The sequence below is a fragment of the Nocardia jinanensis genome (assembly GCF_014645735.1).
Taxonomy (GTDB): Bacteria; Actinomycetota; Actinomycetes; order Mycobacteriales; family Mycobacteriaceae; genus Nocardia; species Nocardia jinanensis.
The window spans coordinates 113,304-227,090 of record NZ_BMMH01000007.1; the positions used below are offsets into that span (position 1 = coordinate 113,304).

The 113,787-nt window shown below is 67.2% G+C and carries 112 protein-coding genes and 4 pseudogenes (2 of these 116 running past the window's edge); 58 read left to right on the forward strand and 58 right to left on the reverse strand.

Features of this window, described 5'->3' with window-relative positions; genetic code table 11:
• The 10 genes from IEY68_RS17985 to IEY68_RS18030 all read left to right on the forward strand — a co-directional run.
• On the forward strand, positions 1-588 hold the 3' portion of the coding sequence (locus IEY68_RS17985) for an ABC transporter ATP-binding protein (RefSeq protein WP_058853551.1). Its footprint begins 126 nt before the window's first position; only the last 588 of its 714 coding nucleotides appear in the window; its start codon lies off the left edge, out of view; the stop codon is at positions 586-588.
• Complete coding sequence (locus IEY68_RS17990; RefSeq protein WP_058853552.1) at positions 585-1,292, forward strand: ABC transporter ATP-binding protein; 708 nt, start codon at positions 585-587, stop codon at positions 1,290-1,292. The genes IEY68_RS17985 and IEY68_RS17990 overlap by 4 nt, the downstream gene beginning before the upstream one ends.
• Positions 1,289-1,666 carry a hypothetical protein gene (locus tag IEY68_RS17995; protein ID WP_058853553.1) on the forward strand — a complete coding sequence of 126 codons (378 nt, stop codon included), beginning with the start codon at positions 1,289-1,291 and terminating at the stop codon, positions 1,664-1,666. The genes IEY68_RS17990 and IEY68_RS17995 overlap by 4 nt, the downstream gene beginning before the upstream one ends.
• A gap of 100 nt (positions 1,667-1,766) precedes the next feature.
• Positions 1,767-2,933, forward strand: coding sequence for an acyl-CoA dehydrogenase family protein (locus IEY68_RS18000; protein ID WP_058853754.1), 1,167 nt, complete (start codon positions 1,767-1,769; stop codon positions 2,931-2,933).
• A complete protein-coding gene (locus tag IEY68_RS18005) occupies positions 2,933-3,700 on the forward strand; it encodes an SDR family NAD(P)-dependent oxidoreductase (RefSeq protein WP_058853554.1) in 768 nt (255 codons plus the stop codon). Before IEY68_RS18000 ends, IEY68_RS18005 begins: the two co-directional genes overlap by 1 nt.
• The gene (locus IEY68_RS18010; protein ID WP_058853555.1) at positions 3,700-4,932 is read left to right on the forward strand and encodes a CaiB/BaiF CoA transferase family protein; all 1,233 of its coding nucleotides are present in this window, start codon (positions 3,700-3,702) and stop codon (positions 4,930-4,932) included. Before IEY68_RS18005 ends, IEY68_RS18010 begins: the two co-directional genes overlap by 1 nt.
• Positions 4,929-5,771, forward strand: coding sequence for an enoyl-CoA hydratase/isomerase family protein (locus tag IEY68_RS18015; protein WP_229718851.1), 843 nt, complete (start codon positions 4,929-4,931; stop codon positions 5,769-5,771). Before IEY68_RS18010 ends, IEY68_RS18015 begins: the two co-directional genes overlap by 4 nt.
• Positions 5,772-6,935 (forward strand): thiolase family protein, encoded by a 1,164-nt coding sequence (locus IEY68_RS18020; protein WP_058853556.1) that lies wholly within the window; start codon positions 5,772-5,774, stop codon positions 6,933-6,935. It abuts the gene before it with no gap.
• A gap of 7 nt (positions 6,936-6,942) precedes the next feature.
• The gene (locus IEY68_RS18025) at positions 6,943-8,091 is read left to right on the forward strand and encodes an acyl-CoA dehydrogenase family protein (RefSeq protein ID WP_058853557.1); all 1,149 of its coding nucleotides are present in this window, start codon (positions 6,943-6,945) and stop codon (positions 8,089-8,091) included.
• A 94-nt stretch (positions 8,092-8,185) separates the two neighbouring features.
• A complete protein-coding gene (locus IEY68_RS18030; RefSeq protein WP_058853558.1) occupies positions 8,186-8,815 on the forward strand; it encodes a hypothetical protein in 630 nt (209 codons plus the stop codon).
• Between the two features lie 143 nt (positions 8,816-8,958).
• On the opposite strand, the gene IEY68_RS18035 is transcribed toward IEY68_RS18030, so the two are convergent.
• From IEY68_RS18035 to IEY68_RS18055, 5 genes are all read right to left on the reverse strand, one after another.
• Positions 8,959-9,819, reverse strand: a complete 861-nt coding sequence (locus IEY68_RS18035) for a TIGR03619 family F420-dependent LLM class oxidoreductase (RefSeq protein ID WP_058853559.1) — start codon at positions 9,817-9,819, stop codon at positions 8,959-8,961.
• A 251-nt stretch (positions 9,820-10,070) separates the two neighbouring features.
• The gene (locus tag IEY68_RS18040; RefSeq protein WP_058853756.1) at positions 10,071-11,039 is read right to left on the reverse strand and encodes an NADPH:quinone oxidoreductase family protein; all 969 of its coding nucleotides are present in this window, start codon (positions 11,037-11,039) and stop codon (positions 10,071-10,073) included.
• 5 nt (positions 11,040-11,044) lie between these two features.
• On the reverse strand, positions 11,045-11,821 hold the full coding sequence (locus tag IEY68_RS18045; protein ID WP_058853560.1) for an enoyl-CoA hydratase-related protein: 777 nt from the start codon (positions 11,819-11,821) through the stop codon (positions 11,045-11,047).
• Positions 11,818-12,810: a phosphotransferase family protein gene (locus IEY68_RS18050; RefSeq protein WP_058853757.1), complete on the reverse strand. Its 993-nt coding sequence runs from the start codon at positions 12,808-12,810 to the stop codon at positions 11,818-11,820. Before IEY68_RS18050 ends, IEY68_RS18045 begins: the two co-directional genes overlap by 4 nt.
• Before the next feature lie 26 nt (positions 12,811-12,836).
• On the reverse strand, positions 12,837-14,138 hold the full coding sequence (locus IEY68_RS18055) for an acyl-CoA dehydrogenase family protein (RefSeq protein ID WP_058853561.1): 1,302 nt from the start codon (positions 14,136-14,138) through the stop codon (positions 12,837-12,839).
• A 36-nt stretch (positions 14,139-14,174) separates the two neighbouring features.
• Here IEY68_RS18055 and IEY68_RS18060 point away from each other — a divergent pair, with 36 nt between their 5' ends.
• The 6 genes from IEY68_RS18060 to IEY68_RS18085 all read left to right on the forward strand — a co-directional run bounded on the left by IEY68_RS18060 (position 14,175) and on the right by IEY68_RS18085 (position 20,391).
• Complete coding sequence (locus tag IEY68_RS18060) at positions 14,175-14,834, forward strand: TetR/AcrR family transcriptional regulator (RefSeq protein WP_058853758.1); 660 nt, start codon at positions 14,175-14,177, stop codon at positions 14,832-14,834.
• An 87-nt stretch (positions 14,835-14,921) separates the two neighbouring features.
• Positions 14,922-16,151 carry an acyl-CoA dehydrogenase family protein gene (locus IEY68_RS18065; RefSeq protein WP_082681159.1) on the forward strand — a complete coding sequence of 410 codons (1,230 nt, stop codon included), beginning with the start codon at positions 14,922-14,924 and terminating at the stop codon, positions 16,149-16,151.
• A gap of 142 nt (positions 16,152-16,293) precedes the next feature.
• Complete coding sequence (locus tag IEY68_RS18070; RefSeq protein WP_058853562.1) at positions 16,294-17,277, forward strand: acyl-CoA dehydrogenase family protein; 984 nt, start codon at positions 16,294-16,296, stop codon at positions 17,275-17,277.
• Between the two features lie 6 nt (positions 17,278-17,283).
• A complete protein-coding gene (locus IEY68_RS18075; protein ID WP_058853563.1) occupies positions 17,284-18,060 on the forward strand; it encodes an enoyl-CoA hydratase/isomerase family protein in 777 nt (258 codons plus the stop codon).
• A 16-nt stretch (positions 18,061-18,076) separates the two neighbouring features.
• Entirely contained in the window at positions 18,077-19,273 is a 1,197-nt protein-coding gene (locus IEY68_RS18080; RefSeq protein ID WP_058853564.1) for an acyl-CoA dehydrogenase family protein, read from the forward strand.
• Positions 19,270-20,391, forward strand: coding sequence for an acyl-CoA dehydrogenase family protein (locus IEY68_RS18085; RefSeq protein ID WP_063916323.1), 1,122 nt, complete (start codon positions 19,270-19,272; stop codon positions 20,389-20,391). The genes IEY68_RS18080 and IEY68_RS18085 overlap by 4 nt, the downstream gene beginning before the upstream one ends.
• A gap of 1,224 nt (positions 20,392-21,615) precedes the next feature.
• On the opposite strand, the gene IEY68_RS18090 is transcribed toward IEY68_RS18085, so the two are convergent.
• The 9 genes and pseudogenes from IEY68_RS18090 to IEY68_RS18130 form a co-directional block, all read right to left on the reverse strand.
• Positions 21,616-21,978, reverse strand: coding sequence for a nuclear transport factor 2 family protein (locus tag IEY68_RS18090; RefSeq protein WP_058853759.1), 363 nt, complete (start codon positions 21,976-21,978; stop codon positions 21,616-21,618).
• A 69-nt stretch (positions 21,979-22,047) separates the two neighbouring features.
• A pseudogene (locus IEY68_RS18095) lies at positions 22,048-22,236 on the reverse strand (YnfA family protein); the annotation flags it as partial.
• Positions 22,208-22,336, reverse strand: a pseudogene (locus tag IEY68_RS18100) (MerR family DNA-binding transcriptional regulator); the annotation flags it as partial. The pseudogenes IEY68_RS18100 and IEY68_RS18095, both read right to left, overlap by 29 nt.
• Positions 22,337-22,341: 5 nt before the next feature.
• Positions 22,342-22,686, reverse strand: coding sequence for a hypothetical protein (locus IEY68_RS18105; RefSeq protein ID WP_058853566.1), 345 nt, complete (start codon positions 22,684-22,686; stop codon positions 22,342-22,344).
• 72 nt (positions 22,687-22,758) lie between these two features.
• A complete protein-coding gene (locus IEY68_RS18110) occupies positions 22,759-23,109 on the reverse strand; it encodes a DUF3703 domain-containing protein (RefSeq protein ID WP_058853567.1) in 351 nt (116 codons plus the stop codon).
• Positions 23,109-23,840 (reverse strand): cation efflux transmembrane domain-containing protein, encoded by a 732-nt coding sequence (locus tag IEY68_RS18115; RefSeq protein ID WP_058853760.1) that lies wholly within the window; start codon positions 23,838-23,840, stop codon positions 23,109-23,111. Before IEY68_RS18115 ends, IEY68_RS18110 begins: the two co-directional genes overlap by 1 nt.
• Positions 23,837-24,166 carry an ArsR/SmtB family transcription factor gene (locus IEY68_RS18120; protein WP_058853568.1) on the reverse strand — a complete coding sequence of 110 codons (330 nt, stop codon included), beginning with the start codon at positions 24,164-24,166 and terminating at the stop codon, positions 23,837-23,839. Before IEY68_RS18120 ends, IEY68_RS18115 begins: the two co-directional genes overlap by 4 nt.
• A 400-nt stretch (positions 24,167-24,566) precedes the next feature.
• On the reverse strand, positions 24,567-25,529 hold the full coding sequence (locus tag IEY68_RS18125) for a hypothetical protein (RefSeq protein WP_058853569.1): 963 nt from the start codon (positions 25,527-25,529) through the stop codon (positions 24,567-24,569).
• A gap of 372 nt (positions 25,530-25,901) precedes the next feature.
• Positions 25,902-26,600, reverse strand: coding sequence for a DJ-1/PfpI family protein (locus IEY68_RS18130; RefSeq protein ID WP_199804868.1), 699 nt, complete (start codon positions 26,598-26,600; stop codon positions 25,902-25,904).
• Between the two features lie 424 nt (positions 26,601-27,024).
• Between IEY68_RS18130 and IEY68_RS18135 the strand changes: the two genes are divergently transcribed.
• Positions 27,025-27,660 (forward strand): recombinase family protein, encoded by a 636-nt coding sequence (locus tag IEY68_RS18135; protein ID WP_373292984.1) that lies wholly within the window; start codon positions 27,025-27,027, stop codon positions 27,658-27,660.
• A 642-nt stretch (positions 27,661-28,302) separates the two neighbouring features.
• Here IEY68_RS18135 and IEY68_RS18140 read toward each other — a convergent pair.
• From IEY68_RS18140 to IEY68_RS18165, 6 genes are all read right to left on the reverse strand, one after another.
• Entirely contained in the window at positions 28,303-28,647 is a 345-nt protein-coding gene (locus IEY68_RS18140; protein ID WP_058853572.1) for a hypothetical protein, read from the reverse strand.
• A 55-nt stretch (positions 28,648-28,702) separates the two neighbouring features.
• Complete coding sequence (locus tag IEY68_RS18145) at positions 28,703-30,415, reverse strand: class I adenylate-forming enzyme family protein (protein WP_058853573.1); 1,713 nt, start codon at positions 30,413-30,415, stop codon at positions 28,703-28,705.
• 52 nt (positions 30,416-30,467) lie between these two features.
• Positions 30,468-31,661, reverse strand: a complete 1,194-nt coding sequence (locus tag IEY68_RS18150) for an FAS1-like dehydratase domain-containing protein (protein WP_058853574.1) — start codon at positions 31,659-31,661, stop codon at positions 30,468-30,470.
• Between the two features lie 12 nt (positions 31,662-31,673).
• Complete coding sequence (acuI, locus tag IEY68_RS18155; protein WP_058853575.1) at positions 31,674-32,657, reverse strand: acrylyl-CoA reductase (NADPH); 984 nt, start codon at positions 32,655-32,657, stop codon at positions 31,674-31,676.
• 161 nt (positions 32,658-32,818) lie between these two features.
• Positions 32,819-33,595, reverse strand: a complete 777-nt coding sequence (locus IEY68_RS18160) for an SDR family NAD(P)-dependent oxidoreductase (RefSeq protein WP_058853576.1) — start codon at positions 33,593-33,595, stop codon at positions 32,819-32,821.
• Positions 33,592-35,157: a class I adenylate-forming enzyme family protein gene (locus tag IEY68_RS18165; RefSeq protein WP_229718852.1), complete on the reverse strand. Its 1,566-nt coding sequence runs from the start codon at positions 35,155-35,157 to the stop codon at positions 33,592-33,594. The genes IEY68_RS18160 and IEY68_RS18165 overlap by 4 nt, the downstream gene beginning before the upstream one ends.
• 81 nt (positions 35,158-35,238) lie before the next feature.
• Between IEY68_RS18165 and IEY68_RS18170 the strand changes: the two genes are divergently transcribed.
• From IEY68_RS18170 to IEY68_RS18185, 4 genes are all read left to right on the forward strand, one after another.
• On the forward strand, positions 35,239-36,435 hold the full coding sequence (locus IEY68_RS18170) for a CaiB/BaiF CoA transferase family protein (RefSeq protein WP_189094360.1): 1,197 nt from the start codon (positions 35,239-35,241) through the stop codon (positions 36,433-36,435).
• On the forward strand, positions 36,432-37,691 hold the full coding sequence (locus IEY68_RS18175; protein ID WP_058853577.1) for an acetyl-CoA hydrolase/transferase family protein: 1,260 nt from the start codon (positions 36,432-36,434) through the stop codon (positions 37,689-37,691). Before IEY68_RS18170 ends, IEY68_RS18175 begins: the two co-directional genes overlap by 4 nt.
• Complete coding sequence (locus tag IEY68_RS18180) at positions 37,692-38,459, forward strand: enoyl-CoA hydratase/isomerase family protein (RefSeq protein WP_058853578.1); 768 nt, start codon at positions 37,692-37,694, stop codon at positions 38,457-38,459.
• Between the two features lie 295 nt (positions 38,460-38,754).
• Positions 38,755-39,447, forward strand: a complete 693-nt coding sequence (locus IEY68_RS18185) for a type 1 glutamine amidotransferase domain-containing protein (RefSeq protein WP_058853579.1) — start codon at positions 38,755-38,757, stop codon at positions 39,445-39,447.
• Between the two features lie 291 nt (positions 39,448-39,738).
• On the opposite strand, the gene IEY68_RS18190 is transcribed toward IEY68_RS18185, so the two are convergent.
• On the reverse strand, positions 39,739-40,614 hold the full coding sequence (locus IEY68_RS18190) for a helix-turn-helix domain-containing protein (RefSeq protein WP_058853763.1): 876 nt from the start codon (positions 40,612-40,614) through the stop codon (positions 39,739-39,741).
• 278 nt (positions 40,615-40,892) lie between these two features.
• On the opposite strand from IEY68_RS18190, the gene IEY68_RS18195 reads away from it, so the two are divergent.
• Both IEY68_RS18195 and IEY68_RS18200 read left to right on the forward strand, forming a co-directional pair.
• Positions 40,893-41,915, forward strand: a complete 1,023-nt coding sequence (locus IEY68_RS18195; protein WP_058853764.1) for a zinc-dependent alcohol dehydrogenase family protein — start codon at positions 40,893-40,895, stop codon at positions 41,913-41,915.
• A gap of 72 nt (positions 41,916-41,987) precedes the next feature.
• Positions 41,988-42,383 (forward strand): (R)-mandelonitrile lyase, encoded by a 396-nt coding sequence (locus IEY68_RS18200; protein ID WP_058853580.1) that lies wholly within the window; start codon positions 41,988-41,990, stop codon positions 42,381-42,383.
• Between the two features lie 9 nt (positions 42,384-42,392).
• On the opposite strand, the gene IEY68_RS18205 is transcribed toward IEY68_RS18200, so the two are convergent.
• Together IEY68_RS18205 and IEY68_RS18210 are read right to left on the reverse strand one after the other, a co-directional pair.
• A complete protein-coding gene (locus IEY68_RS18205; RefSeq protein ID WP_058853581.1) occupies positions 42,393-42,596 on the reverse strand; it encodes a ferredoxin in 204 nt (67 codons plus the stop codon).
• A 5-nt stretch (positions 42,597-42,601) separates the two neighbouring features.
• Entirely contained in the window at positions 42,602-43,891 is a 1,290-nt protein-coding gene (locus tag IEY68_RS18210) for a cytochrome P450 (RefSeq protein WP_058853765.1), read from the reverse strand.
• A gap of 143 nt (positions 43,892-44,034) precedes the next feature.
• Here IEY68_RS18210 and IEY68_RS18215 point away from each other — a divergent pair, with 143 nt between their 5' ends.
• The 5 genes and pseudogenes from IEY68_RS18215 to IEY68_RS36790 form a co-directional block, all read left to right on the forward strand.
• Positions 44,035-45,192 carry an acyl-CoA dehydrogenase family protein gene (locus IEY68_RS18215; RefSeq protein WP_058853582.1) on the forward strand — a complete coding sequence of 386 codons (1,158 nt, stop codon included), beginning with the start codon at positions 44,035-44,037 and terminating at the stop codon, positions 45,190-45,192.
• 40 nt (positions 45,193-45,232) lie between these two features.
• Positions 45,233-46,462 (forward strand): acyl-CoA dehydrogenase family protein, encoded by a 1,230-nt coding sequence (locus tag IEY68_RS18220; protein WP_058853583.1) that lies wholly within the window; start codon positions 45,233-45,235, stop codon positions 46,460-46,462.
• A gap of 34 nt (positions 46,463-46,496) precedes the next feature.
• Positions 46,497-47,408, forward strand: a complete 912-nt coding sequence (locus IEY68_RS18225; protein WP_058853584.1) for an LLM class F420-dependent oxidoreductase — start codon at positions 46,497-46,499, stop codon at positions 47,406-47,408.
• Between the two features lie 14 nt (positions 47,409-47,422).
• A complete protein-coding gene (locus IEY68_RS18230) occupies positions 47,423-48,286 on the forward strand; it encodes an SDR family NAD(P)-dependent oxidoreductase (protein WP_058853585.1) in 864 nt (287 codons plus the stop codon).
• 72 nt (positions 48,287-48,358) lie between these two features.
• Positions 48,359-48,421 (forward strand): annotated as a pseudogene (locus IEY68_RS36790) (excalibur calcium-binding domain-containing protein); the annotation flags it as partial.
• Positions 48,422-48,448: 27 nt separating this feature from the next.
• Here IEY68_RS36790 and IEY68_RS18240 read toward each other — a convergent pair.
• Complete coding sequence (locus tag IEY68_RS18240; RefSeq protein WP_058853586.1) at positions 48,449-48,901, reverse strand: MarR family winged helix-turn-helix transcriptional regulator; 453 nt, start codon at positions 48,899-48,901, stop codon at positions 48,449-48,451.
• Between the two features lie 69 nt (positions 48,902-48,970).
• Between IEY68_RS18240 and IEY68_RS18245 the strand changes: the two genes are divergently transcribed.
• A complete protein-coding gene (locus tag IEY68_RS18245; RefSeq protein ID WP_058853587.1) occupies positions 48,971-49,603 on the forward strand; it encodes a TIGR03086 family metal-binding protein in 633 nt (210 codons plus the stop codon).
• A gap of 44 nt (positions 49,604-49,647) precedes the next feature.
• Here the strand turns inward: IEY68_RS18245 and IEY68_RS18250 are convergent, their stop codons facing one another.
• The gene (locus tag IEY68_RS18250) at positions 49,648-49,878 is read right to left on the reverse strand and encodes a hypothetical protein (protein WP_058853588.1); all 231 of its coding nucleotides are present in this window, start codon (positions 49,876-49,878) and stop codon (positions 49,648-49,650) included.
• A 342-nt stretch (positions 49,879-50,220) separates the two neighbouring features.
• Between IEY68_RS18250 and IEY68_RS18255 the strand changes: the two genes are divergently transcribed.
• The 7 genes from IEY68_RS18255 (at position 50,221) to IEY68_RS18280 (ending at position 57,155) form a co-directional block, all read left to right on the forward strand.
• Positions 50,221-51,819 carry a serine hydrolase domain-containing protein gene (locus IEY68_RS18255; protein WP_229718853.1) on the forward strand — a complete coding sequence of 533 codons (1,599 nt, stop codon included), beginning with the start codon at positions 50,221-50,223 and terminating at the stop codon, positions 51,817-51,819.
• 610 nt (positions 51,820-52,429) lie between these two features.
• Entirely contained in the window at positions 52,430-53,656 is a 1,227-nt protein-coding gene (locus tag IEY68_RS18260) for an IS110 family RNA-guided transposase (RefSeq protein ID WP_058853589.1), read from the forward strand.
• 311 nt (positions 53,657-53,967) lie between these two features.
• Positions 53,968-54,789, forward strand: a complete 822-nt coding sequence (locus IEY68_RS18265; RefSeq protein ID WP_058853590.1) for a class I SAM-dependent methyltransferase — start codon at positions 53,968-53,970, stop codon at positions 54,787-54,789.
• 519 nt (positions 54,790-55,308) lie between these two features.
• Positions 55,309-55,629: a DUF6262 family protein gene (locus tag IEY68_RS36310; protein WP_062998640.1), complete on the forward strand. Its 321-nt coding sequence runs from the start codon at positions 55,309-55,311 to the stop codon at positions 55,627-55,629.
• Positions 55,604-56,227, forward strand: a complete 624-nt coding sequence (locus IEY68_RS18270) for a GNAT family N-acetyltransferase (RefSeq protein ID WP_199804869.1) — start codon at positions 55,604-55,606, stop codon at positions 56,225-56,227. The genes IEY68_RS36310 and IEY68_RS18270 overlap by 26 nt, the downstream gene beginning before the upstream one ends.
• 167 nt (positions 56,228-56,394) lie before the next feature.
• Positions 56,395-56,730: a hypothetical protein gene (locus tag IEY68_RS18275; protein ID WP_082681161.1), complete on the forward strand. Its 336-nt coding sequence runs from the start codon at positions 56,395-56,397 to the stop codon at positions 56,728-56,730.
• Between the two features lie 92 nt (positions 56,731-56,822).
• Positions 56,823-57,155 (forward strand): DNA cytosine methyltransferase, encoded by a 333-nt coding sequence (locus IEY68_RS18280; RefSeq protein ID WP_058853592.1) that lies wholly within the window; start codon positions 56,823-56,825, stop codon positions 57,153-57,155.
• Positions 57,156-57,467: 312 nt separating this feature from the next.
• Here IEY68_RS18280 and IEY68_RS18285 read toward each other — a convergent pair whose 3' ends face one another.
• From IEY68_RS18285 to IEY68_RS18335, 11 genes are all read right to left on the reverse strand, one after another.
• On the reverse strand, positions 57,468-58,193 hold the full coding sequence (locus IEY68_RS18285) for a dienelactone hydrolase family protein (protein ID WP_058853593.1): 726 nt from the start codon (positions 58,191-58,193) through the stop codon (positions 57,468-57,470).
• A 342-nt stretch (positions 58,194-58,535) separates the two neighbouring features.
• Complete coding sequence (locus tag IEY68_RS18290; protein ID WP_058853594.1) at positions 58,536-59,321, reverse strand: MerR family transcriptional regulator; 786 nt, start codon at positions 59,319-59,321, stop codon at positions 58,536-58,538.
• Entirely contained in the window at positions 59,318-60,889 is a 1,572-nt protein-coding gene (locus IEY68_RS18295) for a serine hydrolase domain-containing protein (protein WP_229718854.1), read from the reverse strand. Before IEY68_RS18295 ends, IEY68_RS18290 begins: the two co-directional genes overlap by 4 nt.
• 157 nt (positions 60,890-61,046) lie before the next feature.
• Complete coding sequence (locus IEY68_RS18300) at positions 61,047-61,847, reverse strand: NAD(P)-dependent oxidoreductase (RefSeq protein WP_058853595.1); 801 nt, start codon at positions 61,845-61,847, stop codon at positions 61,047-61,049.
• A 74-nt stretch (positions 61,848-61,921) separates the two neighbouring features.
• Positions 61,922-62,761 carry an NAD(P)-dependent oxidoreductase gene (locus IEY68_RS18305; RefSeq protein WP_058853596.1) on the reverse strand — a complete coding sequence of 280 codons (840 nt, stop codon included), beginning with the start codon at positions 62,759-62,761 and terminating at the stop codon, positions 61,922-61,924.
• A 24-nt stretch (positions 62,762-62,785) separates the two neighbouring features.
• Positions 62,786-63,307, reverse strand: coding sequence for a DoxX family protein (locus IEY68_RS18310; RefSeq protein WP_058853597.1), 522 nt, complete (start codon positions 63,305-63,307; stop codon positions 62,786-62,788).
• A 4-nt stretch (positions 63,308-63,311) separates the two neighbouring features.
• Positions 63,312-64,283, reverse strand: a complete 972-nt coding sequence (locus IEY68_RS18315; RefSeq protein ID WP_058853768.1) for an alpha/beta hydrolase — start codon at positions 64,281-64,283, stop codon at positions 63,312-63,314.
• Positions 64,284-64,299: 16 nt separating this feature from the next.
• Positions 64,300-65,985, reverse strand: coding sequence for a thiolase C-terminal domain-containing protein (locus IEY68_RS18320; RefSeq protein WP_058853598.1), 1,686 nt, complete (start codon positions 65,983-65,985; stop codon positions 64,300-64,302).
• Between the two features lie 138 nt (positions 65,986-66,123).
• Positions 66,124-67,476 (reverse strand): cytochrome P450, encoded by a 1,353-nt coding sequence (locus IEY68_RS18325; protein ID WP_058853599.1) that lies wholly within the window; start codon positions 67,474-67,476, stop codon positions 66,124-66,126.
• Positions 67,477-67,491: 15 nt separating this feature from the next.
• Entirely contained in the window at positions 67,492-67,686 is a 195-nt protein-coding gene (locus tag IEY68_RS18330; protein ID WP_030521009.1) for a ferredoxin, read from the reverse strand.
• A 45-nt stretch (positions 67,687-67,731) separates the two neighbouring features.
• On the reverse strand, positions 67,732-68,439 hold the full coding sequence (locus IEY68_RS18335; protein WP_058853600.1) for an SDR family NAD(P)-dependent oxidoreductase: 708 nt from the start codon (positions 68,437-68,439) through the stop codon (positions 67,732-67,734).
• 233 nt (positions 68,440-68,672) lie between these two features.
• On the opposite strand from IEY68_RS18335, the gene IEY68_RS18340 reads away from it, so the two are divergent.
• Complete coding sequence (locus IEY68_RS18340) at positions 68,673-70,142, forward strand: aldehyde dehydrogenase family protein (RefSeq protein WP_058853601.1); 1,470 nt, start codon at positions 68,673-68,675, stop codon at positions 70,140-70,142.
• Positions 70,143-70,401: 259 nt separating this feature from the next.
• On the forward strand, positions 70,402-71,610 hold the full coding sequence (locus tag IEY68_RS18345; RefSeq protein ID WP_082681162.1) for a CaiB/BaiF CoA transferase family protein: 1,209 nt from the start codon (positions 70,402-70,404) through the stop codon (positions 71,608-71,610).
• 278 nt (positions 71,611-71,888) lie between these two features.
• Here IEY68_RS18345 and IEY68_RS18350 read toward each other — a convergent pair whose 3' ends face one another.
• Positions 71,889-72,191, reverse strand: a complete 303-nt coding sequence (locus tag IEY68_RS18350) for a hypothetical protein (RefSeq protein ID WP_373292985.1) — start codon at positions 72,189-72,191, stop codon at positions 71,889-71,891.
• Positions 72,192-72,354: 163 nt separating this feature from the next.
• On the opposite strand from IEY68_RS18350, the gene IEY68_RS18355 reads away from it, so the two are divergent.
• Positions 72,355-72,792 carry a TIGR03667 family PPOX class F420-dependent oxidoreductase gene (locus IEY68_RS18355; protein WP_058853602.1) on the forward strand — a complete coding sequence of 146 codons (438 nt, stop codon included), beginning with the start codon at positions 72,355-72,357 and terminating at the stop codon, positions 72,790-72,792.
• A 197-nt stretch (positions 72,793-72,989) separates the two neighbouring features.
• Here IEY68_RS18355 and IEY68_RS18360 read toward each other — a convergent pair whose 3' ends face one another.
• Positions 72,990-73,286 carry a hypothetical protein gene (locus IEY68_RS18360; protein WP_058853603.1) on the reverse strand — a complete coding sequence of 99 codons (297 nt, stop codon included), beginning with the start codon at positions 73,284-73,286 and terminating at the stop codon, positions 72,990-72,992.
• Positions 73,287-73,598: 312 nt separating this feature from the next.
• Positions 73,599-74,318 carry a MerR family DNA-binding transcriptional regulator gene (locus IEY68_RS18365; protein WP_156426049.1) on the reverse strand — a complete coding sequence of 240 codons (720 nt, stop codon included), beginning with the start codon at positions 74,316-74,318 and terminating at the stop codon, positions 73,599-73,601.
• Between the two features lie 88 nt (positions 74,319-74,406).
• Between IEY68_RS18365 and IEY68_RS18370 the strand changes: the two genes are divergently transcribed.
• Positions 74,407-75,603 (forward strand): erythromycin esterase family protein, encoded by a 1,197-nt coding sequence (locus IEY68_RS18370; RefSeq protein ID WP_058853771.1) that lies wholly within the window; start codon positions 74,407-74,409, stop codon positions 75,601-75,603.
• 255 nt (positions 75,604-75,858) lie between these two features.
• Here the strand turns inward: IEY68_RS18370 and IEY68_RS18375 are convergent, their stop codons facing one another.
• The 4 genes from IEY68_RS18375 to IEY68_RS18390 all read right to left on the reverse strand — a co-directional run bounded on the left by IEY68_RS18375 (position 75,859) and on the right by IEY68_RS18390 (position 81,640).
• Positions 75,859-77,139 carry an amidohydrolase family protein gene (locus IEY68_RS18375; protein ID WP_058853605.1) on the reverse strand — a complete coding sequence of 427 codons (1,281 nt, stop codon included), beginning with the start codon at positions 77,137-77,139 and terminating at the stop codon, positions 75,859-75,861.
• Between the two features lie 282 nt (positions 77,140-77,421).
• Entirely contained in the window at positions 77,422-78,849 is a 1,428-nt protein-coding gene (locus tag IEY68_RS18380; protein WP_058853606.1) for a FadD3 family acyl-CoA ligase, read from the reverse strand.
• Positions 78,846-80,042, reverse strand: coding sequence for an amidohydrolase family protein (locus IEY68_RS18385; RefSeq protein ID WP_058853607.1), 1,197 nt, complete (start codon positions 80,040-80,042; stop codon positions 78,846-78,848). Before IEY68_RS18385 ends, IEY68_RS18380 begins: the two co-directional genes overlap by 4 nt.
• A gap of 38 nt (positions 80,043-80,080) precedes the next feature.
• Positions 80,081-81,640, reverse strand: a complete 1,560-nt coding sequence (locus tag IEY68_RS18390) for an AMP-binding protein (protein ID WP_058853608.1) — start codon at positions 81,638-81,640, stop codon at positions 80,081-80,083.
• A gap of 165 nt (positions 81,641-81,805) precedes the next feature.
• On the opposite strand from IEY68_RS18390, the gene IEY68_RS18395 reads away from it, so the two are divergent.
• Positions 81,806-82,522, forward strand: a complete 717-nt coding sequence (locus IEY68_RS18395) for an enoyl-CoA hydratase/isomerase family protein (protein ID WP_058853609.1) — start codon at positions 81,806-81,808, stop codon at positions 82,520-82,522.
• 19 nt (positions 82,523-82,541) lie between these two features.
• Here IEY68_RS18395 and IEY68_RS18400 read toward each other — a convergent pair whose 3' ends face one another.
• Positions 82,542-83,126, reverse strand: coding sequence for a TetR/AcrR family transcriptional regulator (locus IEY68_RS18400; protein WP_058853610.1), 585 nt, complete (start codon positions 83,124-83,126; stop codon positions 82,542-82,544).
• A 357-nt stretch (positions 83,127-83,483) separates the two neighbouring features.
• On the opposite strand from IEY68_RS18400, the gene IEY68_RS18405 reads away from it, so the two are divergent.
• The 4 genes from IEY68_RS18405 to IEY68_RS18420 all read left to right on the forward strand — a co-directional run bounded on the left by IEY68_RS18405 (position 83,484) and on the right by IEY68_RS18420 (position 86,727).
• Positions 83,484-84,752, forward strand: a complete 1,269-nt coding sequence (locus IEY68_RS18405; RefSeq protein WP_058853611.1) for a cytochrome P450 — start codon at positions 83,484-83,486, stop codon at positions 84,750-84,752.
• A gap of 64 nt (positions 84,753-84,816) precedes the next feature.
• Entirely contained in the window at positions 84,817-85,653 is an 837-nt protein-coding gene (locus IEY68_RS18410) for a mycofactocin-coupled SDR family oxidoreductase (RefSeq protein WP_058853612.1), read from the forward strand.
• 226 nt (positions 85,654-85,879) lie between these two features.
• Positions 85,880-86,227 (forward strand): hypothetical protein, encoded by a 348-nt coding sequence (locus IEY68_RS18415; protein WP_058853613.1) that lies wholly within the window; start codon positions 85,880-85,882, stop codon positions 86,225-86,227.
• Between the two features lie 104 nt (positions 86,228-86,331).
• Positions 86,332-86,727 (forward strand): hypothetical protein, encoded by a 396-nt coding sequence (locus IEY68_RS18420; RefSeq protein WP_058853614.1) that lies wholly within the window; start codon positions 86,332-86,334, stop codon positions 86,725-86,727.
• Positions 86,728-86,800: 73 nt separating this feature from the next.
• On the opposite strand, the gene IEY68_RS18425 is transcribed toward IEY68_RS18420, so the two are convergent.
• Both IEY68_RS18425 and IEY68_RS18430 read right to left on the reverse strand, forming a co-directional pair.
• A complete protein-coding gene (locus IEY68_RS18425; RefSeq protein WP_058853615.1) occupies positions 86,801-87,697 on the reverse strand; it encodes a serine hydrolase in 897 nt (298 codons plus the stop codon).
• Positions 87,694-88,569, reverse strand: a complete 876-nt coding sequence (locus IEY68_RS18430; protein WP_058853772.1) for a LysR family transcriptional regulator — start codon at positions 88,567-88,569, stop codon at positions 87,694-87,696. Before IEY68_RS18430 ends, IEY68_RS18425 begins: the two co-directional genes overlap by 4 nt.
• 163 nt (positions 88,570-88,732) lie before the next feature.
• Between IEY68_RS18430 and bla the strand changes: the two genes are divergently transcribed.
• Entirely contained in the window at positions 88,733-89,680 is a 948-nt protein-coding gene (gene bla / locus IEY68_RS18435) for a class A beta-lactamase (protein ID WP_229718855.1), read from the forward strand.
• A gap of 72 nt (positions 89,681-89,752) precedes the next feature.
• On the opposite strand, the gene IEY68_RS37120 is transcribed toward bla, so the two are convergent.
• From IEY68_RS37120 to IEY68_RS18485, 11 genes and pseudogenes are all read right to left on the reverse strand, one after another.
• Positions 89,753-90,004 (reverse strand): 2Fe-2S iron-sulfur cluster-binding protein, encoded by a 252-nt coding sequence (locus tag IEY68_RS37120; RefSeq protein ID WP_058853616.1) that lies wholly within the window; start codon positions 90,002-90,004, stop codon positions 89,753-89,755.
• An 80-nt stretch (positions 90,005-90,084) separates the two neighbouring features.
• A pseudogene (locus IEY68_RS37125) lies at positions 90,085-90,303 on the reverse strand (hypothetical protein); the annotation flags it as partial.
• Between the two features lie 27 nt (positions 90,304-90,330).
• Complete coding sequence (locus IEY68_RS18445; RefSeq protein WP_058853617.1) at positions 90,331-90,975, reverse strand: pentapeptide repeat-containing protein; 645 nt, start codon at positions 90,973-90,975, stop codon at positions 90,331-90,333.
• A gap of 80 nt (positions 90,976-91,055) precedes the next feature.
• A complete protein-coding gene (locus tag IEY68_RS18450; protein ID WP_058853618.1) occupies positions 91,056-92,366 on the reverse strand; it encodes an LLM class flavin-dependent oxidoreductase in 1,311 nt (436 codons plus the stop codon).
• 4 nt (positions 92,367-92,370) lie between these two features.
• Entirely contained in the window at positions 92,371-93,624 is a 1,254-nt protein-coding gene (locus tag IEY68_RS18455; protein WP_058853619.1) for an acyl-CoA dehydrogenase family protein, read from the reverse strand.
• 39 nt (positions 93,625-93,663) lie between these two features.
• A complete protein-coding gene (locus tag IEY68_RS18460) occupies positions 93,664-94,662 on the reverse strand; it encodes an LLM class oxidoreductase (protein ID WP_058853620.1) in 999 nt (332 codons plus the stop codon).
• Positions 94,659-96,416 (reverse strand): ATP-binding cassette domain-containing protein, encoded by a 1,758-nt coding sequence (locus IEY68_RS18465; protein ID WP_058853621.1) that lies wholly within the window; start codon positions 96,414-96,416, stop codon positions 94,659-94,661. The genes IEY68_RS18460 and IEY68_RS18465 overlap by 4 nt, the downstream gene beginning before the upstream one ends.
• Positions 96,413-97,282 carry an ABC transporter permease gene (locus IEY68_RS18470; protein WP_058853622.1) on the reverse strand — a complete coding sequence of 290 codons (870 nt, stop codon included), beginning with the start codon at positions 97,280-97,282 and terminating at the stop codon, positions 96,413-96,415. The genes IEY68_RS18465 and IEY68_RS18470 overlap by 4 nt, the downstream gene beginning before the upstream one ends.
• Positions 97,282-98,235 carry an ABC transporter permease gene (locus IEY68_RS18475; RefSeq protein WP_058853623.1) on the reverse strand — a complete coding sequence of 318 codons (954 nt, stop codon included), beginning with the start codon at positions 98,233-98,235 and terminating at the stop codon, positions 97,282-97,284. Before IEY68_RS18475 ends, IEY68_RS18470 begins: the two co-directional genes overlap by 1 nt.
• The gene (locus IEY68_RS18480) at positions 98,232-99,782 is read right to left on the reverse strand and encodes an ABC transporter substrate-binding protein (protein ID WP_058853624.1); all 1,551 of its coding nucleotides are present in this window, start codon (positions 99,780-99,782) and stop codon (positions 98,232-98,234) included. Before IEY68_RS18480 ends, IEY68_RS18475 begins: the two co-directional genes overlap by 4 nt.
• 97 nt (positions 99,783-99,879) lie before the next feature.
• Positions 99,880-100,137, reverse strand: coding sequence for a dihydrodipicolinate synthase family protein (locus tag IEY68_RS18485; RefSeq protein WP_058853625.1), 258 nt, complete (start codon positions 100,135-100,137; stop codon positions 99,880-99,882).
• A 479-nt stretch (positions 100,138-100,616) separates the two neighbouring features.
• Between IEY68_RS18485 and IEY68_RS18490 the strand changes: the two genes are divergently transcribed.
• The 12 genes from IEY68_RS18490 to IEY68_RS18540 all read left to right on the forward strand — a co-directional run bounded on the left by IEY68_RS18490 (position 100,617) and on the right by IEY68_RS18540 (position 113,143).
• A complete protein-coding gene (locus IEY68_RS18490) occupies positions 100,617-102,224 on the forward strand; it encodes an SMP-30/gluconolactonase/LRE family protein (protein ID WP_058853626.1) in 1,608 nt (535 codons plus the stop codon).
• Between the two features lie 7 nt (positions 102,225-102,231).
• Positions 102,232-103,080, forward strand: a complete 849-nt coding sequence (locus tag IEY68_RS18495) for an SDR family NAD(P)-dependent oxidoreductase (RefSeq protein WP_058853627.1) — start codon at positions 102,232-102,234, stop codon at positions 103,078-103,080.
• Between the two features lie 148 nt (positions 103,081-103,228).
• Complete coding sequence (locus IEY68_RS18500; protein ID WP_189094361.1) at positions 103,229-104,608, forward strand: aromatic ring-hydroxylating oxygenase subunit alpha; 1,380 nt, start codon at positions 103,229-103,231, stop codon at positions 104,606-104,608.
• 42 nt (positions 104,609-104,650) lie between these two features.
• The gene (locus IEY68_RS18505; protein WP_058853629.1) at positions 104,651-106,474 is read left to right on the forward strand and encodes a flavin-containing monooxygenase; all 1,824 of its coding nucleotides are present in this window, start codon (positions 104,651-104,653) and stop codon (positions 106,472-106,474) included.
• Positions 106,475-106,503: 29 nt separating this feature from the next.
• Complete coding sequence (locus IEY68_RS18510) at positions 106,504-107,418, forward strand: SDR family NAD(P)-dependent oxidoreductase (RefSeq protein ID WP_058853774.1); 915 nt, start codon at positions 106,504-106,506, stop codon at positions 107,416-107,418.
• A 2-nt stretch (positions 107,419-107,420) separates the two neighbouring features.
• On the forward strand, positions 107,421-109,127 hold the full coding sequence (locus tag IEY68_RS18515) for a thiamine pyrophosphate-binding protein (protein WP_058853630.1): 1,707 nt from the start codon (positions 107,421-107,423) through the stop codon (positions 109,125-109,127).
• Positions 109,127-110,563 (forward strand): aldehyde dehydrogenase family protein, encoded by a 1,437-nt coding sequence (locus tag IEY68_RS18520; protein WP_058853775.1) that lies wholly within the window; start codon positions 109,127-109,129, stop codon positions 110,561-110,563. Before IEY68_RS18515 ends, IEY68_RS18520 begins: the two co-directional genes overlap by 1 nt.
• Positions 110,564-110,567: 4 nt before the next feature.
• Positions 110,568-110,933 carry a nuclear transport factor 2 family protein gene (locus IEY68_RS18525; protein WP_229718856.1) on the forward strand — a complete coding sequence of 122 codons (366 nt, stop codon included), beginning with the start codon at positions 110,568-110,570 and terminating at the stop codon, positions 110,931-110,933.
• On the forward strand, positions 110,909-111,031 hold the full coding sequence (locus tag IEY68_RS36795) for a hypothetical protein (RefSeq protein WP_267886552.1): 123 nt from the start codon (positions 110,909-110,911) through the stop codon (positions 111,029-111,031). Before IEY68_RS18525 ends, IEY68_RS36795 begins: the two co-directional genes overlap by 25 nt.
• 150 nt (positions 111,032-111,181) lie before the next feature.
• On the forward strand, positions 111,182-111,766 hold the full coding sequence (locus IEY68_RS18530) for a carboxymuconolactone decarboxylase family protein (protein ID WP_058853776.1): 585 nt from the start codon (positions 111,182-111,184) through the stop codon (positions 111,764-111,766).
• Between the two features lie 76 nt (positions 111,767-111,842).
• Positions 111,843-112,244: a DUF427 domain-containing protein gene (locus IEY68_RS18535; protein ID WP_058853631.1), complete on the forward strand. Its 402-nt coding sequence runs from the start codon at positions 111,843-111,845 to the stop codon at positions 112,242-112,244.
• Positions 112,241-113,143: an acyl-CoA thioesterase gene (locus IEY68_RS18540; protein WP_058853632.1), complete on the forward strand. Its 903-nt coding sequence runs from the start codon at positions 112,241-112,243 to the stop codon at positions 113,141-113,143. The genes IEY68_RS18535 and IEY68_RS18540 overlap by 4 nt, the downstream gene beginning before the upstream one ends.
• On the opposite strand, the gene IEY68_RS18545 is transcribed toward IEY68_RS18540, so the two are convergent.
• Positions 113,144-113,787, reverse strand: the 3' portion of a protein-coding gene (locus IEY68_RS18545) for a FadR/GntR family transcriptional regulator (protein WP_058853633.1). Its footprint extends 160 nt past the window's final position; only the last 644 of its 804 coding nucleotides appear in the window; its start codon lies off the right edge, out of view; its stop codon occupies positions 113,144-113,146. It abuts the gene before it with no gap.

Here is a 113,787-nt window from a genome sequence, read left to right on the forward strand (position 1 = left end):
AAGAGCACGCTGTTCGACGTGATCTGCGGTCTGCGGCGACCCGCCGCGGGCCGGGTCCGGTTGGGCGAGCGCGATATCACCCGGATGGCCCCGGCGCGCCGGGCCCGGCACGGCATGGCCCGGACCTTTCAGCGGCTCGAATTGTTCGGCAGGCTGTCGGTCCGCGACAACCTGCTGGTCGCGGCCGAACTGGGTCCGTACCGTCGGAAAGCGAAGAAGATCGCCGACGAGATCATCGACCGGCTCGAACTGGGTGACCGCGCCGGCGATCTCGCCGACGCACTGCCCACCGGTCTGGCCCGGCTGGTGGAAGTGGGCCGGGCGCTCGCCGTCCGGCCCACCCTGCTGCTGCTCGACGAACCCGCTGCAGGCCAGGACAGTACCGAAACCGATCGGTTCGCCGATCTGCTCCGCTCGGTCGCCGCCGACGGTACCGCCGTGGTGCTGGTGGAACACGATATGGGCCTGGTGATGAGCGTCTGTGATCACATGTACGTGCTCGACCTCGGAAAGGTGATCGCCGACGGCCCACCCGAGGTGATCCGCGCCGACGAACAGGTGCTCGCCGCATACCTGGGGGCCGCATGAGCACCCTGCTGGAACTGCGCGGGATCCGGGCCGCCTACGGGGCGATCACCGTACTGCACGGTGTCGAACTGAGTGTGCGGGCGGGCGAAGTGGTGGCGCTGCTCGGACCGAACGGCGCCGGTAAGACCACCACACTGTCGGTCGCCGCCGGGGTTCATCCGGTGGCGGACGGTGAACTACGGCTGGGCAACCGGACGGTCAACGGTGTCGACCCCCGCGACCTCGCGCGGGCGGGGGTCTGCCTGATCCCAGAGGGCCGGGGTATCTTCCCCAACCTCACCGTGCGCGACAACCTGCTCATGATGACCTTCACCGGCAGGCCCCGGGCGCAGATCGAGGAGATCGCGTTCTCCCGGTTCCCGATCCTGGCCCAGCGGGCCGATCAGACGGCGGGCACCCTCTCCGGCGGTGAGCAGCAGATGCTGGCGCTGGCACGGGGACTGGCCACCGATCCGGCCGTGCTCATGCTGGACGAATTGTCCATGGGATTGGCGCCGCTGGTGGTGGGCCGGCTCTACGAGCAGGTGGCCGAGATCGCCCGGCAGGGGGTCGCGGTGCTGATCGTCGAACAGTTCGCCGCCGCGGTACTGGATATCGCCGACTCCGCCGCGGTGCTGGTACGCGGCCGGGTCGAACATCAGGGCCCACCCGATTCCGGGCTCCGCAACGAATTGGCCACTCTCTATCTAGGAAGTCCAACATGACCGAATCAACACGCGCGGACCGTTTCACCGCCGAACTCGCGGAGCTGAAGATCCCCGATCCCGCGGCCGGCCACGGCGCGCTGTGGCTGCGCACAGGGGTCGTGCTACTGGTGCTCGGTCCGGTGATGGCGCTGCTGGCCTATCTGATGTCGCACAACACCTCCGACGCATTGGTGCAGCGTGACGCGCTGATCATCGCATTGGGCGGGGTCGCGCTGAGCATCGTGGGCGCGGCACTGTTCCTGCGCTATTCGCTGACCGGCGTGCTGCGCTACTGGATGGCCCGGCAGTCCTACGACCTGGCCCAGCTGGCCGATCGCCTGTCCGGCGGTGCGCCGCGAGAGTACGGGGAGGTGGGTGTTCCACAGCGGTGAAGCCGGTGTCGACGCGCCGCCCGGCCCGGCAGGTGGTGCCGTGGCCGCGTGATCCGGCCGGTCGCGGCGACGACGAGAGGGAGTTGATGTGTCCGACGGTATGAGTTTCGAGCTGACCGAGGATCAGCGGCTGATCCGGGATTCGGTGGCCGAACTGACCCGCAAATTCGACGATCAATACTGGATGGAGAAAGACCGGGACCACGAATTCCCCACTGAGTTCTATCGCGCCGTCGCCGACGGCGGCTGGCTGGGCATCTGCATTCCCGAGGAGTACGGCGGGCACGGTATGGGGATCACCGAGGCCTCGATCCTGGCCGAGCAGGTGTCTCGGTCGGGCGGCGGGATGAACGCCGCCACCTCGATCCATATGTCCATCTTCGGTATGCAACCGGTGATCGTGCACGGTTCGGCCGAACTCAAACAACGCACCCTGCCGCGGGTCGCCCAGGGTGATCTGCACGTGTGCTTCGGTGTCACCGAACCGGGCGCGGGCCTGGACACCAGCCGGATCACCACCTTCGCCCGCCGCGACGGCGACCACTATGTGGTCAACGGTCGTAAGGTGTGGATCTCCAAAGCGCTGGAGTCGGAGAAGATCCTGCTGCTCACCCGCACCAGCAAATACGACGAGGTCGAGAAGAAGACCAGTGGTATGACGCTGTTCCTGACCGATCTCGATCGCGATCACGTCGATATCCGGCCCATTCCGAAGATGGGCCGCAACGCCGTCTCCTCCAATGAACTCTTCATCGACGATCTGCGGATCCCGGTGGAGGATCGGGTGGGGGAGGAGGGCCGCGGATTCGAGTACCTGCTCGACGGGCTGAACCCCGAGCGGATGCTCATCGCGGCCGAAGCGCTCGGACTGGGGCGGGTCGCGCTGGATCGTGCGGTCCGCTACGCCTGTGAACGCGAGGTGTTCGGGCGGCCGATCGGCAAGAACCAGGGCATCCAGTTCCCGCTGGCCGATTCACTGGCCCGGCTGGACGCGGCCGAACTCGTGCTGCGCAAAGCGACCTGGTTGTACGACCAGGGCAAACCCAGTGGCCGCGAGGCCAACACCGCCAAGTATCTGTGTGCGGAAGCAGGTTTCGAGGCCGCGGACCGGGCGATGCAGACGCACGGCGGGATGGGCTATTCGGAGGAGTACCACATTTCGCGGTATTTCCGGGAGTCACGAGTGATGCGGATCGCGCCGATCAGTCAGGAAATGATCCTCAACTATCTGGGGTCGCACGTATTGGGAATGCCGAGGAGTTACTGATGGCAGCGAAGAACGGTTTGTTCGATCTGACCGGGCGGACCGCCCTGGTCACCGGTGCGGCCGGCGGTATCGGTTCGGCGGTGGCCCGCGCACTCGCGGCGCAGGGGGCGGCGGTGCTGGTCACCGACCTCGACGGCGGCGCCGCTACGGCGGTCGCCGAGAAGATCACCGCGGACGGCGGGACCGCACAGGCGAGCGCGCTGAATGTCGCTGATCCGGAATCTGCGGTGGCCGCCGCGCGGCAGGCGGCCGAATTGGGCGGCGGGACAGTCAATATCGTGGTGAACAATGCCGGGATCACCGCCCCGGCGATGTTCGCGAAAACCACTCCGGAGTCCATGCGCAAAATCTTCGATGTGCATGTGCTGGGTACCTTCAACTGCAGTCAGGCCGCGCTGCCGTATCTGGCCACCGACGGCACCGGGCGCATCATCAATGTGACCTCGTCGGCCGGGTTGACCGGTACTCTCGGCCAGGTGAACTACTCCGCCGCGAAGGCGGGAATCATCGGCATCACCAAATCGCTGGCCCGGGAACTGGCCCGCAAGAACATCCTGGTGAATGCGCTGGCGCCGCTGGCGGCGACCTCGATGACCGAAACCATCCGCACCGATGAGAAATTCGCCGAACAGATGCTCAACCGTATTCCGTTGCGCCGCTGGGCCGAACCCGACGAGGTGGCCGGGGCGTTCGTCTTCCTGGCCTCCGACGCCGCGTCCTTCGTGACGGGACAGGTGCTGCCGGTCGACGGCGGCATGGTGATGTGATGACCGCGTCGGGTCCACTGGCCGGAGTGCTCGTGGTGGCCTTGGAACAGGCGGTGTCGGCGCCCATGTGCACCCGCACCCTCGCCGATTTCGGTGCCCGGGTGATCAAGGTGGAGAACCCGGCCGGTGGTGATTTCGCGCGCCACTACGACGATGTGGTGGCGGGGCAGGCGGCCCATTTCGTCTGGGTCAACCGCGGTAAGGAATCGCTGACACTGGACCTGAAATCCGAGGCGGGCCTGGCCGTTCTGCACGAGCTGCTGGGCCGCGCCGATGTGCTGGTATCGAATCTGGCGCCCGGGGCGACGGCGCGACTCGGCCTGGCTCCCGCCGACCTGGCCGAGCGTCATCCACGGTTGATCGCCCTGGAGATAGACGGGTTCGGCGCGGGTGGCCCGCTATCGCACAAACGTGCCTACGACCTGCTCGTCCAGGCGGAGTCCGGGGTCTGCTCGGTGACCGGGCGGCCGGGGGAGCCGGCCAAACCGGGTCCGGCGGTGGCGGATGTGACCACGGGGCTGTACGCGGCATTGTCGATTCTGGCGAAATTGTGCGGCCGCTACCGCGATACGGGAACCGACGGTGGTGCGATCAGCATCAGCTTGTTCGACACCATGGCCGAGATGATGGGTTATCACTTGAACTACACCCGTCATTCGGGTGTCGAGCAGCAGCCGCTCGGGATGAGCTCGCCCGCGGTGGCACCGTACGGCGCCTATGCCACCGGGGACGGGCAGACCGTGGTGCTCGGCACCACCAACGACCGGGAATGGCAGCGGCTGGCCCGGGAGATCCTGGGCCGATCGGACCTGGCCGCGGACGATCGATTCCGGACCAATTCCGACCGGGTGCGCAACCGCGAGTTGCTGGACGAGGCCATCGGCGGCTGGTGCGCCCGGCATACGCTCGCCGAGGTGCAGAAGGTCGCCGACGACGCCGGAATCGGCAACTCGCGGTACAACACCGCCGCGGAGCTGATCGATCATCCACAGCTGGCGGCCCGGGACCGCTGGCGCGAGGTGGACAGCCCCGGCGGACCGATACCCGCCCTGTTACCGCCTGCCGTGGTCAGCGGTTTCGATCCGCCCATGGGGGCGGTTCCGGGGCTGGGCGAGCACACCGATGCTGTACTGCGGGAACTGGGCCGGTCGACCGCGGAGATCGCCGACTTGCGCGCCGGTTCGGTGATCGGGCCCGAATACCACGCTGCGGTGTCCGGGGAGCGCCGGTGAGTACCGGGGATACGAACGGCGAGCCGGTGGCCGCCGGACCCGAACTGCTCGTCGCCGACCGGGCCGGGGTGCGGACCGTGACCCTGAATCGCCCGCACCGCCGGAACGCGATGACGTGGGCGATGTGGCGGGAACTGGCGGATATCCTGCGTGAAACCGGCGACGACCGGTCCCTCCGCGCGCTGGTGCTGACCGGCGCCGGCGGGGCGTTCTGTTCGGGCGCCGATATCTCGGTACCCGATGCCCGGCATCCGATGGACAAGCTGCGTATCTTCACCGACCTCGCTCTCCAGTTGCACGACCTGCCGGTACCCACCGTCGCCAAGGTGACCGGAGTGGCTGTCGGTGCGGGCTGGAATCTCGCGCTGGGTTGCGATCTCGTGGTGGCCACCCCGGCGGCGACCTTCGCGCAGATCTTCGCGCGCCGCGGTCTGTCGGTGGATCTCGGCGGGTCGTGGTTGTTGCCGAAACTGGTCGGGCTGCAACAGGCCAAACGCCTGGCGCTGCTGGCCGAAACCATCGATGCCGAACGTGCCGAAGCGCTCGGATTGGTCACCTGGGTGATCGCCTCCGATGAGATAGACGCGTTCACCGAGGATCTCGCGGCGCGGCTCGCGGCCGGGCCGCCGGTGGCGCTGGCACAGACGAAAGCGTTGCTGAACGAGGGCGCCGATCTGACATTACGAGAAGCCCTGGCCGGTGAGGCCCGGGCGCAGGGAGTCAATTTCGCCACCGCCGACGCGCCGGAGGCGTACGCGGCCTTCGCCGGGAAGCGCACGCCGCGGTTCACCGGCGCCTGGTCACTGCCTCCGGCCGGCGGCGAGAAAGGGAACGGGTAGATGCGGGAAGCAGTGATCGCCGGAGCAGTACGCACACCGGTCGGTAAACGTAAGGGCGGGCTGTCGAGTGTGCACGCCGCGGATCTGTCCGCGGTGGTGCTGCGGGCGCTCGCCGAACGCACCGGCGTGGACCCGGCGCTGGTCGACGATGTGGTGTGGGGCTGTGTCTCGCAGGTGGGGGACCAGTCGAGCAATATCGGGCGCTACGCGGTGCTCGCCGCCGGCTGGCCCGAATCCATCCCCGGGACAACAGTGAACCGGGCCTGCGGCTCGAGTCAGCAGGCACTGGATTTCGCGGCGCAGGCGGTGCTGTCGGGTCAACAGGATCTGGTAGTGGCCGGCGGCGTGGAGGTGATGAGCCGGGTCCCGCTGGGCGCGGCCCGCGCGACCGGGCAGCCGTACGGTCCCGCGGTGCTGGCACGGTACGACGATTTCTCTTTCAACCAGGGAATCTCGGCCGAACTCATCGCCCGGAAATGGGGTTTCACCCGCACTGCGCTCGACGAGTACTCCGCGCGATCGCATGAGCTGGCGGCGGTCGCTCAGGACCGGGGCGCGTTCGACGCTCAGATCGTCGCGGTCGACGCGCCCGCCGGCGATACCACCGACGGTGGCAAGGTCACCGCGGACGAAGGTATCCGGCGCGGTACCACCGCCGAGAAGCTGGCGAAGCTGACACCGGCGTTCCAGGACGACGGTGTCATCCACGCCGGTAATTCCTCGCAGATCTCCGACGGCGCCGCGGCTCTCCTGGTCACCACACCCGAGAAGGCCGCCGAACTCGGCCTGACCCCGCTTGTACGTTATCGCGCGGGCGCGGTGGCGGGAGCCGATCCCGTCCTCATGCTCACCGGGCCGATCCCGGCCACCGGGAAGGTGCTGCGCAAGGCGGGGCTCACGGTGGCCGATATCGGGGTGTTCGAGGTGAACGAGGCATTCGCGCCGGTCCCGCTCGCCTGGCTCGCCGAAACCGGCGCCGACCCGGATTCGCTCAACCCGCTCGGCGGTGCCATCGCGCTCGGGCATCCGCTGGGTGGTTCGGGTGCGGTGCTCATGACCAGGATGATCCACCACATGCGGGACAACGGGATCCGCTTCGGTCTGCAAACCATGTGCGAGGGCGGCGGCACCGCGAATGCCACCGTCGTCGAACTCGTCTCCTAGGAAGAATATGCGTCGCGATCTGTTCACTCCCGACCACGAAGCGTTCCGCGATCTGGCGCGCGAGTTCATCGACAAGGAAGTGGTGCGCCAGTATCCCGACTGGGAGAAACAGGGGCAGATGCCACGCGAGGTGTTCCGGCGGCTCGGTGAACTGGGCCTGCTCGGCACCGCGATTCCGGAAGAGTACGGCGGGATGGGGGTGCGCGACTATCGGTACAACGTGGTGTTGCAGGAGGAGGCGCAGCGGGCCCTGGTGACACTCAGTACCGTCCGCACCCAGTTGGACGTGATCCTGCCGTACTTCCTCGAGTACGCCGATGCCGCGCAGCGGCAACGCTGGTTCCCCGGTCTCGCCGACGGAACGCTGCTCACCGCCGTCGCCATGACCGAGCCGGGCACCGGCTCCGATCTCGCCGGGATCCGTACCACCGCCGTCCGCGACGGTGAGGACTATGTGCTCAACGGCGCGAAAACCTTCATCACCGGTGGCCTGCTCGCCGATCTCGTGGTCGTGGTGGCCCGGACCGCCACCGATCCGGACAATCGGCGGGCCGGGCTGACGCTCCTGGTGGTGGAGGACGGTATGCCGGGCTTCGAGCGCGGACGCGTCCTGGACAAGATGGGGTGCAAGGTGCAGGACACGGTGGAACTGTCGTTCACCGATGTGCGGGTACCGGTCGCCAACCGCCTGGGCGAGGAGGGCGCCGCCTTCGGCTATCTCGGCCACAACCTGCCCCAGGAGCGGATGACCGTCGCGGTGGGGTCGGTGGCCCAGGCCCGCGCGGCGCTGCACGCCACGATCGACTACGTGAAGGAACGCAAAGCCTTCGGTACGCCGGTGGCCTCGTTCCAGAACACCAAATTCGAACTCGCCGCGATCTCCGCCGAGGTCGAGGCTGCGCAGACCATGGTGGACCGGGCCGTCCGAGATCTGGTCGACGGCGAACTCTCCGGTGCCGATGCCGCCCGGGTCAAACTGTTCGCCACCGAGACCCAGGCCCGGGTCGTGGATCGATGCCTCCAATTGTTCGGCGGCTACGGCTACATGATGGAGTATCCGATCGCCCGGCTCTACACCGATGCCCGGGTGGCGCGTATCTACGCGGGGACCAGTGAGGTCATGAAAGTTATTATTGCCAAGGATCTCGGTTTGTGATGTACGGCATAGTTGATAATTCGATGAGATGTAGGTCACAGAGCGCTGTTCGACCCTACTGTTTCAGCAGTTGGTTTATCGAACGGAGTACCCGGTGATCGGTTCACGGGATGAACACAGTCCGGCTGATTGTTTTGCGGACGGCGAAACCGTGGTCGGCCCGGGTCTACGTCCGGTCGACATCATGCGCGCCCATGCCCGGCGGCATCCGCTCCGGCACCGGCTGGCGATCGTCGCGCCGAATACCGTGGACGCGGTGCGGTACGCGGGCGGTTTCATCTTCGACCGCATGACGGCCGGCTGGGAAGTGGTCGCCGTACTCACCGAACACGACGATGTGCGCCCGCTCGAGATCCTCGGTGCGACCGTTCTCGACCTCACCACCGCCATGGCCTCCCCGGTGCACGACACCTGGCCGGAGAGTGTGCTGCTGGCACCGGACGTGTTCGTCTCCAACGAATGGGTCCGCAAGGGTGCCATCGACTGTCTCGACAACGGCCTCGCCGAACTCGCCGTCTGGGGCGACGATCTGCCCGCCGAACTCGCCTGCCGGGTCTGGTCGGCGCATCATCGGCTGAGCTCGGCCGCCCAGGCGTTCAAACGATGCGCCCTCGGTGCGGCCGGGGTGCCGGAGCAGGCGCGTGCGGATATCGAGGTCTTCCACAGCGGTGAGGTGCTGCTGGCGGACCTGCGCGGTCGGCAGGCCCTGGTCCGCGCGGTCTGACCACGGCACGGCGATCGGCCCGCTCGACAAATCGATAGGCCGGGTCCGTCGACCCGCCGTAGCCTCGCGCGATGACGAAAGAACGCCGTGCGAAACTGCGGAGCCGGTGCGATATGAGTGTGCCGACACCCGTGCGATGCCTGTCAGGAACCTCCGCTGAGGAAGCGCTGGGCGAACTCCGACAGTTCGTCCTGCTGTTCGGCCGGATCGGTGGCCGTGGCGCTGACCACCACCCGGGTCACCCCCTGCGCCGCGAAAGCCGCCAGGCGTTCTTCGGTCATATCCAGTCCGCTCCAGCGGGTGTATTCGAGGCGATCGGGATCGCGCCCGGCTTCGGCGGCGGTCGACCGGACCAGTTCCCATTGGGCCGCGCGTTCGTCCGGGAGCAGTGCCCCGCCCGCGAAGTAACCGTCGCCCCGGAGTCCGGCCCGGCGGGCGGCGGCCGCGCTCGAACCACCGATATGGATGGGCAGTGTGGTGGCCCCGAAGGGCTTGGGGAACTGGACCAGATCGTCGAATTCGAAGAACTCGCCGTGATAGCTCACCCCGTCTGCGCCACCCGCCCAGAGCAGCCGCAGCACATCGATGGCCTCGTCGGTCCGGCGTCCCCGGGTGCGGAAATCCACCCCGGTCGCGGCGGCCTCGGCCGCAAGTGTGCCCAGGCCCACCGACAGCAGCCGCATCCGGCCCTTGGACAGGTTGTCGATCGTCGCCAGCTGTTTGGCCAGCACGACCGGATGCCGGTAGGGCAGTAGGAGGACCCCGGTGCCCAGCAGGAGGCGGTCGGTGACCGCGGCGACGAAGGCCAGTGTTTCGAGCGGGTCGGCGAAGGGGAGATCGGGCGGCACCTCGAAGTTGTGCAGCGTCGCTCCCGGATACAGCACCAGATGCTCGGGCAGATAAAGCCCTTCGAATCCGCAGGCCTCCGCGTGCCGGGCGTAGGCGGCGAGGCGATCCGGGTCGAACTCGAAATGGGCGGTGCTGTAGCTGACTGCGAACTTCATCGTGCTCCTCTGGTGGCGACGGCATGCCGGGCACCTCATCGGTTCGTGCCGCGACGGTTGCCGTGCAGGCGGCCTCGGCGAAGGGAACTCGCGCCGGGTCGGCGGAATTCCCGAGAGTGCCGCAGTGTGGGTGGGTTGTCCGGCAGCCGGAAGGTGCCGGATACCGGCACGGGGGTGTCGGGCACCGGAAACGCAGTGGTCCAGCACCGACCTCACCGAGCCCGCCCGGGCATGAGCACGGTCCGAACCGATCAGGTGTTCAGGTCGATGAGCACTTTGCCGACGGCCGCACCCGCGGCGAGCATCTCGAGGGCTCGGGCGGCATCCTCGAGTGGGAAGACAGCGCCGATATGCGGCGCTACGCGGCCCTCGGCGAGCAACCCGGTCAGTTCTTTCTCGTTGCGTTCGAATTCGCCCGGCTCGATATCGCGGAACTGGAATCCCAGGATCCGAACTCCCTTGACCAGGACCAGATTGAGCGGGATACGGGGCACGAGCCCGGAGGCGTAGCCGATGGTCACGAAACGGCCGCCGCGCCCCAGCGCGCGCAGGGCCGGTTCGGACAGGTCGCCGCCGACGGGATCCAGGACGGCCGCCGCGCCATCGGGTACCGCCTCGCGCAGTGCCGCGCGGAGCTCCGTTCCGCGATAGTCGATCAGCCGGCTCGCACCAAGGGCGGCCGCGGCGGCCAGTTTCACGGAGGTGGACGCGACCGCGATCACCTCGGCGCCGAGGACCGCACCCAGCTGCACTGCCGCCAGCCCGACTCCGCCGCCCGCGCCGAGCACGATCACCGTATCGCCGCTCCCGACCCGGGCCACCGAGCGAAGCGCGTGGTACGCGGTACGGTAGGCGACACCGAAGGCGGCCGCGGTGCGGTCGTCCACCTGTTCCGGGATCGGTGTCAGGTTCGCGGCCGGAACGACGATCTCGTCCGCGAACGCGCCGAACAGGCCGGTACCGGAAACCCGGTCCCCGATCGCGAATCCCACGCAGTCGGCCCCCAGTTCGGTGATGTGGCCGGCGAATTCGCTGCCCGGTACGAACGGCGGCGGGACGGTGATCTGGTATCGCCCGGCGATCAACAGGACATCCGGGAAGTTGGCCGCGGCCGCCCGCACCCGGACCCGGACCTGCCCGTCACCGGGCCGGGGGAGCGGCCGGTGTTCGATCCGCAGTACCTCCGGCGTCCCGTATTCGGGGCAGACCACCGCCCGCACGGTGGTCATTTCCCTTGCCACACCGGATCGCGCTTCTCCATGAACGCCAGCGCGCCCTCCTTGGCGTCCGCGCTGGCGAAGACCACACCCTGCCAGTGCCGCAGCCGTTCGGCGGCCCTCTCCGGGTCGGTCACCGAGAGGCGCACCAGCTCCTTGCAGGCGGCGACTCCGAGTGGTCCGTTGGCGGCGATCCGTTCCGCGAAGGCGAGCGCGGTGTCGAGTACCTGACCCGCCGGGACCACCGCGTTGATCAAACCGATCTCGTAACCGCGCGCGGCGGAGAAGAATTCACCGGTCAGCGTCAGTTGCAGGGCGATACCGAGGGGGACGCGTTCGGCGATATAGGTGCCCCCTCCTCCCGGGAAGAGCCCGCGCTGAACCTCCGGAAGCCCGAATTTCGCGGTATCGGCGGCGACGATCAGATCGCAGCCCAGTAGCAGTTCCAAACCGCCACCGACCGCGGTGCCGTTGGCGGCGCCGACCACCGGGACCTCGACCGCTCCCCGGGTGAGGCGCTGAAAGGCCCGGTTCTCCGGCGTATCGCTGAATCCGACGTCCTCGCCGCCGGAGAACGCCCGCAGATCCATCCCGGCGCAGAAGGCGCGATCCCCGGCGGCGGTGAGTACCAGGGCCCGGGTGCCGGAATCCTGTTCGGCTTCCAGGACGGTGGCGCCGATACCGGCTATCAGGCTGCCGTTGAGCGCGTTGCGCGCCTGCGGGCGGTTCAGCGTCAGCACGGTGACCGGACCGTGGCGGTCCACCAGGAATTCTTCATCACTCATGAGCGGTACTCCGTCGTCTCGGTGAGTTCGGCGGCCGCGCGCATGAGTTCGGGCACGATCGGGCCGAAGGATTGCAGCTTCACATCGTCGCCCGCGCGCTGGAAACCCTGTTCCAGCACGATCGCGAGTTTCCATTTGGCGAGGACGAGGTAGTAGTCGAGATCGTCGACCTGCCGTCCGGAGACCTGCGCGTAGTGCGCGACGATCTGGTCGCGGGAGGGCATACCGCGCATATCCACGTATCCGGATTCGGCGGCCTCGGGGGCGGAGGTGTCCGCCGGCCAGCTCTGCACCATCCACGCCAGATCCAGTTTCGGATCGCCGACGGTACCCATCTCCCAGTCGACGATGGCGGCCAGCCGGGCGGGATCGCCGGCGCGGTACATGACATTGGCGAACTGGTAGTCGCCGTGCATGAGCCCGGGGCGGTAGTCCAGCGGGCGGTGCTCGCGCAGCCAGCGGGTGGCGGTGTCCATACCGTCGAGCTCGCGGCCCTTGATCCGTTCGAAGAAGCCGGTCCATCGGGCGACCTGCCGTTCGTGGAAACCGTCCGGCCGCCCCAGATCCTGCAGGCCCCGGGCCCGCCAATCCACCTTGGACAGCAGTGCTATTCCCTCGGCGAGCTGATAGGCCAGACCGGCACGGGCGGTGAGGTCGGTATCGAACGGTGCCGGCCAGACCCGGCGGTGATCCATCGGGGACCAGCCGTCCACGAACCCCATCAGGTAGAAGGTGCGGCCGAGCACCGAGGTGTCGGTACAGACGGCCACCGCGTCGGTGTGCGGAACATCGGTGCCGTCCAGCGCCTCGATGATCCGCCACTCCCGCAGGATGCCGCTGTCCCGATCCGCCGGCGCCCCGGCCGGTGGTATCCGCAGCACACTGCGATGCTCCCCTCGGGTGATCTCGTAGATCTCGTTCTGCGTGCCGCCCGAGAGGAACCGGGTCTGCAGCGGTTCGCCCTTGCCGGGTAACCCGGCTTCGTCCATCCAGTGCGCCAGCGGCGCGAAGTCGATCACAGGTTCCCCACTTCGTTCTCCAGGTAGCCGGCGTATTTGGCGCGCGCCGCCTCGAGTTTGCGCGGTATCCATTCCGTGGGCCACAGATCGTCACTGGGGCGGTGGTCGCGCAGTACCTGTTTGGCGACGGTCATCTTGTGCACCTCGGTGGGTCCGTCGGCCAGGCCCATCACCCCGGCGCCGTGGATCATGGTGAAGAACGGCAGTTCGTTGGTGGTGCCGAGCGCACCGTGCACCTGCATGGCGCGCCAGGCGATATCGTGCAGCACGGTCGGCATCACGACCTTCACGGCGGCGATATCCTTGCGGACCTTCTTGTAGTCGTTGTACTTGTCGATCTCCCAGGCCGTGTACAGCACCAGCAACCGGAACTGTTTCAGCTGGGCGTAGGAGTCGGCGATATAACCCTGGACGAACTGTTTGTCGGAGAGGCGGCTGCCGGCGGTCTCCCGGCTGAGCGCGCGTTCGCACATCATGTCGAGGGCCTTCTGCGCGAGCCCGATGGTGCGCATGGCGTGATGGATCCGGCCGCCGCCGAGCCGGGTCTGCGCGATGACGAACGCCTGGCCGGCGTCGCCGAGCAGGGCTTCGGCGGGTACCCGGACATCGTCGTAGTGGATGAGCGCGTGTGAGCCGTCGTTCAGCGGTTCCCCGGCCAGGCCGATATTGCGTTCGATGCGGATCCCGGGGGTGTCGGCCGGGACCAGGAACATCGACATGCCCTGGTAGGGGCTCACATCCGGGTCCGTCACCGCCATCACGATGAGGAACGCGGCGGTGCGGGCATTGGAGGAGAAGAACTTCCAGCCGCTGATCACCCAGTCGCCGCCGTCGCGTACGGCACGGGTGCGGAACAGGGTGGGATCGGCGCCGGCCTGCGGTTCGGTCATCGAATAGCAGGAGAAGAGTTCACCGTTCAGTAGTGGCCGCAGGTATTTCTCCTGCTGGGCCGCGGTGCCGTAGTGCGCGATGATCTCGGCATTGCCGGTATCGGGGGCCTGGCAGCCGAAGACGACGGGCGCCCAGGAACTGCGGCCCAGAATCTCGTTGAGCAGCGCCAATTTCAGCTGCCCGTAGCCCTGTCCGCCGAGGTCCGGGCCCAGGTGGGTCGCCCACAGGCCTTGTTCGCGTACCCGCTGTTTGAGTGGGTCGACGACTGCCCGCCGGGCGCCCTCCAACGGCGCGAATTGTTCGTGCGGCCAGACGAGATCGAGTGGTTCGACCTCCTCGCGTACGAACGCGTCGGCCCAGTCCAGCTTTGCCTGGAACTCGGGTTCGGTATCGAAATCCCATGCCATTTGCGCCTCCTCTCTCGTGATGAGAATATACTTCTTGTGAACAAGAATGCAATTCTTCCGGAGTCGGAGCTGGTCGGCCGGATCGCCCGGCAGGCGGTGGCCGAGCGGGAGGCCGAATATGCCGGTGAGATCCGCCGGCTGCTGGACGCCGCGCTGGAGCAGGTGCGGCGATGCGGCACGAGCACGCGTCCTCGGGTGGCCGATATCGTCGTCGCCGCCGGGTTGTCCAACGATGCGTTCTATCGGCATTTCCGGTCGAAGGACGCGCTGATGGCGGCGGTGCTCGCCGACGGTGCGGAGCGCTTGACGCGGTATGTCGCGCACCGGATGTCGAAGGAGGCGCAACCGCAGGCGCGGGTCCGCAGCTGGGTGGCCGCGATCCTGGCCCAGGCCGAACCGGCTCTCGCCGCCGACACCAGGGCCGTGCTGTGTCATACCGGTGCGCTGGGCGCGGATCTGGTGACCGGTCGGTTCGGGTCGGCTCCGCAGCGGTTGGCGGTGCTGCTGCATGCGCCGTTCGCCGAACTGGGAGTGTCGGATCCGGAGTTCACCGCCGGCCTTCTCGCCTACGCGACGGTGGGGAAGCTGTCGGAATACCTGTGGTCGGATACCGAGCCCGATGCCGCGGAGGTGACGCGGCTGGGCGACTTCTGTCTCGGCGCGGCGGCGGCCGCGACGCCGGATCGGTCCGGATGAGATGCGGCGGAATGGTGCGAATGGAACGGGTGCGCGCCAAACCAGTAAACATTGCAATCCTTATTAGGATTGAAGTAGGGTGCGCCCATGGACTTCACGATGGGTGCGACCGCCGCGAAGCTCCGCGGCGAGCTACGCCGATTGATCACCGACGAGGTCCCCGCCGATTATCTCGGCGCCTTCACCGACGATCCCGCGGATCTGGCCGTCGCGCAGCGTTTCTGCGCGACCCTCGCCGAACGCGGTCTGCTCTGCCTGGCCTGGCCCGAGGAATTCGGCGGCCGCGGCGCCTCGATCTGGGAGCAGACCGTGGTCCGTGAGGAGATGTGGGCGCGACACGAACCGCGCGGTGCCCAGTACATGGGTGTCAACTGGGTGGGGCCGACCATCATGCGGCACGGCACCCCGGAACAGCAGCGCAAACATCTGCCCCCGATCGCGCGTGGCGAAGTCGTCTGGTGTCAGGGGTTCAGTGAACCCGAGGCCGGTTCCGACCTCGCCTCGCTGCGTACCACGGCCCGGCGCGACGGCGACGGCTGGTCTGTTTCGGGGCAGAAGATCTGGACTTCCTACGCGTCGATGGCGCAGTGGTGTTTCCTGCTCGCGCGCACCTCCAACGCCGGGCGCAAACAGCAGGGCCTCACCGTTTTCCTGCTCCCCATGTCGGATCCGGGAATCACGGTCCGGCCGATCCCCTCCATGCTGGGACCGCACCATCTCAACGAAGTCTTCTTCGACAATGTCCGCGCGACCGAGGCCGATGTACTGGGCGAAGTGGACCACGGCTGGTCGGTGGTGCAGGAGGTGCTGGCCTTCGAGCGTGTCGGGATCGCCCGCTACGCCCGCTGCGACCGGCTGCTGCACGCGGCACCCGAGGTGCTCGGCGAGATCTGGGACGAGATCCCCGCGACCCTGCGAGGACGCTGGGCGCGCATGCTCACCCGGTGCCGCCGCGCCCGGCTGCTCGCGTATCAGGTGCTGTCGCTGCAGAATTCGGGCACGGTCGCACCGGGCGATGCCGCCGCCTACCGCATCGCGGTGACCCGCCTGGACCAGGAGAGTGCCGAGGTTTTGGTGGAACTCGCGGCGGTGGTGCCCGGCGATTCGGCTACGCGCCGCCGGTTCCGGCGAGCCGTCCACGATCATTGGCGATACGCGAACGCCGCGACCGTCGCGTCCGGGAGTATCGAGGTGCAGCGCATTCTGCTCGCGCGCGAACTCCTGGCCGCCCCCCGGCCGGTGCGGGAGACGGCGGGATCCGCGCGAGCGGAGAAGTGGGGGACCCGGAATCTGCGACCCGGGCAGGTCGGGTCGTGAGCGGACCCGGTTCCGCGGCATCCAGAATCGGTGCGACCGTGGCGACGTCTGCGGGCGGCGGGGTCCGAATCACGAACGGGGAGCGGGCAGCCGCGGCGGCGCACAACCGCGGAGGTTATCGCGGTCGGCGGAGGAGGACAGGATGAGTACGCCCGAGGGACGATCCGGCGGCACCCACGAGGTACGGATCGAACTGGCCGCCGAGGCACTGGAGTTCGGTCGCGAAGTGGTGCGTGCTATCGGTGCGGCGGGTGGCGACGATCTGGTGCAGCGGGCCGAACAGGACCCGAGCGGCAGACAGCGGCTGATCGAACCGGTTCTCGCCGGTCTCGGGGCCTGGGAACTGGCTCCCCGGCGCGACCCCGTGGAACTGGAGGCGGCGGCCGCGCTGTGCCGCGGCGCCGGGTACTGGGCGGCGCCCTACCCGGTGGCGGAACGGCTGGCACGGTCGGCGGATCCGGACTACGACGGCCTGCTCGTGGTGGCCGGGGCACGACCTTCGGGTCCGGTCGCCGGACTCGAACTGCGCTGGGCGACCGTCACGCCGGACGGTGTACGCGGGGCCGCGCGGGCGCTACCCGCCGAACTCCCGGCCCGGGAATCGGCGTTCCTCACTCCGCTCGAGATCCGGCCGGTCGACGGCGACGGCCACGCGGATCTCGCCCTGGCCCTCACACTTCCGTGCTGGACTCTGCTGGGGATGCTGGACCGGGCGCTGGAACTCGCTCGCGCCCATGTCGCGATCCGCGAACAGTTCGGGCGGCCGCTTTCCCAGTTCCAGGGGGTGCAGTTCCAGCTCACCGATGCGGAGGTGGAGCGCCGGGGAGTCGACCTGCTGGCCCGGTACGCGCTCTGGAGTATCCAGACCGGTCGCCCGGAAGCGATCGACGACGCGCTCGCGCTGCGGCTGGCGGCGCTCGAGGCCGCCGATATCGTGTTCCGCGTCGCGCACCAGGTGCACGGTGCCGTCGGTTTCTGCGACGAGACCACCCTGTCCTGGCTGTCCCGGTACAGCCTGGCGCTGCGCCGATTCCCATTCGGCGCGGTGACCACCGAGGAACTACTGACCGAGCGGATCGGGCGGCGCGGGCTGACCGGTCTGTTCTCCGACCCGGCGGGAGTGTGAGGCACTGTGCGATACGACCTGCCCGAGGTCCTTACCGTCACCGGTGCGGGCCCGGTGCGCACTGTCACTATCAATCGCCCCGCGGAACTGAACGCGGTGAACGCCGACCTGCACTGGGCGCTGGCGCAGGTCTGGCGGCAGCTGGCAGCCGATCCCGACGCGCGGGTGGTGATCCTCACCGGGGCCGGGCGGGCGTTCAGCGCCGGCGGCGACCTGGACTGGATCACCTCCTTCCTCGACGATCCGATAGCGCGCGACGAGAGCATCCGGGAGGGTGCGGAGATCATCGAGGAGTTGCTGCGTTTCCCGCTGCCCGTGATCGCCGCGGTTAACGGTCCGGCGGTGGGATTGGGCGCGAGTATCGCGATTCTGTGCGATATCGTCCTGATCTCCGAACGCGCCCATCTGGCCGACCCGCATATCGCGGTGGGGCTGGTGGCCGGCGACGGCGGCGCGGCGTTCTGGCCGCTGCTCACCCCGATCCTGCGTTCGCGTGAGTATCTCTACACCGGCGATCGGATCGATGCGGTGACCGCCGTGGAACTCGGGCTGGCCAGCCGGACGGTGCCCCCCGACGACCTACCGACGGCGGCGCGGGCCTTGGCCGATCGGCTGGCCGCGCTCCCGGCGCAGGCGCTGAACAGCACCAAACGTGTAGTGAACATGTATCTTTCGCAGGCGCTGGCGGGTCCGCTCCAGGCCGGTTTCGCCGCCGAGGTAGTGACCATGCAGTCGGCTGAGCACCGGGAACGGTTGCAGGCCCTACGGGAGCGGGCACGGTGACGGCGCGGAGGTGCCCATGAGCGACAGGGATCTCGCGGCATTCCGGGACACCGTACGGCAATGGTGCCGCGCCAATATCCCCACGGACTGGCGGAACGCCCAGACCGGTGCCACCGATGCGGACTTCGTGGCGTTCCAGCGCGACTGGTTCCAGCGGTTGCGGACGGCCGGCTACGCGGTGCCGCACTGGCCCCGTGAATACGGCGGCGGGATGCCGATCCCGGAGCAGATCATCCTCTACCAGGAACTCGCCGCGCACGACGCGCCGCGGCTGGTACTGGCGTTCGTCGCGCTCCACCATGCCGCGGCCACGTTGCTCGCGGCGGGCACGGACGAACAGCGGCAGCGGCACCTGTCCGCGATCCTCGACGGGGAACTGTGGGTGCAGGGGTTCTCGGAACCGGGCGCGGGATCGGATCTGGCCGCGCTGCGCACCGCGGCCCGGCGCGACGGAGACGACTATGTGGTCACCGGGCAGAAGGTGTGGGCCAGCGGAGCACAGTACGCCGATTGGTGTCTGCTGCTGGCGCGTACCGATCCCGAAGCACCCAAACGCAAGGGCATCTCGTACTTCCTGATGGATATGCGCAGTCCCGGGATCGCGGTGCGGCCCATCCGCCAGGCCACCGGTGAGGCGCATTTCTGTGAGATGTTCCTCGACGAGGTGCGGATACCGGCCGCGAATCTGATCGGTGCCGAGAATCAGGGCTGGCAGCTGGCGCAGCGGACACTGGGCGCCGAACGCGGGCTGACCATGCTGGAACTCGCGGAGCGGCTCGGCAATGCCGGGTTCCGGTGGCTGGTGCAGGAATGCCGGAAACCGGATGCCTGCGGGCGGCGCCCGGTCGACGACGGATATATCGCCGATCGGCTGGCCCGGCTCGAGATCGAACTCACCGGGCTGCGCGGTCTGTGCCGTGACCTCGTCGAACGGCACGACGCGGGCACCGTCGCCCCGGCCGATGCGTCCGTGGTCAAGCTCTACTACAGCGAGCTCTTGCAGCGGATGACCGATTTCGGGGCCGAAGTCTGCGGCCTGCCGGGCCAGACCGTGCTGCGTAAACCGATGTCGGGCGGCTGGGAGTCCGGTGCCTGGGTACTGGATTTCGTCGGCTCCTGGGAGTGGACGGTTCCGGGCGGCAGCAGCGAGATCCAGCGCACCATCATCGGGGAGCGCGGTCTGGGGCTGCCCAGGGAACCGGCGGAAGCATGATGAGCGGCGAGTTCACCGAATTCCACGACGAACTGCGCACCGTGGCCCGGGAACTGCTCGGTAAATGCGGCGCAGCGGACGGGATCGACTGGCCGGCACTGGTCCGAGCCGGTTGGACGGGTCTCGAGGTGGCGGACGGCTACGGTGGGGCCGCGGCCGGCTATTCCGAGGTCGGCATTCTGCTGGAGGAGGTGGGCCGGGCGGCCGCGCGCACCGCGTATCCGAGTGTGGCTTCGGTGGGTATCGGCGCGCTGTCGCTGCTCGAGCCGAACGCCCACCGGGACGCGGTGCTGCGCGAAACCGTCACGGGTACCGCGATCCCGATCGCGGTACTGGGAGGAAATATGGTGCCGGCGGCCGGCGGCGAAACGGCTTGTGCCGGCACCGGAGGCATAGTACCCACATTCCGGCTGACCCAAACCACCGAGGGATTCGAATTATCCGGAACAGCCGATTTCGTTCTCGACTCGCCAGCGGCGACCACGCTCCTGATTCCGGCGCACGCTGTGGACGGAACCGTGCGTATCGCCCTCGTCGCATCCGGGGCGTCCGGGCTGCGGATCGACGACCGGCCCGTGGTGGACGAGACCAGATCGGTGGGGCAGGTATCGGCGCGGGGAGTCGTCCTGGCCGCGGAGGCCGTCCGACCCTTACCGGCCGATGGCGGCCGTGGGCTCCGGGCTCTCTACGACCGTGCCGCACTGGCGGTGGCCTGCGACAGTGCCGGAATCTGTGCAGCCATGCTGGACGTGACGGTCGAATATGTAAGGCTGCGTGAGCAGTTCGGTCGGCCTGTCGGCTCCTTCCAGGCGGTCAAACACGCATGCGCCGATATGCTCGTGGACCTCACGATCGCCCGCCGCCTGGTATCGGACGCCTTGTCTGTCCCGGTGGACGGCTCCCCGGATTCCGTCCGGGCGGTTTCGGCGGCCAAGGCCTACACCGGTGAAGCCGGTGTGCGGATCGCCGGAAAAGCCGTTCAGCTGCACGGCGGTATCGGCTACACCTGGGAGAGCGGTATCCACCGCTACCTCAAACGGGCCACACTGAACCGCGCGCTGTTCGGTTCCCCGGCCGACCACCGCCGCGAGTTCGCCCGCCGCTATCGCGAGGATTGATCTCCTCTTGCGGATCGCTCGGTAGAGCCGGCTGCCCAGCTGGATCATCAAATCCCACATGAGAATCAGGCCGGCCTGCTGCACCTCAGGTTAGGTAGGTGCAGGGTGTGGTCAGCCGCAAGTGTCGGTGGCGTCTGCGACGATCGGCACCGGGGGCTACTCCTTCCGAATCTGGATCGAGGTATCCAGTGTGGCGGTCTTGTCTATCGACGGACCGCGCCATGTCCTGACACCTGAAGGTGCGGAACCCCGAGTCGGGCTCTCGACGCGAACCGAGGAACAGAGGCAGATGGGATCACACGAGAGGCTCATACCGGAGCGAACGATCGACTCGTTGCTCGCGGCGGAGCTCGTCCGGCACGACCCGTACGCACTGATCTGGTCGCCTTCGCAGTTCGATGACGCGGCAGATCACGTTCTGTACGGCGAACGCGCCCGCTTCGGAGTATTTGAATGTAAAGCCGTGAGCAGTAACGGATCACTAGATCCGGTGGCTCCGTGGAAGATCGAGATAAAGCGGACGCAGCTGAGCGACTACGCCGACCTGCCGTACCCAGTCATATATCTATTCCTTGCACGGCCGGTCGCGCCTCACTCCCCGGAGTACCGTCCGTGCTCGATCGGGTCGTGCGCAGACGGAACGTGTCAAGCATGTTGCCGTGACACCCGGACATTGGGTTCACTCGCTCCGCATGTCCAGTCGTCTCCGCTGCCACTACGGTTGCAGCCTTGGTTCTGCCACTGGGCTTGGGTGATCACAGCCAAGGATCTACTCGCCCAACTCGATCGAGCGGCGACTGCGCCCTGGAAATCGAAGACCATCCACCTCGATGACAGTTTCTTGCGTTCCCTCTCGGGAGCAACGCGGTTGTGCCACGCGTTTCGTGAGATCGCCAAGAACGAGCGATGGACAGTGACCACGGAGTTTCTGGGGGGAATGATGCGGGATGTTCATTGGCCTCGGGTAAGCGAGGATGACCCTGGATCCACCCCGCCGATATACAGCATCTTGTCCTCCGGCCCGTATGGCGGATAAGTGTGCACACGATGTGGTCACACATGCCGGATAACGGACCGGCAGGGGGAGGACGGAAACCGTTGTCTACCTGTGTATGAGGGGGCAGGTGGGGTACACCGGATCACTGCCGAGCACGGTTTCTGGCTTGCTCGAAATGAGAAGCGCCCACAAGTCCGTGACGGTTCGAACACCACGGCGACGGTGGATTACTCGGCCGCCGAGGCGTGAGCGGCAACGACCCGCCAGCCATGGGAGTCGTCGTGCGCCCAGGTGCGGGTATAGCGCATCCTGGCCGCGAATGGTGACCCGTGAACGCTTCCCTCGACGAGGCCGAGGAACCACGTGACCCCGGTTGTCCCTTCCACCAGTACAGTCAGCTGTTCTTCCTCGAGCTTGTTCACGATCTGAGCTTTGGTGCGGTGCAGCTCGAGATCATCGGCCTTGGTTACCGTGTCGGCGCCGAGCGTGAAGATCAACCGATCATCGAGTAACTCATCCAGCACCTGGACATCCCCAGCCAGCTGCGCGGCCTGAAGTCGCCGTTCAGCTTCTCGCAAGTCCTTCTCCATGGCCTCCACCCTGCCAGCTCGGTGTTGGTCGAGCCCTCCCGTTTCGCTGACAGCAGACCTGCGCCCGCGGATTCCGGACCAGGCACCACTGCGCCGTTCGGGTTGGCCGGTGGCGAGGAATCCGTAGATACCGAGGGGGATGACGCCGGCGCCGATCCAGGCCCAGCCGCGGTGTTCGCGCACGCCTTGCCGGACCAGCCAGGCGCCACCGATTTCGGCGACGGCAGCCTGCCTGCTCCGGGTACTGACGGTGCCCACCCAGGCTGCGGTCCGGTTCGGCCAGCAATCCGCGGCGTTCGTAGTAGCGCAGGGTCTGGGTGTTCACCCCGGCGGCGGCCGCGAGCTCGCTGGTACGCAACCTGGTCATCGCCCGTCCCCGATCCCGGCCTGCACCCGGGCGGCGAAAGCGTCGAGGACCTCGATGTAGGCGGCGGGAACCCCGACGACCATCACCGGACCCTCGGTCGTGGTGGCGAAGTCGAAGGTGAAGAACGAGCAGCAGCTCGACTCCCGCCCCGCAAGGTCCCGGGCAGCCTGTTCGGTATCACCGGTGAGCACGAGTTCCAGACGCTGCGGGCCCGGCCGGCGGATGCTGCGGACCGCGTCGGCGAAGAGCCGGTCGAACTCGGCGACCCGGATCGGCTGTTCCACGGTGGGCAGGGTGCACGAATCCGGCACCCAGTCGCCCTGAGCGGGTGAATTCGTCATGTATCGCCCGGTACAGGATGCAACCCCGAAAGCCGATCGCGGCTGGACACCGACAGGTGTAGTCATCGCTGCTCAGGCGGTACTCGGCCGGAGCAGCGCGGCGAGATCCGGTGGGGTCGGCATCGGCTGACGCAGCCCGACACGGGCCCGGCCGGTATTGCCCTCGGGGTAGCGACCGGCCAGGGAGCCGGGCGCGGCCACGATGATCCGCACCACCTGGCCGAGGGCCTCGCGACGGTCGCGCTGGCGCACCGCGAGGCCGAGCATGGCGGCGTGGTTTCGAGTGTGCAGCCATGGATCGGGTTGAGACAGGATGTGTGCACGCTCCAGAGGCATCCATCGGCCCTCGTCGACGGCCGCGGACTTCGCGGCAGCCATTTCCTGGTGGTAGCGGGCGCGGGCGGGTTCGGGCAGGCGCGGCATCAGAGGTCCTTTCCGGTGGGATGGTCGCAGCAGTCGCAGTCGTCTTCGTCGGCGGCACCGACGGTGAGCGCGGTCGGGGTGGGGCAGCAGGTATCGCCTTTCCAGGCGTTGCGTCCTTCTTTCACCGCGATCGCGGCGATGAGCAGCGCGGCGATCGGATCGGCCCACGACCACCCGAACAGGCTGTTGAGCAACAGTCCGACGAGCAGAACCGCTGAGAGATAGGTGCACAGCAGGGTCTGCTCGGAATCGGCGACCGCGGAAGCGGATCCGAGTTCGCGCCCGGCGCGGCGCTGCGCGGCCGACAGCGTCGGCATGATGATCAGGCTCGCGGCGGCCAGCCCGATGCCGATCGCCGAGTGCTGGGCTTCGCCGAGCCCGAATAGTGCGTGGATCGAGTCGACGGTGACGTAGAGGGCGAGAGCGAAGAAGGAGAACGCGATGATCCGCAACGCGACCTTTTCCCGCGCCTCAGGCTCGCGGCCGGCGAACTGCCACGCCACCGCGGCCGCCGAGGACACTTCGATCACCGAGTCCAAGCCGAACCCGATCAACGCGGTCGAGGACACCCGGGCACCTTCGGTCAGCGCGATGATCGCCTCGATCACGTTGTAGGTGATCGTCGCGGCGACGAACCAGCGGATCCGCCGCGCCAGCAACGCCTTCCGATCCGGATCCGGCCCGACGGCGCCCGCGGAAGGAAGCGAGCGCATACCGAGCGAAGCCATCAGCAGCAGCCCTCGGTCTCGGCGTCCGGGCAGCACGCCGGATCCACCGCCAGCACCAACCCCAGCAGATCACCCAACGCCGCAGCGATCCGGGCATCGGCCAGTTCGTACCGGCTGCGCCGGCCCTCGGGCACCGCCACCACCAGCCCACAGCCACGCAGGCAGGCGAGGTGGTTGGACAGAATCTGTCGGGTCACCCCGATCTGCTCGGCCAGCTCCGAGGGATATCCCGGGGTCTGCCGCAGGCTCAGCAGGATCCGGGTGCGAGTCGGATCGGACAGGGCGTGCCCGAAACGAGCGAGGGCGTCGGTGTGGACAGCGGTCTCCATACCCGGAAAGGTACATCAGATTCTGTATTCAGAAAATAATGAACCTTCAAGGAGGACCGGGGCGGCCACTACCCTCTCGATACCGGGCAACGGCCGCCTTTCATGAGCGCGGCGGCGCGGGGCCACGCTTCCGTGCCGCGGGGTGCGGCCAAGCTCGGTTTCGCGCCAACCCGCGAGGCAGACGCCTCTATGGCATCAGCTGGAGGCCAGTTTCGGCGCCGTGCTGGCGTTGTGGCTGTTCGGTCCATTCCTGGTCGCCAACGGCGGAGGGACCGACGATGTCGTGTTCCACGTCGTCGTGACCGTTGGCTACCAGTGGCTTCGCAGCCGAACCCGCCCTGGGGTGGTACTCGATACAGGTTCGCAACCTGACAACTCGGGCGTGGCTGGGTGGGGTAGCTCAGCTGAGTCCGGCGATTTCCTGGGCGATTGCGGCGAGGCGGGTCTGGGCAGCCGAGACGACACTGTGACGGTTCTTGTGGGCTTCCTCGTGGGCGAGGATTGCTCGGATATCGGCGGGGTCGGTGAGTTCTTTGACCTCGGCGACGGCTTGGCTGACGTTCAGTTCGTCGTAGTCGTCGATGGGCAACTCATCGGATTCGAGGACACCGGTGGTGGTGCGGATCGAACGAAACGCGTCGGCGGCGGTGTCGGCGCCTTCGCTGCGGGTGACCTGCTCGGCGGTTTCGAGGGCGGCGTCACGGGAGGCCGTCAGGGTCTTTACGGCGACATCGCCGGCCCGCGCGCCCTGGGCGAACAGTCCGCCGAGCGCGGGCGAGGTGGCGCGGACGGTGTCCAGGGCCCTGTCCAGGCTACGCGCGGACCAGGAGAGCGGGAGGTTGACCATCTTCACCGCGGTCCCGGCGGCCGCCTGCAAGGGAGTGCGGCGAAGCGCGGCAGGCCCGCCGAGGGCATCCTCGGCCAGGACTATGGTCAGCCAATCCACGGTCGCGGAATGCGCGGTGATCAAACGATCCGCCAACGTCACCACATCGGTTAGTTGGGCGGTAGTCGCCAGCGCTTTGAGGTAACGGGCGCGGTCGAAAAGTTGATGTTCGAGGGCGAGGTCGCCGAGCAGGGCCTCGTCGAACGGTTGAGCCTGTTCGACCATCGCCTTGATCGCGGCCGAGGCGCGGCCGAGGAACGGGCCGACTACGTCCGGAACTTCGCCCAGATCGCGCATGGCGGCCTCGATGGCTTCAACGCGGGCGCGGGCGTTGTCGGCGTTCTCGGACAACTCCCGCCGCACCGCGTCGGTGCGGGCCTGAGCGGTACGAGTCTCGGCGACCTGGATCTCGGTGTTGGTCAGAGCGAGGATGGCGCGCAACTGCGCCAGCAATGTAGAGGTATCGGGTGTGTTCATCGAAAACCTCGTCCCTTCGGCGTTGACAGCATCGGATGGGCGCAACGCTGCACCTCTGGCGGGCTTACCCAGCAATACCGGCGAGTAACCTGCCTCCCGAGGCGCAGACGACCTGGTCACGCCATCGCCACAACCGAACGGTTCGTTCGAGCGATCGCCCCATCCGATGCCGCTGTACCACTAGCTGAGCGGTGCTACAGAGCTGTCTGCCGAATCGGCCGAAGGGGCCATCGTGGGCCACGCAGCGAAAAGTGTCGGTACTAACGGAACTACGGGGGAATCATTTGATCTCTCCCATGGTGACCGCGACTGAAACCGATGGGTATGGCGTGGCCGGAGCTGGTTGCTGGTGAGTCGCCGTAGTCGCTGGCCTCAACGGGTGGCGTTCAATGCTTCCTTCACCCCTGTGCGGAATTCTGTGAACATGCCCTCCACCATGGTTCTCGTCGCCTGCGGAGCAGTGTGGGGAGAGCCTGCGTCGAACGGTGGCTGCGGTGCGTATTCGGCCATCAGTTGCACCGTTTCCGCGTAGCGTTGGTCGCGCAGTAGCGAGAGGATGATGTAACCGAGGTCCATTCCAGCGCTCACACCGGCGCCGGTGACTCGATTACGGTCGACGACGACCCGCGAATCGGTGGGTATCGCGCCCGCTTCGGCGAGTAGATCTCGTGCGGCCCAGTGTGATGTGGCCCGGTAACCGCGCAACAGACCCGCCGCGCTCAGCAGCAGCGAACCGGTGCAGACACTGGTGACCCATCTCGCTCTTGCGCCGAGATCCGCAACGAACTGAACCACGCTGTCGTCGCGCATGGCGGCCAGCGTTCCGTTCGTTCCGCCGGGTATGAACAGCACATCGACGTCAGGAGGGCATTGATCGAAGGTTGCCGTCGGTGTCAGGATCACTCCGGTGTCGGTGACTATCGGATCCGTGGTGGCCGCGACCTGATGCACGGTGGCTCCGGACAGGCATGCGAATGCATATTGGGGGCCGACGAAGTCCAGTGCTGTGCACTGAGGGTAGAGCAGCATGGCGATCTGCTCGTTTCCGTCGAGCAGAGGTTCATCGGCCAACTGGGTGTGTGTCGCGGTATCGCCCGGCGATTCGGTGTGCCTACTCAGCCATGGCATCCCCGCCAAAGCCGCAGTAGCGCCCAACAGGAAATCCCGGCGACCAGCAAACATCTCTGCCTTCCCATAACAGTGGATTCTCAATACTGCGGTACAACAGATTCATCGTATTAACGTGGACACGTTAATACTACGATGCGTAGTAGATATTGTAGCGATACTCCCGCTGGATCCTTCGCGGACTTGGCGCGGACCACAGCGAACGCAGCCTCCCGTCATCGGCGCCACCTGACACCGCGAAAGCACCGCCACATATCGCTGCGAGTCACACGCCCAGGTCGATCGAAATCGATGACTGTTCAAAAAACGTGTCGCAAAGTCTGTCCGTTCAATAACTGCGAAGCACCCTTTTATGTACGATTTCCGGGTGACGGATACCGATGCGCTCGAACCGCTTTCCCTCGATGGTGATGCTCTCGACCCGATCGGCGGGAGAGGAGCCCTGATCGGGTACGCCCGCGTCTCGACCCGGGACCAGAGTCTGGATCGGCAGACCCGCGCGTTAAAGGCGGCCGGCTGCAAGAAGGTGTTCGCCGACAAGAAGTCCGGGAAAGACGTCGAGCGCGAGCAGCTGTCGGCGTGCCTGGACTACATGCGCGCCGGCGACACCCTTGTGGTGGCATCGCTGGATCGGCTCGGGCGGAGCTTGCAGGACCTGATCTCGATCGTGGCCGACCTGCGCCGCCGAGGTATCGGGTTCCGGTCCCTGCATGAAGCGCTCGATACCACCACCCCGGGCGGTCGGCTGGTGTTCCATGTGTTCGCCGCGTTGGCCGAATTCATCCGCGAGCTCATCGTTGATGGCACCCACGAGGGCCTGGCCGCGGCTCGGGCCCGCGGGCAGCGCCTCGGCCGGCCACCGGCCATGAGCGAGGAGCAGGTCCGGCAGGCCCGCGCACTGCTCACCCGGCCCGACGAGTCGGTGTCCTCGATCGCCCGACTACTGGGGGTGTCCCGGACGACGCTGTACAAGTACGTTCCAGAGCTGACCGCGAAAAGCTGACCGACCCGATCTACACCCAAGCCCATCATCGGCCGGCACTGAGGTAGTGGGCTGCAAGCAGATCAGTTCGGCCAGGGCAAACTGCCCGGCCCGGCTGAACCGCGCTACGCGAGGGTCAACCGCTCGTGAGATCGGCTGTCACTGCACCGGAATGCCCGACTCCGGAGTTTGGGCCGCCGGCCGCGCCCAGTCCGGCGCTGACGGCTACGAGTACGCCGTCCATCGCACCTGGCACCACGGAAAGGATCCCCACCTCGGTTCTGACTGGGCTGAGCCAGCCCGACGCGGTCCTCGCGGCCGGCGTCCTGGCGTTGGGGGCCGCGCTGCTCGCGTTCATCGGTGTGATGGCGACCCGCCGCCAGACCGGGCGGCACTTCGCCGCCACGCACGAGCTGGATCAGATCAAGGCGCTGCGTGAGCGCTACACCACCTGCGCCGAGCAGCTCGCCCACGATGATCCGGCGGTCCGCACGGCAGGCGTGCACGGACTGGGTGCCCTCGGCGACGACTGGTTCGCCCGAATCGGGACACAGAATCGCACTCTCCTGGCTCGATTTCGACGCGCAAGCGCTCGAAAGGCGCAGCGAGAGGCCGTGCGCAGCACTGGCAGGAAGTGCAGGTGTGTGTCGAGCTGCTGTGCGCCTACTTGCGCTCCTCTATCCGGGCGCCGGCAGATTCCGGGCCCGCGGCGCGATCGGCGAAGTGCAGCAGGCCGTCACCGGCGGATTTGTACGCGTGCCCCCAGCGCACCACGCCATCGGGGAGGGAATCCAGCAGCAGGTCGCGCAGATCGGCCCGGTCGACCTCGGGACGCTCGAGCGGGGCGTCGTCGGGCGTGTCCTCCTGGAGCAGCAGGGTGCCGTCCGGCTCCAGCAGGCGCATATGCTGCCCTTCGCCGCGGGCGATCGCGTGGAACTGGTCGATCAGGCCGGCCGCGTGTAGCGCTCGCTGCCCGTCGCAGCGCCGACCGGCAGACGAACAACGCAACCCGTGGCCGAACCGATCGCTGCCGGACGACGGCCGGGCGAGCGGGTCGATGGAGTTACCGGGACTCCGCGGGGGTGAGCCGCTCGGCCGCCAGCCGCCGCAGATCGCTCGATTTGATCTTGGCGCTGCCGGTCAGCGCGAGATCGTCCTCGGTGAAGAACAAGATCTCGCGCGGCACCTTGTAGCTGGCGAGCTGTGCGCGCAGATGATCCCGGATCTCCCCGGCGTCGAGGGCCCGACCGGTATGCGGGACTACGCACGCGACCACCATCTCGCCGAGCGTCTCGTGCGGTACGCCCACCGTCCGGCCGATCTTCACGCCCGGATAGTGACCGAGAACCTCGTCCACTTCGAGCGGTGAGACATTCGCGCCGCCGGTTTTGATGATGTCGGTGAGCCGGCCCTCCCAGTACAGCCGCCCCTGGTCGTCGAGGTAGCCGCCGTCGCCGGTGTGGAAATAACCGTCGTCGTCCAGGGTTTCGTCGAGTGGGATCCCGAGGTAGCCGAGCATCAGAGTCGGGCCCTTGACACAGATCTCCCCGTGTTCGCCCCGGAGCAGTGCCGCGCCGGTCAGCGGGTCGGCGATCTTCACCGTCGACCCGGGCAGTGGTACCCCGCTGCTACCGGCGATGGTCTCCTCTGGCGTGCATGCGGGGAAACAGGTGGTGATGGTGAAGGTTTCGGTATTGCCGTAGGCGTGGCCGGGTTCGGTCCAGTCGGTGTCGATGGTCGGGTGGGTGGCCAGCGGCAGATCCCGGTCCACGAACCGCAGGCTGCTCAGATCCGCTGTCTCCCAGTTGGGCGCGCCCTGGAGCTGGGCGTGCTGATGCGGCCAGGCCACCGGGAAGTTCACCCGCTGCGACTGGATGAGCTCGAGCGCCGCGGCGGCGTCGAACAGCGATTGCAGGATCAGGGTGCCGCCCGCGGCGAGGGTCGCACCCAGCGCCTGCGCGAAATTCCCGGACCAGAAGAAACCGTTGGCGGTCCAGCAGCGCACCTCGTCGCCGGTGCCGAAACCGAACATGCGCCGGAAACGCCACATCTGCAGCGTGACACCGCGATGCGCGCTGCGGATACCTTTCGGCTTGCTGGTGGTGCCGGAGGAGAAGAACAGGACCGCGGTATCGCTGGGCTGCACCGTCGCGGCGGTGGCCTCGATCAGGGCCGGGTCGGTCCCGGTGCCGCGCGCGAGGAAGGCATCCCAGTTCTCCACCGCGCCCCCGGGTAGCGGGTCGCCCACCACGGCGAGATGCCGCAGGAAGGGATACGCCGGGGCGGCCGCCGCGCCAGGGGCGGCGGAAGCGAGCCGGGGTTCGAGTTCGGTGAGGACAGCGCCGAAATCCGTTTTCGCCACGGTCCTTTCGAACAGCAGTACCGACACGCCCGAGACTCGCAGCAGATGGTCCAGCTCGGGCGCGGTCGAGAAGGTACTGAGCGCGACCGCCACCCCGCCGGCCAGCGAGGTCCCGAAAACGGCCGCGAGCCATTCGGCGCGGTTGGTCATGAGCACACCGACCCGGCTGTCCTTGCCGACCCCGCAGGCGTGCAGCGCCCGGGCCACCGCCTGTGCCCGGTCCCACAGGTCGGCATAGGTCCACGCGGTCCCGTCGGCGGGGGAGATCAGCGCGGTACGCGACGCGTACTGTGCGGTGACCTCGCGCAGGAATCCCGGAAGCGTGAGCGTCCCGAGCCCCGGTTCCTCGCTCAACGGCGGTCCCGCGACGATCGCCGCCGTCCGGTCGGGGGTGTGCTGTGGCCCGGTGCTCATCGCCGGTTGTCCTCTCTGACAGTGATCCCGCGTCGAGCGCGGGGTTCCGCCGCTACAGCGGGAGTTCGACCTCGGCGGTGCAGCTGACCAGCTTGCCGCCGTCCTGATCGGTGAGCGTGAGTTTCACCTGCACCAGGGGGACGCCCCAGGTGGATTCCGGGTTCTTGTCCACGATCTCGGCGTCGAAATAGGTGACATCGCCTTCGAACGCCGGTAGCCGGAAATCGGCTTTGGTGTGCCGCACCATTCCGTCGTTACCTGCCCAGTAAGCCAGGTAGTCGGTGCACCAGCCGCCCATCGTGGCCCCGTACCCGTAGGCGCGGGCCATCCCGACATCACCGGCTTTCTCCGCGTCGATATGACCGCGTGACGGGCCGACGTAGAGACCGTCGCGCAGGCGCGGGTCGATCTTGGTGCCTTCTTCGTCGAATCCGAATCCCTCGGTCCAGCCCGGGTCCTGATAGACCCAGGGATCGTCGATACCCGAGGGCGCGGTCCACCGGAAGGTGCCCCAGATATTGAAGAGGAACGCCCGGTATTCGGTGGTGAAGCTGGCGATACTGTGCGGGCCGATCACCCGGCGCGGCAATTTGTCGCCGACCTTCACCTCGTCGAAATGCGGTGAGACCCCGAGCCGATTGGATATCAACCATTCGGTGCGCAGTGCGTCCACCTCGGCGAGTTCGGCGGCCGTCCATTTCTTGATCTCACCGAGCTGGCTCTCGTACATACCCCGCTTGGTGGCCTCTTCGACGAGATAGCGGATGGCCGTCGACCGTTCCTTGGCGACGAGCGTGCCGTGCTGGTTGCGGTGGACGGTATCGCCCCGGGAGAACATGGTGGGCCCGGCGAAATTCGTCTGGGCCACCTTGTAGTCGTGGAAACGCCGCTCCTGGAACAGCTGGTCGCCCGGTCGTACCGGGCAGCCGTAGAACCACCATTCCTCGCCACCGAAGATCAGGTGGCTGTTCGGGATATGCCCCACGCAGGCCGGTGCCGCGCCGTGCCCGTAGTCCAGGGCGACCGCGATCGACTGCGGTGCGATCAGCCCGCCGTACCGGGATTCGCGCGCGAACTCCTGATCCCAGTGCAGTGGGTTCGGGTAGTCCATCGCCATCACCCAGCGGCGGATATCGGAGGTGCTGCACGGATCCCACAGTTGACCGCCGCCGATCGGTTTGCCGACCCGGTGGTCGACATCGCTCAGGTCCAGTTCGACGGTGGTTTCGTCCTGCTTCTTGCTCACGAGAACTCCTGCTCAGCGGTTCACATCGACGACGATCCGGCCGCGGACGGTGCCCGCGATGAACCCGTTCGCGGCCTCGACGGCCTCGCCCAGCGCGATTTCGCGGGCGATCGAATCGAGTACGGCCGGATCCAGATCGCGGGCGAGCCGTGCCCAGGCATCGAGCCGTTTCTGCTGCGGCGCCATTACGCTGTCGACACCCAGCAGTGCGACGCCGCGCAGGATGAACGGGGCCACCGACGCCGGGAAATCCATGCCCTGGGCCAGGCCGCAGGCAGCCACCGCGCCGCCGTAGCGGGTCTGCGCGCAGGCATTTGCCAGTGTGTGACTGCCGGCGGTGTCCACGACGCCGGCCCAGCGTTCCTTTTGCAGTGGTTTGCCCTTGTCGGCCAACTCGGCGCGGTCGAGGACAGTGGTGGCGCCCAGCTGTTTCAGATAGGCGTGTTCGTCGGCCTTACCGGTCGCCGCGGCCACCGCGAAACCGGCCTTGGTGAGTAGGGCGATGGCGACGCTGCCCACGCCACCGGTCGCACCGGTCACCAGGATCTCACCGCTGTCGGGGGCGAGGCCGTGGCGCAGCAGGGCGTCGACACAGAGCGCGGCGGTATAGCCCGCCGTGCCGATGGACATAGCCTGGCGTTCGGTGAACTCGGCGGGCAGCGGGATCAGCCACTCACCGTTCAGCCGGGCCCGTTGCGCCAGGCCGCCCCAGTGGGTTTCGCCGACACCCCAGCCGTTGAGGACCACCTTGTCGCCGGCCGACCAGCGGGAGTGGCTGCTGGCGGTGACGGTGCCCGCGAGATCGATACCCGGGACCATCGGGAACTTGCGCACGACGGGGGAGGCCCCGGTGATCGCGAGGGCGTCCTTGTAGTTGAGCGTGGACCAGGCCACGTCGATCTCGACATCGCCCTCGGGCAGGCGGGCTTCGTCCACGGTGGTGAGCTCTGCCCGCGAGCCCGACTCACCCTTGTCGATGAGAACTGCGGAGAACATCGGTGATGTATTCCTTTCTCGATTCGTTCGGCTGCCGTTCCAGCGTCTCGAACGGCGGTGCCGAGGGACAGGGCGCCGATCCGTGAAAATACAGAGAATTATATTCTCTGAAACAAGAATTATATTTCCAGTAGTGATGACCGGTGTCAACACCCGCGGGCTCAGCGCGCGGTCCATCCGCCGTCGACGACGATGGTCTGCCCGGTCACATAGCGGCCCGAATCACCGGCCAGCCAGACGATGGCGCCGACGATATCCGCGGCGGTGCCCTCGGTGGGCAGTGGGATATTGCGGCGCAGATAGGCCCCGCCGCGTTCGCTGTCGTAGAGGCTGTCGGTGATCTCGCTGCGGAAGAACCCCGGCGCCACGGTGTTGACCCGGATCGAATGCCGCGCCCACTGCACCGCGAGTTCGCTGGTGAGCCCGGACAATCCGGCCTTGCTCGCGGCATAGGAGGCCTGCGGGATTCCCGGGATCCCGACCCGGCCGCTGATGGACGAAACGTTCACGATCGACCCCCGGCCGCAATCGCGCATGGCCGGGAACACCTGTTGGGCGAGCAGTAACGGGGACAGCAGATTGAGATCGAGGGTGCGCCGGATATCGGTCAGCGACTCCGCCTCCGCGTTCTCGGTGCCGAAGCGGTTACCGGCCGCGTTGATCAGGATCTCCGGTGGGCCGAGGGCTTCGGTCACCGCGGGGACGATCTCGGCGATCCGGCCGGGGTCGGCGAGATCGCAGCCCACCGCCAGGCCGCCGATTTCGCCGGCCAGGGATTCCAGCCGGTCCCGGCGCCGTGCCACCACCGCGACCCGGGCACCCAGCCCGGCCAGGGCCCGGCTCACCGCCGCCCCCAGCCCGGACGATCCACCGGTCACGACGGCCACCCGGCCGTCGAGCTCGAAGGGGCGCACAGCTGCCGCGCGGTCACCGTTCATTCCCGGCTCCCGCCCGCGATCAGGTCCGGGAGGTCGGTTCGCACCACCTTGCCCATGGCATTGATCGGCAGCGCGTCGACCACCGCCCACACCTCGGGAACCTTGTAACCGGCGAGCTCGGCTCGGCAGTGTCGCGCCAACTCCGTGAAATCGACTGTCTGCCCGCTGGTTTCGATCACCGCCGCCACCTGCTGGCCCAGCCGCTCGTGCGGCACTCCGCACACTGCCGCCTTGCCGACGGCCGGATGGCCCGCCAGCACCCGCTCCACCTCGAGCGGATAGACATTCGCGCTGCCACGAATGATGACCATCTTCTTGCGGTCCATGATCGTGAGCCAGCCGTCCGCGTCGACGGTGCCGATATCGCCGGTGGCGATCGGCCCGTCCGGCGGCGGAACCACCCGCCCGCCGGACCAGTGCCCGAGCATCGGTCGCCAGAGTCCGGCCCACGGCCCGTCCGTGCGCCCGGTCAGTCGTAATTCGCCCAGTTCGCCTGTGGGAAGCCGATTTCCGTCGTCGTCGTAGGCCGCGACATCGTACTGGGGCAGTACCCGGCCGCTGGCCCGTTGCTGCCACCGGTCGCCGGGCGGGTCGATGGCGACCACGGTCGGCGCCTCGGTGAGGCCGTAGGTGACCCGCGGTACCGGACCGTGAGCGTCCGCGAACGCCGTGCGGACCGCGTCCGGGGTATCGCTGCCGCCGCTCCACACCTCCCGCAGCGAACTCAGGTCGAGTTCCGGGCGGGCGGCCAGATCGTAGAGCTGGGCCGGGGCGCCGTTCCATACGGTCACCCCGTGGGTGGCGATCCATTCCGCGACCCCCGCGACATCGCGGCGGTCCATGATCACCGCGCACCCGCCGGCCTGCGCGGTGAGGAGAGTGGACAGCACCATCAAATTCAGGATGGTCAGCGGGAAACTGTCGCCCTTGCGCAGTTCCGGCCCCCAGCCGCGGGTGGCGACCAGCGCGGCGCCGGGTAGCAGGAGATTGCGCTGACTGTGTACCACCGCTTTCGGCCGCCCCGATGTTCCGCTGGTGAAGGCGATCCCGGCGGGGGCGTCCGGGTCCGGGGCGCTGCCGGGTGCCGCTCGTTCGCGCTGCGCGGCGGCCCACCGTTCCTTGTCGACGCAGGCGGGCGAGGCGACCAGACAGCGGGGCCCGGCCAGTACGACGCGCGGTTCGATCAGATCGTGCAGGTACTGCTGTTCGGTCGCGGCCAATGCCTCGCCGATTCCCGCCCAGACCGCGCCGATGCGCTGGGCCCCGTGGAAGGCGGCCACGATCTCGAGATCGTTGGGCAGGCAGGCCGCGACCCGGTCGCCGGGGCGCACCCCGAACGACCACAGTGCGGCCGCGGCCGCATCGGCCTGTTCGTCGAGTTCGCGGTAGGTCCAGGAGCCCGACGCGGCGACGACTGCGGTGGCATTCGGATTCGCGGCGAGCGCCGGTTCCAGCACCTCGCCGATGGAGGCCGGTAACCGGGCACCCGCGCCGGAGCCGCCGCGGAGTGCGGCGTTCTCGCCGCCGCCGGGTCCGGTGTACTCGCCATTGAAACTGGGCACCCATACTTGATATCACTATCCTTACAAAGATTCATCAGATAGCCGTCGATTTGTTCGGGCGGCCCGGTGGAGGTAGAGCGTATGCAGCACACAGGGCCGCTGGCCGGGGTGCGGGTGATCGATCTGACCGCGATGGTGATGGGTCCCTACTGCACCCAGATCATGGCCGATATGGGCGCCGATGTGATCAAGGTGGAACCCCCGGCCGGTGATAACACCCGCCATATCTCGGTGGGCCCGGCGCCGGGAATGGCGGGCGTATTCGTCAACGTCAATCGCGGGAAACGCAGTGTCGTCCTGGACCTCCGGGAACCGGCGGGCAAATCCGCGCTGCGCGAACTGGTCGCGGGCGCCGATGTGTTCATCCACTCCATGCGCGGCAGAGCTGTCGCCGCGCTCGGATTCGGCTATGAGCAGGTCGCGGCGGTGAATCCGGCGATCGTCTACACGAACTGCTATGGGTACGGCCGGCGCGGACCCGATGCCGATCGCACCGCCTACGACGATACGATCCAGGCCGAATGCGGTCTGCCTTATGTACAGGAACTTCTCACCGGCACACCGGGTTACGTGGGCACCATCATGGCCGACAAGATCGCCGGCCTGACCGCCGTCTACGCCACCACGATGGCGCTGTTCCACCGCGAGCGGACCGGGGAGGGGCAGGAGGTGGAGGTCGCGATGTTCGAGACCATGGCCGCCTTCATGCTGGTCGAACACGCCAACGGTGCCCTTTTCGAACCGGCGCTGGGTACCGCCGCCTATCCCCGTGCGGTGACTCCCGAACGTACCCCGTACCGCACTTCCGACGGTTATCTGTCCGCGCTCGTCTACAACGACAAACAGTGGACGGCCTTCGTGAACGCGGTCCGCCCGGCCTGGAACGGCCCGGAGTTCACGACGCTGGCCCAGCGCGCCCGGTGCATCGATACCGTCTACGCCCATCTGCGCGCGACCTTCGCCACCCGCACCACCGCGGAATGGCTCGAACTGCTGAACTCCCTGGACATTCCGGCCGCGCCGGTACGCACCCTGGATGATCTCTTTGACAACCCGCACCTGAACGCGGCGGGTTTCTTCGAAACCGTGCACAGCCCCGACGGCCCGCTGCGCTTCCCCGGCCCGCCGACCTGGTTCTCCCGTACCCCCGGTCGGGTGGCCGGTCCGGCGCCCCGGCTGGGCGCCCACACCCGCGAAGTGCTGGACGCGGTACGGGTCGCCACGCGCGATCCGGACCCCACCGGCCCGGTCGGTAACGGCAGGGGAACCCGGGCATGAGCGATATCGCCATCGATCTGGGGGAGTGGCTGCGGCCGGGCGACCGGGTCGTCATCGGGCAGGCCTGCGGTGAGCCGACCACCTTGATCGATGCCCTCATCGATCAAGGGCCCCGGATCGGAAACCTGTCCGCGTTCACCGCCACCAGTTTCTCCGGCTTGTTCGCACCCGGTACCAGCCGGTCGTTCGCGCTGTCGAGTATGGGAGCCATCGGTGCGTTGCGCAGTCTGACCAGAACTCACGAACTCGATATCGTGCCCTGTCACGTCGGCCGGGTGGCCGCCATGATCGAATCCGGCGAACTCGGCTGCGATGTGGCCTTCGTCCAGGTCAGCCCCGCGGATGCCGACGGTAGGCACAGTTTCGGGCTGATCAGCGATTACGTCCGTGCGGCGGTTTCCCGGGCCCGGGTGGTGATCGCGGAGGTGAACGAGCAGGTGCCCTACACCTTCGGCGAATCATTGGCCGCCACCGAGATCGATTGCGCGGTAGCCGTATCGAGCCCGCCGGTCGAGGTGCCACCCGCCGCGATCGCGGCCGTGGACGAGGCGATCGCGCGCCACATCACCGACTACATCGGCGACGGCGCGGTACTGCAGGTCGGGATCGGCGCCGTCCCCGACGCGGTGGTGCGGTCGCTGCGCGATCGCCGCGACCTCGGCGTCCACTCGGGGATGCTGGGTGACGGTCTGGTGGATCTCGTCGAGGCCGGGGTGATCACCAACGCACGCAAAAGGATCGACCGGGGTGTCTCGGTCACCGGCGCGCTCATCGGCACCCGGCGTCTCTACGATTTCGCGCACCGCAACCCGGCGGTGCGCATGTGCGCGACGTCCTACACCCACGATGCTGCCGTACTCGCCCAGGTCGAGAACCTCGTCACGCTCAATTCCGCCCTGGAGGTGGATCTGACCGGACAGGTGAACGCGGAACAATCCGGCGAGAGCTATCTCGGCGGTACCGGCGGCCAGGTGGATTTCGTGCGGGCCGGGCTGCGCTCGCCCGGCGGCCGGTCGATTATCGCGCTGCCCGCCACCGCCCGAAACGGCACCGTCAGCCGGATCGCCGCGGTGCTGTCCGGGCCGGTCACCACCGCCCGGAGCGAAGTGGACATCGTGGTCACCGAGTACGGTGCCGCCGAACTGGCGGGGCGGTCGCTGGCCGACCGCGCCCGCCGCCTGATCGGTATCGCACACCCGGACTTCCGCGACGATCTGGCCCGCACCGCGCATCTCATCGCGAAGCGAGGTTTCTAGATGGAGGACGCCGTACTCTTCGATGCCCGCGACGACGGCATCGCGGTGATCACCCTCAACCGCCCGCATACCCGCAACTGTCTGTCCGCGGAGGTCCGGGCCGGATTGTTCGCGGCCTGGGACCGTTTCGAAAACGACCCGGCGCTGCGGATCGCGATTCTCACCGCAGCCGGACCGAAGGCGTTCTGCGCGGGCGGTGATCTGCGCGAGATGGTGGATACCGGGATGGCCGAACCGCCCCGGGACATGTTCCCCGTCCCCTACGACACCATCGAGCTGTCCAAGCCCACGATCGCCGCGGTCAACGGTGCCGCTTTCGCCGGTGGCTGGATGATCGCCCAGGCCTGTGATCTGTGCGTGGCCAGTACCACCGCGACCTTCGCGGTGAGCGAGGTGAAGGTGGGGCGCAGTTCGCCGTGGGCCGCACCGCTGATCCATATGATCCCGCAGCGCGTCATGATGGAGATCCTGCTCACCGGTAACCCGATCAGCGCGGCCCGAGCCTATGAGATCGGCCTGGTGAACCGATTGTCCGAACCGGGCGAATTGCTCGATACCGCACTGGAACTGGCCGCCTCGGTGCTGGCAGGTGCTCCGCTATCGGTGCGAGCTGCCCGCGAAACCGTGATGCTGGCAACGGAGATGGGGCGGTCGGCCGCACTGCGGGCGGCCCGGCACGCGTCGGCGCGGGCCTATCACAGCGCGGACGCCCGAGAGGGCCCGGCGGCGTTCGCGGCCGAGCGGTCGCCGCGGTGGACGGGGAAGTGAGACGGCTCCCGGTTCGGCGTGGGCCGGTGTGCCACAGCGGTCGCATCCCGTCGCGCCGAAAACCCCGGGGTGGAGCGAGCCGGGATAGTTCCTTCGTACAAAATCGTACAAAATCGTACAAAATCGTATACGCCCGTGCCGGTTATCGGATTGTTGTGGCGGCGTATCTGCGTGTGCAGAAGAATTCCGGCTGTTGCTGTCGCCGCAGGTCGGACTTATAGTGGATGCGGCTTCGGGCTGAGCGAGTACCGACCCATTCGCTCACAGCCTTACAACCATGAGGGAGTAAGCTGTTATGGCCGAAATTCTTTTCGTGGTGACCGGTGCCAGTTATTGGACACTGAAGGACGGCACCCGACACCCGACCGGGTATTGGGCCGAAGAATTCGCCGCCCCCTACAGTGCGCTGAGCGGGGCCGGTCATCGAATCGTGGTGGCGACCCCCGGCGGAGTGGTGCCACATGTCGACCTGATGAGTCTGCGACCATCGATGGCCGGCGGTGAACAGATCGCTCGAGATCTGGAAGAAACCTTGCGCTCCGCCGAGGAGTTGCGCAGACCGATCGAATTGTCCGACGCCCGCTCGGCGGATTACGACGCCGTGTACTACCCCGGTGGTCACGGTCCCATGGAGGACCTGTGGAGGGACGCCGACTCGGGCAGGTTGCTGACCGCGGCTCTTGTTTCGGGTAAGCCGCTGGCCATCGTCTGCCACGCACCGGTGGCCTTGCTGGCGACCAGACGCAACGGTATATCACCTTTCGCCGGGTACCGCCTGACGGCTTATACCAACGATGAGGAGGACGCCGTCGGATTGCGCGATAAGGCGTTCTGGACCGCCGAGGACGAACTGGTCAAGCTCGGTGTCGACTTCACTCGAGGGGAGATGTGGGAGCCCTACACCGTTGTCGACCGAAATTTGTTCACGGGCCAGAACCCGGCTTCCGCCGGGCCTCTCGCCGAAAAGGTTCTCGAGGTCCTCTCATAACCCGGAATTATCGCTCGGCCGTATTTCATCGACTCTGTAGATATCTCGTTCCCGCTCTCCGGAAAGACCCGCTCCGAGAACGGGAAAGCAGCTACGAGAGTGGCCCCGGACCCGGAATCGGTGGCCCGGAACCTCGATGTGCCGTAGGGAATCCGTAAATCGTCGCCCGCGGTGTTCCGCGGGACGATCCGGCTCGGCCCCCGAACCGCAGCGCAGTGCCGAGCAGCCGACGACGGAGGCGCCACCGGCACGATCCTCCCCGTCGGGGCGGGCGATCCGGGTATGTGCCGGTCAGCGGGTGTGGTCCGGTGTGCGGGTGGTCTGCGCCCAGGACGCCAGGATTCGTAGACGCTGTGCCGAGGGCGATCCGGGTTCGGGGGTGTAGATCATGAGGATGAGCCCCGGTTCGGCGGTGACAGCGAGCTCTTCGTAGGCCAGGACGAGTTCGCCGGCCACCGGGTGGTGGAAGCGTTTGGTGCCCGACCCGTGTGTGCGGACATCGTGGGCGCCCCAGAGCCGCCGGAAGGTTTCGCTGCGGGTCGACAGCTCGCCGACCAGGTCCTGCAGACCGCGATCGTGCGGGTCGCGCCCCGCCTCCGTGCGCATGATCGCCACGCACATCTCGGCGAACAGATCCCAGTCGGGATAGAAGTCGCGGGCGGCGGGGTCGAGGAACTGGAAACGCGCCAGATTGGGTGTGCGCCCGCCGTCGCCGAGCAGCGGCGAGTAGAAGGCGCGGCCGAGCTCGTTGGTCGCCAGGAGATCCTGCTGGGGGTTGCGGACGAAGGCGATCGCGTCGCGGATACTGTTCACCGCCCACTGCAGGCTCGGACGATTGACGGCCGTCCTGGTGGCCCGGCGGCGCCGGCGTCCGGAGGCCGGGATCCCGTCGGCCGCCCGGGCCAGATCGAGTAGATGGGCGCGTTCGGTGTCGTCGAGTTGCAGGGCCCCGGCGATCGCGTCCAGCACCGAGGCCGAGGCACCGGCGATGGCGCCGCGTTCCAGTTTGGCGTAGTACTCGACACTGACCCCTGCCAGAGCTGCCACTTCCGAGCGGCGCAGCCCGGGGACGCGGCGGTTGGGTGCCGCGAGAATCCCGGCGCGGGCGGGGGTGATCTTGGCGCGCCGCGACATCAGGAATTCGCGCACTTCGTCCCGATTGCCCATGCCGAAATCGTAGGTCCACGCCGCCGCAGCTGGGGTGCCCTGCTGGTACACCCCTCGAGGGAGACTCCCTGCCCCGCCGGCACCGGGGTTGACTGGACACCGTCGCAGATCGGCCGCCTCCGGGCACGTCGTATTCGTCACGGTTCGGCGGACAGTCCCCTCGCGAGGTGTGTCCCGAGCGGTCCGTGGTAGCCGGGGCCAGCGTGGCGCCGGGAGTAGCAGGTGACGCGGCAGGACGATCTGTGGCGAACATCCGTGAACCGAAGGAGACGCTGAACATGCGTGGAGTCATCATGTACGCCCCGGGCGACGTGCGGGTCGAGGACCGCGCCGACCCGGAGATCATCGAGCCCACCGACGCGGTCATCCGCATCACCGCCACCTGTATCTGCGGGTCGGACCTGTGGCCCTACCGCGGTGTGGAGCCGGTCGAGGGCCCCACCCCGATGGGACACGAGTACATCGGCATCGTCGAGGAGATCGGCCCCGACGTGGCGGATATCGCCGTCGGCGATTTCGTGGTGGGATCTTTCTTCGCCTCCGACAACACCTGCGAGATCTGCCGAGCCGGATACCAGAGCCGCTGCGTGCACAACGTTCCGATGGGCTCGATCGGTACCCAGGCCGAACGGGCCCGGGTCCCGCTCGCGGACGGCACTCTCGTCACCGTCCCGGGCACCCCGGGCCCGGAGCAGTACCCGGGTCTGCTCGCGGCTTCCGATGTGCTCGGCACCGGCTGGTTCGCGGCCGTCGCCGCCGAGGCGGGCCCCGGGAAAACGGTCGTGGTCGTCGGTGACGGAGCGGTGGGGCTCCTCGCCGTCCTGGCCGCGAAACAACTCGGCGCCGACCGCATCATCGCCATGAGCCGCCACGCCGACCGTCAGGCTCTGGCCCGCAAATTCGGCGCCACCGATATCGTCGAGGAACGCGGTAAGGCCGGTGTGGCCAGGATCAAGGAACTCACCGGCGGGCTCGGCGCGCATTCGGTCGTCGAAGCAGTCGGCACCCAGGAGTCGATGATGCAGGCCATCCGCGCCACCCGCGCCGGCGGCCATGTCGGCTACGTCGGTGTGGCCCATGATGTCGAACTCGACGGTATGGGGCTGTTCTTCTCCAGCGTCCACCTGCACGGTGGTCCCGCCCCGGTGCGCCGCTTCCTGCCCGGACTGATCGATCTTATCGTCCGCGGCGAGATCGACCCCGGCGAGGTCTTCGACCTCACCCTGCCGCTGGAACAGGCCGCCCAGGGTTACCGCGCGATGGACGAGCGCCGCGCCACCAAGGTCCTGCTGACGGTCTGACCTCCGCACCGGCCGTTGCGGGTACGGCCGGGCGCAGCGGTCACGAACGATACGACTCCGAAGGGACACTCGATGGAGATATTGGGCAAGCCGCCGACCACCACCGCACCTGCGGATATCTTCACCGGTCCGGTCTGGTTCGACACCGTCTACCGTGGTGCGGACCCGTCCCGGGCCAGGCTCAATGCCGTGCACTTCGCCCCCGGCGCCCGCACGAACTGGCACACGCACGGCCTCGGTCAGGTATTGCATGTCACCGAGGGCACTGCGCTGGTCGTCACCCGCGCCGGCGCCGTAGCCGTGCTGCGCCCGGGTGACACCGTGTGGTGCCCACCCGGCGAACAGCATTGGCACGGGGCCGGACCCGAGCATTTCATGACCCATCTGGCCCTCTGGGAGGGCGATGACGTCGACTGGGCCGCACCGGTCACCGCCGCCGAGTACGAGCGGGCGGCATCGGGAATCTGAACCCCGTGGTCAGCTCTCCGACTCGTCGACGATCTTGATCGCCCACTCGGGGCAGGCGTCCTTGGCGGTCAGCACAGCCTCGTGCAGATCGTCGGGGATGTCCTCGGAGACGGCCTCGGCATAGCCGTAATCGTTGAGCGCGAATACCTCCGAGCACAGCGTGGTGCAGATACCGTGGCCCTTGCAGGAGTCCTCGTCGACGATGACCTTCATCTGGTCTACCCTTCCGTCCGGTCGAATTCCAGGTGCAGCGCGGTGATCCCACGGAGGATGAAGGTCGGCAGATACTGGTATCTGCGCGCGTCCGCCGGGCCGTGGGCGCTCTCGTCGATCCGGATATCGGTGGTGCGCTCCAGCAGTCGTTTGAACGCCACCTTCGCCTCCGTGCGGGCCAGCGGGGCGCCCGGGCAGGTATGGATACCGCGACCGAAAGCGATATGGGAGCGGGCATTCGACCGCTTCGCATCGAAGACGGTCGGGTTCTCGAAACGCCGCGGATCGCGGTTGGCGCCGCCGTTCGCCAGCATCAGGACCGTTCCGGCCGGGACCTCGACGCCGCCGACCGTGCTGGTGGTCTTCGCGAGCCGGAAGTCACCTTTCACCGGGCTCTCCATCCGCAGCATCTCTTCGATGAAATTGTTGATGCGCTCGGGGTCGCCGCGCAGCCACGCTTGCAACTCCGGGTCCTCGGCGATCAGCTTCAGCCCGGAGGACAGCAACCGTACGGTGGTTTCCTGACCGGCCGAGAAGAGGTTCGCGGCCACCCGGACCACATCGATGACCTCCGGTTGGCTGCCGTCGGGGAAGGTGGCCTCCGCGAGGCTGGTCAAGACATCGCCGCGTGGGTTCTCGCGCCGGTCCGCGATATAGGCGGAGAACTTCTCGTAGAGGAATTCGATCGGGTTGTGCTCCATGGCGTGGTCGGAGCTGGTGCTGCCGACCGTTCCGGTGCGGTGCGGATCGCGCTGCAGCGCGTTGAGGAACTCTTCCTGATCCTCCGGCGGCACGCCGAGCAGGTCCGCGATCACGTAGAGCGTGAAGGGCCCCGCGAAATCGCGGATGACTTCACCCTTTCCGGGCGCCAGGTACTCGTCGAGCATCTTGTCGGCCAGGTCCCACATCGCCTCTTCGTTCTCCTTGAGGCGTTTCGGCGTGATCAGGCGCATGAGCAGACCGCGGTGTGCGGTATGGGTCGGCGGATCGAGGGCCGGGAGCTGGTCGCTGAACGGCAGCGAATCACGATGCTCGGCGATGAGGGCATCGGCGTCGGAGTTCTCGTCGAGGGGGACGGGGAAACCGGGGAAGGGCCCGGTCACCGAGATGCACGAGGAGAACCGCTCGGCATCGTTGAGGACTTCCAGTGCCTCGTCGTAGCCGGTCACCATCATGACGTTGTGGTGCTTCTCCCGGGTCACCGGGCACTGTTCGCGCAGGGCGTCGAAGTACGGGTAGGGGTCGGCGACCAGCTCCTGTCCGAGGAAGAAGTCCAGATCCTGGAAGTTTTTCACGTGACGGTTCCCTTCGCTCGGCCCGGCACCCACCGCCACGAGCAGCACCGCCGGTTGACTTCCGCATTTGAGAATCTAACTCTCATCTGTGAGTATGAGATTTCCACACGGTATGCCGTGCGTCAACCGGAGGACCGGCGAACATGACCCTTGATCTCACCGCTGACCAGCGGCTCTTCCAGCAGACCGCCCGGGAATTCCTGGCGGGGACCGTCCCGGTGGCGACAGTACGCGCGCTCGGCGAGGCAGGAACCGGATTCGACGATCAGTGGTGGCGTTCGGCCGCCGAACTGGGCTGGACCGCCATGCTGGTCGCGGAGAGCCACGGCGGCGGCACCATATCCGGCCGTCCGATGACCGAATTGGCGCTGGTGGCAACCGAACTCGGCCGGTCCTGCGCGCCGGGTCCGTTCGTCACCACCAACGCGGTCCTGGCGGGGCTGGGGACCGCGGGTGCGGGTCAGGGCGAGACGATCGCGGGGATCGCGGCAGGTACTTCGATCGCCTCGTGGGCGGTATACGAGCCGGGGCGCGGTCTCGATATCGTCAACGCCCTCGTCGACGGTGCGGCTCCCAGCGATGGGGAATGGACGCGCGCGGTACGGGACGGAAGCGGGTACCGGCTGACCGGCGTGAAGGATCGCGTCGAATCCGGCGATCGCGCCGATATTCTCCTGGTGACCGCGCAGAGCGCGGACGGGCCGGTGCAGTTGCTGGTGCCCACCGACGCGCCCGGTGTCACCGTCACCCCGACCTGGACCCTGGACCTCGTCCGGCGGACCGCCCGGATCGACTTCGCCGATGTGGCGGTGCCCGCGGATGCCGTGGTGCACACCGGGCCCGCGGCGGCGGCCGCCGTGCGCGCCCAGCTGCATACCGCCGCCGTGCTGACGGCGGCGGAGACGGTAGGGGCCACCGCCGAAGCTATGGATATGACCCTGGGCTGGCTCACCGACCGGTTCACCTTCGGTCGTCCGCTGGCGTCCTATCAGGCGCTCAAACACCGGATGGCAGATAACAAGACCTGGCTCGAAGCGTGCCGTGCGACCACCGGGGCGGCCGCGGCCGCGTGCGACGACGACCCGGCCGGCGCGGCGGAGGCGGTCAGCGTCGCGAAATCCTATGTGGGGGCGAAAGCCCCGGTGATCGGCCAGGACTGTGTGCAGCTGCACGGCGGGATCGGGGTCACCTGGGAACACGATCTGCACCTGTATCTGCGGCGGATCGGACTGGGTCGCGCGCTCTACGGCACCCCCGAGGAGCATCGCCGCCGGATCACCGACCTCCTCGTCGCCGCGTAGCGCGGCGGATCGCCGGAACTCTTCGGAAGGCACTACCGCTATGACCACCGAACTGGAACCCGTAGCCGAGTTCCGCGCACGTGCCCGGGTCTGGTTGCGCGACAACCTCCCACCCGCACCACCGGATCAGGGCCCACCCGACAGCAAAGAGGAATGGGACCGCGCGCGAGAATTGCAGCGAATGCTCCACGACGGTGGGTTCGCGGGTATCTGTTTCCCGGAGGAATACGGCGGGCTGGGTCTCACTCCCGCTCATCAGCAGGCGTTCACCAAGGAGTCCTACGCCTACGAGATGCCGGTCATCCTGAATGTCCCGACGCTGTCCATCTGCGCCGCCACGCTGGTGGATCTCGGCACCGAGGAACAGAAGCGCGAGTATCTGCCCGCGGTGCTGCGCGGAGATATCGTGCTCGTGCAGTTGCTGTCCGAACCGCGCGGCGGATCGGATCTGGCCGGGCTCACCACCCGGGCCGAACGCGACGGTGACCGCTGGATTCTCAACGGCTCGAAGATCTGGAGTTCGGGAGCCTACGCGGCGGACTACGGGTTGTGCCTGGCCCGCACCAATTGGGAGGTGCCCAAACATCGCGGGCTCACCATGTTCCTGGTGCCGATCGGAGCCGCGGGCGTGACCGTGCAGCGGATCAAACAGGTAACGGGGTCCACCGAGTTCTGTCAGGAATTCTTCGACGATGTGGTTCTCGCGGACGAGGCCGTGATCGGGCAGGTCGACAACGGCTGGGAGGCCGCGTCCCGGTTGCTCTACCACGAGCGTTCGGCGATCGGTGGCACCTCGCCCTATATCAGCGGTGCCCGCCCGCATATCGGCGGTGAGGAATCGCCGATCCTGGATATCGCCCGCGACAGTGGGCAGCTCGACGATATCCGGGTCCGGGAGGATATCGGCGAGGCGCGAGCCATGCAGGTGGTCCGCGATCAGCTCATCGACCACATCACCCGCAGTGTGCTCGCCGGGGAGCTGCCCCCTGCCGCCGGCTCGATCACCCGGTTGTTCAGCGCCGAGAACTCCTGGCTGCAAACCGATCTGGCGGTGAAGGTCGCCGGTGCGGCCGCCGCCACACACGCTCCCGGCGATCCCGTCGATACCGCGCGGATCGGCACCGATTTCCTGTTCCGCGCCGCCTGGAGCCTCGCGGGCGGCAGCACCGAAATAGCGCGCACTGTGATCAGCGAACGGGTGCTGGGCATGCCGCGGGAGCACGCCGCCGACCGGGACGTGCCGTTCAACGAGGTCAAACGGGGCCGGTAGCGGGCCGGGTCGCAGCAGATACGCGGAGGTAGCAATGCGGTTCATCTTCCATTACCCCGAAGCCGGTGGCGTAGACGGCGATGTACTGGATCCCGGGCCGCTGGGGGAGGTCGCGCGGAGAGCCGAGCAGACCGGCTTCGCCGGTTTCTCGCTCAGCGAGCATCCGGCACCGGGCGCGCGCTGGCTGGGCGCGGGCGGGCATCAGACGCTGGATCCGTTCGTCTCGCTGGGGTACGCGGCGGCGCTGACGGAGCGGATCCGGTTGATCACCTATCTCTCGGTGGCGCCCTACCGGAACCCGATGCTGCTGGCCAAGGCGGCGGCCACCCTGGACAAGTTGTCCGGAGGCCGGGCGGTCCTCGGTATCGGCACCGGCTATCTGAAGGGCGAATTCCACGCGGTCGGGGTCGATTTCGAAGAGCGCAACACACTGTTCGACGAGGCCTTGGATGTGCTGCCGCTGCACTGGAAAGGTGAGCCGTTCAGCTACACCGGAAAACATTTCAGTGCCCGCGATGTGCAGGCCCGCCCGACCCCGGTCCAGCAACCCATTCCCATCTGGATCGGCGGCAATTCCGCGTTGAGCCGGCGCCGGGTGGCCCGGGCCGCGCACGGCTGGATACCGATGTCCGGCGGCGCCGAACTCAGCACCACCGCCCGCACCCCGGAACTCGGCACGATCGGGGATCTGGCCCGCAAGATCGCCGATGTGCGATCGGCGGCCGCGGACAACGGCCGCACCGACCATATCGACCTGGTGTATTCCTACAGCCACACCGGCCTCACCGGTGCCGATCCCGGCCCGCATCGGGAAGCCTTCGCCGAACTGGCGCGGGCCGGGGTCGACTGGATCACGGTCTCCACCCGCGCCGGCGTGCACGACACTCTCGACCCGGCCGCCACCTTCGACTTCCTGAAGTCCTTCGGCGCGCACTACATCGACTGAGAAAGGCGAACCGAATGGGCTGGTTCGAGGAACGCGGCGGCCTTGCCGGCGGCGTGGCGGTGGTGACCGGGGGAGCGGGGGGCCTGGGCCGGGCGATCGTCACGGATCTGGCGGCCAACAGAGTACGCCCGGCGGTACTGGATCTCGATCCGGTCGCCGTCGCGGAGCTTCGGAAATTTTCGGCGGAACGGGACCTCGATGCCGTCGTGCACCACGGTGATGCCCGGGACCCGGAGGTGCTCGCGGCACTGTTCGACGCCGCCGACGCACGCTGGGGACGGCTCGACATCCTGGTGAACGTGGTCGGGGGCACCTTCCGGGCGCCGTTCACCGACACCCGCCCGAAGGGCTGGGACGCCCTGTTGCGCACCAATCTGACCCATGTGCTGCACGCCTGTCATCTGGCTGTGCCGAGGATGCGTGCGGGCGGTCGCGGTGGCAGCATCATCAATATCACGACCATCGAGGCACACCGCGCCGCACCGGGTTTTGCGGTGTACTCGGCGGCGAAAGCGGCGGTGGAGCAGTTCGCGCGAACCCTTGCTGTCGAGGTGGCCCCGGACGGCATCCGCGTCAACAATATCGCCCCCGATTTCGTACCCACTCCGAATCTGGAGCGGATCGGGACCGGCGATAACGCGATGACCGACCCGGAGGGCGTGAAGGTGGCGATACCCATGGGCCGCGCCGGTAATCTCACCGATATCTCGAACTGCGCGGTGTTCCTGGCTTCCGGTCTCTCGTCCTATCTCACCGGCACCACGCTGCATCCCGACGGCGGCACCCGCGCGTCGGCGGGCTGGTTCAACTGGCCGGAAGAGGGCTGGGCCAATCACGCGCCGCTGCGGGTACTCCGGGCGGGCGACGGTACGGAGTAATCCGGGCCACGTCGCTCACCGCGAGCGTTTCGCTGAAACCTCTCCCGTCACCCCACCGATCGCACGGCAGGTGCCGCGCCGCTGCGCCGCGGCGATCCCGGCTATGGCGTGGGGCCGGATCGCGACGGTGACGGAGTCGGCTGCGAGAGCCGGCGGATCCGGTCAGTCGTTCCCGGCGGTGTCCGGGTCGCGGGGGAGTGCGGTCAGGATGCGCAGGGCGTTGAGGAACCCGCGGCGATCGGCGGCGGGCAGCTGTTCCAGGATCTTTTCTCTCTCGCGTGCCTGGATCTCGGTTTGCACCGCGGCCGCGATTCGATGGCCCTCCGCTGTCAGCCCCAGCAGCCGGGCCCGGCGGTCGGCGGGGTCGGGTGTGCGTTCGATGAGGCCGCGGTCCTGGAGATCGTCGAGGACCGCGATAATCCGGGTCTTGTCCGCACCGATCTCCTGGGCGAGAACGCCCTGACCGCGGGCTGTGCCCCGGCTCAACGCGATCAGGACCGTATAGGCCCACATGGTCAGGCCGTGGGCTTCGAGAATCGGGCGTTCCAGGGCGATGAGGGTGCGGGTCAGCGGCGCGAGCATAGCCGCCAGATCCGGACGATCCGTGGTTCCCATGGAGTAGAACCTACCTACTGGAGAATGATAAGCATTGACCTATAGTAGGCATATGAGTACCATTTCGATATGACGACAGATCTCGTAGAGCTCGACCGCCGGGCGGTGCTCGCCACGGTGACCACCGCCGAACTCGTGACTTCCGACCGCCTCACCCTGCCCACCCCGTGCGCGGGATGGACGGTGGGCCATCTGCTGGCACATATGGCGGCACAACACCGCGGGTTCGCCGCGAGTGCGCGTGGCGAGGGCGCCGATCTCGAGCGGTGGCGGGAACGACCGCCCGGACCGCACACCCCGGCCGAATACGCCGATTCCGCGGCAGAGGTACTGTGCGCCTTCGCCGAGCCCGGCGTACCGGAACGCGTCTTCGCGCTCCCCGAATTCGGCCCGGATGTGACAGTGCCGGGGCAGCAGGCCCTCGGCTTCCACCTCGTCGACTACGTGGTCCACGGTTGGGATCTCGCGCGCGCGCTCGGTGTCGGCTACGAACTGGACGAAGAGGCCGCCGAACCAGTGCTGCGTATCGCCGAAGCGGTACCCGACGGCCCGGAACGCGAGCAGCCGGGTGCCCCCTTCGCCCGTGCCCTGCCGGACCGTGACCCGGGCGCTCCCCTGGACCGGATACTCCGGCTGCTCGGTCGCGCGCCCGCCTGGCCGAAGAACGATCAGCCGGACGGATTCCGCGTCGTGGGATCGTGATCCGGTCCATCCGGCCGCGGTCGACCGCGGCCGGCTCATGGTGTTCACATGCCGGCGAGTTCGTCCCGCCGGACCGGGCTGTCGACGTAGTGGTTGTCGTACAGCTCGGAACTCGCGCGGATCTCCTCGACACCGGCCGCACCGCGATGAACTCGCTCGAGCAGAGCGAACGCGTGGGCCAAGGTGGGCGGTACGGTCAGGAAATCGCCCCGGTCGAGGCGGACGATCTTCTCGCCCAGCAGATTCCGCACCGAACCGTGCGCGGAAGCGGTCATCGGGAACTCCGTAGGTCTCGACGGGTGTGGCTCCCGTTTCGTCTGCTGCAGAGTCGACGGAGCAAACCCGCTGGGTGTGACATCCCGCCGGTTGCAGCCGATTGCGCAGCCCTGAGGCCGGCGGCTGCGTCGTCGCGGGCATCGAGTGAACGTTTCGCGGCGCCGTGAGCACTGCGAGCCGGTGTTGCTCGTCCGCGAGCTGTCGGCGGTTGTGTTCGGCGGTGGCGTGAAGTACTTCGAGGATGTGGTGGCTGGAGGTACCGGGTTCGGTTCGACCCCGTGTCAGTGGGTGCGTCAGGACTGTGTCAGCCCGATATCAGCCGGGCTCGCGACAGTACTCGTATGAGCAGCACAGCGGCCCCAAGGTATTCGAAGGAGAACACCATCATGTCCATCACCCTGACCGAGCAGGACAAAGCCACCCTGCGGACCGCCGCCTACGGTGCCCTGTCGCTGATGGCGGCGACCGGCGCGCCCCACTCGGCCGCCACGAACGGATCCATCGCTCTGATGTCGGCGACCGGTCCGGTCGGGCACGTGCTCGCCGCGAAGTCCAGGGATATTCACCTGGCAGGCAAGACCGTCGCAGAACTGGCCGACCAGGTGCTGCCGGCCCTGACCGCCACCATGAGCGTGCTCGGGGAGCAGGATCCGGCAGAGGCCGACAACTTCCGCCGCACCGTCCTGGTCGCGGTCGACGCGGCCGGCCGGCCGCGCAACGGTGAGCCCGGCCCCACCGCGGCCGAGATGGCCCGCAAGATCACCGCCGCCCTCGACGCGGCCCGGCCGGAAACTGTGGACGACAGGGCGATACGGGCGTTCACTGCCGAACAGGATCGCCCGGAGCTCCGGAAAGCGATCGAGGAGATCGTCGAGTCCGGTTTCACCGGGATCACCGTGCGGGTGCACGACGAGCGTGGTGAATGGGTGGGCAGCGCCGGTGTGGCCGAGCTGGGCGGTTTCGCGAAGCCGCCGGTCGATGGGCATGTCCGGATCGGCAGCAACACCAAAACCTTTACCGCGACCCTGGTGCTGCAGTTGGTGGCCGAGGGCAGGATCGTGCTGGACACCCCCGCTGTGGAGTACCTGCCCGAGTTCGGGATCGACGAGCGGATCACGGTACGTATGCTGTTGCAGCACACCAGCGGGCTGTTCAACTTCACCGGCGAGTACTATCCCGACGGGACGATCGTGGCGGGGATCCCCAGCACCATTTCGGGCAAGGAATGGGTGGACAAGCGGTTCGACACCTATCGGCCGGAAGACTTGATACGACTGGCGTTGTCCCGGCCGGCGCGGTTCGAACCGGGTACCGACTGGAGCTACTCCAACACCAACTACGTACTGGCCAGGTTGCTGATCGAGAAGGTCACCGGCCACTCGGTCGCCGAGGAGATGCAGCGGCTGATCCTCGGACCGCTCGGACTGTCCGGCACTGTCTCGCCGAGCACCCGCACGGATATCCCGGAACCGCACGCCCACGCCTACTACCGGTACGACGACGCGGGCGTTGAGAAGACGGTCGACGTCACCCGCCACAACCCGTCCTGGATCTCGAGCGGTGGTGACATGATCTCGACGACCCGGGACCTGCACATTTTCCTCTCCGCCCTGAACAGCGGCAAGCTCCTGCCGGCCGGACTGCTGGCCGAAATGCGGACACCGCACCCGACTGGCATCCCCGGGATGGATTACGGCCTCGGAGTGTTCGTGCAGGACACGGCCCACGGCGGCACCGTTATCACGCATAACGGTGGTGCGGCGGGTCACGGGGCGCTCATGTACAGCACGCCCGACGGCAGCAAGACCCTCACGGCGTCGCTGAACTATGTGGACGACGCCGCGCTGTCGCTGTCGGTGGCTTTCCAGCAGGCGACACAGCGGCTCGTCGAGGAGGTGTTCGGCGGCGGGCAGGCCGATCCGGCGCGGCCGACGAACTGACCACCTCCGACCTCGCTACTTCCAGGTGCGACCCCCACCGGTCGTCCATCGAACAGAATCTGGATCCGGGCCACTCCGAACTCGGTGTGGCCCGGATCCATTCGAGCACCCGGTGGGTGAGATGACAGCCCCGCAGGTCGCACCGAATTACGCCCACACCTCGCGCGACGGGCGAACCAACTCGACCACGACATCGCCCGGCTGACCCGCATGCGCGACAGCCTGCACCACGCAGCGACCTGCACCCACGAACCATTGGTCGAATGCCCCCAGTTCAAGACGACCATCGCCGACACCGACAACGCGCGCGCAGCCTCGTCGACTCCCGTTGGCTTCGTGGCCGCTGGGCCGATGGACCCTCAGCCCTAATGGGAGCTACCGGGTCAGCCAGTAAGGCAGACTCGGTGCCTGCAGCCCCGATAGGTGAGCACTTCCACAGCCTGAACCGTCGAGTTCTGGTGTCAGATCGTGCCCCTGTCGGCGGCCGGGAGCGGACAACTTTTGGGATGTCGTGCCCGCCAACATGATTGGTGTGAGCACTGGTCCATTAGGGCGCTGGGTCTCCCGCGGGCTGCGAATAACCGGACACGGCAAATTTCAGGAGCGTTGAGTGCTGTTCGTCGGAGACGATTGGGCGGAGGACCACCACGATGTGGAGGTCCAAGACGAGCAAGGCCGCACGTTGAAGGCGGCCAGAGTGCCTGAGGGCATCGAGGGCATGGCGCGTTTACATGAGCTGATCGCCCGGTTCCTGCCAGAGGATTCTGATCCCGGCCAGGTGCTGGTGTGCATCGAGACCGATCGCGGCCCGTGGGTGCGAGCGTTGGTCGCGGCCGGCTACCAGGTTTACGGGGTGAACCCGAAACAGGCAGCGCGACACCGGGAACTGCTGTCGCTGTCGGGCGCCAAGGACGACAAGGCAGATGCCCGCACCTTGGCCGACATGCTGCGAACCCGCCGCCACCAGCTGCGTCAGGTTGCTGCCGACTCCGAGGAGGCCGAGGCGGTCAAGGTCGCAGCCCGCGCCCATCAGACGATGATCTGGGAACGCACCCGGCACATGTTGCGGCTACGCACCGCACTGCGTGAGTACTTCCCGGCCGCGCTCGAGGCGTTCAAGCCGCTCGGGCTCTCGGGCGCTGACACCCTCGAGCTGTTGACCAAGGCAGCCGATCCGGGCGCCGCGGCCCGGCTGACGATTGGCCAGATCACCGCCGCGCTCAAGCGGGCAAGACGTCGCGACGTGCCCGCGAAGGCCGCCGCGATCCAGGCGGCGCTACGTGCCGAGCAGCTGGGCCAGGCCGATATCGTGGCTGGCGCCTATGCCGTGTCGGTCCGCACGACGGTCGCGGTCCTGCGCACGCTCAACGAGCAGATCAAGATCCTCGAGGGTGAGGTCGATGTGTGTTTTGGCCGGCACCCGGACGCTGAGATCTACCTCAGCCAACCCGGTATGGGCGTGATCACCGGCGCCCGGGTGCTCGCAGAATTCGGCGACGCCGAGAACCGTTATGCCGACGCCAAATCCCGCAAGAACTACGCTGGCACCGCCCCGATCACCCGCCAGTCCGGCAAGACCAAGACTGTCCACGCCCGATTCGTCCACAACGATCGCCTCGTCGACGCCCTGCACATGCAAGCCCACGCCGCGATGCTGCACGACGCCGCGGCACGCGCCTACTACGACGAACTACGAGCCCGCGAGATCGGCCACAACGCCGCGCTACGACAGCTCGGCAACCGGCTCGTCGGAATCCTGCACGGCTGCCTCAAAACCCAATCCCCTTACAGCCAAACCGCCGGCTGGGCACACCGCTATCAACACCTCGCCGCTTGACATCCAAGCTCCTGGGATGTCTGACACATTCAGACCGCCGGCCCGGACACCACCGCGGCTGTGCCCGGCCTGCTCTATGCCTGGGCCCGATCGGTCACCGGCGGGTGGATCGGGTTTGTTCATCTCGCGGTCCGGGGGTTGGGGAACATCGGCGAGAAAAGTCACGCTAGGAGTTGCCGCAGAGGGGGGGCATACTGTGCGTCACTCTCGTAATAAGGCGGTGAACGAGACTGGCAAACCCGATCTCCAATCTCTTTCGAAGAGTGCGAGACCTACTTGCTCGAGATCTTCACTCGGTCAGCGACGAGGGGTTGGCGCATCCCATACACGGTTTCGCCGATACCGCGCGCGATGGTGTGGACCAGGTGGTATCGGCGAACACCACTGCCTTGGTGCGGGAGATCAGAACACGGGCGGGGTTGGCTCCCGAATATCGGTACACCGATATTCGGGAATCGCGAGCTCTGGAGATGCGCCAAACCGACGACATGAACCAGCGTCGCTACGGATTGGGGCAGCGGCCGCATGGAACCGAACTTCCGGAGTTCGAGGCGTCGCAGCTGCGCGCGGGGCCAGCAGAGGATCTCGACGCCTTGTTGGACCAGGCCCGCACTGCTGAGGGCGGAGCCCGATTGGTGATAGGAGGCGGTCACAAATTTCGACCCGCAGAACCGGGAGAAGTGTTCGTCAATGTGAATCCGGAGTCCCGGCCGGACGTTGTCGCCGACTTCCGTGACCTGTCGGTATTCCCCGATGCCGTCTTCGACCGGGTATATCTGGAACGAGTGCCCCTGTGGAACCAGCTACAGGAAAATGGCGCCTCCGAGCTGAGCCGGGTGATGAGAAGCGGTGGTGAACTGGTCATAAGTACCGGAATGGGCAACATTGCGCCCGCAACGGAACGGCACGCAAACATTCGCGCGCTCCAGGCGGCCGGGTTCGGCGACATCGATTACACCGTGTCCCGAGACGACATGCTGGCGCCCGAAGAGAAGAACAGTCTCAGCGATTGGTACGAGATCAGCGCCACCAAGACCGGAACGGCCGACTCCGAGGGGGTGCAGACCGGCGGCAAAACGGTCGAGGACACATTCGACGAATCCGACGGACTGCGTATCGACGATATCCCCTGACATCCCGGGACACCGGGCCCCTACCAGGGGGTTGAGGAACATCAGCGCGAGACACCGAAGACAGCCTTACAAGAGGCCGGGAGCCCGCCCCGGACGGGCGCTGCCGCACATAGTTTCGTGAGTCGACCGTGGAGGCGAGGGGCAGTTGCGCCAGTTCGGAGACTGAGTTACCGCACATAGTGCGCCACTATTCGAGGTAACCGGCTCAGCGTGACTTTTCTCGCGGATGTTCCCGGACCCCCGATCACACTCCCGAGCATAATCGAATGCGTGTTCCCCAGGGTTTCAGTAAAGGCGTCCTCGACGTAGTCGACGTGACTGGTTTGTGCTGGTCATCGGTGGTGGCGACACGCTTATCTGGGGTGTCCACGACGCGCCGGTTCCGATTAGGGAGATCGCACCGACGGTCGTAGCCTCGCTCGCCATACGTTCCAGTGGTCGGGTGGCGGAGGAGGCGGGGTGCGGGTTCAGCGGGTGCTGGCTGTGGAGGGTGGGCCGGAGTGAATCTCCCCGGGTTTGGTGCTCAGAGGCCGGATCACCTTCGGATCAGTAGCCAACCACGCGGGCGTTTCACGGTCCTGGCTCTACAACCAGCCCGACCTCACCGAGAAGATCCGCCGCCTCCGCACCCAGAACCGGACCATGCGCCCGGGCACCGTTACACCGGAACGACGTGCCAGCGAAGAATCCTGGCACCGCCGTCTCGAACTCGCGCATACCCGGATCAAGGAACTGAACGAGGAGATCCGATCGCTCCGGACCCAACTCGCACTCGCACACGGCCAACGGCGAGCCGATAACACCGCTACCTTGGGTGAACGGCGGAATCGACAGCACTAACCGATTGCGGCTCTGCTGGTGCGGCATTCCGAGCAACCTCACGCTCTACGATATTTTCATGGGTGAACGTCGGCCGACAGCAGGACAATTAGATACGGCCCGACTGTCGTTGCGCTGTCCCACGATCGATGATGTCGATGCGATCTTCGCGATCCACAACCACCCGGAAACCTGCGTCCACAACCCCTCCGACGCGCTGACCGAGCCCGACGAGGCGCATCAACTATTCGACCGCTGGAACGCCCAGTGGGAACGCTGCGGATACGGATATTGGGCTGTGGTCCGCCTCGGTGAGGCACAACCCTTCGGGTTCTGTGGCATCAAACCAATGGAATTGCATGGACATGAGGTGCTCAATCTCTTCTGCCGCTTCGCTCCCGCAGGATGGGGCAAGGGCTATGCGAGCGAGGCAACAGCCGCCGTTGTCGGCTGGGCATCTGACAATGTTCCACACCTGCCGCTGATCGCCAGAATCCGACCGGACAACATCGCCTCCCAACGCTTGGCGATCCGGGCGGGCCTGTCTCACGCGGAACACCTCGATGGACCGGGTTATGACGGCTTCGACTGGATCTACACCGCGAAACCACTCGACTGACAAGGCACAGCCACTCACCAGCGCCAGGATCTGGACGAATACAACCGACCAATGGATCGCGAGCACGATCACGGCGTCGGAACTCGTCCATAGGCATACCGCTCGATCCGCACCGGCGCCGATATCCGTCGATCAGTGACGCCACAGCTCTGCGATAGGACCACTGCTTGGAAGACACTGTCCACGACGCAACACCCCTGCTCGTGTCCACCAGCTACAACCAGAACCCAGGGGAAAGTGTGTTCGATTCCTGGTGTGACGAGTTCTCCGCCCCTTTGCGGCGTGTCTTCGATCCACCGAGGCCGGTGCTGGTGGATCTGAGCGCCGTGATCACCCCGGAACCGGGCTTCCGCCGAGACGCCGTGTCGATGCGCACCAAGAACGCCGGCCTGGACACCCACGCCACCGTCCCCGGGCTCCTGAACGCGTGGGCCCGGTCGACCACGGGCGCCTGGATCGCTTTCGTACACCTGGCGATCCCCACGGGGGACCGGAAGGGCTAGGTCGAGACCAGGCAGTGGTGCCCCGCTGGCGCGTTGACGCGGCGAGATCCGTGAAACGGGCCGACCGGGAGCCTCACACCCCCTTGGGGTCTTTGCGTCATGAGCCTGCGATCGACGGTGTATTTCGCCGGATTCGGCGGCGACTCGCTGGGTGGGAAGAGGCTCCGGGTATCGAACTCGCGCTCGCGGCCGACCACAACCCCGAATGCGTCGATATCCACGCGCTGGACTTCCCGACCGCCGACCACCTCCCGTCGGGTGATGTGGAGGAGATCGACCTGGCGAAACTGCCCTACAGCGAACTGTTCTGGGCCTCGCCGGCGTGCCCGGCCTGGACCGACGCCAAGGGCAAGAAACGGTATTTCGACAAGAGTGGAACCGCTGGATCAGCGAAATCGAGGAGATCGGCTACGAGACCCGGGTGATCGCGCTGAACTCCGCGCATGCGGTCCCCCGCGCCGCCCTGACCGCCCCGCAGTCACGGGACCGGCTCTACGTCGCTTACTGGCTCAAGAGCCTCGGGCGTCGCCCGGACTGGGACAAATGGCTGCGCCCGAAAGCCTGGTGCCCAGAGTGCGACACCGTCGTGGACGCGGTGCAGACCTGGAAGAAGGCCGGGATCGACATGGGCCGCTACGGGCAGCGCCACGGCCAGTACGTGTACCGCTGCCCCAGCAAAACGTGCCGGTTCGCGATCGTGGAGCCGATCACCGCCGGAATCGCGGTTGCCGACCAGGTCACTCCGTTACGGGCAGGCACTCGGCGAGCAGGTCGACGACGTCGCGCCAGGCTCGCTGCGCGTGCTGTGGGTGGTAGCCGACGCCGGGGACCGCGGGGTGGTCGACCGGCGGGTGGTGGAAGGCGTGCAAGGCGCCGCCGTAGACCACGAGGCGCCAGTCGACGCCCGCGGCCTGCATCTCGGCGGTGAACGCGTCCCGTTGCGCGGGCGGCATGATCGGGTCTTCCGACCCCACCCCGGCCCACACCGGGCAGCGAATGCGCGCCGCCTCGCCCGGTCGGCCCGTGGTCAGTGCGTTGATTGTCCCGATCGCGCGCAGGTCGACGCCGTCGCGCCCGAGTTCCAGCACGATTGCGCCCCCGGTGCCGTAGCCGATGGCGGCGATCCGGTCGGGGTCGGTCCGCGGTTCGGCACGCAACACCTCGAGCGCCGCGTGGCCGATGCCCCGCATCCGGTCGGGGTCGGAGAGTAGCGGCATGCAGCGGGCCAGCATCTCCTCGGGGTCGCCCAAATAGCGCCCGCCGTGGACGTCGAAGGCCAGCGCTACGTATCCCAGCGCGGCGAGGGTATCGGCCCGGCGGCGCTCGACGTCGCTGAGCCCCATGCCCTCTGGTCCGACCAGGACCGCGGGCCGGCGGTCGACACCGGCCGGGAGCGCGAGGTGCCCGATCATCGTCAGGCCGTCGGCCGGGTACTCGACCGTGCGTGTTGTCACCGTCGTCATGAGACTGGACTGTAGTGATCGTCGAGCCCGGCCGGGCCGGTGTTCGCTGCTGGCAGAACAGCGCGGGTGTGCCTCTGAAATGTGGTGATGGCTCACAAGATCGGTCACAAACCCCGCTCCCGCGCGGCAGCGTTATCGGATCACCTACCCTGGACGCGGCGCTGGGGGTGGACCTGCGGGGTTCCGCTGGGGGGTATACCTCGCGCTGGACGAGCAGACACCACCGGTGATCGTGGTGACAGTGCTGTCCCGATCGACAGTGGTCATACCCGTTCGATCCTTTCGAGGTGAGAGCTTCGATCGTCGTACGCTACTGCGGTCCGTAACGGGAATCCCCACCGGTCAGCGCGGGTCCGGCCGGGGGATATGTATTCCGGCGGCGCGGAGCTTGCTCTCGAACAGCGCAGCCAGCCGCACCGTGGTCGGCGTCTGTTCTTCGCCGTGGTGGGCGATCAGTGTGTACCGGGTCGCGGTGTCGGTGCGTGCTTGTAGTGCCGTCACGATTTTCAGGTGTGCGGGATTGGCGAGGTAATGGTCGGCCACGGCGGTGGCGAGGTCGGCCACCCGGGGGTCGTCCGGTGCCCAGGCCGCCGCGGCGGCGGCGCGTTTGATCAAGGCGACGTACCTGGGGTCCTCGAGTGCGTGCTCGAGATGGGTGAGGTAGTCGTCGAACCCCTCGGGGACAAGGGCTTTGGCCAGCACCCAGCCTTCCCGGGCGGTCGCCACCTCGTCGGCGGGAAAGCCGAGGCCGTTCATCCGTTCCAGCAGTGTGACAGCGCGGTCGCCCAGCAGCGCCCGGTCGCCGTCGGCGAGCCGGCGCAGCGTGTCACGGCGTGCGATCAACTCCTCGATCCGTTCGGTGAGCTGCCGCTCGGCATCGGCCAGTCCGGTGGCGAACAGTTCGGGGTCGCCGTCGAGCAGCGGGCCGATCTCGGCCAGCGGCACTCCGGCGGCGGCCAGCGTCCTGACCTGCACAAGCCGAGACAGCTCGGTGGATCCGTAGCGGCGGAAACCGGAGCTGTCCCGTTGCGGCTCCGCGACCAGGCCGAGCTTGTGGTAATGCCGCACCGTCTTGACGGTGACGCCGACGAATGCGGCCGCTCGCCCGATCGTGACTCCGTCTCTCACCTGCTCAGTCTTCCTTCCGCCGGCCGAGCCGCATCGGCCGGTCCGCCGCCGAACACTTTTTCGACGAGCCTGCGCTGGGCTGCTCCGAAGGCTGCCGCGATGGACAGGTCGGCGTCGTCCACGCAGTTCAGCGCGGCGGTCAGGGTTTTGCTGCCGTCGGGTGTGCTGTACATGAGCGCCGCGTGGCCCACGGCGGCGCCGTTGTGGGAGATGAGGGTGCCGCCGTCGGTGTTCACCACGAAAATTCCCAGGCCGTAGCCCATGTCCGGGATGGGCGTGGGGCGCGGGGTGCGCATCTCGGCCAGCAATGGGGCAGGCAGTAGCTTGCCGCTGTTCAGGGCGGAAAGGAAAATATGCAGGTCCCGGGTCGTCGAGATCATGTCACCACCGCTCGAGGTCCAGGACGGGTTCTGCCGGGTGATGTCGACGGTCTTCTCGACGCCCGCGTCGTCGTACCGGTAGTAGGCGTGGGCGTGCGGTTCCGGAATATCCGGCGAGGCGTCCGGCAGTACGGTGCCCGACAGTCCGAGTGGTCCGAGGATCAGCCGGTGCATCTCCTCGGCGACCGAGCGGCCGGTGACCTTCTCGATCAGCAACCTGGCCAGTACGTAGTTGGTGTTGGAGTAGCTCCAGTCGGTACCCGGTTCGAATCGCGCCGGCCGGGACAATGCCAGTCGTATCAGGTCTTCCGGCCGATAGGTCTCGAACCGCTTGTCCATCCACAGTTTGCCCGTGCTGCCGTAGGGGATCGGGATTCCCGTCGTGACTGTCCCGTCGGCGTCGACCTCGCCGGTGAAGTTGAACAGCCCGCTGGTGTGCTGCAACAGCATACGTACCGTGATCCGCTCGTCGATCCCGAACTCGGGTAGGTACTCCACAGCGGGGGTGTCCAGCACGATCCTGCCTTCGGCCACCAACTGCAGTACCAGGGTCGCGGTGAAGGTTTTGGTGTTGCTGCCGATCCGGACATGCCCGTCGACCGGCGGCTTCGCGAAACCGCCCAGCTCGGCTACACCGGCGCTGGCCACCCATTCACCACGCTCGTCGTGCACCCGCACGGTGATCCCGGTGAAACCGGACTCGACGATCTCCTCGATCACCTTCCGGAGCTCCGGGCGATCCTGTTCGGCAGTGAACGCCCGTATCGCCCTGTCGTCCACAGCTTCCGTCCGGGCCACGTCGAGGGCGGCGGTGATCTTGCGGGCCATCTCGGCCGCGGTGGGGCCGGGCTCGTCCTGGTGGACCTGGGCGGCGTCGAGCGCGAGCAGGACGGTGCTGCGGAAGTTGTGGGCTTCTGCCGGGGATTGTTCGCCGAGCAGGTGCACGGCCGCGGTCAGGGCGGGCAGTACTCGGTCGGCCAGTTCGGCCACGGTTCTCCCGGGCAGCTCCAGGCCTTCGGGGTTCGCGGCGAGCACATGCCCGACCGGACCGGTCGCCGACGTCAGGGCGACGGCGGCTTTCGTAACAGTTTTCCGGGGCGAGCCGGTGGCGGCGGCCATCAGCGATACGGCGCCGTAGGCGGCGGTCCGCAGGGTGGCTTTGTCCTGTTCGGAAAGGGTGATGGACATAGTGATTCGTTCCTCGCATCGGTGCTGGCCGGTCGGCGTCGTGCCGCTGCGACGAGCATCCACCCTGACCCGAGGTCAACTTCAACAGTGATCTGGATCACATACTATCTACCGGGCCCGCGGCCTTCGGTCCAGAGCTGCCGCCTGCGCACCGAACTCATACCGACCCGACCGCCGCACGGATAGCGGGATCGAGAAGACCGAGATCGCTGCCCAATTGGTCGGCCAGCTCGCGTGCGACCGCCACATCTTTGCGCAGGAATTCACCCACCGCCTCCGAGAACGCGGAAACCGAGCCCTTCGCCGCCACACTCAGTACCGCACGACCCGAACTGCTGGCATGTGGAAGGGCGGAGAGGACTTCGGTCTCGGTGAGCCCGAGCTGCCCGGCCAGCCGCACGGCCTCGGTGACCAGGCCGATCTGGGCTGCGAACAAGGAATTGTTCACGAGTTTCACCCGCTGGCCGTTACCCAGTTCGCCCACCGCGAGGACAGGGTCGGCATAGGCGGCCAGGACGGGACGTGCCAGCGCTGCCGCCTCGGTGGATCCACCCAGGAAGACAGTGAGCGAACCATCGGCGATATTGTGCGGACCTCCGCTCACCGGCGCATCGACCACATGGCGTCCCGCGGCGGCCGGTGCGGCGGCGATCGCCGCGGCGGTATCGGGACTACCGGTGGTGTGCAGAATCAGGATCGAACCGGCCGGCATGGTCTCGAGCAGTCCGCTGTCCAGGCATACCTCACGGACCTGCTGGTCGGTGAAAACGCAGATCACCACCGCGTCGGCGTGCCGCCCGGCCTCGGCCACGGAGCCGAGGGCGGTCGCACCCGTCGCGGTGATCGCGGCGCGGGTCTCGGGGCCGCGCCCGAGAGCGCGGACGCTGTGCCCGGCGGCCGTCAGCCGCCGGATCATGGGGATCCCCATCCGGCCGGCGCCGATGAATCCGATACGCACGCGGTTCTCCTTCGATCTTCGGGAATGCAGCCGGTGCCCGCAACGCTGCGGATGACGCGGCGTGGGACGCTGGTTCAGCGGGGACGGCCCATCAGGCCGAGAGTGGCGTCGGCGGTGTCGAGTACAACCCCGGGGGTGATATCGGCGGCGGCCGCCAGTTCGCTGATCAGCCGGACGTCTTTGCGCAGCAGATCGCCGGCGTGGGTAGCGATCTGGTCCAGTGTGCCGCCGCCCGCGAGGATCCGTCCGAGCGCGAAACTGTTACCGCTTCCGTTGCCGATCACTTCGCCGAGTCGTTCGGGGCTCACCCCGAGCCGGGCACCGAGTTCCAGAGTGCTGACCGCAGTGGACATATGCGCGGTGAACAGGAGATTGTTCAGAAGTTTGGTGGTCTGCCCGGCGCCGACCCCACCCAGGTGCACCACCGGATTCGCATAGGTTTCGAACACCGGAAGGCATCGCGCCAGGGTGTCCTCGCCACCACCGGCCATCACCAGCAGCCGTCCGGCCGCCACCGCGGGAGCTCCACCGCTGACCGGGGCGTCGATGAGTGAAACACCCTGATTGGCCGCGATTTCGGCCAGTTCGCGGCAGGTATCGGGATGCACCGTGCTGTGGATCGCGATCACCGGCGGCGTGTCGCGTCCGGCCGCGGATCCGGCGAATCCGGCCAGCACGCCGTCTTCGCGCTCGAGAACTTCCCGCACATCGGCGTCGCCGACCACACACAGGCATACCAGATCGCTCTCGGCGGCCAGTGCTGCCGGACTGTCGGCGACCTTCGCCGCGGTGTCCCCGTACGAGTCGGTGGTGGCGGTCCGGCGCGCCCACAGCGTGGTCGGGTATCCGGCCTCGACGATGCGGCGGGCCATGGGACCGCCCTGACTTCCCAATCCGATGAATCCGACGCGCATCAGATGTTCCTCTCTACACACAGCTCAGGAATCGGCGTCCGCCGACTCCGATTTCGGGGCCTGCGGCCGCCAGAAGGTCGCCAGCAGGCCCGCGGTGGCCAGCACACCGACCCCGAGCGCGATCGCGCCGCCGCCCCAGCCGGTGATCTCGATACCGGCGGCGTGGTCCACGGACAGCCACCCGGGCCCGAGGATGCCGATCGCCAGCGAGACCACCGCGAGGACCAGGACGTACTCATAGCCGTCCTTGAATACGAAGAAACCGTTCTTCCGGTGCGCCAGCAACGCGGCGACCGACATCACCGAGATGACCGCGGCGGCCGCCAGCGGAGTGAGCAACCCGAGGATCAGCAGTGCACCCGCGCCGATCTCGGTGATCACGCTGAACCAGGCCTGAAGTACGCCGTTGCGCAGTCCCAGGCCGCTGAACCAGCCCGCGGTGCCGGCGATCTTGCCGCCGCCGATCCAGTGATTGACCCCGTGCGCGATCATGGTGGCGCCGACGACCAGCCGAAGCAGCAGTAGTGCGATATCGGTGATGTCCATTCGGTTACCTTTCCGGCCGCGCCGTCGCGCCGCCGTCGAATCGCAGGGTGGGCCCGGAGAATTCTCCGGGCCTGCGGGCGATGATGCATTCCTCGGTGAAGGCCAGCACATCCAGGTGGTAGGCCGGTGCCGTGCGGCCGAGGCTGACATTGTGGCCGGTATCGGGTATCCGGTTCACCACGACCCGCGGGGAGCCGGTGAACAGGGAGCCGACCGCGCCCATTTCGGCCGGATCGTTGCGCCACACCCGCTCGTATTCACCGAGGCTGTACCGCACCGGTACCGGGATATCGGGCGCGAGCCCGAGGAACTCCGCGCGGGCCCAATCGTGCAGCGACCTCGACTCCAGGTGCGAGCCCGATGCGGAGACGCTACCGCCACCGAGGATGTTCTCGGGATAGAGCCGGGCGGGCTCCCAGATCAGCCGCCCCACCCCACGCGGTCGCCGGCCTGCCACCCGGTCGGCACCCCAGAGGAGGTTGTGGGCTTCCTGCTGGTGTTCGCGCCCGGTCCCGGCCAGTTCGAGTCCGAGCAGTTCGGCGCCGCGTGTGGCCGCCGCCATGCGAACCGCGAGCTCACAACCCGCCGAATGCGCGAGCAGGAAAACACCCGCACCGCGGGGCAGCCCGTCCAGCAGTGCGTCGACGGCGCCGTAGATCAGTTCCACCCGGCGCTCGGGCCGTTCCAGCAGATCGGCGTAGGGGGCCGAACTCCGGAATCCGGGCCGGTCCAGTGCCAGCACGGTGTATCCGAGTCGCTGTCCCGTTCGCAGCAGGGAGTACTCGGGATGCCCGGGGCAGTCGAAATACCGGGAATCGACGGCCCCGCCGTGCAGGGCGACCACGACCGCCCGCGGATCGGGCACCTCGGACAGCAGACCGGAGACCGGGATACCGTCGACCTCGGGGACTGCGGCGACCACCGGCAGTGGGCCGATGGAATCGGCCGGTACCGGCTCGGATTCGGTCAGGGTCACCACGCACCCCGGGCCGTCACGATTCGCTCCGCAGCAGCACAGCGCCACCGGGTGTGAGACCACCGCTGGACACCACCGCCACCTCGGCGCCGGCCACCTGACGGTCCCCGGCGGTCCCGCGCAGTTGGACGATCGCCTCGTGCATCAGTCCCATGCCGTGGGTGCGGCCGTGCGAGAGCTGCCCGCCGTGGGTGTTCAGCGGCAGGAGGCCGTCCCGGGCGATGTTCTTGCCGCCGTCCAGGAAATCCTTGGCCTCGCCGATCTTGCAGAAGCCGAGCGCCTCGATCCAGGACAAACAGTTGATGGTGAACCCGTCGTACAGTTCGGCGACATCCACATCATCGGGTCGCAGATCGGTGCGGGTCCACAGGTGTGCGGCCGGGCCGAGGACCTGCGGTTCGTGGGTGAGTGTGCTCTGATCCCATTCGATCCGTTCGACGATCTGGGTGCCCACAGCTTCCACCCGGACGGCCGGTACCGGCAGATCGGCGGCGGCCTCGCGGGCCGAAACGATCACCGCGACGGCGCCGTCGCACGGGACATCACAGTCGTAGAGACCGAACGGCGTGGTGATCGGGCGGGCGTTCAAATAGTCGTCCATCGTCATGGGATCGCGGTATACCGCACTCGGGTCGAGCGCGGCGTTCGCGCGCTGGTTCAGTGCGATCCAGCCCAGGGTCTCGCGCGTGGTTCCGTAGTCGTGGAAATGCCGCTGCGCCTTCTGCGCCAGCGTATGCGCCGCGGAGGTGGAACCGAAGGGATGCATCCAGCTCGCCGTGCGACCCCCGCCGGACGCGGGGATCGTGCCCCGTTTCATCAGCTCGTTGAAGGTGGCCTCCCAGACCGTGCGGAAACACAGCACATGGGTGGCGAGCCCGGCGTGCACCGCGAGCATGGCCGCGATCACCGAACCGCCGGGCCCGAAAGTTTCGATCCCACCGTTGTGCCAGGTGGGCCGGATACCGAGCGCGGATTCCAGCGCGGTGACCCCGCCCTCCCCGAATCCGCCGAGATTCCCGCCACCCGGATACGAGGACAAGCCGTCGATATCGTCGAGGCCCAGGCCCGCGTCGGCGATCGCCTGCTGGCAGGCGTCGACGGTGAGCTCCAGCGGTGGCCGCATGAGCCGCCGCCCGATCTGCGACATACCGATTCCGGTGAGCGCGACACTGTCCTCGAATTTGTCGCCGCGCCGCCTCGGGGTCACGTGCTGGGCGAACTGATCCGCGGGTATCTCGTCCACCGGTAGCGGCGCCGGGCCCGATCGTTGCGCGGCGGGCCGGAACAGCGGCAGCCACACATCGTCGTCGTGCTGGAACACCACCTCCAGCGGCATTCCCAGGGTGAGTTCATCGGGATCGCAGTCGACGATATTGGTGGTCAGCCGGACCCTCGGATCGTCTTCCAACGCCACCGTCGCCACTACGTACGGCGGCGGGAGGCCGGGTAGTCCGAAGCGGTGGTTGACGGTGAACGACGCGAGTATCGCGGTACCCGAGACGATCCGGGGCGACAGGTCACGCCCTCGGCAGTAGCGGCAGATCGGCTGCGGCGGATGGATGAGGGCCGAACACGCCCGGCACTCCTGGATTCGGAGGTTGCCGTCGGCGCCCGAAGTCCAGAAGAACTCGGTGTCCAGGGACAGCAGCGGTAGCGGTCGCCCCGAACGGGGTGCCGGATCGTCGCCGGTCGTCGATGACATATCGCCTCCTCATGGCGTCGGTAGCAGGGTTCGATGCCGACGTGGCGACCTCGTCCAATGCTCCACACCCGCGACGAGAGGCTGGTCGGCCACCCGCCGCGGGTCGAAATTCCGTCGTGCTGTCGATGGGCTGCCGCGTCAGATCTGTGCCGAGTCCTTACGGACCGTAACCGGTTCGGCGAGTCGCTGTTCGTCGCAGACGGTTTGCAGTTTCTCGAGTGTTTCGGTGAGCCCCGGGCCGAGCGGTTCACCCGGGGTGAAGGTGGCCGGTAGATGTCGCATTCCCTGGATGACCGCGATGGTCTCGTAGTGCACGGCTTCCTCCGGGATACACCGGAAATCCGGTATCCGGTCCAGGACGGCGACCAGCATCCTCTTGTACACCGCGCGGGCCACGTTCGATCCGATACACCGATGGATGCCCAAACCGAAACTGAAGTGCCGGTTTCCTTTACGATCCAGCACCACCGTGTCGGGCTCCTCGAACACCGCCGGGTCACGGTTGGCCATGGCCCAGGACAGCCACAGTCGTTCTCCTTCGGCGAACCGGGCGCCGGCCAGTTCGACATCGGAGTTCACGGTGCGGCCGTCACCGGGTGCCGGAGTGAAGTAACGCAGAAACTCCTCCGTCGCCGAATCCAGCAGCTGATCCCGCTCGCGACCGAGGGTCTCCCGTTCCTCCGGATGTTCGGACAGCCACTCCAGGGAATGGGCGGTCAGCGCGGTGGTGGTATCGAAACCGCCGCCGATGAGCAGGCCGAGCATGCCGAGGATCTCGATATCGGAGAGCGGCGCACCGCCGAGTGTGGCCTCGGTGGCGAGCGCGTGGATGAGCCCGGGCCGGGGATTCGCCCGGATCTCGGCGAGATTGGTGTAGAGATCCAAGCCCATTTCCTGGTGTAACTGGTGCACCCGCTCGAATTCCGGGGAGTCGGGCGGGGTGTACACCGTGGCATGCGCGGGTTCGCTGTAGACCGCCCAGTTGCGCAGTGGTACGCCCAGCATGGCCAGGGTCAGCACCGCGGGCACGATATTGGCCAGGTCGTCGACGAAATCTATCCGTCCTTCGGCGATCTTCTCGTCGAGGGCGGCACGGACGAGTTCGTCGACGAACGGTATCCACCGCTGGACCGCGGCGGGCGAGAGATATGGGTTGAGCACCGCGCGCAGTTCGCGGTGCTCGGGATCGTCCATCTCCAGAATGCCGTTGCGGATAGCGGCCTGGTTGGTGGAGGGGATGGTGATGCCCTGATATCCGCGCCGCACACCTTCGATATCGCGATCGCTGGAAACATAGGGGCACCGGGCGAGTTCGAAGACCTCCCGGTTTCCCGCGGCCACCCAGTAGCCGTCGTGGTGGTCGGTCCAGGCGATCGGGCAGTGCTGGTGCATATGCTCGGTGATCGTCTGGAACGATTCCCGGTAACCGGGTTCGTAACGGTCGAAATCGAGCCGGGGATGCAGGCGGTCGGTGGGTTCGGCGGCGGACATAGGTCCCCCCTCGTGCTATTCGGTGAGCGAGATGGCGCGCTCGGGGCACGAGTGCACCGCTTCGCGCACCTGGTCCTCTTGGTCGTGGGCTACATTTTCGTCGACCGGCGACGAATGTCCGTCGATTTCACTGAGTTCGAACGCTTTCGGCGCGATCATCGAGCACAGGGTGTGTCCCTGGCAGCGTTCCTGATCGACATGGACCTTCACGGTTGTCACTTCCCTTCGGATGCGGTGGGCGGATACCCGGGGCTGTCAGGTGTTGCGTCCGCCGTTGACGCCGATGATCTGGCCGGTGATGTAGCCGGCCTCGTCGGAGATCAGGAAAGCGCAGGTGGCGGCGATGTCCTCGGGTTTGCCGACCCGCCGCACGGGAGTGCGCTGAATATGGTCCTCGACGGTGCCGCCGAGCAGCCGGCGCGCCTCGGAGCGGCGCAGCATGGGGGTGTCGATGAAGCCCGGGGGGACCGCGTTGACCGTGATGCCCGACGGACCCAGTTCCAGCGCGAGGGATTTGGTGAGTCCGTTGACCGCGGATTTCGAGGAGACGTAATGGGACATGAACGGCTGACCCGACTGCGCGCTCGACGAGGAGATATTGACGATCCGGCCCCAACCGGCCTCGATCATATCCGGCAGCACGGCCTGGATGGTGTGGAAGACACCGTGCAGGTTGACCTCGATGACCCGCTGCCATTCCGCGAAGTCGATGTTCTGGAACCGTTTGAATCCGTCGACTCCGGCCGCGTTCACCAGAACCGTCACCGGACCCAGCTTCTCGCGGACGGCGCCCAGTGCTTCGGCGATGCTGTCCGGGTCGGTGACGTCGGCCCGGTAGGCCGAATCGTCGTCCGCGGCGGGATTTCGGTCCAGGGCGGCCACGTGGAATCCGTCGCTGCGCAACCGCTGCGCGATGGCCAGTCCGATGCCCGAGGCGCCGCCGGTGACAACTGCGGTTTTCACGCTTGCCTCTCCTCTCTCGCGCCCACAGCGCAAGAACATGCATTCCGAATAGGGAGAACCGTACTCTCGGGCAGATCCGGTCCGCAAGATCTGCACGATCCGTCCGAGGTCGGCCGGCTGCTGGGTGTACTCGGGTTACTCCTGCTCGCCGAATCGGCAGCGTGAGCTCCCTTGCCAAATGTACTATTCTCCTCAAACGAGAATGTAATTTTCACAACTTTCGAGGAGGCGGGATGTCAACGCAGGAAGAGGCGGTGACTGCCACGCAGCGGTTGCTCATCGACGGGCAGCTGGTCGAGACCGGGGCGAGCCTGGCCTCACTCAATCCCGCGAACGGGGAAGTGGTCGGCCACGCGCCCGAAGCCGGTGTCGCCGAGGTCGACGCCGCCGTGGCCGCCGCCCGCCGCGCGTTCGACACCACCGATTGGCCGACGAACCACGAATTCCGCGCGCGCTGCCTGGATCAGCTCTACCAGGCGCTGCAGGACAATGTGGAGGAACTGCGCGCCCTGATGATCGCCGAGGTCGGCGCGAGCTACATCCTCACCAAGGGCAACCAGCTCGAAACCCCGTTCGAGATCGTCAAGTACTACTCCGGTGTGCTGAAGGGCTACACCTGGACCGAGGATCTCGGCCCGGTCGAGATCCGCGGCGCCCAGCATCAGCGCTGGGTGGAGAAGGAGGGCGCCGGCGTCGTCGCGGCCATCGCCGCCTACAACTACCCGTACCAGCTGGCCTTCGCCAAACTCGCGCCGGCGCTGGCCGCGGGGTGCACGGTGGTCCTCAAGGGCGCCCCCGATACCCCGCTCATCACGCTGGCGCTGGGTGAGCTCATCGCGAATCACACCGATATCCCGGCCGGGGTGGTGAATATCCTGACGAGCTCCGAAGTGGCCGTGGGCGAGCGGATGACCACGCACCCCGACGTCGACGTCGTATCGTTCACCGGCTCCACGCCGGTCGGCCGCAAGATCATGGCCGCCGCCAGCGCCACCCTGAAAAAAGTGTTTCTCGAGCTCGGCGGCAAATCCGCGGCCATCCTGCTCGACGACGCCGATTACAACCTGGGCGCCATGTTCGCCGCCTTCAGTATCTGCTCGCACGCCGGACAGGGCTGCGCGATCACCACCCGCCTGCTGGTGCCCCGCGCCGATCACGACAAGGTCGCCGAACTCGTCGCCGCCAATCTCGCCAACATCACCTACGGCGACCCGGCCGACCCGAAGAACTACATGGGCCCGCTGATCAGCGAACGCCAGCGCGACAAGGTGCACGGCCTGGTGGAGCGGGCGGTCGCCGCGGGCGCCACGCTGGTGGCCGGCGGGGAGAAAGTCGATCCGGGGTACTTCTACAAGCCGACCCTGCTGGCGAATGTCGACCCCGACAGCGAGATCGCCCAGGAGGAGGTGTTCGGCCCGGTCCTGGCGCTGATTCCGTACGACGATATCGACGACGCCGTGCGAATCGCGAACAACTCCATTTACGGTCTGTCCGGCGGTGTGTTCGGTGCCGACGCGGAGCGCGCCCGGGCGGTGGCCCGCCGGATCCGCACCGGCACCTTCAGCATCAACGGCGGCAACTACTTCCACCCGGACGCGCCTTTCGGCGGCTACAAACAGTCCGGCGTCGGACGTGAGATGGGCGTGGTGGGTATGGAGGAGTTCATGGAGCGCAAGACCATCGCGGAGGTGGTCTCGGCATGAGCGAGTCAGGCCCGGAGGCGGTAGCGGAGCGTGACCACGGAGGGCCCTCGCTCGTGCCGAATGGACACAGCATGAGCGAGTCAGGCCCGGAGGCGGTAGCGGAGCGTGACCACGGAGGGCCCTCGCTCGTGCCGAATGGACACAGCATGAGCGAGTCAGGCCCGGAGGCGGTAGTGCGATACCTTCGCCTGCGCTTCGGCCTCCGCGTCAGTGTGTGGACCGGTCGGCCGGTCTCGATCGGGCCGGAAGGAGACGTCTCGTGAGTAAGCCGCTGGAGGGGATCACCGTCCTCGAGGTCGCCATGTACGGGTTCGTACCCTCGGCCGGTGCGGTGCTGGCCGACTGGGGTGCGAACGTGATCAAGGTCGAGCACGCGGTCACCGGCGATCCGCAGCGCGGGTTGCGGCAGATCGGCAAGTTCAAGGTGGAGGGCGATCCGAACCCGAATATCGAACACGCCAACCGCGGCAAACGCAGTATCGGCGTGGATATGTCGGCCGAGGGCGGTCGCGAGGTCATCTACGAACTGGCCCGCCGGGCCGATGTGTTCCTCACCAGTTTCCTGCCCTCGGCCCGCACCAAGTTCGGGATCGACGTCGACGATATTCGCGCGGTCAACCCGAAGATCGTCTACGCCCGGGGTAGCGCGCTCGGCCCGCGGGGCCGGGAATCCGATCGCGGTGGCTACGATATGACCGCTTTCTGGTGCCGTGGCGGGGTGGCCGCCACCATCACCCCGGAGGGTACGAACGGCATGATCCAGCCGCCCGGCCCGGCCTTCGGCGACACCATCTCCGGGACCAATCTGGCCGGGGGGATCGCCGCCGCACTGCTGAAACGGGAGCGGACCGGGGAGCCGTCCGTCGTCGATGTCTCCTTGCTGGGCAGTGGCCTGTGGTCGCTGGGCCATACGGTCGCGCTGTCGGCGTATCAGGGCGAGCCCATGCTGGCGCCGCCACCCGGCACACACGGTGCCATGTCGAACCCGCTGTCGGGCCTCTACCGTACCGCCGACGACCGCTATCTCTCCTTCGTCATGCTGCAACCCGGCAAGTTCTGGGCCGATGTCTGCCGTCACATCGACCGTCCCGAACTGGCCGAGGACCCCCGCTTCGCCGACGCGGCGCAGATCGCGGCAAATACCGATGCCGGGGTCGAGATCCTGCGCGAGGCGATCGCCCAGCGGACCCTCGCCGAATGGACGAAGAGGTTCGCGACTCTCAAAGGCCCCTGGGCTCCCGTCCAGGACTCGTTCCAGGTGGGTCAGGACGATCAGATCAGGTCCAACGAATATCTGCTCACCGCAGGTGAATTGGAGCTGGTATCCAGTCCCGTCCAGTTCGATGTCACGGCTCCGCAATTACGGCCGGGGCCGGAGTTCGCCGCACAGACCGAGGAGGTGCTGCTCGAACTCGGCTGGGATTGGGATCGCATCATCGAACTGAAGACCAGCGGGGCGGTGGCCTGAGGGGTTTTTCAGCGAGAGCGGTGCCGGAAACTATTCCGCTTCCCGGCACCGTTCTCGATCTCGATCTCGGAGCATCGCGGAGGTCGAGGCTGCTAGTTGCTCCAGGGTCGCACATCGGCACGGTTTGGCGTCATATCAGGGTGGCATACGCCATCAACCCTGCATCGAGTGGTGGTATGGATCAGCAACGTCGTATGTATACCCCAGAAAGGTCCTTGGTGTCCGTTGTCGTCTGCGCACGGCTGGTGGAGTGAGCTACCCAACGGTCGTCAGCTGGTTCAGCTGCTCTCGCAGCCGATTCCGTTACCGTCGCGGTCCAGGTCGTACTCGTCGGGACCGATCACCCGCACCCGTCCGGTATAGGCGGGTCCGTTACCGCTGCCCCCGTCACAGTCGACATCGCTGGTGATGGGGACGCAGGGGTCGTAGGAGGGGTGACATCCCGCGGGGGCGGCGGCGGCCGGGGCCGCGGTCGCGACCAGGCCGTACGACGCGACAGCGAGGGTGGCGGCGCCCAGGATGGACAGCGTTTTCATCAAGGCTTCTTTCAGCGAGAAGAACGAATCGCTGAAGTTTCGCACGGCCCGGACCGAGGCTGCCCTGTTTCAATGGAAAAGTGACCTCCAAAAAGAGTTATCGGATGCTTACCGGAATGCCGGGCAACCGCGCTCTCGGCCGGGAATCGTCTCGGTGGCCCCGGTGTTGTTCCGGGCGCATCCCGCCCGCGCATCCCGGAGGCCGCTCATGACGACACCCAGTGCCAGCGAATTGATCGACCCTGCCACGGATTTCGGTGCCCGAGTGGCTGAGCGCCTGGAGCGCGAGCAGATCGTATGGCTCACCACTGTCGGTCCTACCGGCACCCCGCAGCCCAACCCGGTGTGGTTTCGCTGGGATGGGGAGGCCTTCCTCGTCTTCAGCCAGCCCGACCGGCCCAAGCTCCGCAATATCGCCCGCAACCCACGGGTGGCGCTGCACTTCAACAGCACCGAGAGCGGGGGAGAAGTGGTGGTCTTCGGGGGCGTCGCCCGGGTCGAAACCGCCGTCGACCCGGAGGAGGAGGCGGCATACCTCGATAAATACGAGGCCGGGCTGGCAGGTCTGTCCATGACCGGAGATCGATTCCGCGCCGAGTACTCGGTGCCCATCCGGGTGGTGCCCGACCGTCTGCGCGGGTTCTGACCCTCAGAATTCCAGGTCGGACCACGGAATCCGGATCGTGAACGGATAATCGATCTCGGCCCCTCGGTATCGCCGGGCGTCGATTTGCCCATCAGCCGGTAGTCGGCCGGATAGCGCGGACGAACCCCGGCTGGAGGCTCATGGGTGGTTTCCCTGGCGAACGCCCGGATCATCGCGATCTCGCTCATCGAGTCCGGCTACGAACTGAACACCACGCTCTCGAATGCCGACCCACTCTTCGGGGCCGTCGGCGCCCCCTCGCAGTTCGGCCCGGGAAAAGCGGCGACCTGTAGCTTCGTCTCGTTCGCGACGACACCGGCGGCTCCCGGCGTGTTGTGGCAGCGATCGGTTACGGGATCGCTCAATACGGCGTGGCCTCCGTTCTGGCCGACGTAGACGAAGTCGCCGGAAGCCGCGTGGGCGCTGGGCGGGACTGCCAGCGTGATCACCGCTCCGGCGGCGAGGGTGCCCACGGTATCGATGATGTGTCGCACTCGCTGTTCCTCTCGATTCGGGGAAAGGGACGGTCGTGTACGTGTTCGCAGTATTCTCCTCGGGCCGCCGCGGTGTGGGCAGGCGATAAATACCGCCGGTCACCGCATTCTCTTCGGAGTGTCGCAGCGCGGCGTGACCTTGCCGCGACCGCTGCGGCGGTGTTGCGCAGGTAATCCCCCGAGTCGGCTTTCCGCCTCGCTCGGTGAGAAGCGGCGGCCCGAGTAGGCCATCGACCACACGCACCCGCATCGCGACTACGAAAATCAACCTGTACCAGGGAATACGCGAGAGCGGTCCGATTCCGGCCGATGTTACGGTGACCCGCTGCCGTCGGGGATCTCGCCCAAATACTGTCCGAGCCGGCCGGCGGCTTCGAGCATGGCGACTCCTCGCGCGGTGAGTTTGCGCCGCCACTCGTCGAGAGCGGCGGCCAGAGCGCCGGTGCCGCCGGCCGTCCGGATCTGGGTGACCACGGTGGCGATCTGGGGCAGGCCGTAGCCCCCGCGTCGCAGGAGGTGGGCCAGCTCGGCGTCACGAATATCGGGTGCCCGGTAGACGCGATATCCGGTGGCCGGGTCGCGAGCCGGGATGAGGATGCCGACGGTCTCCCATGCGCGCAGGGTGGCGGGGGTGACGCGGAGGTGGTTCGCGAGTTCACCGACGGAGCGGTCGGCGCCGGCGGGGGAGCGGTCCGCCATGGCGCCGGTCTCGTCGGTGAGGTGGTCTATCGCCTTCCGTACCGAGTCCAGGGTTTCGCGGTCGCGGAGCAGTTGGTGGTGGCCGAGGTCGATGAGTTTCAGTGCGTTGTCGAGTTCGCCGCCGTGGATCTCGGTCATGATCCGGCCGGCGAGCGCGTGCCCGTACGCCGCGACGAGACCGAGGAAGGCCCGTAACGCGGCCGCGTGTATCTCGGTGTAGACCCGGTAGCCGCTGGCGGTGCGTTCGGCGGGCGGCAGGAACCCGTCCCGCTCATAGTTCCGGACGGCTTGGGTCGAGAGTCCGTGTTCGCGCGCGAGGTCGGTCGGTCGCATTCTGATCACCGGTTTGAGACTTTACACCTGGATTCCTGAGATATCGGCGTAAAGTTTCAACCGATCTTTCAAAGATATGATCGAAGAAATGAACTACGACATCGGTACTCTGCTCACCACCCCCGCCGATTTGCTGGGATTCGGTGAACCGACCCATCTGGAACCCGCCTTCGCCTGGACTCGTAACGATCTCTTCGCGGAGCTGGCCGGCCGCGGATACCGGTCGATCGCCCTCGAGACCGATCGGGTCGCCGCCCTGGTGGTGAACGATTACGTTCAGCACGGCGTGGGCACGCTCGACGAGGCCATGGCGAAAGGGTTCTCACACGGTTTCGGCGAGCCGGCGGCGAACAGGGGGCTGGTCTCCTGGATGCGCGAGTACAACGAGAACCGGCCCCCGGCGGAGAAGCTGGCGTTCCACGGCTTCGACGCCGCGACGGAGACGATGAGTGCGCCCAGTCCGCGCCGCGCTCTCGAGTTCGCCCGTGATTATCTGCGCATCGACCTCGACCCGGCGAGCCTGCTCGGCCCGGACGAACGATGGCACCGCACGGAGGCTGTCATGGATCCGGCCGAATCGCCCGGCGCGACGGTCGAGGCGGACAGGGTGCGCGTACTCGCCGACGATATGCTCACCGAGCTCTACACCCGCGCCCCCGAACTCATCGCGGAAACCTCACGCGCCGAATGGTTCCGGGCCGAGACACACCTCACCTCCGGCCTCGGACTGCTGCGTTATCACAAGCAGGCGGCGCAGCAGCTCGAACAGGAAGTCCGGTGGACCCGCATGTGTGCCACCCGGGACGCGCTGATGGCGCAGAACCTGCTCGCTATCCGGCGCGAAGAGGCCGGGCGGGGCGCGACGCTGGTGTTCGCCCACAACGCCCATCTCCAGAGGTGCGCGAGCAGTATGCGTATGGGGGATATGGATATCGAATGGTCCGGTGCCGGCGCCATCGTGGCCGCGCTGGTGGGTGCGCGGTACCGGCTCGTCCTCGGGAGCCTGGGTCGTGACGAGAGCATCGGCCTGGGTGAACCCGCGCCGGACACCTATGAAGGGTTCTTGCAGACCCGGGTCGCCACTCAGGGACTGGTCGCACCCGGCGACATCCCTGCTGCCCGAACCCGCGCCGACCACGTGCCGGCGCAGGGCTTTTTCCCGCTCGACCGGGCGACCATCGACGCCGCGGACGCGATCCTGCACATTCACGACGGCGCCGGTTACCGCGGATCCGCCGGAACCGGTGGGGGTTTCGGGGCGTCCGATCCAGTGGGCAGGATGTGAGAAAGGGTAGGCGGTCGTGGATAACGGGCAGGGGCGGGCTGCCGTTTTGTGGGAGGGGAACTGAGCCACGAGTGACACACCGCCCGGCGGAACCCGGGCTCCGGGCCCGGGCCTCGGCCTGACTCCGGAGGCCGTGCAGGCGCAGTTACCGGCTCGGCAGGGACAGAACAGCACCGCGAGTTCGCAGCGCTCGGGTCGTTCATCCCGAGTGACCGAAATCGGCCCCTCGACGGGCGAGTGCCTTCTGGCTGCCCTTTACGGCGTCGGGATCGCCCCTCGGCTCGCGTGTTTGGCCGCGTACCGTTCCGAGTATTGCGCGCGGGTCGTGGTCGACAGGTCCACGTCGATGGCCTTCGCACGCAGCGCGCCTACCGTCGACTCGTCTCGGGGCCGGTGTGCGAACGGATCCCAGTCCAGGAAGCGGCAGGCGTTCTGCCAGGTGATCTTGTCGATATCGGAATCGTCGGCGCCCGCGCCCTCGAGCTCGTTGAGGACGAACTCCGGGGCGCCCGGCCACAGCGAATCCGAATGCGGGTAATCGCATTCCCACGCGATGTTCTCGATACCGATCTCGTGCCGCAACTTCAACGAGGTGGGGTCGGTGACGTAGCAGGCCAGCACATGCTCCCGGAACACCTCGCTGGGCATCTTGCCGCCGAAATCACGGCGCAGCCAGCGCTGGTTGGTGTAGTGCCGGTCCGAGCGGTCCAGGAAGAACGGTATCCAGCCGACACCGCCCTCGGACAGGGCGACCTTCAGCCCCGGATAGCTGCGGAAGGCCGGGCCCCACAGCAGATCCTGGGTGGCGATCAACGAGATACTGGGTGCCAGGACCATGAGGTTGTCGATCGGTGCGTCGGGGGCCAGTTGGAGGACGCCGAAACCCTGTCCGATGTGCAGGTTCATCACGGTGTTGTTATCGCAGAGCGCCTGGAATACCGGGCCCCAGTAGCCGATATCGTGATAGCTGGGCAGACCGTCGATATGCGGCAGCTCGGGCATGGTGACCGAATGACAGCCCTTGGCGGCGACGCGGTTGATCTCGTCGATGGCCAGTTGCGGCTCCCACAGTGGCAGGATCGCGATCGGGATGAATCGGTCCGGGTAGGCGCCGGCCCATTCGTCGATATGCCAGTCGTTGTAGGCGGAGATCATCGCGACGGTGATCTCGTCCATTCCACCGCGGCTCAGATGCCCGGCGCTGAATCCGGTGAAGGTGGGGAAGCACATAGAGCCGAGGACGCCGTTGGCGTCCATATCGCGGACCCGGTCGTGGATGTCGTAGACCGCGGGCCGCATCTCGGCGTATCCGGCGGGATCGTAGCCCCACTCCTCGGGCGGCCAGGAGACGACCGCGTTGAGGCCGGTGACACCGGTGGGCCGGTCACGATATATCCAGCGATCGATGCCGGTGTCGTCGACGACGACCTTGGGTACGTATTCGGCGTACTTCTTCGGCGCGTGGTTGTCGAACATATTGCGCGGTTCGACCACGTGGTCGTCGATGCTCACCAGAATCATGTCGTCGATATTCACCGGACTCCTCGCTGTACATGGTCGACGCCGGGCGTGGCCCGGACCAGGAGATCGAAAATCTCTTCAGATGAGAATCTCACTCTCGGTTGTGTTCGACGATACACCCGGCCGGTGCCCGGGTCGAGATGGTTACCCCACGGATCCCCTGCCGCAGGGGAGGTTCCGCACGGTTCGACCGGCACGCCGAAATCCGCCACCGCGAGATGAGCGGTGGCGGAGCGGGTGTCGCGATCACGATTTCCGTGGCATGGTGGCGCCGGTGGATCTGTTCACCACCGGCGCTCAGCGCAGCTGATCCTTCATCACCTTTCCGGTGGCGTTGAGCGGTAGTTCGTCGAGGAACACCACCGACCGCGGCACCTTGTACCCGGCCATCCGTTCCTTGGCCCAGGCGATGAGCTCGGCTTCGCCGATCTGGCTGCGGGACACGACGAATGCCTTGCCCACCTGGCCCATTCGCTCGTCGGGTACTCCGATCACCGCGGCCGAGGCGACCGCCGGATGCTCCAGGAGGAACCCTTCGATCTCGGCGGGATAGGCATTGAACCCCCCGACGATATACATATCCTTCTTACGCCCGATCACCTTCAGCCGGCCGCCTTCGTCGAGGCTTCCCAGATCTCCCGTGTGCAACCAGCCGTCGGCGTCGACGGCCGCCGCGGTGGCTCCGGGATCGTCGAGGTAGCCCTGCATCACGCTGTAACCGCGGATGAGCACCTCCCCGTCCTCGGCGATTCGCAGTTCGATACCGTCGCAGGCGCTGCCCGCGGTCGTGGCGATCTGCTCGAAGGTGTCACCGGGTCGCGACGCGGTGGCCGTACCCGCTTCGGTGAGGCCGTAGCCGGTCATGATCGACCGGAACGGCAGTTCCTCCCGGATCCGGCGGATCAGGTCGACCGGGATATCGGCCGCGCCGGTCACCGCGGCGCGCAACGACGAGATATCGTGCGCGCCGCGGTATTCCAACAGTGAGTGGTACAACGTCGGCGGTCCCGGCAGCATGGTGATCCGCTCGGTCGCCACGAGTTGGATCACTGTGTCCACGTCGAACACCGGTACCGGCAGCATGGTCGCGCCGCGGACCAGTGCGGCCACGATTCCCGCCTTCAATCCGAAGGTGTGGAAGTACGGGTTGACCATCAGGTAGCGATCGCCGTGGCGTAGATCGGCGAGATCGCACCACTCCGAGTACAACCGCAGAGTCTGCAGGTGGTTCATCATCACGCCCTTGGGACGCCCGGTGGTACCCGAGGTGTAGATGATGTCGGCGATATCGGTGCCCGCGACTTCTCTTCCGAAAGGTTCACCGCCGGCGAGGAAATCGGATTTCAGGTCGTAGACCGGCACGCCGGGCGGCGCCGGGTAGTCCGCGCCGAGGAAACCCTTCTGCACCAGCAGCGCCTTCGCCCCGCTGCGAAGGATGACATCGGCGGCCTCCTCGGCTTTGAACCGGGTGTTGACCGGCACCAGCACGCCGCCCGCGGTCATCAGGCCGAGGGCGGCGACGATCCATTCCGCCGAATTGGGTGCCCAGACGGCCACCCGGTCGCCTTTGCCGATCCCGGATGCGGCGAAGGATCCCGCCGCCCGGCGGATGCGGTCCACGAGCTCGCGGTAGCTCCACCGCAGCTCGCCGTCCACCACCGCTTCGGCATCACCGAAGCGGTCCGCGGTGGACAGGGCGAGCTGCGGGATGGTTTCCCAGGTCATACCCCGAGCAGCCGCGCCAGGTTGCCGCCCATGATCTTGGCTTGGTTATCCAGCGGCATGTCTTTGATCTCGTGGATGTAGCGCGCCGGTTCGGCCAGGCCCTCCGGATGCGGCCAGTCGGAACCGAACAGCACGTGATCGGCGCCCATGACCTCCGACAGGCGTTCCAGATCTTCTTCCCAGAAGGGGCTGACGTAGAGGCTCTGCTTGATGGCCTCGACCGGGTTCCGGAAGCCGAAACCCTCCGGCGCCTTCTTGTACACATCGGACAGCTGCTGCAACAGCGGCTCGAGCCAGGCCGAACCGTTCTCGATAACGGCTATCTTCAGATCGGGGAACCGGTTCAGTGCGCCGTGGCACACCCAGGAGGCGACCGCGTCGGTGACCGGCCGCCACTGGTTGGTCATCGCGAAGGTGTTGGTCTGGAACGGCAGCATCTCCAGGCCGCTGCCCTCCCACTCGGCATCGAAGCGCGAGTAGCCGCTGTCCGAGGAGTGCATGGTGACCAGCACGTCGAGCTCGACGACCCGCTTCCAGAACGGATCGAATTCCGGCAGCGCGAACGAGCGCATGCCCTTGAAACCGGGTACCGGGGCCGGACGCACCAGGATGGCCTTGGCGCCGTGTTCGACGACGGCCCAGTTCAGTTCGGCGATCGCCCGTTCGACGATCGGCAGGGTGATCACCGGGACGGTGAAGATACGGCCGGAATGGACGAAGTTGCCGTCCTGGCCCCAGTCCTCGAGCATCCAGCGGTTCAGCGATTCGATCACCGCGTGGATCAGCTCGGGATGATGGCGCATCCGCTCCTCGACCAGGCTGGCCAGGGTCGGGAACATCAGCGCGCGCTGCAACTGGAGGTCGTCCATGACCTTCAGCCGCGCCTCGGGATTGCGGAAGGCGTCGATCGCCTTCATCGACTTGCCGAAGATCTCGCGCCGGCTCTTGCCCTCGGGATTGCCGTGCTTGAAGTACTGCTCCATGGCGCCGGGGCGGGCCACCACCTCGAAGGTGGGGTTGGGGATGTACTCGCTGATCTGGCCGAGTACCGCGATCTTGGTGCGGCCGTTGATCTCGACGTACTGGATGGCGCCCTCGTACTGCTCGGGCAGGTGCCGGGTGAGCGCTTCCTTGGTCTCGTAGAGATGGTTGTCCGCGTCGAAGAGCTGGTACGGCAGCTCGACTTTGCTCATGGAATCCTCCTTGGCTATTTACGAGAATCGTATTCTCATCAGTGTTCGGTCGCAACGGCCTCGTCGCGCGCTGCGGTCAGATCAGCCCGGATGGCGAACTTCTGGATCTTTCCGCTGGGGGTGCGCGGGAAGTCGGCGACGATATGCAGTTCCTCGGGCCATTTCTGTTTGGCCAGACCTGCCTGCGCGAAATGCGCGCGCAGCGCCTCGATATCGGGTTCCGGCCGATCGGGCAGACAGCGCACCACCGCGGCGGTGCGCTCGCCGAGCCGTGGATCGGGTACCGCCACCGCCACCCCCTCGGCCACGCCGGGCAGGGTGAGCAGCACCTCCTCCACCTCGAGCGCGCTCACGTTCTCGCCGCCCCGGATGATGATGTCGGATAAGCGGTCGGTGATGGTGAGATAGCCGTCGGCGTCGAGGATGCCGATATCGCCGGTGTGGTACCAGCCGTCGGCGTCGAAGGCGCGAGCGGTGAGTTCCGGGTCGGTGTAGCCGAGGCACAGATCGGGGCCGCGGCTGATGATCTCCCCGTCCTCGCTCAGCCGGACTTCCACGCCCGGCAGCGCGTTACCGTCGGTGAACAGGCGCTTGGCCGCCGGTGCGGTAGACGGTGAACCGGTGATCGACGGGTGCTCGGTACTGCCGTAGGAGCGGAACACCGTGATACCGAGCCGTTCGAGGCGCGTGCTCACCGCCGCCGGTACCGCCGCCCCGCCGAGCCCGGCGTAGCGCAGCTGGGTCAGGTGTGAGGGCTTGTAGCCGGGATGGTCGAGCAGGCTGGTGACGAAATAGCTCACGCCGCCGCCTACGCAGATGTTCTCGGTCTCCATCAGTTCGAGCACCCGGCCGGGGTCCCAGAGGTCGAGCAGATGGATCGGCGCGCCGTCGAGAACCGGGATCAACAGGGCGTTGAGCATGCCGATGAAATGACCGACCGGCGCCGAAGTGAGCTGGTCGCCGCGGTCGGGCGGGTACATCCCGGCCAGCTGGCGCACTTCGTAACCCAGCGTGTTGTGGCTGTGCACCACACCTTTCGGCGCCCGGGTGGTGCCCGAGGTGAACGCGATACACGCCGGGTGGTCCGGATCGGTGCGCAGGACACCGTCCATCGGTTCCGGTTCGAACAGGTCCTCGAAATCCCGGCCGACCACGCCCACCACCGGCACCGCGGCGCACAACTGCGGGTCGAATTCGTTGTGGCCGAAGCGTTCGCAGGTGATGAACGCCTTCGGGGTGACCGCTCCCAGGATGTAGCCGAGCTCCTTGCGGCCGTAGAAATGTGCGATCGGTACCACTGTGGTGCCCAGTAGTGCCGCGGCCCAGTAGGTGGCCGCCGCCTCCATCCAGTTCGGCAACTGGAACGCGACGATATCGCCCGGTCCCACCCCGCGTCGGCGCAGGCCGGCGGCCAGGCGCCGCGCGATCCGTTCGACCTCGGCGAAGGTTCCCGACCAGGGCCGGATCCGCGAATGTACCCGGAAGGTCGCGCCGGGGGCGCCGGCCAGGCTCCGGGCCAAGAGTTCGCCCAGTGTCTCGTCGGTCCACCAGCCCGCCTCGCGATAACGAACGGCCAGCGCAGGGGGAACTTCGCGCATGGGCGAGCCGGGCCCGAAGGGGGTAGCGGAAGGTGACTCCGCAGGGTCCTCCTTCGTGCGCCATGAATGCGCCATATCGAACTCCCGATCCGACCGCCGGAGTCCAGCGGAAAGTATATGGTTCTCTATGTAAGAGAATCATATTTCCGCCGAGGAGAACAAGTTATGATCGAGCTCGAACTGGCGGACGGTCTGGCCGTCGTCACCATCAACCGCCCGCAAGCTCGCAACGCCATCGCCCTGGACACGATGGACGAACTGGACAAGGCGATCGACGGGGCGGCCGGTGCCCGTGCCCTGGTGATCACCGGCGCGGGGGACCGGGCCTTCGTCTCCGGCGGGGACCTCAAAGAACTGGCCGCGTTGCGCACGGTGGAGCAGGCCACCGCTATGGCGAACCGGATGCGGGAGGTCTGCGATAAGCTCGAGCGCTTTCCCGGCCCGGTGATCGCCGCGTTGAACGGTCACGCGCTGGGCGGCGGTGCCGAGGTCGCGGTGGCGGCGGATATCCGAATCGCCGCGGACGATATCGAGATCGGCTTCAATCAGGTCGCGCTGGCGATCATGCCCGCCTGGGGTGGTGCGGAACGACTGTCCCGGCTGGTCGGGCGCGGTCGGGCGCTGCTACTGGCGGGATCCGCCGAGATCCTGTCCGCCGCGGATGCCGAGCGTCTCGGCCTGGTGGACCGGGTCCTGCCGCGTGCTGAATTCGGTGACGGCTGGCGACGGCTGGCCCGGGCCCTGGCCAACCCCTCCGCGGGTGCGATCAAGCGGGCGGTCGACGGTGCGAGCCCGTCGGAGGCCGTGGCGGCTTTCGCTGAACTCTGGGTGGCCGACGCGCACTGGGCGGCGGCCGACCGGGTGATGAACCGCGGCAGATGAGGCCGGGATGAGCTGCCGGTCAAGCCCCGTTCTCGAGGAAGCCGATCTCGCGTTCGGCGAACGTGAAGGTCTCGGCATGCCCCGCCGTCATCCCGAGCGCCTGTTCCAGTACGACCATCCGGGCCGCGCTGGTCATCAGCACCGAGAGGACATCGGCGGGAAACCGGCCGGTATCGACCCCGTACCCGTTGAGCAACCGGCCCAGCGCCTCGGTCTGCGCGGCGCGGAACTGCTCGGAGTAGCGCACGACTTCGGCCCGGATCGCCGGTCTGTGGTTGGCGAGTCCGACGAACTCCATGGTGAACCGGGCCGCGGTGGTGTCAGTGCTGAATTCCCACAGTGCGTGCAGCGGCCGGTCGGATTTCAGTACCTGCGCCAGAGTTTCCAGGCCCTGTTCGGCGCGGCGGCGGAACAGGTCCAGAAAGAGGTCGTCCATCGACCGGAAGTAGTAGTGCACCAACTGCGGTTTGAGGCCGGCGTATTCGGCGACCCGGCGCGAGGTCACCGCGGCCCAGCCCTGTTCCAGCATCAGCCGTTCGGCCGCGTCCATCAGGACGCCGCGGTTCTTGGCCTCGGGTGCGCCGAGCCGGCGGGGTGATGACATGTTTCGGCCTCCTCTGGGCTTTCCGTATTACCACGCCGGTCAAGGGATCACCGGGGATCGTATCCCGTGGGTGCGGACTGTTGACGCGCTACCTCCACCCATGCTAAGCATGTGCTCAGCATCACATCTGAGCGATCGCTCAGCAAGGGTCGTCCGGAATCGGTACCGGGGGACGGCTGTGGCCTCGGATGGAGTGTGTGGCGGCGCGAGGAGGCGGCTGTGGGCGATCCGGAGCAGCAGCGCGCGCCGAGGACGGCTTCCAGCGGCGACAGTCCTGGAGGGTCGCGCAGCAAACGAGCCGTATCAACCCGTGATCCACGGTCGGCGACAAGATTCTGTTGATATCAGGAGGAACACGTGACCGATTTCGATACGGTCGACTACTTCACCGACCCCGCGCTGGTACCCGATCCGCATCCGTACTACGACCATCTGCGCGCCAAATGCCCTGTGACACAGGAACCCAACTATGGAGTCTGGGCTGTCACCGGCTACGAGGAAGCCATCGATGTCCTGCGCGACAGCGATACCTTCTCCTCGTGCATCGCCGTCGGCGGCCCGTTTCCGCCGCTGCCGTTCACCCCCGAGGGCGACGACATCACCGGCCAGATCGCCGCGCACCGTGAGCAACTGCCGATGCACGAGCATATGGTCACCATGGATCCGCCGGACCACACCGCCGCGCGGTCGCTGCTCAACAAGCTCCTCGTCCCTTCGCGCCTGAAGGAGAACGAAGAGTTCATGTGGAAACTCGCCGACAAACAGCTCGACGAGTTCCTCGACGACGGAAAATGCGAATTCCTGTCCGCCTACGCCAAGGTGTTCACGCTGCTGGTGATCGCCGATCTGCTGGGTGTGCCGGAGGAGTACCACGAGGAACTGCGCGTCAACTTGGCCGGTGGGCCCACGGTGGGCTCGATCGACAAGGAGATCGTGCCCGTCAATCCTCTGGAATGGCTGGACAACCTGTTCAGCGAACTCATCTCCGACCGGCGGTCCAACCCGCGCGACGATGTGCTGACCTCGCTGGCCCAGGCGAAGTACCCCGACGGTTCCACCCCCGAGGTCATCGATGTGGTGCGTACCGCCACCTTCCTCTTCGGTGCCGGTCAGGAGACCACCGCGAAACTGCTCGGCAGTGCCATGCAGTTCATGGTCATCCGCCCCGACCTGCAGGATGCGCTGCGCGCCGACCGCAGCCGTATCCCCGTCTTCATCGAGGAGACCCTGCGGATGCAGGCGCCGGTGAAGAGCGGGTTCCGGCTGGCGAAGAAACCGGTGGAGATCGGTGATGTCCCGTTGGAGGCGGGGTCGCTGGTGATGGTCTGCCCCGGTGCGGCCAATCGCGACCCGCGCCGTTTCGAGAATCCGCATGTCTTCGATCTGGACCGCGCGAACTTCCGGGAGCACATGGCTTTCGGCCGCGGTGTCCACACCTGCCCCGGCAGCCCGCTGGCGCGGGTCGAGGGCCGGGTATCGCTGGAACGGATTCTGGACCGGATGCTCGATATCCGGATCGATCCGGACAAGCACGGCTCCCTCACGGACCCGACGTTCGATTTCGAGCCGACCTTCATCCTGCGAGGTCTGACCGACCTGCACATCACCTATACGCCGAAATACTGAAATCACCGTCACAGCAACATAATTCAGGCGGCCGCCGCCGCTGGAGCGAGGAGAAGAGGTAGTTATGACCGGACGGGTCGAAGGCAAGGTCGCCTTCATTACCGGTGCGGCCCGCGGCCAAGGCCGCAGCCACGCGGTGCGGTTGGCCGAAGAGGGCGCCGACATCATCGCCATCGATATCTGCAAACCGATCGATACGGTCGAGATCCCGCTGGCCACCCCCGACGATCTCGTCGAGACCGAAGAACTGGTCAAGGCCACCGGTCGAAAGATCGTCACCGCCGAGGTCGACGTCCGGGATTCGGCCGCCCTGAAGGCCGCGCTGGCCGAGGCGGTCGGGAAGCTGGGCCGGCTCGACATCATCGTCGCCAATGCCGGGATCGCCAGCGGCGGCGATACCCTGGCCGAGACCGACGAAGAGGTCTGGCAGGACATGATCGATGTGAACCTCAGCGGTGTGTGGAAATCGGTGAAGGCCGGTGTCCCGCACATCCTGGAGGGCGGGCGCGGCGGTTCGATCGTGCTCACCAGCTCGGTCGGTGGCCTGAAGGCCTATCCGCAGACCGGCCACTACGTCTCGGCCAAGCACGGTGTGGTCGGCCTGATGCGCGCCTTCGCGGTGGAACTCGGCCAGCACTCGATCCGGGTCAATTCGGTGCACCCCACACATGTGAGCACCGCGATGATCATGAACGAGAAGACCTTCGCCATGTTCCGCCCCGATCTGGAGAACCCGACGGCCGAGGATATGGCCCCGATCTGCCAGCTTTTCCACACGCTGCCGGTGCCGTGGGTCGATCCGATCGATATCAGCAACGCGGTGCTGTACCTGTCCTCGGACGAAGCCCGCTATCTCACCGGTGTCACCCTGCCGGTGGATTGTGGATCGATGCTCAAGTAGTCGAGGCGTTCTCGTGCTCGGGTGGCCCGGACGGTGACACTGTCCGGGCCACGCGGTCGTTCGTCACCCGGAGGCGAGGCAGCGCCGGATCACCTGCCGCCGCTCGCCGCGATCGGTCCAGGGGCCGACCTCCCAGATCTGGGCACGGGGACCGATCGGGGCAGGGCCGCCCTCGAGTGGTATCAGGAGGAGTTGGAGTCCCATCGCGGCCTGCACTCGGGGGACCGTGACGGTCACCGATGCGCGGATCGTCGAGGGCGACGACGAGGAATGGGAGCTGCGGTTCGAGTGGAACGGGGTGCCCGAATCCTGGCCGATCTCTCCCGGTGACGACGAGGAGCTGGAAGCCGCCCTCACCTTCGCCACCTACGTGCACGGTCTGGGCGGAACCCGCCTCGGGTGCTTCGGTGCGGTGGAGCCCGTGGACGACAACTACAGCGCGGAAGCTGTCTTCGGCGATCCGGATGCGCTCAACCGGCTGGGCGCTCGCTTCGGACTCGGGTTCAGCGGCAATTCGCTCTGGCTCCGACTGCGTGGAGCGCGCGGCGGACAGGGACCGGAGGTCACCCCGTGATGTCCGGAGTACGGACCGGGTGCTCCCGATACGCGGGCCGCCGGCCCGCCGATGTGTCATGATCGGCCGCCATGGATGCCATGCGAATCGGCCGATGGGTAGTAATGACAGGGGTACTCGCGGCCGCAGCGGGATGCGCCGCGACCGCCGATCCGGCTCCGGTCTCCCCGGAGCTCGGTACCGAATTCACTCTGGCGCCGGGAGAAACGGTTCGCTTGGACGGAGACCGGCTGGTGGTGTCGTTCGGTGACGTGCCGGCCGACAGCCGCTGCCCGGCCGGCGCGGACTGTGTATGGGAAGGCGATGCGACGGTGGTGACCGAGGTGACCGCCGGGGGACAGCGGTCCCGTTCGGAACTCCACACCAACAGCCGGTTCGCCACCGGTGTGACCGTCGGTGGCTACCGGATCGACCTCGTTTCGCTGCGCCCGTCGCCACCGGCGGACGGCGCGGTCCCGGCCGGTGACTATCGAGCGGATCTGCTGGTCACCAGGGCCTGATCCACGACAGTGCTCAGGCGATATCCATTTCCGGCGGTGGCCGCGCACGCGATCCACAGGCAACCGGGTCCGGTCATTCGCTGGGCAGTGCCCGGCGCATTTCGGTGACCGCGATCCGCGCGGCCTCGGCGATCGCCGCGTCCACCGCGGGCAGGGTGGGATCGGCGCGGGCGGCCCGGGTGAAAACGGCCACCGCGACCGGATACTCGCCCGGAAACTCCACCACGGCGACCTCGTTGCGGATGATGCCGATGGTTCCCGTCTTTCCCGCCACCGCCACACCGCGGTGGGGGAATCCGGCCGCGATCCGATGCGGCCAGACCTGGCGGCGCATGATCGAACAGGCGAAATCCGTTTGCTCCTGGGACACCACCTGTCCGCGCCACAGCGCGGACAGCAGCCGGGTCATCTCCTCCGGCGTGGTCGCGCTCGTGTAGGCGGGGTCGTAGGCGGATACGGTCCAGGCCTCGTCGTTGTCGGCCAGCGCGGCGAACGCCTCGGCGGTGCCGTGGGTATCGGTGTCGCGCACCAGGCTGCGCTGGATATCGGCGGTGCCGCCGACCAGCCGGGTGTGGTCGAGTCCCAGCGATTCCAGTAGTTCGTGGACCGTGCCCACTCCGACCTCGCCGAGCAGCAGATCCGCGGCCGCGTTATCGGAGACCGTCATCATGGAGGTCGCCAGATCCCGCCGGCTCATGGTGACCGGGTCGTGCAGGGCCGATATCCCGGTGGGGCCGGGCGTGCACTCCGACGGGGTGAGCGTGAGCCGCGACAGCGGATCGAGGCGGCCGGAGTCCACCGCGCGGCAGTACGCGAGCAGCAGTGGCAGTTTGTACACCGAGGCGGTCACCACCCGTTCGGTTCCGCCGATCGAGACCTGCCCGTCACCGCCGTCGCACCGGCGAGCGTGCAGCCGCCCGGTGCAACCCGCGTCGGCGAAGACCGCGCGAATACGATCGGCCGTGGTCACCGCAGGCGTTCCCGGTAGAGGACCCGGTCCAGCGCGTCGGCCTGTTCCGCGGCACCGGCCCGGTGGATCACCCGGCAGCGCAGCGCCACCGCCTGCGGGGCCATCCGCAACCAGGAGACACCCGGGATATCAGAGGGTGCGGTAGTGGTCAGGCCGAAGCTCGTCCCGGCGGCGACCGCCGCGAGTACCGCGCGATCGTCGTGGACGGTGACCGTCTGTACGTCGAGACCGCGTTCGCGCAGCAGATCCCGGACCGTATCCGAAGCCGGGGGATTCGCGGCACGCGGATACGCGGCGTAGGTGAGGTCGGCCAGCATCGGAAACGCGGGGCGCTCGCCGGCGGCACTGCGATGGCCCGCCGGTACGACGATCCAGCGGGGCAGCTTCACCACGGACCGGGCCTCCACGCCGTCGACCAGCGCCGGATGTTCGATCACCGCCAGATCGCACAGCCCGGACCGGACGGCCGCGACGAGATCCACCGTCGTACCCATATCGGTGGACACCGCTTCGCCGGAGGTGGTCCCGGTCCGCAGCACGGTGACGCAGGAGGTGACGATCCGGTCGGGCAGAGCGGAGGTGGCGCCCCAGTGCACTGTGCCGCGGGTGCGGGCGATCCGCTGGGCTTCGGCGAGCAGACGTTCCGCGTCGTCGACCAGCAACCGGGCCCGGGGCAGCAGTTGCCGGCCCGCCGCGGTGAGCACCGCTCCCTGCCTGGTGCGGTGGACCAGTTCGACGCCCAGCCGGGTCTCCAACCGCCGCAACCCCTGTGACAGCGGGGGCTGGGTCATATCCAGTACGGTGGCGGCCCGGCCGAAATGACCTTCATCGGCGATCGCGACGAAATAGCCGAGGTGGCGGATCAGGTCCATAGCGATATTGAACCAGCGACGTCGGACACCGCCGCCGAACAGCGGATTTACGAGCCGTTTCGAATGATAAAACATGCTATTAACTGGTCTTATATCAAATGCGACTGGTGTGCGGGAGTGTCGGATATTGGCGGCCGGTGTTCGGGCGGTGTCTGCTGCGAGGGTGAAACCGAACCGATCCGCTCACCGCATCCCGTCGAGTCGGCGATCACTGGCGCTCGTCCTGACGGCGGTCGCGCTCTCCGCGGCCGCGTGCGGGGGTGCCGACACCGGGACACCGGCCGGTTCCCCCTCGGTCAGCACGCAGGAGACCGCCGACCTGGCCAACACTCTGATGATGCTCCAGGCGAAATACAACGTGCTGTTCGGGATCGCCGCCGTCGACCCCCGGGGCGGGCGGGCCTTCGGTTGGAACACCGACGACCGGTTCGCGATGACCGCGACCTTCACGGTGTACGCGGTGGCCGCGATCCTGCGGCTCGCCGAACGCGAAGAGCTGGATCTCAACGACAAAGTGCCGATCACGCGGTCCGATATCGTGCTGAACTCACCGGACACCAGCTATCACGTCGGCGAGCTCATGAGCTACTACGAGCTGTGCCGGGCAACCCTGGTACGCAGCGACAACACCGCGGCGAATCTGCTGTTGCGCCGGCTCGGTGGTCCCGCGGCCGTTACCGAATTCGCGCGGTCGATCGGTGATGTGCAGACCCGGTTGGACCGCTGGGAACCGGAACTCAACGAGGCGCAGACCGGTGATCCGCGGGATACCAGTACCCCGGCCGCGCTCGCGGCCGGCTACCGGAAGCTGATCCTCGGCGACGGTCTGAGCACCGAGTATCGGCGTATGCTCACGAGCTGGTTGCGCTCGAGTGTGACCTCGCGTGAACGGCTGCGCAAAGGTCTGCCGGTGGGATGGGTGGCGGCGGATAAATCCGGTAGCGGTGCGTACGGCACCGCCAATGACGCCGGGGTGGTGTGGAGTCCCACCGGTTCATCGCTGGTGCTGGTGATCCTCAGCCGCTCCACCACCGGCTATCCGATGGCCGCGGGCGCCGACGCGGCTGTCGCCGACGCCACGGCCGCCGTCCTGGGAACCATGTCGCAGTGAGACCCGGGCGCACGCCGTGCCATCGGAATCCCGGGTATCCGGGTTCGGGCGACCATTGCCCGGCCGCGCCGATCATTCTCCGAAACGCAGGGTCACGTTCGCGGTGACCGGCCGAGCCCGGCACGGGAGTACGCGGCCCGATTCGCGATCCCGGGCCGTGATCGCGAGCAGTGGATCGTCGTCCATCTCGACGCGGCCGTCTTCGAGTGTGGCGACGCAGGTTCCGCAGGAGCCGCCGAGGCAGGAGTAGGGGAGGTCCTCGCGCCGGGTGAGGGCCGCGTCCAGGATCGTCCGGTTACGCGGCTCGGACCGCACAGGAACCATTCGTCGGCCTCGTGGCAGACGATATCGGCCGGATCGATCCGGTCGAACCGGTAGGCCGGGCCCAGTGGGCCGGCGCGCGGTCCGGTGCGCTGCCGGGACAGATGGTGGGTGACGGCCAGCCGCCCCGGGTAGCGGTCGGCCAGCTCCCGGATCGCTGCGGCGAGCATGATGTGCGCGTGATCGCGACTGCCGTAGTGCAGGGTGACGGTGCTCCGCGGTTCGGCTTCGAGAACCGTGGCCACGATCGACGCGATCGGCGTGATACCGCTACCCGCCGCGACGGTGGCCCGGGCGATCACCCGCGACCGGCGCTGACGGCCGCCGGTCTACTCGGGCCGGACGAGCAGACCCACGGAAGCGGCGAAGGCCGGGGCGAGATCGAGCAATTGGTCCGGGGTCACGATCGCGCCGCGCAGGGCATCGATACCCTCGTCGACGCGCAGTGCCCGCGCCCCGCGGAAATCCACTTTCGTCAGTCGCGCATTCCGGACCGCGAGTGCCGAGATCTCCGAGCCGGGGAAATCGACCTCGTTCAGTTTCGCTCCCCCGAAATCGACGTGCCGGAGCACGCAGTCGACGAACCGGACCTTCATCAGGTTCGCTCCCCGGAAGTTGACCGAATCGAGTTTGCAGTTGTGGAACTCCACCCGGCGCAACTCGGCACCGCTGGCTTCGACGCCCGACCACGCGCCCTCGATGATCTCGGCGTCCATCCAGACCGCGTCCGCCATATCGGTTCCGCTGATCCGGACCCCGTGCAACCAGACCTCGCTGAATCGCGCGGCGCGCGCCGAACCTCCGTCCAGCTGCACCGATCGGAAGGCGCACTGATCGAACACGGTGTGGCGAGCGTCCGGATCGGACAGGACCGTATCGTCGAACCGCAGGCAGTCGTACTCGCCTTCGGCGGCTATCGCACCGGCCGGTTCCAGCAGGTTCGCGAACGGCAGGTCGGTCAGTTCCCGCGGCATGGCACCCTCACGAGATCGCAATCGACAACTCGGTGGACTTCCGCCGAAACGCTACACCTGCCCGGCGTCGCGTCCCCCACTCACGGTCGTATCACGGGGACCGGCGGTGCGAGAGCGGGATTCGCCGCCGCGAAATGACCTCGCAGTGTGCTCGATTCGTAGTCGTCGCGATACAGGCCGCGGGCGCGCAGCAGCGGGATCACCTCGTCGGCGATCACCTCCAGGCTGTCGAGCAGCACATCCGGCTGCAGATTGAATCCGTCGCAGGCGTATTCGCGGTACCAGTGCTCGATACGGTCGGCCAGCTGTTCCGGGGTGCCGACGAAACCGCCGTGCCCGGAACCGGAGTAGCGGGTCTGGCGCAGGTACTCCCGCACGGTCGGCCGCGTCTGGCGGATCTGCTCGAGAATGGATTCGCGGAAACCGATGCTGCCGGTGAATATGTCCGGGTCGGCCGGGCCGCGCAGCACATCGTCCGGGAACGGCTCGTCCAAGTTCAGAGCGCCGACATCGACCCCGATGGCATGCGACAACCAGGCGGCCGAATACACGCTGGGGCTCGACTCGTACAGTTCGTCGACCCGCCGGCGCGCCTCCTCCTCGGTGGAACCGAGGGTCAGCAGCAGACCGGGCATGATGGCGACGTCGCCGGGGCGGCGCCCGGCGCGTACTGCACCGTCCTTCACCGTCCGATAGTGCTCGCGGGCTGTTTCCAGGGTGATCTCGGCGGTGAACACGCCGTCGGCGTAGCGCGACGCGATATCCCGCCCGCCCGGTGATCCGCCTGCCTGGAAGAGCACGGGCGAGCCCTGTGGCGAGGCGGGCGCGCGGAATTCGTCGTCGTAGTGGAAATGTGTTCCGTGGTGGGTGACGCGTCTTCCGGTTCCGGCGGCCGACCACAGTGCGCGGGCCAGTTCGGCGAATTCGGCGCCGCGATCGTAGCGTTGGCTACGCGGTACCACCCGTTCGAGACCGAAGTTCGCCGCCGACCGATCATCGCGGGTGGTCACCAGGTTCCAGCCCGCGCGGCCGTTCGAGACCTGGTCCAGCGTCAGGATGCGCGCGGCGAGATCCACCGGATCGTTGAACGTGGTGGAGGCGGTGGCGATGAGACCGACGCGCTCGGTCGCCCCGGCGACCTGGGCCCAGACGACGAACGGGTCGAGCCGGATGGGATTGGCATCGTAGGCGGGGTCGCCGAGACCGAGCGAGTCGGCGAGGAATACCGCGTCGAGCCGGGCCCGTTCGGCCAGCCGGCCGATCTGCTCCCAGTAACCCGGGGTGAGGAAATCGCGGGTCCCGAACAACGGGGTACGCCAGGCCGCCGGGATATAGCCGTAGACCAGCACATTGACGCCGAGTAGTACGTGACCGGGACGTGGTTCGGGCACGGCGTCAGGCCCCCTGGCCCTGCGGGCGCAGGAAGGAGTTGGATCCACCGGGCGGCGGTGTGCCGTTGACGTAGTAGTCGCCGAGTACCCGTTCCTTGAACACCCGGGGATTGTGCGACGCGAGGGTGCGGGCATTGCGCCAGTGCCGGTCCAGCCCCGCCGAGACGGCGGTCGCCGAGGCGCCGAGCGCGTCGAACACAGTGGTGGTGACCTCGAGCGCGGCCTCGATGATCACCGATTGCGCCTCGTGGGTACGCACGGTCGCCGTGACGAGCGCCTGCTCCTCGGCCTGATCATCGCCCCGGAGGTGGGCCCGGGCGACCACGTCCAGGGTCGCGGACTGCTTCTCCAGGGCGGCCTCGGCCTGGAATACGCGGGTGGCGAGCAAGCCGATGCGTTGCTGGAGCAGAGCGTCCCGGGCCGGGATCTCGTCGGTGCCCAGCGGATAGTTGCGGGGCCGCCGGTGCAAGGCGCGGGCGCCGTCGCCGAAGGCCGCCCGGGCGATTCCGACCAGCACCGCGAGCAGCGCCGTCTGATAGAAGAGCCCCTGGTAGGCGAAACGCTCTTCGGCGGGGAACAGTCCGTGCTCGTCCACCACCGCGTCCCGGTACCGGGCGGATCCGCTGGCGGTGGTCTGCTGTCCGAAACCCTCCCAGTCGTCGATCAGCGTGACACCGGGCTGGTCACGGGCCACGAGCGCGGTGATCAGCCGGTCGTTCTCGTCGCGGCCGATCACATCGAGCCAGTCCGCGTAGAGACTGCCGGTCGCATAGTATTTTTCGCCGGTGAGCCGGGTGATGCCCTCGGCAGTGCTGATCCGGGTGCCGATATCGCCGAACTTCGCGTTGTTGGCCTCGGTCCAGCCGCCGCCCACGAATTCACCACGCCGGAAGCGATCCAGCCAGACCTCGGTGGCCGGATGATCCGGGGAGTTCAGCCGATCCTCGACGAAGGCGAGGTGGTTGCGGAAGATATGGGCGACATTGGGGTCGGCCGCGCCGAGGTCGGCGAGCAGCAGGAAGACCTGCTGCAGGGTCGCGCCGTCACCGCCGTGCGCCCGCGGGATCCGCAGCCGGGAGAACCCCGCGTCCACGAGCAGGCGGACCTGCTCGTACGGGAACTCCCGGGCCCGTTCCCGCGCCGGGTTGCCCGCCGCGATCCGGTCGAAGACCGGACGATAGGTCGCGGCGAGGGAGTCGTAATCGGCGTCGGGGTGGGCCAGCAGCGACCTCAGATCGGCCGATGTGGGGGCTGCCATGGAGTGTCCCTTCGGTAGGTGGGATCGGGGGCGCGGTGGTCAGCGGTAAACGTTGGCGGAGGGGGTGGTGAACGCCGCCGGGGCGGCGGACAGCAGGTCGGCGGGTGGCGACAGGGCGAGTGAGTCCCGCAAGGTCGTGCGGCCGGGCGGAACCGCTTCGGGAAACCGGACCGCGAGATCGGTGTGCAACAGGGATGCCGCGGTCTCGGCGGGTGTGCCGCCGGCCGTGGTACGCAGCAGGAGCCCGTGGGCGCCGGCGGTGAGTAGTCCGGCCGCCTCATCGAGGTTCTGGATCGATGCCTCGGCCAGCGCCCGGCCCGGGATCTCGGTGGCAGTGGCGACCGCGGCCCGATCCGGCAGTCCGCCCAGTACGGCGAAATCGCCGGGACCGCGGAATCGGGCCCGCGGATCGGTTCCGTACCGGCCCAGTACCGGTGTGCCCTGGAGCGAGGTGGGAATGCTCAGCGGCCCGGCCGTTCTGGTGGCGCCACGATGGTCGACCCGCCGGATGCGGTCGGAACGCACCAGGATCCCGGAGTCCTTGTCGCCGACGATGCTGTCGAGCGGCCAACTCTGCCACAGCTCGACGACCGCGCGGGCGGTATCCGCCGTGGTCTCGGCCCCCAGCTCGGCGTCCGCTCCCAGACCGGCACCGCTCCAGGCGTTCTCGGTGCGCCCCCGGGAATCGCGACTGCCGAGCAGCACCCCGGACCTACCGCCGGTGAGATGGTCCAGCGACAGCGCGCGCCGGGCGAGGTTGTAGGGGAGATCGATATGGGCGGCCGCGGCGAAGACCACCGCGGGACCACCGTGTGTCGCCAGCGCGGTGGCCAGGACGCTGGGATCGAGATCGCCGGCCGCCGGGGTGAGTCCGGCGGCGGCGCCCACCAGCCGATCGATCCCGATCACCGTGAACGCGGCCCGATGGCGTGACCATGCCGCCCGCAGTCCCGGATCGCCGAGGACCGCGGTGGCTTCGGCGGTGGTCAGCGCCGTGGCGATGGTGGGAGTGTGCGCATCCGAATGCGGAGAGGTCATGGGAGCTGTGCTTTCCTGGTACCGAGGTCGGCCTGGAGCAGGGCCCGGGTCGCGGGGGATCGGGTGCTGTCGTTGAGATGTTCGGTGGGGAATTCGTCGACCAGCCGGCCGTCCGACATCACCCCGATCCGATCGCTCACCCATTCCACGAGACCGAGATCGTGACCGATGAACACACAGGTCAGGTTCAATCGCTCCCGTAGGTCGAGCAGTAGGTCGATGATCTCGGCCTGGGTGGAGACATCCAGTGAGGAGGTCGGTTCGTCGAGGATGAGCAGATCGGGTTCGAGGGCGAGTGCGCGCGCCATCCCGACCCGCTGCGCCTGGCCGCCGGAGAGGGCGTGCGGATAGCGATCGGCGAATCCGCTGGGCAGGCCGACGAGTTCGAGAGCCCGGGCCACCGCGTCGGCCGCGGCTTTCCGGTTCGGCGCCCTGCCGAACCGGCGCAGCGGCCGGGCGATCTGTTCGCCGACGCGGATACCGGGATTGAGCGAGCCCACCGGGTCCTGGAAGACGTACTGCAACCGGGACCGCAGCGCTCGCAATGCCGACGGCCGGACACCGACGAGCGAGCTCCCGTCGAATACGACCGAACCGGAGGTGGCGGGCAGTAATCCGCCGATCACCCGGCCGAGGGTGGACTTACCGGAGCCCGACGGTCCGATCAGGCCGTAGATCTCACCGGGCTGTACTGCGAGCGAGATATCGTCCACCGCCAGGAGTTCACGTCTGGCGAGCCCGGTGCCGAAACCGCCGACGGTGAATTTCTTGGTGACCGTCTCCAGCCGCAGCAGCGGTTCGACGGCGCTGTCCGGTGCGGGCGGCGCGGATCGTCGCGGTGCGGGTTCGGTGGACGACAGCCGCCGCGTTCCGTGCCAGGACGACAGTGTGGCCCGTTTGCCCAGCCGCGGTACCGCGGCGAGCAGGCGCCGGGTGTACGGGTGCGCGGGAGCGGTGAGCACGGTATCGCGGGGTCCCTGTTCGACGACCCGGCCCTGCGCGAGCACCGCCACGGTATCGGCCATATGCGCGACCACATCGAAATCGTGGGTGATCAGCAGCAGCGACGACCCGGTGGCCCGGGTGACATCGCGCAACAGATCCAGGATCTGGCGCTGGACCACGGTATCGAGCGCGGTGGTGGGCTCGTCGGCGATGAGGACGGCCGGTTCGGACAGTGCGGCCAGCGCCAGCGCGACCCGCTGACGCATACCGCCGCTGAGTTCGTGCGGGTAGGCGCCCAGCACCCGCTCCGGTGCGTCGAATCCGACCTTCGTGAGCCACTCTGTTGCCAGTTCCCGGCGCGCGGCGCGCGGGCTGCCGGGCCGGTGCCGGGTCAGCACCTCGTCGAGCTGGGCGGAGATCCGGTGCGCGGGATCGAGTGCGCCGAGCGGGTTCTGGAACACCATGCCGATACCCGAGCCGCGATAGGCGGCGAGCCGGCGTTCCGGTAGCGCGGTCAGGTCGACCGGCGACCGCGTCCCGTGCCGGAATCGCACCGCTCCGCCGGTGATACGGGCCGTACGGGGTAGCAGGCCGATGATCGCGGCGGCGGTGAGACTCTTGCCCGAGCCGGATTCACCGACCAGGGCGAGTACCTCGCCGGCGGTGAGGGCGAAGGAGATTCCGGAGACCGTCGGGCTGCCGGTTTCGTCCCCGGGGAACGCGATGCTCAGATCCGCGACCTCCAGGACCACCGCGGCCGCGGCCTCGGACTGTGCTGCGCGGGCACTGCGCGCGGAAACCGCGGTCATCGGCCGTCTCCTCGGTTTCGCGGGCTCGCCAGATCGTGCAGGCCGTCCCCGAGCCAGTTGAAGGCCAGGGCGACGAGCACGACGGTCAGGCCCGGGATCAGCGCCACGTACATATGCCCGGAGAGCACGACTTTGGCGCCGGAAGCGATCATCTGCCCCCAGTCCGGGGTCGGTGGTTGGACACCGATACCCACCGCGCTCAGGCTCGCGGAGAACACCACCATGGTCGCGACCAGACCGGTGGCGTAGACGACGATCTGACCCGTCACATTGGGCAGCACTTCGCGCACCATCAGTGCCCAGCGGGTCGCGCCCAGTGCGGTCGCGGCTTCGACGTACTCACGTCTCGTATGCTGTTTGACCTCGGTGAACACCACCCGGGTCACGTAGGGGACGACATAGAACACAATCGCCACCACCACAACGGGCGCACCGGGACTCAGCACCGCGGCCAGTGCGACCGCGACGAGGATCACCGGGAAGGCGAACAGCATGTCCACCAGTCGCATGACCACGCCGCTGATCCGGGGCCCCGCGAAACCGGCGAGCAGCGCCGCGACGGACCCGGCGACCGTGGCACCTGCCACCGAGAGGACGGCCAGTAGCAGTGAGGTGCGGCCACCCCACAGCAGCCTGCTCAGCAGATCCCGGCCCAGATCGTCGGTGCCCAGCAGATGCCCGGAGCTACCCGGGGGGAGGAATTTGGCAGACGGATCGGTCGCCAGCGGATCGTAGGGGGCGAGCAGGGGTGCGAACAGTGATACGAGCACCACGACGCCGATGAGGACACCGGCGGCCACGAGTTGGGCACTGTGCCTGCGGCGGGTGGGCCCGGAGATGGAAGCACGGGGCAGTGCGAGAACCATCACGCCCCCCGCAAACGTGGATCGAGGGCGTCGACGATCACGTCGGTGATCAGATTTACCAGCAGATAACACAGCGCGACCAGCACGATTCCGCCCTGGATCACCGGATAGTCCTTGCCGTTGACGGCATTGACGAGCTGGGTGCCGATACCGGGCCAGTTGAACACGATCTCGACGAAGAACACGCCGGTGATCAGGGTGCCGATCTCGAGCCCGGTGACATTGACGATGCTCGGTGCGATATTGCGAAAGATATTGCGGCGGTAGACCGTACGCAGCGGTACACCCTGTGACCGGAATGTGCGGACGTAGTCGGTGGCCGCCTCGCGGATAACTCCGATCCGCACGAAACGAGCCAGTACCAGCATGGAGATCAGCGCGGCCGAGACCGCGGGCAGGACCAGATGCTCGAGCAGATCCCCGAATCCGCCGCCGCCCCGCGATTGCATACCACCGACCGGGAGCCAGCCCAGCTGGAGGGAGAACACGCTGATCAGTACGAGCCCGAACCAGTACACCGAGAGATTGCTGCCGATCTGGGCGAGCAGCATCACCGCACGGTCGATCCAGGTGCCGTGAAAGATTCCGGCCACCGCCCCGATGAGGGTGCCGAACACCACACAGACGAATGCCCCCGCCACGGTGAGTATCAGCGTGTTGAGGAAAGGCGGCACCAGCATGTCGAAGACCGGCGTGCCCAGCGTCAGCGACAGGCCGCCGCCGTCGGCGACGAGGTTCTTCAGCCAGACGAAGTACTGCTCCCACAGGGGCCGGTCGAGACCGTAGGTCGCGCGCAGTTCGTCGAGCTGTTCGGGGGTGAACCGCGACGCGAACTGGGCCTCCACCGGATCACCCGGGGTCAGTACCCCGAGCAGGAACGCGAGAATCGACACCAGGAACAGAATCGGCGTCACGTTGAGTACGCGGAACCCGATATGGCGCAACTGCTTCATCGGGAACCGGACAGCCAGACCGGTGCCAGGTCGTACCAGTTCGTGGACGCGTAGACGAAACCTTCCACGTTCGGACCGGTCGCGTAGTAGCGGTTCAGGTTGACCGCCGGGATCACCAGCGCGTTCGTGCGCAGTTTCTCCTCGGCCTGCTGCCACAGCCGGATCCGCGTATCCGGATCGGAATTGCGCAGCGCGGTCTCGATGGCACCCGTCACCTCGGGATATTTCGCCGGATCGAGTCCGCGGTTCTTCAGGCCGTTGTACCCGTTGTACAGCCATTCGGCATTCGTCTCACCGAACTCGTCGATGCTCAGGCCGTCACCGGGTTGCGGGTTGTAGACCCGCGCCGAATAGTTGACCCGGTCCAGGCTCACGATGTCGACCTCGACCCCGATGCCCTTCAGGTGGGCCTGCAGCCACTGCCCGAGATTCTCGTTGGCCACGTCGACGACGAGGTTGAAGCGCAGCTGTCCCGGGCCGTAACCGGCTTCGGTGAGCAGTTGCCCGGCGCGCTCCGGGTCGTAGCCGAAATCGCGGACCGCCGGATCGTAGGCCTCGTTACCGGGCGGCAGGAACGAGTACTGCGGTGACGCGTAGCCGTTGTAGACCTCTTTCGCCAGCGCTTCGCGGTCGAGGCCGTGGATGAGCGCTTTGCGTACCCGGTCGTCTTCGAAGACGGGATTGCGGCGATTGAAGGAGAAATACACCAGTTCGGCCGCGGTGCCCGGGGGTACGTCGAATCCGGCGTTCTCCAGTGATTCCACATCGTCGGGCGGAACGTAGCTGATCAGGTCCACTTCGCCGTTGAGCAGCGAGGCCACGCGGGTCTGATTGTTGGGGATGACGCGGAAGGTCAGCGTGTCCAGCCGGGGCCGTGGCCCCCAGTAGTTCGGGTTGCGCTGCAATACGATCCGGTCACCGATCGCGCGGGAGTCGAAGCGGTACGGCCCGGTGCCCTCGGGATGCTGGGCGAATTCGTCGTTGCCGTACTTCTCCCAGACCGCCGGATTTCCGACGGGCACGGTGTACATCGACTGGGCGAGGATTCGCGGGAAACCGAGGAACGGTTTGTCGAAGACGAAGGTGTACGCGTGGTCGCCGGTGGGCCGGGCGTCTTCGAGATTGCCGAACCACACTTTCACCCGGCCGGCGCTCTCCTCGTCGAAGAATTCGTAGGAGCGGTCCCACACCCGGCGGACGTTCTTGTGCAACGCGGCCGCGTCGAACGGCGAGCCGTCGTGGAAGGTGACCCCCTCGCGTAGCTGGAAGGTCCAGACGCGGCCGTCGTCACTGTGGTCCCACTTCGTGGCGAGTACGGGTTGCAGTCCCGGCACGCCCGAGTTCGTGGTCAGATCTTCGCCGACGAGGGGCTCGAAGATATGGCGTGAGACGCGGTAGGTCTCCCAGTACACCTGCCGGTGCGGGTCCAGCCCGCGCGGTTCGAGGTACAGGCCGGTGATGAACTCGCCGCCATCGACCGGTAGGCCGTTGTCGTTCCCGCCCGAGCAGCCGGTGAGGAGTACCAGGGCGGCGATACCGATCGCCATGATCGCACTGCGCTTTTTTCTTCGCACTTCAGTCGCACACTTTCCGTCCGGCAACGAACCCTCCGACCACGCAAGGTATCCCGGTGCGCGCCAGTGTTCACGGCATGAAATCAGCGCGATTCCTTTTCGGAACCGCGTCGCGGAGCCGAGCCGGCCTCGCCGTGCTGATCGATTCGAGGTCGCCGACGCCGTCTTCGAACCCGATCAGGTTCGGGCAGGTGTCGGTCAGGATGACCAGCGTTTCCGGTGTGTATTTCGCATTCGCCCGGCTGTACAGCACGACGGCCAGCGAGGTGGATTCGCAGACTGCGCGCACATGAGCCATCAGACCACCGGCGGACTGCCGCGCGAACAACCCGGCCGACTTCCGGCGGCGTCAAGGATTGCTCGGCGGCCGAATGGCGGCAACTCCACCTGGTCTGCTGTCCATGTCTCCGTCGTGGATGCGGCCGGCCGGGGCTTCTGCTGAGTGTCGCTGCGATGAGCGCGAGTGCCGGCGCTGGTCAACGGTCGGTGCCGCCGTTGCGCAGGATGCCGGACCCGGGCTCGAGGGCGCTCTGCCGACTGTCTACGGCACGGTGGCGGATCCGGCCGAACTGCGCCTTTCTTTATTGGAGAATGTTATTCTCTTTTGTGTGTCTCCGGTGGCTCCCGAGGGGCTCGCCTGGATGTCGAAAGCGTTCATGATCATGCGGATACCGCATGCTCGCAGCTATCCTTACAAAGATTGCAATACTTATTGCGCTTGACTGGATGGGGCGTTAGATTCCTTACAAGTCCTCGACATCGAGGCGGATCAGCGCTATCGGCCGGGTCGGTTGGGAGTCAGTCGGAATGTTGCAGCAAGGGGCCCGCTTTCAGGGCGGCCGAGCGATCGGGCTCGCGGCGGGCTGGAGTCAGCGCCGGGTCACCGCGCCCAGCAGGCTCTTCGGCGCCAACGGGTTGCGGACCGGACCCGACGGCCGGATCTATATCGCCCAGGTGACCGGTAGCCAGATCAGCGCACTCGATATCGATACCGGTGCAATCGAAACCGTCAGCGCCAAGGGCGGCGATATCGTCGCGCCCGACGATTGCGCCTTCCATCCGGACGGCACCCTCTACGCCACCGAGGTGATGGACGGCCGGGTCAGCGCCCGGCACCTCGACGGCACCACCCGGTTGCTGCGCGCGGATCTGCCCAGCGCCAACGGCATCACGGTGTATCAGGGCCGGTTGTTCGTGAACGAGTGCCGGCCGGGTGGGCGGCTCATGGAACTCCCGCTCGACGGCGGTGCCCCCCGCATCCTGGTGGAGAGTATCGAACAGCCCAATGCCATGGAGGTCGGGCCGGACGGACTCCTCTACTACCCGGTGATGGGTACCAACGAGATCTGGCGTATCCATCCCGACGGTGGCGAACCCGAACGCGTGGCGGGCGATCTCGGAGTACCCGACTCGGTGAAGTTCGACTCGGACGGTTTCATCGTCTCCACCCAGGTGGCGTCGGGTCAGGTGCTGCGGATCAACCCGCGCAGCGGGGAGAAGACCCTGCTGGCCCAGCTGAACCCCGGCCTGGACAACTGCACGCTGGTGGACGGGCGTCTGTTCGTCTCCAACTTCACCGGTGAGATCACCGAGATCCTCGCGGGTGGCGAAACGCGCACCACCTTGCCCGGCGGGCTGAACTGGCCGCTGGATCTGACCGTCGGCCCCGACGGCACTCTCTTCGTCGCCGACGGCACCTATTTCTATGCCGTGGGCGCGGACGGGCTGGAAACCCAGGGCATGCTCTTCAGTCCGGGCTACCCGGGATTCACCCGCGGCGTGACCGCTACCGGGCCGGGCGAATTCGTCGTCGCCACCGCGGGTGGGCAGATCGCCCGCTGGCGGCCGGCCACCGGGGAATGCGAGTTTCTGGCCGGTGCGCAAACCCCGTTCGATCAGCTCTACGGCGTCGAGGTCGGCCCCGGCGGGCTGATCGTGACCACCGAGTTCGGCACCGGACGCGTACTGGGGGTGCACAGCGGGGGCAGCGTCGATGTGCTCGCCTCGGGGCTGCGCAAACCGCTCGGCGTGGCGTTCACCGGCGGCGGCACCCTGCTGGTGGCCGAATCCGGTGCGGGCCGGGTCGTCTCGGTCACCCCGGCCGGGGTGGACACGGTTGTCGACGGACTCGAGATTCCGCAGGGCATCCTGGTGCGCGGCTCGCAGCTGCTGGTAGTCGATTCCGGCGCCAAGAATCTGGTCTCCATCGACCTGGAGACGAAGGCGCGCGAGGTCCTGGCCTGGAACCTGCCGGTCGGCGCACCGCCGGGAGTCACACCGAAACCGCTGCTGGGTATGCCGCCGTTCTCGGGCCCGCAGGGGCCGTTCGCGGGTATCACCGCGAGCGCCGACGGCACGGTCTACCTGGCCGCCGACGCCGAGGGCAGTGTGCTCGCGTTCCGGAAGGACGGGTGAGGAATCCATGACGAACGACTTCTTCGGGCTGGACGGACGCGTGGTGATCGTGTCCGGCGCGGGTGGCGGCGGGATCGGCACCGCGGTGACCAGGCTGGTCGCCCGCGCCGGAGCCACCGTGCTCGGGGTGAGCCGGGGCGCCGAGAATCTCGCGAAGCATGTGGAACCCCTTGCGGGGGAGGGCCTGAAGGTGATTCCGGTGCAGGCCGACGCCGCCACCGACGAGGGAGTCGCGACTGTCCTGGAAGCGGCCCGGCAGGCCGAGGGCGATCTCTACGGCCTGGTGAACATCGCCGGGGGCGCCGCGCCCGCCACCTGGATGCCCGCCACCCGGGTGACGCGCGCCGACTGGCGGGCCCTGTTCCACCAGAACCTGGAATCCATGTTCTTCATGAGCCAGGCCGTGGCCGCCGAGATCAAGGGGGAGGGCCGGACGACGGGATCCATCGTCTCGCTGTCGTCCATCAGCGGGATGAACACCGCGCCGTTCCATATCGCCTACGGCACCGCGAAAGCGGCGCTGGTGGCGGCGACCCGCACACTCGCGGTCGAGCTGGCGCTCAGCGATATTCGGGTGAACGCCATTGCGCCCGGCGTCACCGAGACCCCCGCCTCGGGTACCTATGTGGACACCGATCCCGAACGCGACCGAACCGCCATCGCCATGGGCCGGCGCGGTCGTCCCGACGAGCAGGCCGGCGCGGTGCTGTTCCTGCTCTCCCAGCTGTCGTCCTATATCACCGGGCAGACGCTCCTGGTCGACGGCGGGCTGAATCTGAAATGGACCCATCTGGGCGCCGACAACACCTCGCTGTTCCTGAAGGACGAGGGTTTCCGCGCCGCCATCACCAGCTGACCGAAATGAACCGCACAGACACCGACTGTCCCCGCACCCGGGGTGGGAGAACGCCATGAGCGAGCGTAGCGAGCGATCAATGGACACAGCCGAGCCCTCGCTCGTGCCGGAGCGAAGCGGAGGCATGAGCGAGCGTAGCGAGCGATCAATGGACACAGCCGAGACCGTCGACGATATCGCCACGAACACCGAACCGCTGTCCGCGCCGATGACGATCGGAGTGGAGGCCTATCTCAGTCCCGACTATGTGAAGGCCGAACGCGACAAACTGTGGCGCAAGGTCTGGCAGCAGGTCGGGCGGGTCGAGGAGGTCCCCCGGGTGGGCGACTACCTCACCTACGAGATCCTCGACGATTCACTGATCATCGTGCGCACAGCTCCGGACAAGATCCGGGCCTACCACAATGTGTGCGCCCACCGCGGCCGCCGGTTGGTCGACACTCCACCGGGTGAGCGCAACGCCAAGGGGCAGAAGAAACAGTTCGTCTGTGGATTCCACGGCTGGCGCTACGACCTCGAGGGCCGCAACACCTTCGTGCCCGAACGCGCGGACTGGCCGTGCGGTCTCACCGAGGGCCGGGACGGACTCGTCGATGTGCACGTCGACACCTGGGGCGGCTGGATCTTCGTCCACCTGGACCCGAATCCGGCCGAAACCCTGCGCGAATACCTGGAACCCGCGGCCACATTGCTCAATCCGTTCCAGCTGGAGAACATGCGCTACCGGTGGCGGCGGTGGCTGGTGTTCGACTGCAACTGGAAGGTCGCGCTCGAGGCCTTCATGGAGACCTACCACGTCCCCTACACCCATCCGGAGTTCATGAACTTCGGCATGTTCCTGGGCTGGGCGCGGGCCCAGGGTAAACACAGCAATATCGGCTACGACGCGCCGAAGGGCCAGGAGGAGAGCCAGGGCAAGATCCGCCTCGGCCACGGCCCCGACGCCCGGAAATCCACCATCGAACTACAGAACTTCACCTGGGAGAACGCCAACACCAACACCACCTGGACCATGGTGGAGGCGGCGCGTCGGCTCGTCGACGAACTGCCCGAGGGCACTCCGGGGCCGGAGGTGATGGCGCACTGGCTGGCGTCGGCGCGGGCCGACGACGAGAAGCGCGGGGTCGTCTGGCCGACCGTCACCCCGGCCGATGTCGCGGCGGCCGGTACGGCCTGGCAGATCTTCCCGAACTTCCAGATCGGGCACGCGGTGAACAATATGCTCTGCTACAGCGCGCGTCCCTACGGCTACGACCCGGATAAATGCATTTTCGAGGCGGCGGTCTACGAGCTGTTCCCCGAGGGCGAGGCGCCGGAAACGGAGTGGATCCATACTCCGGAGGGCGATCCGGCCTGGCGGACGGTCCTGCCGCAGGACTTCGACAATATGGCCGCGGTGCAGCAGGGCATGAAGACCCTGGGCTTCTCCGGTCCGAAACCGAATCCTTATCGCGAGCGCAGTGTCGTGAACCTGCACCACAACCTCGCGAAGTACATGGGCACCGGCGCACCGCGTGACCTCACCTGACTCCGGCGCCGCCGGCCCGATCCACCCCACCGAGGAATCCGAATGAACAACTGCGCACCCACGCAGACCCCCGAGATCGACCATGCCGCGCTACGGGCCAAGTACCTGGCCGAACGCGATAAGCGGCTGCGGCCGGAGGGGCAGCAGCAGTATGTGGCGTCCGAGGACGGGTTCACCGACTTCTTCGAAGGCGATCCCTACACGCCGGTGACGCCCCGGGAGCCGCTGTCGGAGGAGATCGATGTCGCGGTCCTCGGCGGCGGCTGGGCCGGGCTCACCGCGGGCGCGCGGCTGGTCCAGGCCGGGGTCGAGGATTTCCGGGTCATCGAACTCGCCGGCGATTTCGGTGGTGCCTGGTACTGGAACCGGTACCCGGGTATCCAATGTGATTCCGACGCTTACTGTTACCTGCCGCTGCTGGAGGAGACCGGGTACATCCCGACCCAGAAATACGCCTACGGCGACGAGTGTTTCGAGCACGCGCAGCGGATCGGTAAGCACTTCGGACTGTACGAGAAGGCGATCTTCTCCACGATGGTGAAATCCCTGGAATGGGACGAAGCCATCGAACGGTGGCGGATCGGCACCAATCGGGACGACGATATCCGCGCCCGGTTCGTGATGATGGCGCAGGGACCGTTCAACAAACCGAAACTGCCGGGTATCCCGGGGCTGAACGATTTCACCGGCCATACGTTTCATTCCGCCCGCTGGGACTACGCCTACACCGGCGGCGATATGCGGGGCGGGCTCACCGGACTGGAGGACAAGAAGGTCGCGGTGATCGGCACCGGCGCCAGTGGTATCCAGGTGATCCCGCATATCGCGCGGTCCGCCGAACATCTCTATGTCTTCCAGCGCACCCCGTCCTATATCAACGAGCGCGGTAACGTCCCCACCGACCCGGAATGGGTGACATCGCTCCAGCCGGGCTGGCAGTTGCAGCGCCGCCGTAATTTCCACACCGCCGCGTTCGAGGCGTTCGCCCCCGGCCAGCCGGATCTGGTGTGCGACGGCTGGACCGAGGTCAGCCGCAATGTCCAGTCCTATCTCGACGAGAACAATCTCTGGGCGGAGGTCACGCCGGAGAAGTTCGTCGAGATCCGGGAGAACCAGGATTACCGGGCGATGGAACGGGTCCGGCAGCGGGTGGACGAGATCGTCACGGACCCGGAAACCGCCGCGGCGCTCAAACCGTATTACCGGTTCCTGTGCAAACGGCCCTGTTTCAACGACGAATACCTGCCGACCTACAACCGGGACAATGTGACCCTGGTCGATGTCTCGGCGACCAAGGGCGTCGAACGGATCACCGCGAAGGGGATCATCGCCGCCGGGGTCGAACACGAGGTCGACTGCATCATCTTCGCCAGCGGATTCGAGATCACCACGGAGCTGGACCGCCGCTACGGTATCCACCCGTTCGCCGGCCGCGGCGGGCTCTCGCTCTACGAGCACTGGGCGAACGGCTACCGCACCCTGCACGGACTCACCAGCAACGGATTCCCGAATCTGTTCTTCACCGGGTTCCTCCAGGGCGGTATCACCGCCAGCACCACCGATATGTTCGATCAGCAGGCCACCCACGCCGCCTACATCATCGGCGAGGCACTGGACCGGGGCGCGCGCACAGTGGAACCGACCACCGAGGCGGTGGACAGCTGGTGCGCCACCATCCGGGAAACCGCGGTCGACAACAGCAATTTCCAGCGTGAATGCACTCCCGGTTACTACAACAACGAGGGCGAGCAGAACATCCGCTCGCATCTCGGCGAACCGTACTGGCCGGGTTTCTACGCACTCGAGGACATCCTGCAGAGCTGGCGTGCGACCGGTGACCTGGAGGGTCTGGCACTCGGCGAATGACAGGCCGCGGCGAAGGGTCAGGAGAAGCGTTGTCCGAGAAGCGGTTCGACGGCGAGGTCGCGGTGGTCACCGGGGCCGGTCGCGGCCTGGGCCGGGCGTATGCCCTGCTGCTGGCCGCCCGGGGCGCCCGGGTGGTGGTGAACGATGTGGGCGGCGGTATCCCGGGCGGGGACAGCGATATCGGGGTCGCCGGGGCGGTGGCCGCGGAGATCGTGGCCGCCGGTGGGCAGGCGGTCGCCGATGCCCATTCGGTGGCCACCCCGGGCGGCGGCCGGGCGATCGTGGATACCGCGCTCGACACCTACGGCCGTATCGACGCCCTCGTCCACAATGCGGGCAATGTGCGCTATGCCCCGCTCACCGAAATGAGTTACGAGGATTTCGATTCCGTCCTCGATGTGCACCTGCGCGGTGCGTTCCATGTCGTCCGCGCCGCCTTTCCGGTGATGCGGGAGGCCGGATACGGCCGGGTCGTGCTGACCTCCTCCATCGGCGGTCTGTACGGCAACCAGAACGTCGCCAACTACGCCGTCGCCAAGGCGGGGGTGATCGGGCTGTCGAATGTGGTGGCGCTCGAGGGTGCCGAATTCGGGGTGAAATCGAATGTGATCGTGCCCGCGGCGGTGACCCGGCTGGCCGACGGACTCGACACCTCGAAATATCCGCCGATGGAACCGGAACTCGTGGCGCCGGCGGTCGGCTGGCTGGCACACGAATCCTGTTCGGTCAGCGGCGAAATGCTCGTGGCGCTGGCGGGCCGGGTGGCGCGGGCCTATATCGCGGAGACCCCCGGGGTGTATCAGCCGGAGTGGTCGATCGAGGACGTCGGGGCCCGAATCGACGAAATACGTGACATCAAGGATTCATGGTTGCTGCCGGTCGTTCCGTCGGCCCACAGCGACCATATCGGCCGGAGTTTCGCAATGGCCATGGGAGGTAAGTGAGTATGGCGGTCAAAGTCTACGAACGGATTCTGGATCTCTTCGAAGCCGAAGGTATCAATACTCTCTTCGGTATCCCGGACCCGAATTTCGTGCACCTGTTCCACCTCGCCGACGAACGCGGCTGGAATGTGGTGTCCCCGCACCATGAGGAATCGGCGGGGTTCATGGCCGAGGCCGTCTCCCGGATGACCGGAAAAGCCGCGCTGTGCATCGGCACTCTCGGACCCGGTGTGGCCAATCTCGCGGGCGCCATGATGTGCGCCAAGGTCGAGAATTCTCCGGTGATCTTCCTCGGCGGGCAGCGTGCCCGGATCACCGAGCAGCGGGTGCGCCGCGGCCGGATCCAGTTCGTGAAACAGTCCGGCCTGTTCGAGCCCTCGGTGAAGTACGCGGCCAGTATCGAATACGCCGACCAGACCGACGAAATCATCCGCGAGGGTCTGCGCAAAGCGCTGAACGGAACCCCCGGCCCGGTGTACATCGAATACCCCTCCCATGTGATCCAGGAGGAACTCGACGTCCCCGCGCCGCTTCCGCCGGAGCGTTATCGGCTGGTCGGGCAGACTGCCGGCCAGGACAGAGTGGACGCGGCCGCCGACCTCGTCCGGCAGGCGAAGCAGCCGATTCTGCTGGTCGGACACGGTGTGCACACCGCGCGGGCCGGTGCCTCGGTGAAGGCCCTGGCCGATCTCATGGCCTGCCCCGTCATCCAGACCTCCGGCGGCACCTCGTTCATCGAAGGACTCGAGGACCGCACCTTCCCCTACGGCTTCTCACCCTCGGCGGTGGACGCCGTCGTGAAATCGGATCTGTGCCTGGCTATCGGTACCGAACTCGGCGAACCCGTGCACTACGGGCGCGGCCGGCACTGGGTGGCCGGGGAGGACGAGCGGAAATGGATCCTGGTCGAACAGGACCCCACCGCGATCGGTGTCAACCGGCCGATCGATGTACCGCTGGTCGGCGATCTGCGCGCGATCGTTCCGCAGCTCGCCGAGGCTCTGAAGAACACCCCGCGCACCGCGACCCCCGAACTCGCGCAGTGGATCGAACAGGACGCCTCCCGCCTCGCCGAACTCGCCGAGAACGCGCCGTCGGGTAGTACGCCGGTGCATCCCGCCCGCTTGGTCGTGGAGGCCACCAAGGATTTCCCGGCCGACGGGATCCTGGTCCGCGACGGCGGGGCGACCACGATCTTCGGCTGGACCTACACCCAGTGCAAACCACATGATGTGATCTGGAACCAGAACTTCGGCCACCTCGGGACCGGCCTGCCCTACGCCGTGGGCGCCTCGGTCGCCGACGGCGGGAAACGGCCGGTTCTGATGATCACCGGTGACTCCTCCTTCCAGTTTCAGATCGCCGAGCTGGAAACCGCTGCGCGACTGAGCCTTCCGCTGGTCTGCGTGGTCGCTGTCGACTACGCGTGGGGACTCGAGGTCGGCGTCTACAAGCGCACCTTCGGCCAGGGCTCCCGCGAGACCGCGGTGCACTGGAGCAAGGACACCCGGCTGGACAAGGTCGCCGAGGGTTTCGGCTGCTACGGCGAATACGTCGAAACCGACGCCGAGATCGCGCCCGCCATCAAACGCGCCTTTGCCAGCGGGAAGCCGGGCGTGATCCATGTCGCGGTGGATCCGAAGGCGAACTCCGAGGAAATGCCCAGCTACGACGAGTTCCGCACCTGGTACGCGGAAGGGATGCAGTGATGCGCGAATACCTGAAGTTCTATATCGACGGCCGGTGGGTCGACCCCGCGGCGGACCGGACCTTCGAGGTGATCAATCCCGCGACCGAAGAGGTGTGCGGCCGGATTGCCGCCGGGTCGGCCGCGGATGTGGACGCCGCCGTGGCCGCTGCCCGGGAGGCGTTCCCGGGCTGGGCCGCGACTTCGGTCGCCGAACGGCTCGACCTGTTCGGCGCCATCGGTGCGGAATACCAGAAGCGCACCGGGGATCTGGCCGCCGCGCTCACCGAGGAGATGGGCGCCCCGAGTGGCCTGGCCGGCGGATTCCAGGTGGATCTCGTGATCGGGCACCTCCAGAAGGCCGCCGAGGTGCTGCGTAACTTCCGCTTCGAGGAACAGCGCGGCGCGACTCTACTGGTGAAAGAACCCATCGGGGTGTGCGGTCTCATCACGCCGTGGAACTGGCCGATGGCGCTCATCGCGGTCAAGGTGTTCCCCGCCCTGGCCACCGGCTGCACCATGGTGCTCAAACCGTCCGAACGGTCCCCGTTCACCGGTCAGATCTTCACCGAGGTCCTCGACGCGGCCGGTCTGCCCGCCGGGGTGTTCAACCTGGTGCAGGGCGACGGCCCCAGCGTCGGTGTACCGCTGTCCGGGCACCCCGGCGTGGATATGATCTCGTTCACCGGCTCCACCCGGGCCGGTATCGATATCGCCCGCAACGCGGCCCCCACCGTGAAACGGGTGGCCCAGGAACTCGGCGGCAAGGGACCCAACATCATCCTCGACGACGAGGATCTCGCCACCAATGTCGGTCAGGGCGTGGCCGATATGATGGGCAACTCCGGCCAGACCTGTAGCGCGCCGTCGCGGATGCTGGTCCCCGCCGCCCGGATGGAAGAAGCTGTGGCCGCCGCGCGGGCGGCCACCGAGGGCATCACCGTCGGCGACCCCACCGGTGATGTCGCCATCGGGCCGGTGGTCGCGGGGTCACAGTTCGACCGTGTCCAGGCACTCATCCAGAAGGGCATAGACGAGGGCGCCACCGTTGTCGCCGGCGGGCCCGGCCGGCCCGACGGTCTCGACAAGGGTTTCTATGTCAAACCCACGGTGTTCGCGGATGTCACCAACGATATGACCATCGCGCGCGAGGAGATCTTCGGCCCGGTGCTGGTGATCATCGGCTACGACAGCGTCGATGACGCTGTCGGTATCGCCAACGACACCGAATACGGCCTGGCCGGATTCGTCGCGGGTCGCGATCTGGATCGGGCCCGGGAAGTCGCCCGGCGGCTGCGGGCCGGATCGATCGCGATCAACGGCGGCTTCGATTTCTCCGCCCCGTTCGGCGGTTACAAGAAGAGCGGGAACGGGCGCGAATGGGGTGAGGCCGGTTTCGAGGAGTACCTGGAGCTCAAGGGCATCCTCGGGTACGCACCCGACGTGGCCGAGGCATAGGGGGATGGACAGATTCGATCGCGCGCTGTTCCTGTCGGCGTTCCAGCCGGACGCGGTCATCGCCGCCGGAGCCTTCGTCGGCGGGCCCGGCGAACTCTACGAGTGGGCGGCGGCGATGCACGAACAGGGACAGTCGGCCACCCAGCACAACCTGCTCAACCACACCTGCGATATCGACGGCGATACCGCGCACACCGAAACGTACTACCTGTTCGCCGCCCGCAACCGGGACGAGACCAACTGGTGGCCGGCGGCCGGTACCTCGACCGGCTGGAGCGGCAGGACAGAGCGTGGCGGATCGCGTTGCGCACCAATGTCGTCGAATGGTCCGGAACGATCCCGACCATGCCTCTTCCGTTCGCCGGGGTAGCAGACCTGTTCGCCAACGGCACGCCCGCGCGCAGTGGTGACGACCCGTCCTACACGCGCCCGCTGCGCAATCTGCGGCCACGCAACATCCCGAGCTGAATCGGCTGTCCGGGCCCCACCGAGTACCGCCCTGCCCCGCCGTACCGCGCCGGGATCGGATACGCAGGTGAGAAATCGGGTCGCGGGCAATGAGCCGGGACGGTGCCGTGAATATCCGAACACGGCCGTGACATCGAGAAGGAGATGGAAATGGAGCGGATATCCCCGCTGAACCCCCGAGAATGGCCGGCGGAACTCCGGGCTTTTTTCGCCGACTTCCGGTCCCGGGTGCACCACGGCGGCCCCGCACCGGCGAATACGCAGTCCGGGATCAACCTGCTGGGTACGCTGGCCCGTTATCCGGCGCTCACGATGGCCTTTCTACCCTTCAACGGGCATTTCCTCTACGGCACGAAACTCACCGACCGGCAACGGGAACTACTCGTTCTGCGGGTCGCGAATCTCTGGGACAGCGAATACGAATGGGCCCAGCACGTGGTGCTCGGCGGTAACGCGGGACTCACCGACGACGAGATCGCCCGTATCGCGGCCGGTCCCGACGCCGACGGCTGGACACCGGCGGAGGCCGCGCTGCTGCGGGCCGCCGACGACCTGCGCGGCACCGGAGCGGTCGGTGACAGCACCTGGCAGGCGCTCGCCGAGACGTCCGACGAACAACAACTGATGGACATAGTCTTCACCGTGGGCACCTACGCGATGCTGGCCATGGCTCTGCGCTCTTTCGGGGTTCGTCCCGAACCCGGCCTGACCCCGCATCTTCCGGTGCCCCGATGAGTCCGGCGCACCGGAGTTCGGTATCTCGCGGCGTGGACCCGGTCGTGCACCGCAGCAGCGAAGATTCGGAGCAGTGATGAGCGAAGCACCCGTCCCGTCCGGCTACCAGCAGCGTCCCGACTACCGGGTGGACCTGCTCGCCCGCACCAACGTGATGACCGCGACTCTCGAGTCGCGGCGGTTGGCTTCCAGCGACGCCTGTCTGGTGGTGGACGAACAGGATCACGGTCTGGTCGTGTACTTCCCGCGCGATTCGGTGGACCTGACCCAGCTCGAGGCCGTCGACCTGCACACCGTGTGCCCGTTCAAGGGTGAGGCGTCCTATTGGACCGTGCCCGGCGGCGATCGGCCCTGGATCGCCTGGACCTACCCGCACCCGCACCCGCCGGTCGCGCGGCTCGCGGGCTACATCGCGTTCGACCAGAGCGTTGTCGCCGTGACGATCGGCGCCGGCCGCTACACGGGGGTCCGATCATGAGCGACCGGGCCACCCCGGAACCCGCCGAAATCCCCGAGTCCTCGATGGCGCGGATGGTCGCGATCTTCGATATGCGAGCCGATCCCGCCGTACCCGCGCACTTCCTCGGTGAGAGCGACGGCGGGACCCGAAGAGTGGTGGACGGTAGCCAGATCCTCGGACAGAGCATCGTCGCCGCGGCCCGGGCCCTGCCCGGCCGGGCGGTCCGCACCGCGCACGCGTTGTTCGTCTCCGCCGCCGATCCCGATATCCCGCTCGACTTCACCGTCACACCGATCAGGGCCGGCCGCAGTTTCGCCAGTGCCACGGTCACCGTCCGGCAGGAGCTGAAGATCCGGACGAGTTGCACGGTGCTGCTGGATTCCCCGCAACCGGATCTGGTGCGCCGGGACGCGCCCGCCGGGCTGCCGGTCGCCGGGCCCGGAACCGCTGGGCCGGAAGCGAGCCTGGCACTGCCCGGGCGTGAGGTCCGGATCATCGACTGTGCCGATATCAACGACCCGGACGAGGTGGGACCGCCGGTGGTCGACGCATGGCTGCGCTACGACGAGGTCCCCGCCGCCGATGAGCTCCGGCGCGCCGTACTCGCCCATTTCACCGGCCATCTCGGGATCTCCACCGCACTGCGGCCGCACGCGGGTCTCGGTACTGCGCAGGCCCACCACACCCTGTCGACCGCGCCCATGGGTATCGGTGTCACCTTCCACGACCCGGTGAAATGGGACGGGTGGTTGCGTTATCACCACGAGGCGACCTTCGTCGGTGCGGGGAGTGCGCATATCCGCGGTCAGATCAGCACCGCCGCCGGCTCGCTGATCGCGTCGTTCACGCAAGACGCCATGATCCGTGCGTTCGACAGCGGGCCGGTCGAGGAGATACCGAGCGCGGCCCGGCTGTGATCAGCGGCGGCCCTGGCCGGAGCGGATCGCCTGCTGGGCCAGGGTCGACGACGCGTTGACGATACCGTCGTCGAACCGGTCCAGCAGCAGTGACTGGGTGGCGGCGAGATGGGCGCACGCCATGTGCTCGGCCGCCGAGGCCTGACCCGACGCAATATCGTCCACGATCTTCTGGTGGGTGCGGACCGCGGCCCGGGCCTGCTCCGGCGACGGGTACTCGCCGCGTCCGGTCAGGACTTCGGCCCACGCCTCCTCCTGGGCCGACCACAGGGTGACCAGGCTGCTCACCACATACCGGACTGTCGCGTTCGGTGTGAACGACACCACCAGATCGTGGAACTCGCGGGCGGTCTGGGTGAACGCCACACCGTCGTCGATCAGGTCCATGGATTTCTCGACGTTCGCGCTGAGCGCCGGGACGACGGCCTCGAGCCGGTCCTCGCGGCGCGCGCATTCCGCGGCACACATCGGCTCGAGCATCTGTAGTCCGGTGGCCAGATCCCGCAGTGTCACCTGGCCCCCTTGCAACGCGAGGCCGAGATGATAGGCGGCCGACGTCTCATCGGGCCGGTGTACCTCCGCGCCGCCGACGTTCCCGCGCCGCACGGTGACCAGACCCTCGGTTTCCAGGATCCGGATGGCTT

What these genes read in the sequence shown, in the direction of transcription:
- IEY68_RS17990 (WP_058853552.1), top strand. Translation starts at nt 585, where the DNA reads ATGAGCACCCTGCTGGAACTGCGCGGGATCCGGGCCGCCTACGGGGCG.
- IEY68_RS17995 (WP_058853553.1), top strand. Translation starts at nt 1,289, where the DNA reads ATGACCGAATCAACACGCGCGGACCGTTTCACCGCCGAACTCGCGGAG.
- IEY68_RS18000 (WP_058853754.1), top strand. Translation starts at nt 1,767, where the DNA reads ATGAGTTTCGAGCTGACCGAGGATCAGCGGCTGATCCGGGATTCGGTG.
- IEY68_RS18005 (WP_058853554.1), top strand. Translation starts at nt 2,933, where the DNA reads ATGGCAGCGAAGAACGGTTTGTTCGATCTGACCGGGCGGACCGCCCTG.
- IEY68_RS18010 (WP_058853555.1), top strand. Translation starts at nt 3,700, where the DNA reads ATGACCGCGTCGGGTCCACTGGCCGGAGTGCTCGTGGTGGCCTTGGAA.
- IEY68_RS18020 (WP_058853556.1), top strand. Translation starts at nt 5,772, where the DNA reads ATGCGGGAAGCAGTGATCGCCGGAGCAGTACGCACACCGGTCGGTAAA.
- IEY68_RS18025 (WP_058853557.1), top strand. Translation starts at nt 6,943, where the DNA reads ATGCGTCGCGATCTGTTCACTCCCGACCACGAAGCGTTCCGCGATCTG.
- IEY68_RS18035 (WP_058853559.1), bottom strand. Translation starts at nt 9,819, where the DNA reads ATGAAGTTCGCAGTCAGCTACAGCACCGCCCATTTCGAGTTCGACCCG.
- IEY68_RS18045 (WP_058853560.1), bottom strand. Translation starts at nt 11,821, where the DNA reads ATGAGTGATGAAGAATTCCTGGTGGACCGCCACGGTCCGGTCACCGTG.
- IEY68_RS18050 (WP_058853757.1), bottom strand. Translation starts at nt 12,810, where the DNA reads ATGGACGAAGCCGGGTTACCCGGCAAGGGCGAACCGCTGCAGACCCGG.
- IEY68_RS18055 (WP_058853561.1), bottom strand. Translation starts at nt 14,138, where the DNA reads ATGGCATGGGATTTCGATACCGAACCCGAGTTCCAGGCAAAGCTGGAC.
- IEY68_RS18065 (WP_082681159.1), top strand. Translation starts at nt 14,922, where the DNA reads ATGGACTTCACGATGGGTGCGACCGCCGCGAAGCTCCGCGGCGAGCTA.
- IEY68_RS18070 (WP_058853562.1), top strand. Translation starts at nt 16,294, where the DNA reads ATGAGTACGCCCGAGGGACGATCCGGCGGCACCCACGAGGTACGGATC.
- IEY68_RS18080 (WP_058853564.1), top strand. Translation starts at nt 18,077, where the DNA reads ATGAGCGACAGGGATCTCGCGGCATTCCGGGACACCGTACGGCAATGG.
- IEY68_RS18085 (WP_063916323.1), top strand. Translation starts at nt 19,270, where the DNA reads ATGATGAGCGGCGAGTTCACCGAATTCCACGACGAACTGCGCACCGTG.
- IEY68_RS18090 (WP_058853759.1), bottom strand. Translation starts at nt 21,978, where the DNA reads ATGGAGAAGGACTTGCGAGAAGCTGAACGGCGACTTCAGGCCGCGCAG.
- IEY68_RS18105 (WP_058853566.1), bottom strand. Translation starts at nt 22,686, where the DNA reads ATGACGAATTCACCCGCTCAGGGCGACTGGGTGCCGGATTCGTGCACC.
- IEY68_RS18110 (WP_058853567.1), bottom strand. Translation starts at nt 23,109, where the DNA reads ATGCCGCGCCTGCCCGAACCCGCCCGCGCCCGCTACCACCAGGAAATG.
- IEY68_RS18120 (WP_058853568.1), bottom strand. Translation starts at nt 24,166, where the DNA reads ATGGAGACCGCTGTCCACACCGACGCCCTCGCTCGTTTCGGGCACGCC.
- IEY68_RS18125 (WP_058853569.1), bottom strand. Translation starts at nt 25,529, where the DNA reads ATGAACACACCCGATACCTCTACATTGCTGGCGCAGTTGCGCGCCATC.
- IEY68_RS18145 (WP_058853573.1), bottom strand. Translation starts at nt 30,415, where the DNA reads ATGAGCACCGGGCCACAGCACACCCCCGACCGGACGGCGGCGATCGTC.
- acuI (WP_058853575.1), bottom strand. Translation starts at nt 32,657, where the DNA reads ATGTTCTCCGCAGTTCTCATCGACAAGGGTGAGTCGGGCTCGCGGGCA.
- IEY68_RS18160 (WP_058853576.1), bottom strand. Translation starts at nt 33,595, where the DNA reads ATGAACGGTGACCGCGCGGCAGCTGTGCGCCCCTTCGAGCTCGACGGC.
- IEY68_RS18170 (WP_189094360.1), top strand. Translation starts at nt 35,239, where the DNA reads ATGCAGCACACAGGGCCGCTGGCCGGGGTGCGGGTGATCGATCTGACC.
- IEY68_RS18175 (WP_058853577.1), top strand. Translation starts at nt 36,432, where the DNA reads ATGAGCGATATCGCCATCGATCTGGGGGAGTGGCTGCGGCCGGGCGAC.
- IEY68_RS18180 (WP_058853578.1), top strand. Translation starts at nt 37,692, where the DNA reads ATGGAGGACGCCGTACTCTTCGATGCCCGCGACGACGGCATCGCGGTG.
- IEY68_RS18185 (WP_058853579.1), top strand. Translation starts at nt 38,755, where the DNA reads ATGGCCGAAATTCTTTTCGTGGTGACCGGTGCCAGTTATTGGACACTG.
- IEY68_RS18190 (WP_058853763.1), bottom strand. Translation starts at nt 40,614, where the DNA reads ATGGGCAATCGGGACGAAGTGCGCGAATTCCTGATGTCGCGGCGCGCC.
- IEY68_RS18195 (WP_058853764.1), top strand. Translation starts at nt 40,893, where the DNA reads ATGCGTGGAGTCATCATGTACGCCCCGGGCGACGTGCGGGTCGAGGAC.
- IEY68_RS18200 (WP_058853580.1), top strand. Translation starts at nt 41,988, where the DNA reads ATGGAGATATTGGGCAAGCCGCCGACCACCACCGCACCTGCGGATATC.
- IEY68_RS18205 (WP_058853581.1), bottom strand. Translation starts at nt 42,596, where the DNA reads ATGAAGGTCATCGTCGACGAGGACTCCTGCAAGGGCCACGGTATCTGC.
- IEY68_RS18215 (WP_058853582.1), top strand. Translation starts at nt 44,035, where the DNA reads ATGACCCTTGATCTCACCGCTGACCAGCGGCTCTTCCAGCAGACCGCC.
- IEY68_RS18220 (WP_058853583.1), top strand. Translation starts at nt 45,233, where the DNA reads ATGACCACCGAACTGGAACCCGTAGCCGAGTTCCGCGCACGTGCCCGG.
- IEY68_RS18225 (WP_058853584.1), top strand. Translation starts at nt 46,497, where the DNA reads ATGCGGTTCATCTTCCATTACCCCGAAGCCGGTGGCGTAGACGGCGAT.
- IEY68_RS18230 (WP_058853585.1), top strand. Translation starts at nt 47,423, where the DNA reads ATGGGCTGGTTCGAGGAACGCGGCGGCCTTGCCGGCGGCGTGGCGGTG.
- IEY68_RS18240 (WP_058853586.1), bottom strand. Translation starts at nt 48,901, where the DNA reads ATGGGAACCACGGATCGTCCGGATCTGGCGGCTATGCTCGCGCCGCTG.
- IEY68_RS18245 (WP_058853587.1), top strand. Translation starts at nt 48,971, where the DNA reads ATGACGACAGATCTCGTAGAGCTCGACCGCCGGGCGGTGCTCGCCACG.
- IEY68_RS18250 (WP_058853588.1), bottom strand. Translation starts at nt 49,878, where the DNA reads ATGACCGCTTCCGCGCACGGTTCGGTGCGGAATCTGCTGGGCGAGAAG.
- IEY68_RS18255 (WP_229718853.1), top strand. Translation starts at nt 50,221, where the DNA reads ATGAGCAGCACAGCGGCCCCAAGGTATTCGAAGGAGAACACCATCATG.
- IEY68_RS18285 (WP_058853593.1), bottom strand. Translation starts at nt 58,193, where the DNA reads ATGACGACGGTGACAACACGCACGGTCGAGTACCCGGCCGACGGCCTG.
- IEY68_RS18295 (WP_229718854.1), bottom strand. Translation starts at nt 60,889, where the DNA reads ATGTCCATCACCCTTTCCGAACAGGACAAAGCCACCCTGCGGACCGCC.
- IEY68_RS18305 (WP_058853596.1), bottom strand. Translation starts at nt 62,761, where the DNA reads ATGCGCGTCGGATTCATCGGATTGGGAAGTCAGGGCGGTCCCATGGCC.
- IEY68_RS18310 (WP_058853597.1), bottom strand. Translation starts at nt 63,307, where the DNA reads ATGGACATCACCGATATCGCACTACTGCTGCTTCGGCTGGTCGTCGGC.
- IEY68_RS18320 (WP_058853598.1), bottom strand. Translation starts at nt 65,985, where the DNA reads ATGTCATCGACGACCGGCGACGATCCGGCACCCCGTTCGGGGCGACCG.
- IEY68_RS18325 (WP_058853599.1), bottom strand. Translation starts at nt 67,476, where the DNA reads ATGTCCGCCGCCGAACCCACCGACCGCCTGCATCCCCGGCTCGATTTC.
- IEY68_RS18340 (WP_058853601.1), top strand. Translation starts at nt 68,673, where the DNA reads ATGTCAACGCAGGAAGAGGCGGTGACTGCCACGCAGCGGTTGCTCATC.
- IEY68_RS18355 (WP_058853602.1), top strand. Translation starts at nt 72,355, where the DNA reads ATGACGACACCCAGTGCCAGCGAATTGATCGACCCTGCCACGGATTTC.
- IEY68_RS18365 (WP_156426049.1), bottom strand. Translation starts at nt 74,318, where the DNA reads ATGCGACCGACCGACCTCGCGCGCGAACACGGACTCTCGACCCAAGCC.
- IEY68_RS18370 (WP_058853771.1), top strand. Translation starts at nt 74,407, where the DNA reads ATGAACTACGACATCGGTACTCTGCTCACCACCCCCGCCGATTTGCTG.
- IEY68_RS18380 (WP_058853606.1), bottom strand. Translation starts at nt 78,849, where the DNA reads ATGACCTGGGAAACCATCCCGCAGCTCGCCCTGTCCACCGCGGACCGC.
- IEY68_RS18385 (WP_058853607.1), bottom strand. Translation starts at nt 80,042, where the DNA reads ATGAGCAAAGTCGAGCTGCCGTACCAGCTCTTCGACGCGGACAACCAT.
- IEY68_RS18390 (WP_058853608.1), bottom strand. Translation starts at nt 81,640, where the DNA reads ATGCGCGAAGTTCCCCCTGCGCTGGCCGTTCGTTATCGCGAGGCGGGC.
- IEY68_RS18395 (WP_058853609.1), top strand. Translation starts at nt 81,806, where the DNA reads ATGATCGAGCTCGAACTGGCGGACGGTCTGGCCGTCGTCACCATCAAC.
- IEY68_RS18400 (WP_058853610.1), bottom strand. Translation starts at nt 83,126, where the DNA reads ATGTCATCACCCCGCCGGCTCGGCGCACCCGAGGCCAAGAACCGCGGC.
- IEY68_RS18410 (WP_058853612.1), top strand. Translation starts at nt 84,817, where the DNA reads ATGACCGGACGGGTCGAAGGCAAGGTCGCCTTCATTACCGGTGCGGCC.
- IEY68_RS18420 (WP_058853614.1), top strand. Translation starts at nt 86,332, where the DNA reads ATGACAGGGGTACTCGCGGCCGCAGCGGGATGCGCCGCGACCGCCGAT.
- IEY68_RS18430 (WP_058853772.1), bottom strand. Translation starts at nt 88,569, where the DNA reads ATGGACCTGATCCGCCACCTCGGCTATTTCGTCGCGATCGCCGATGAA.
- IEY68_RS37120 (WP_058853616.1), bottom strand. Translation starts at nt 90,004, where the DNA reads ATGGTTCCTGTGCGGTCCGAGCCGCGTAACCGGACGATCCTGGACGCG.
- IEY68_RS18445 (WP_058853617.1), bottom strand. Translation starts at nt 90,975, where the DNA reads ATGCCGCGGGAACTGACCGACCTGCCGTTCGCGAACCTGCTGGAACCG.
- IEY68_RS18455 (WP_058853619.1), bottom strand. Translation starts at nt 93,624, where the DNA reads ATGGCAGCCCCCACATCGGCCGATCTGAGGTCGCTGCTGGCCCACCCC.
- IEY68_RS18460 (WP_058853620.1), bottom strand. Translation starts at nt 94,662, where the DNA reads ATGACCTCTCCGCATTCGGATGCGCACACTCCCACCATCGCCACGGCG.
- IEY68_RS18465 (WP_058853621.1), bottom strand. Translation starts at nt 96,416, where the DNA reads ATGACCGCGGTTTCCGCGCGCAGTGCCCGCGCAGCACAGTCCGAGGCC.
- IEY68_RS18470 (WP_058853622.1), bottom strand. Translation starts at nt 97,282, where the DNA reads ATGGTTCTCGCACTGCCCCGTGCTTCCATCTCCGGGCCCACCCGCCGC.
- IEY68_RS18475 (WP_058853623.1), bottom strand. Translation starts at nt 98,235, where the DNA reads ATGAAGCAGTTGCGCCATATCGGGTTCCGCGTACTCAACGTGACGCCG.
- IEY68_RS18480 (WP_058853624.1), bottom strand. Translation starts at nt 99,782, where the DNA reads ATGGCGATCGGTATCGCCGCCCTGGTACTCCTCACCGGCTGCTCGGGC.
- IEY68_RS18490 (WP_058853626.1), top strand. Translation starts at nt 100,617, where the DNA reads ATGTTGCAGCAAGGGGCCCGCTTTCAGGGCGGCCGAGCGATCGGGCTC.
- IEY68_RS18495 (WP_058853627.1), top strand. Translation starts at nt 102,232, where the DNA reads ATGACGAACGACTTCTTCGGGCTGGACGGACGCGTGGTGATCGTGTCC.
- IEY68_RS18500 (WP_189094361.1), top strand. Translation starts at nt 103,229, where the DNA reads ATGGACACAGCCGAGACCGTCGACGATATCGCCACGAACACCGAACCG.
- IEY68_RS18505 (WP_058853629.1), top strand. Translation starts at nt 104,651, where the DNA reads ATGAACAACTGCGCACCCACGCAGACCCCCGAGATCGACCATGCCGCG.
- IEY68_RS18515 (WP_058853630.1), top strand. Translation starts at nt 107,421, where the DNA reads ATGGCGGTCAAAGTCTACGAACGGATTCTGGATCTCTTCGAAGCCGAA.
- IEY68_RS18520 (WP_058853775.1), top strand. Translation starts at nt 109,127, where the DNA reads ATGCGCGAATACCTGAAGTTCTATATCGACGGCCGGTGGGTCGACCCC.
- IEY68_RS18525 (WP_229718856.1), top strand. Translation starts at nt 110,568, where the DNA reads ATGGACAGATTCGATCGCGCGCTGTTCCTGTCGGCGTTCCAGCCGGAC.
- IEY68_RS36795 (WP_267886552.1), top strand. Translation starts at nt 110,909, where the DNA reads ATGCCTCTTCCGTTCGCCGGGGTAGCAGACCTGTTCGCCAACGGCACG.
- IEY68_RS18530 (WP_058853776.1), top strand. Translation starts at nt 111,182, where the DNA reads ATGGAGCGGATATCCCCGCTGAACCCCCGAGAATGGCCGGCGGAACTC.
- IEY68_RS18535 (WP_058853631.1), top strand. Translation starts at nt 111,843, where the DNA reads ATGAGCGAAGCACCCGTCCCGTCCGGCTACCAGCAGCGTCCCGACTAC.
- IEY68_RS18540 (WP_058853632.1), top strand. Translation starts at nt 112,241, where the DNA reads ATGAGCGACCGGGCCACCCCGGAACCCGCCGAAATCCCCGAGTCCTCG.